Origin of the sequence: Marinobacter sp. F3R08, assembly GCF_018860425.1 — a bacterium.
Classification (GTDB): Bacteria; Pseudomonadota; Gammaproteobacteria; order Pseudomonadales; family Oleiphilaceae; genus Marinobacter.
The window spans coordinates 1-114,984 of the sequence record NZ_JAHKPI010000014.1 but is presented as its reverse complement, the minus strand read 5'-3'; the positions used below and the strand labels follow the sequence as shown (position 1 = coordinate 114,984).

At 57.4% G+C, this 114,984-nt stretch carries 109 protein-coding genes and 1 tRNA gene; 60 read left to right on the top strand and 50 right to left on the bottom strand.

The features are described 5' to 3' along the window. The first annotated feature begins 23 nt into the window (after positions 1-23). The gene (locus KO499_RS03655; protein ID WP_215982356.1) at positions 24-341 is read left to right on the top strand and encodes a PA4642 family protein; all 318 of its coding nucleotides are present in this window, start codon (positions 24-26) and stop codon (positions 339-341) included. 74 nt (positions 342-415) lie between these two features. Here KO499_RS03655 and KO499_RS03650 read toward each other — a convergent pair whose 3' ends face one another. Further along, entirely contained in the window at positions 416-961 is a 546-nt protein-coding gene (locus tag KO499_RS03650; protein ID WP_215982355.1) for a gamma carbonic anhydrase family protein, read from the bottom strand. Positions 962-1,172: 211 nt separating this feature from the next. On the opposite strand from KO499_RS03650, the gene prlC reads away from it, so the two are divergent. Beyond that, complete coding sequence (gene prlC, locus KO499_RS03645) at positions 1,173-3,218, top strand: oligopeptidase A (RefSeq protein ID WP_215982354.1); 2,046 nt, start codon at positions 1,173-1,175, stop codon at positions 3,216-3,218. A gap of 57 nt (positions 3,219-3,275) precedes the next feature. Next, positions 3,276-3,533, top strand: a complete 258-nt coding sequence (locus KO499_RS03640) for a YheV family putative zinc ribbon protein (protein ID WP_215982353.1) — start codon at positions 3,276-3,278, stop codon at positions 3,531-3,533. Between the two features lie 323 nt (positions 3,534-3,856). On the opposite strand, the gene KO499_RS03635 is transcribed toward KO499_RS03640, so the two are convergent. From KO499_RS03635 to KO499_RS03595, 9 genes are all read right to left on the bottom strand, one after another. Continuing rightward, positions 3,857-5,179, bottom strand: coding sequence for a Na+/H+ antiporter family protein (locus tag KO499_RS03635; RefSeq protein WP_215982352.1), 1,323 nt, complete (start codon positions 5,177-5,179; stop codon positions 3,857-3,859). A gap of 116 nt (positions 5,180-5,295) precedes the next feature. Beyond that, positions 5,296-5,526: a DUF1653 domain-containing protein gene (locus tag KO499_RS03630; protein WP_215982351.1), complete on the bottom strand. Its 231-nt coding sequence runs from the start codon at positions 5,524-5,526 to the stop codon at positions 5,296-5,298. A 74-nt stretch (positions 5,527-5,600) separates the two neighbouring features. Next, the gene (locus KO499_RS03625; protein WP_215982350.1) at positions 5,601-5,987 is read right to left on the bottom strand and encodes a DoxX family protein; all 387 of its coding nucleotides are present in this window, start codon (positions 5,985-5,987) and stop codon (positions 5,601-5,603) included. A 16-nt stretch (positions 5,988-6,003) separates the two neighbouring features. After that, positions 6,004-6,453: a group I truncated hemoglobin gene (locus tag KO499_RS03620; protein ID WP_215982349.1), complete on the bottom strand. Its 450-nt coding sequence runs from the start codon at positions 6,451-6,453 to the stop codon at positions 6,004-6,006. 2 nt (positions 6,454-6,455) lie between these two features. Continuing rightward, positions 6,456-7,331 (bottom strand): DUF3034 family protein, encoded by an 876-nt coding sequence (locus KO499_RS03615; RefSeq protein WP_215982348.1) that lies wholly within the window; start codon positions 7,329-7,331, stop codon positions 6,456-6,458. Beyond that, the gene (locus KO499_RS03610) at positions 7,328-9,682 is read right to left on the bottom strand and encodes an EAL domain-containing protein (protein ID WP_215982347.1); all 2,355 of its coding nucleotides are present in this window, start codon (positions 9,680-9,682) and stop codon (positions 7,328-7,330) included. The genes KO499_RS03615 and KO499_RS03610 overlap by 4 nt, the downstream gene beginning before the upstream one ends. Beyond that, positions 9,682-10,344: a methylamine utilization protein gene (locus KO499_RS03605; RefSeq protein ID WP_215982346.1), complete on the bottom strand. Its 663-nt coding sequence runs from the start codon at positions 10,342-10,344 to the stop codon at positions 9,682-9,684. Before KO499_RS03605 ends, KO499_RS03610 begins: the two co-directional genes overlap by 1 nt. 16 nt (positions 10,345-10,360) lie before the next feature. After that, positions 10,361-11,011 carry a hypothetical protein gene (locus KO499_RS03600; protein WP_215983372.1) on the bottom strand — a complete coding sequence of 217 codons (651 nt, stop codon included), beginning with the start codon at positions 11,009-11,011 and terminating at the stop codon, positions 10,361-10,363. A 206-nt stretch (positions 11,012-11,217) separates the two neighbouring features. Beyond that, complete coding sequence (locus KO499_RS03595; RefSeq protein ID WP_215982345.1) at positions 11,218-12,546, bottom strand: MATE family efflux transporter; 1,329 nt, start codon at positions 12,544-12,546, stop codon at positions 11,218-11,220. Positions 12,547-12,748: 202 nt separating this feature from the next. Between KO499_RS03595 and coxB the strand changes: the two genes are divergently transcribed. From coxB to KO499_RS03575, 4 genes are read left to right on the top strand one after another with little or no spacing between them, the layout of a single operon-like run. After that, on the top strand, positions 12,749-13,873 hold the full coding sequence (gene coxB, locus KO499_RS03590) for a cytochrome c oxidase subunit II (protein WP_215982344.1): 1,125 nt from the start codon (positions 12,749-12,751) through the stop codon (positions 13,871-13,873). A gap of 57 nt (positions 13,874-13,930) precedes the next feature. Beyond that, the gene (gene ctaD / locus KO499_RS03585; protein ID WP_215982343.1) at positions 13,931-15,514 is read left to right on the top strand and encodes a cytochrome c oxidase subunit I; all 1,584 of its coding nucleotides are present in this window, start codon (positions 13,931-13,933) and stop codon (positions 15,512-15,514) included. Between the two features lie 15 nt (positions 15,515-15,529). Next, positions 15,530-16,132: a cytochrome c oxidase assembly protein gene (locus KO499_RS03580; RefSeq protein ID WP_215982342.1), complete on the top strand. Its 603-nt coding sequence runs from the start codon at positions 15,530-15,532 to the stop codon at positions 16,130-16,132. A gap of 16 nt (positions 16,133-16,148) precedes the next feature. Beyond that, complete coding sequence (locus KO499_RS03575; RefSeq protein WP_215982341.1) at positions 16,149-17,036, top strand: cytochrome c oxidase subunit 3; 888 nt, start codon at positions 16,149-16,151, stop codon at positions 17,034-17,036. 6 nt (positions 17,037-17,042) lie between these two features. Here the strand turns inward: KO499_RS03575 and KO499_RS03570 are convergent, their stop codons facing one another. Continuing rightward, positions 17,043-17,246 carry a twin transmembrane helix small protein gene (locus KO499_RS03570; RefSeq protein WP_215982340.1) on the bottom strand — a complete coding sequence of 68 codons (204 nt, stop codon included), beginning with the start codon at positions 17,244-17,246 and terminating at the stop codon, positions 17,043-17,045. Between the two features lie 80 nt (positions 17,247-17,326). Here KO499_RS03570 and KO499_RS03565 point away from each other — a divergent pair, with 80 nt between their 5' ends. The 6 genes from KO499_RS03565 (at position 17,327) to hrpB (ending at position 23,983) form a co-directional block, all read left to right on the top strand. Further along, positions 17,327-18,064, top strand: coding sequence for an SURF1 family protein (locus KO499_RS03565; protein WP_215982339.1), 738 nt, complete (start codon positions 17,327-17,329; stop codon positions 18,062-18,064). Continuing rightward, positions 18,045-18,695 carry a hypothetical protein gene (locus tag KO499_RS03560; RefSeq protein WP_416240381.1) on the top strand — a complete coding sequence of 217 codons (651 nt, stop codon included), beginning with the start codon at positions 18,045-18,047 and terminating at the stop codon, positions 18,693-18,695. Before KO499_RS03565 ends, KO499_RS03560 begins: the two co-directional genes overlap by 20 nt. Positions 18,696-18,759: 64 nt before the next feature. After that, on the top strand, positions 18,760-19,821 hold the full coding sequence (locus KO499_RS03555; RefSeq protein ID WP_215983370.1) for a COX15/CtaA family protein: 1,062 nt from the start codon (positions 18,760-18,762) through the stop codon (positions 19,819-19,821). After that, the gene (cyoE, locus tag KO499_RS03550; RefSeq protein WP_215982338.1) at positions 19,818-20,738 is read left to right on the top strand and encodes a heme o synthase; all 921 of its coding nucleotides are present in this window, start codon (positions 19,818-19,820) and stop codon (positions 20,736-20,738) included. Before KO499_RS03555 ends, cyoE begins: the two co-directional genes overlap by 4 nt. Positions 20,739-20,782: 44 nt before the next feature. Further along, entirely contained in the window at positions 20,783-21,454 is a 672-nt protein-coding gene (locus KO499_RS03545; RefSeq protein WP_215982337.1) for an SCO family protein, read from the top strand. Positions 21,455-21,502: 48 nt separating this feature from the next. Then, on the top strand, positions 21,503-23,983 hold the full coding sequence (gene hrpB / locus KO499_RS03540) for an ATP-dependent helicase HrpB (protein ID WP_215982336.1): 2,481 nt from the start codon (positions 21,503-21,505) through the stop codon (positions 23,981-23,983). Positions 23,984-24,068: 85 nt separating this feature from the next. Here the strand turns inward: hrpB and KO499_RS03535 are convergent, their stop codons facing one another. The 5 genes from KO499_RS03535 to KO499_RS03515 form a co-directional block, all read right to left on the bottom strand. Beyond that, positions 24,069-24,281, bottom strand: coding sequence for a YjfB family protein (locus tag KO499_RS03535; protein WP_215982335.1), 213 nt, complete (start codon positions 24,279-24,281; stop codon positions 24,069-24,071). A gap of 72 nt (positions 24,282-24,353) precedes the next feature. After that, positions 24,354-25,571: a CynX/NimT family MFS transporter gene (locus KO499_RS03530; protein ID WP_215982334.1), complete on the bottom strand. Its 1,218-nt coding sequence runs from the start codon at positions 25,569-25,571 to the stop codon at positions 24,354-24,356. Positions 25,572-25,582: 11 nt separating this feature from the next. Next, complete coding sequence (locus KO499_RS03525; RefSeq protein WP_008176749.1) at positions 25,583-25,978, bottom strand: ectoine synthase; 396 nt, start codon at positions 25,976-25,978, stop codon at positions 25,583-25,585. Between the two features lie 50 nt (positions 25,979-26,028). Further along, positions 26,029-27,459 carry a GTPase/DUF3482 domain-containing protein gene (locus KO499_RS03520; protein WP_215982333.1) on the bottom strand — a complete coding sequence of 477 codons (1,431 nt, stop codon included), beginning with the start codon at positions 27,457-27,459 and terminating at the stop codon, positions 26,029-26,031. Next, entirely contained in the window at positions 27,456-28,865 is a 1,410-nt protein-coding gene (locus KO499_RS03515; RefSeq protein ID WP_215982332.1) for a DUF2868 domain-containing protein, read from the bottom strand. Before KO499_RS03515 ends, KO499_RS03520 begins: the two co-directional genes overlap by 4 nt. An 88-nt stretch (positions 28,866-28,953) precedes the next feature. Here KO499_RS03515 and KO499_RS03510 point away from each other — a divergent pair, with 88 nt between their 5' ends. The 9 genes from KO499_RS03510 to KO499_RS03470 all read left to right on the top strand — a co-directional run bounded on the left by KO499_RS03510 (position 28,954) and on the right by KO499_RS03470 (position 42,299). Further along, entirely contained in the window at positions 28,954-29,316 is a 363-nt protein-coding gene (locus tag KO499_RS03510) for a DUF6164 family protein (RefSeq protein ID WP_215982331.1), read from the top strand. A gap of 358 nt (positions 29,317-29,674) precedes the next feature. Then, on the top strand, positions 29,675-31,783 hold the full coding sequence (locus KO499_RS03505; protein WP_215982330.1) for a D-(-)-3-hydroxybutyrate oligomer hydrolase: 2,109 nt from the start codon (positions 29,675-29,677) through the stop codon (positions 31,781-31,783). Between the two features lie 143 nt (positions 31,784-31,926). Then, positions 31,927-33,339: a sigma 54-interacting transcriptional regulator gene (locus KO499_RS03500; protein ID WP_215983369.1), complete on the top strand. Its 1,413-nt coding sequence runs from the start codon at positions 31,927-31,929 to the stop codon at positions 33,337-33,339. Between the two features lie 323 nt (positions 33,340-33,662). After that, complete coding sequence (locus tag KO499_RS03495) at positions 33,663-34,715, top strand: TRAP transporter substrate-binding protein (RefSeq protein WP_215982329.1); 1,053 nt, start codon at positions 33,663-33,665, stop codon at positions 34,713-34,715. A gap of 113 nt (positions 34,716-34,828) precedes the next feature. Continuing rightward, positions 34,829-35,467: a TRAP transporter small permease subunit gene (locus KO499_RS03490; protein WP_215982328.1), complete on the top strand. Its 639-nt coding sequence runs from the start codon at positions 34,829-34,831 to the stop codon at positions 35,465-35,467. Then, the gene (locus KO499_RS03485; RefSeq protein ID WP_215982327.1) at positions 35,467-36,831 is read left to right on the top strand and encodes a TRAP transporter large permease; all 1,365 of its coding nucleotides are present in this window, start codon (positions 35,467-35,469) and stop codon (positions 36,829-36,831) included. Before KO499_RS03490 ends, KO499_RS03485 begins: the two co-directional genes overlap by 1 nt. A gap of 13 nt (positions 36,832-36,844) precedes the next feature. After that, positions 36,845-37,624: a 3-hydroxybutyrate dehydrogenase gene (locus tag KO499_RS03480; protein ID WP_215982326.1), complete on the top strand. Its 780-nt coding sequence runs from the start codon at positions 36,845-36,847 to the stop codon at positions 37,622-37,624. Positions 37,625-37,640: 16 nt separating this feature from the next. After that, a complete protein-coding gene (locus KO499_RS03475; RefSeq protein ID WP_215982325.1) occupies positions 37,641-39,629 on the top strand; it encodes an acetoacetate--CoA ligase in 1,989 nt (662 codons plus the stop codon). Positions 39,630-40,055: 426 nt separating this feature from the next. Beyond that, positions 40,056-42,299, top strand: a complete 2,244-nt coding sequence (locus tag KO499_RS03470) for an NADP-dependent isocitrate dehydrogenase (RefSeq protein ID WP_215982324.1) — start codon at positions 40,056-40,058, stop codon at positions 42,297-42,299. 87 nt (positions 42,300-42,386) lie between these two features. Here KO499_RS03470 and KO499_RS03465 read toward each other — a convergent pair whose 3' ends face one another. Next, positions 42,387-43,580 carry a cation:proton antiporter gene (locus KO499_RS03465; RefSeq protein WP_215982323.1) on the bottom strand — a complete coding sequence of 398 codons (1,194 nt, stop codon included), beginning with the start codon at positions 43,578-43,580 and terminating at the stop codon, positions 42,387-42,389. Between the two features lie 3 nt (positions 43,581-43,583). Continuing rightward, on the bottom strand, positions 43,584-44,054 hold the full coding sequence (gene ybaK / locus KO499_RS03460; RefSeq protein WP_215982322.1) for a Cys-tRNA(Pro) deacylase: 471 nt from the start codon (positions 44,052-44,054) through the stop codon (positions 43,584-43,586). 233 nt (positions 44,055-44,287) lie between these two features. On the opposite strand from ybaK, the gene KO499_RS03455 reads away from it, so the two are divergent. Together KO499_RS03455 and KO499_RS03450 are read left to right on the top strand one after the other, a co-directional pair. Continuing rightward, positions 44,288-45,463, top strand: coding sequence for a sensor domain-containing diguanylate cyclase (locus KO499_RS03455; RefSeq protein ID WP_323133314.1), 1,176 nt, complete (start codon positions 44,288-44,290; stop codon positions 45,461-45,463). A gap of 123 nt (positions 45,464-45,586) precedes the next feature. Then, entirely contained in the window at positions 45,587-46,873 is a 1,287-nt protein-coding gene (locus KO499_RS03450) for a serine hydrolase domain-containing protein (RefSeq protein WP_215982320.1), read from the top strand. A 10-nt stretch (positions 46,874-46,883) separates the two neighbouring features. Here the strand turns inward: KO499_RS03450 and KO499_RS03445 are convergent, their stop codons facing one another. Next, positions 46,884-47,228: a hypothetical protein gene (locus KO499_RS03445; RefSeq protein ID WP_215982319.1), complete on the bottom strand. Its 345-nt coding sequence runs from the start codon at positions 47,226-47,228 to the stop codon at positions 46,884-46,886. 194 nt (positions 47,229-47,422) lie between these two features. On the opposite strand from KO499_RS03445, the gene KO499_RS03440 reads away from it, so the two are divergent. After that, a complete protein-coding gene (locus KO499_RS03440) occupies positions 47,423-47,674 on the top strand; it encodes a hypothetical protein (protein WP_215982318.1) in 252 nt (83 codons plus the stop codon). On the opposite strand, the gene KO499_RS03435 is transcribed toward KO499_RS03440, so the two are convergent. After that, positions 47,671-48,741, bottom strand: a complete 1,071-nt coding sequence (locus KO499_RS03435; RefSeq protein WP_215982317.1) for a hypothetical protein — start codon at positions 48,739-48,741, stop codon at positions 47,671-47,673. The two genes, KO499_RS03440 and KO499_RS03435, sit on opposite strands and share 4 nt — an antisense overlap. A 127-nt stretch (positions 48,742-48,868) precedes the next feature. Between KO499_RS03435 and KO499_RS03430 the strand changes: the two genes are divergently transcribed. From KO499_RS03430 to KO499_RS03420, 3 genes are read left to right on the top strand one after another with little or no spacing between them, the layout of a single operon-like run. Further along, positions 48,869-52,402, top strand: a complete 3,534-nt coding sequence (locus KO499_RS03430) for a response regulator (RefSeq protein ID WP_416240380.1) — start codon at positions 48,869-48,871, stop codon at positions 52,400-52,402. Between the two features lie 33 nt (positions 52,403-52,435). After that, complete coding sequence (locus KO499_RS03425; protein ID WP_215982316.1) at positions 52,436-52,993, top strand: hypothetical protein; 558 nt, start codon at positions 52,436-52,438, stop codon at positions 52,991-52,993. Positions 52,994-53,005: 12 nt separating this feature from the next. Further along, a complete protein-coding gene (locus KO499_RS03420; protein ID WP_215982315.1) occupies positions 53,006-53,419 on the top strand; it encodes a response regulator in 414 nt (137 codons plus the stop codon). Positions 53,420-53,444: 25 nt separating this feature from the next. Here KO499_RS03420 and KO499_RS03415 read toward each other — a convergent pair whose 3' ends face one another. Beyond that, positions 53,445-53,717: a hypothetical protein gene (locus KO499_RS03415; protein WP_215982314.1), complete on the bottom strand. Its 273-nt coding sequence runs from the start codon at positions 53,715-53,717 to the stop codon at positions 53,445-53,447. A gap of 546 nt (positions 53,718-54,263) precedes the next feature. Here KO499_RS03415 and KO499_RS03410 point away from each other — a divergent pair. Beyond that, a complete protein-coding gene (locus KO499_RS03410) occupies positions 54,264-54,503 on the top strand; it encodes a hypothetical protein (protein WP_215982313.1) in 240 nt (79 codons plus the stop codon). A 15-nt stretch (positions 54,504-54,518) separates the two neighbouring features. Here the strand turns inward: KO499_RS03410 and KO499_RS03405 are convergent, their stop codons facing one another. Further along, complete coding sequence (locus KO499_RS03405) at positions 54,519-55,052, bottom strand: hypothetical protein (protein WP_215982312.1); 534 nt, start codon at positions 55,050-55,052, stop codon at positions 54,519-54,521. A gap of 185 nt (positions 55,053-55,237) precedes the next feature. On the opposite strand from KO499_RS03405, the gene queC reads away from it, so the two are divergent. Together queC and queE are read left to right on the top strand one after the other, a co-directional pair. Continuing rightward, positions 55,238-55,903, top strand: a complete 666-nt coding sequence (gene queC / locus KO499_RS03400) for a 7-cyano-7-deazaguanine synthase QueC (protein ID WP_215982311.1) — start codon at positions 55,238-55,240, stop codon at positions 55,901-55,903. Continuing rightward, entirely contained in the window at positions 55,903-56,559 is a 657-nt protein-coding gene (queE, locus tag KO499_RS03395) for a 7-carboxy-7-deazaguanine synthase (protein WP_215982310.1), read from the top strand. The genes queC and queE overlap by 1 nt, the downstream gene beginning before the upstream one ends. 32 nt (positions 56,560-56,591) lie before the next feature. On the opposite strand, the gene KO499_RS03390 is transcribed toward queE, so the two are convergent. Next, the gene (locus KO499_RS03390; RefSeq protein WP_323133313.1) at positions 56,592-58,352 is read right to left on the bottom strand and encodes an ExeM/NucH family extracellular endonuclease; all 1,761 of its coding nucleotides are present in this window, start codon (positions 58,350-58,352) and stop codon (positions 56,592-56,594) included. Positions 58,353-58,361: 9 nt separating this feature from the next. Then, positions 58,362-59,264 (bottom strand): helix-turn-helix transcriptional regulator, encoded by a 903-nt coding sequence (locus KO499_RS03385; protein ID WP_215983366.1) that lies wholly within the window; start codon positions 59,262-59,264, stop codon positions 58,362-58,364. 478 nt (positions 59,265-59,742) lie between these two features. Here KO499_RS03385 and KO499_RS03380 point away from each other — a divergent pair, with 478 nt between their 5' ends. The 6 genes from KO499_RS03380 (at position 59,743) to KO499_RS03355 (ending at position 65,717) form a co-directional block, all read left to right on the top strand. Continuing rightward, on the top strand, positions 59,743-60,168 hold the full coding sequence (locus KO499_RS03380; RefSeq protein ID WP_215982309.1) for a MarR family transcriptional regulator: 426 nt from the start codon (positions 59,743-59,745) through the stop codon (positions 60,166-60,168). 3 nt (positions 60,169-60,171) lie between these two features. Next, entirely contained in the window at positions 60,172-61,563 is a 1,392-nt protein-coding gene (locus KO499_RS03375) for an MDR family MFS transporter (RefSeq protein WP_215982308.1), read from the top strand. 57 nt (positions 61,564-61,620) lie between these two features. After that, positions 61,621-62,190, top strand: coding sequence for a TMEM165/GDT1 family protein (locus KO499_RS03370; RefSeq protein WP_215982307.1), 570 nt, complete (start codon positions 61,621-61,623; stop codon positions 62,188-62,190). Positions 62,191-62,242: 52 nt separating this feature from the next. Further along, entirely contained in the window at positions 62,243-63,289 is a 1,047-nt protein-coding gene (locus KO499_RS03365; protein ID WP_215982306.1) for a L,D-transpeptidase family protein, read from the top strand. 102 nt (positions 63,290-63,391) lie between these two features. Beyond that, positions 63,392-64,876, top strand: a complete 1,485-nt coding sequence (locus KO499_RS03360) for an NfeD family protein (protein WP_215982305.1) — start codon at positions 63,392-63,394, stop codon at positions 64,874-64,876. Positions 64,877-64,913: 37 nt separating this feature from the next. Continuing rightward, a complete protein-coding gene (locus tag KO499_RS03355; RefSeq protein WP_215982304.1) occupies positions 64,914-65,717 on the top strand; it encodes a slipin family protein in 804 nt (267 codons plus the stop codon). Between the two features lie 42 nt (positions 65,718-65,759). Here KO499_RS03355 and KO499_RS03350 read toward each other — a convergent pair whose 3' ends face one another. The 3 genes from KO499_RS03350 to KO499_RS03340 form a co-directional block, all read right to left on the bottom strand. Next, on the bottom strand, positions 65,760-66,041 hold the full coding sequence (locus KO499_RS03350; RefSeq protein WP_215982303.1) for an Lpp/OprI family alanine-zipper lipoprotein: 282 nt from the start codon (positions 66,039-66,041) through the stop codon (positions 65,760-65,762). Positions 66,042-66,247: 206 nt separating this feature from the next. After that, a complete protein-coding gene (locus KO499_RS03345) occupies positions 66,248-66,811 on the bottom strand; it encodes a L,D-transpeptidase family protein (protein ID WP_215982302.1) in 564 nt (187 codons plus the stop codon). Positions 66,812-66,918: 107 nt separating this feature from the next. After that, positions 66,919-68,643, bottom strand: a complete 1,725-nt coding sequence (locus tag KO499_RS03340) for a potassium/proton antiporter (RefSeq protein WP_215982301.1) — start codon at positions 68,641-68,643, stop codon at positions 66,919-66,921. Positions 68,644-68,712: 69 nt separating this feature from the next. Between KO499_RS03340 and KO499_RS03335 the strand changes: the two genes are divergently transcribed. After that, positions 68,713-68,786, top strand: a tRNA-Gly gene (locus tag KO499_RS03335). 24 nt (positions 68,787-68,810) lie between these two features. Here the strand turns inward: KO499_RS03335 and KO499_RS03330 are convergent. Together KO499_RS03330 and KO499_RS03325 are read right to left on the bottom strand one after the other, a co-directional pair. After that, the gene (locus tag KO499_RS03330) at positions 68,811-70,121 is read right to left on the bottom strand and encodes an NAD(P)/FAD-dependent oxidoreductase (RefSeq protein WP_215982300.1); all 1,311 of its coding nucleotides are present in this window, start codon (positions 70,119-70,121) and stop codon (positions 68,811-68,813) included. A 223-nt stretch (positions 70,122-70,344) separates the two neighbouring features. Beyond that, complete coding sequence (locus KO499_RS03325) at positions 70,345-70,950, bottom strand: TetR/AcrR family transcriptional regulator (RefSeq protein ID WP_215982299.1); 606 nt, start codon at positions 70,948-70,950, stop codon at positions 70,345-70,347. Positions 70,951-71,067: 117 nt separating this feature from the next. Here KO499_RS03325 and KO499_RS03320 point away from each other — a divergent pair, with 117 nt between their 5' ends. After that, on the top strand, positions 71,068-71,622 hold the full coding sequence (locus KO499_RS03320; protein WP_215982298.1) for a carboxymuconolactone decarboxylase family protein: 555 nt from the start codon (positions 71,068-71,070) through the stop codon (positions 71,620-71,622). Positions 71,623-71,652: 30 nt separating this feature from the next. Here the strand turns inward: KO499_RS03320 and KO499_RS03315 are convergent, their stop codons facing one another. Beyond that, positions 71,653-73,761, bottom strand: a complete 2,109-nt coding sequence (locus KO499_RS03315) for a NosR/NirI family protein (RefSeq protein ID WP_215982297.1) — start codon at positions 73,759-73,761, stop codon at positions 71,653-71,655. A 109-nt stretch (positions 73,762-73,870) separates the two neighbouring features. On the opposite strand from KO499_RS03315, the gene yghU reads away from it, so the two are divergent. Both yghU and KO499_RS03305 read left to right on the top strand, forming a co-directional pair. Next, a complete protein-coding gene (yghU, locus tag KO499_RS03310) occupies positions 73,871-74,743 on the top strand; it encodes a glutathione-dependent disulfide-bond oxidoreductase (protein ID WP_215982296.1) in 873 nt (290 codons plus the stop codon). Continuing rightward, positions 74,740-75,300: a TIGR00730 family Rossman fold protein gene (locus tag KO499_RS03305; RefSeq protein ID WP_215982295.1), complete on the top strand. Its 561-nt coding sequence runs from the start codon at positions 74,740-74,742 to the stop codon at positions 75,298-75,300. Before yghU ends, KO499_RS03305 begins: the two co-directional genes overlap by 4 nt. 24 nt (positions 75,301-75,324) lie before the next feature. Here KO499_RS03305 and KO499_RS03300 read toward each other — a convergent pair whose 3' ends face one another. Then, positions 75,325-76,068, bottom strand: coding sequence for a spermidine synthase (locus tag KO499_RS03300; protein ID WP_215982294.1), 744 nt, complete (start codon positions 76,066-76,068; stop codon positions 75,325-75,327). 6 nt (positions 76,069-76,074) lie between these two features. Further along, entirely contained in the window at positions 76,075-76,407 is a 333-nt protein-coding gene (locus KO499_RS03295; protein ID WP_215982293.1) for an ankyrin repeat domain-containing protein, read from the bottom strand. Between the two features lie 115 nt (positions 76,408-76,522). Here KO499_RS03295 and KO499_RS03290 point away from each other — a divergent pair, with 115 nt between their 5' ends. From KO499_RS03290 to KO499_RS03275, 4 genes are all read left to right on the top strand, one after another. Continuing rightward, complete coding sequence (locus KO499_RS03290) at positions 76,523-77,146, top strand: YbhB/YbcL family Raf kinase inhibitor-like protein (RefSeq protein ID WP_215982292.1); 624 nt, start codon at positions 76,523-76,525, stop codon at positions 77,144-77,146. A gap of 98 nt (positions 77,147-77,244) precedes the next feature. After that, positions 77,245-78,096 carry a UDP-2,3-diacylglucosamine diphosphatase gene (locus KO499_RS03285; RefSeq protein ID WP_215982291.1) on the top strand — a complete coding sequence of 284 codons (852 nt, stop codon included), beginning with the start codon at positions 77,245-77,247 and terminating at the stop codon, positions 78,094-78,096. 75 nt (positions 78,097-78,171) lie between these two features. Continuing rightward, the gene (locus KO499_RS03280) at positions 78,172-78,864 is read left to right on the top strand and encodes a TVP38/TMEM64 family protein (protein ID WP_215982290.1); all 693 of its coding nucleotides are present in this window, start codon (positions 78,172-78,174) and stop codon (positions 78,862-78,864) included. A gap of 89 nt (positions 78,865-78,953) precedes the next feature. After that, the gene (locus tag KO499_RS03275; protein ID WP_215982289.1) at positions 78,954-79,796 is read left to right on the top strand and encodes a DUF547 domain-containing protein; all 843 of its coding nucleotides are present in this window, start codon (positions 78,954-78,956) and stop codon (positions 79,794-79,796) included. An 8-nt stretch (positions 79,797-79,804) separates the two neighbouring features. On the opposite strand, the gene KO499_RS03270 is transcribed toward KO499_RS03275, so the two are convergent. The 4 genes from KO499_RS03270 to KO499_RS03255 form a co-directional block, all read right to left on the bottom strand. Next, positions 79,805-80,992, bottom strand: a complete 1,188-nt coding sequence (locus KO499_RS03270) for an ADP-ribosylglycohydrolase family protein (protein ID WP_215982288.1) — start codon at positions 80,990-80,992, stop codon at positions 79,805-79,807. An 80-nt stretch (positions 80,993-81,072) separates the two neighbouring features. Next, positions 81,073-81,384 (bottom strand): EthD family reductase, encoded by a 312-nt coding sequence (locus KO499_RS03265; protein ID WP_215982287.1) that lies wholly within the window; start codon positions 81,382-81,384, stop codon positions 81,073-81,075. A 97-nt stretch (positions 81,385-81,481) separates the two neighbouring features. After that, the gene (locus KO499_RS03260) at positions 81,482-81,742 is read right to left on the bottom strand and encodes a zf-HC2 domain-containing protein (protein WP_215982286.1); all 261 of its coding nucleotides are present in this window, start codon (positions 81,740-81,742) and stop codon (positions 81,482-81,484) included. Continuing rightward, positions 81,736-82,353 carry an RNA polymerase sigma factor gene (locus KO499_RS03255; RefSeq protein ID WP_215982285.1) on the bottom strand — a complete coding sequence of 206 codons (618 nt, stop codon included), beginning with the start codon at positions 82,351-82,353 and terminating at the stop codon, positions 81,736-81,738. The genes KO499_RS03260 and KO499_RS03255 overlap by 7 nt, the downstream gene beginning before the upstream one ends. 257 nt (positions 82,354-82,610) lie before the next feature. Between KO499_RS03255 and KO499_RS03250 the strand changes: the two genes are divergently transcribed. The 8 genes from KO499_RS03250 to KO499_RS03215 all read left to right on the top strand — a co-directional run bounded on the left by KO499_RS03250 (position 82,611) and on the right by KO499_RS03215 (position 93,121). Beyond that, the gene (locus KO499_RS03250) at positions 82,611-84,806 is read left to right on the top strand and encodes an FAD-dependent oxidoreductase (RefSeq protein ID WP_215982284.1); all 2,196 of its coding nucleotides are present in this window, start codon (positions 82,611-82,613) and stop codon (positions 84,804-84,806) included. 80 nt (positions 84,807-84,886) lie between these two features. Beyond that, positions 84,887-85,858 carry a radical SAM protein gene (locus tag KO499_RS03245; RefSeq protein ID WP_215982283.1) on the top strand — a complete coding sequence of 324 codons (972 nt, stop codon included), beginning with the start codon at positions 84,887-84,889 and terminating at the stop codon, positions 85,856-85,858. A 137-nt stretch (positions 85,859-85,995) separates the two neighbouring features. Continuing rightward, positions 85,996-87,399 (top strand): sodium:solute symporter family transporter, encoded by a 1,404-nt coding sequence (locus KO499_RS03240; protein WP_215982282.1) that lies wholly within the window; start codon positions 85,996-85,998, stop codon positions 87,397-87,399. Between the two features lie 4 nt (positions 87,400-87,403). Continuing rightward, positions 87,404-88,354 carry a hypothetical protein gene (locus KO499_RS03235; RefSeq protein WP_215982281.1) on the top strand — a complete coding sequence of 317 codons (951 nt, stop codon included), beginning with the start codon at positions 87,404-87,406 and terminating at the stop codon, positions 88,352-88,354. A 148-nt stretch (positions 88,355-88,502) separates the two neighbouring features. Further along, on the top strand, positions 88,503-89,021 hold the full coding sequence (ectA, locus tag KO499_RS03230) for a diaminobutyrate acetyltransferase (protein WP_215982280.1): 519 nt from the start codon (positions 88,503-88,505) through the stop codon (positions 89,019-89,021). 202 nt (positions 89,022-89,223) lie between these two features. Next, complete coding sequence (ectB, locus tag KO499_RS03225; RefSeq protein ID WP_215982279.1) at positions 89,224-90,492, top strand: diaminobutyrate--2-oxoglutarate transaminase; 1,269 nt, start codon at positions 89,224-89,226, stop codon at positions 90,490-90,492. Between the two features lie 50 nt (positions 90,493-90,542). Then, positions 90,543-91,985 carry an aspartate kinase gene (locus KO499_RS03220; RefSeq protein WP_215982278.1) on the top strand — a complete coding sequence of 481 codons (1,443 nt, stop codon included), beginning with the start codon at positions 90,543-90,545 and terminating at the stop codon, positions 91,983-91,985. A 137-nt stretch (positions 91,986-92,122) separates the two neighbouring features. Next, on the top strand, positions 92,123-93,121 hold the full coding sequence (locus KO499_RS03215; RefSeq protein ID WP_215982277.1) for a sigma-70 family RNA polymerase sigma factor: 999 nt from the start codon (positions 92,123-92,125) through the stop codon (positions 93,119-93,121). Between the two features lie 32 nt (positions 93,122-93,153). Here KO499_RS03215 and KO499_RS03210 read toward each other — a convergent pair whose 3' ends face one another. Genes KO499_RS03210 through pdxH form a run of 5 tightly spaced genes read right to left on the bottom strand, consistent with a single transcriptional unit; the run spans position 93,154 to position 95,949 of the window. Then, entirely contained in the window at positions 93,154-93,612 is a 459-nt protein-coding gene (locus KO499_RS03210) for a DUF3429 domain-containing protein (RefSeq protein ID WP_215982276.1), read from the bottom strand. Further along, positions 93,609-93,914, bottom strand: coding sequence for a DUF6482 family protein (locus tag KO499_RS03205; RefSeq protein WP_215982275.1), 306 nt, complete (start codon positions 93,912-93,914; stop codon positions 93,609-93,611). The genes KO499_RS03210 and KO499_RS03205 overlap by 4 nt, the downstream gene beginning before the upstream one ends. A gap of 57 nt (positions 93,915-93,971) precedes the next feature. Further along, positions 93,972-94,553: a DNA-3-methyladenine glycosylase I gene (locus KO499_RS03200; protein WP_215982274.1), complete on the bottom strand. Its 582-nt coding sequence runs from the start codon at positions 94,551-94,553 to the stop codon at positions 93,972-93,974. A 33-nt stretch (positions 94,554-94,586) separates the two neighbouring features. Then, the gene (locus KO499_RS03195; protein WP_215982273.1) at positions 94,587-95,345 is read right to left on the bottom strand and encodes a 4'-phosphopantetheinyl transferase family protein; all 759 of its coding nucleotides are present in this window, start codon (positions 95,343-95,345) and stop codon (positions 94,587-94,589) included. Next, entirely contained in the window at positions 95,314-95,949 is a 636-nt protein-coding gene (gene pdxH, locus KO499_RS03190) for a pyridoxamine 5'-phosphate oxidase (RefSeq protein ID WP_215982272.1), read from the bottom strand. The genes KO499_RS03195 and pdxH overlap by 32 nt, the downstream gene beginning before the upstream one ends. A 204-nt stretch (positions 95,950-96,153) precedes the next feature. Between pdxH and KO499_RS03185 the strand changes: the two genes are divergently transcribed. Together KO499_RS03185 and yfbR are read left to right on the top strand one after the other, a co-directional pair. Further along, positions 96,154-98,973: a DUF748 domain-containing protein gene (locus KO499_RS03185; RefSeq protein ID WP_215983365.1), complete on the top strand. Its 2,820-nt coding sequence runs from the start codon at positions 96,154-96,156 to the stop codon at positions 98,971-98,973. Positions 98,974-99,027: 54 nt separating this feature from the next. Further along, positions 99,028-99,621, top strand: a complete 594-nt coding sequence (gene yfbR / locus KO499_RS03180) for a 5'-deoxynucleotidase (RefSeq protein ID WP_215983364.1) — start codon at positions 99,028-99,030, stop codon at positions 99,619-99,621. 14 nt (positions 99,622-99,635) lie between these two features. Here the strand turns inward: yfbR and KO499_RS03175 are convergent, their stop codons facing one another. Further along, positions 99,636-100,670: an SPFH domain-containing protein gene (locus KO499_RS03175; protein ID WP_215982271.1), complete on the bottom strand. Its 1,035-nt coding sequence runs from the start codon at positions 100,668-100,670 to the stop codon at positions 99,636-99,638. 1 nt (position 100,671) lies between these two features. Continuing rightward, on the bottom strand, positions 100,672-101,130 hold the full coding sequence (locus KO499_RS03170) for an NfeD family protein (RefSeq protein ID WP_215982270.1): 459 nt from the start codon (positions 101,128-101,130) through the stop codon (positions 100,672-100,674). 206 nt (positions 101,131-101,336) lie between these two features. On the opposite strand from KO499_RS03170, the gene KO499_RS03165 reads away from it, so the two are divergent. The 4 genes from KO499_RS03165 to KO499_RS03150 all read left to right on the top strand — a co-directional run bounded on the left by KO499_RS03165 (position 101,337) and on the right by KO499_RS03150 (position 104,642). Further along, positions 101,337-102,152 carry an SDR family NAD(P)-dependent oxidoreductase gene (locus tag KO499_RS03165; RefSeq protein ID WP_215982269.1) on the top strand — a complete coding sequence of 272 codons (816 nt, stop codon included), beginning with the start codon at positions 101,337-101,339 and terminating at the stop codon, positions 102,150-102,152. Positions 102,153-102,260: 108 nt separating this feature from the next. After that, positions 102,261-103,361 carry a GGDEF domain-containing protein gene (locus KO499_RS03160; protein ID WP_215982268.1) on the top strand — a complete coding sequence of 367 codons (1,101 nt, stop codon included), beginning with the start codon at positions 102,261-102,263 and terminating at the stop codon, positions 103,359-103,361. A 48-nt stretch (positions 103,362-103,409) separates the two neighbouring features. Beyond that, positions 103,410-104,195, top strand: a complete 786-nt coding sequence (locus tag KO499_RS03155; protein WP_215982267.1) for a class II glutamine amidotransferase — start codon at positions 103,410-103,412, stop codon at positions 104,193-104,195. A gap of 39 nt (positions 104,196-104,234) precedes the next feature. Then, positions 104,235-104,642, top strand: a complete 408-nt coding sequence (locus tag KO499_RS03150; protein ID WP_215982266.1) for an NINE protein — start codon at positions 104,235-104,237, stop codon at positions 104,640-104,642. 4 nt (positions 104,643-104,646) lie between these two features. Here the strand turns inward: KO499_RS03150 and KO499_RS03145 are convergent, their stop codons facing one another. From KO499_RS03145 to nirB, 3 genes are all read right to left on the bottom strand, one after another. Then, positions 104,647-106,017 (bottom strand): WS/DGAT/MGAT family O-acyltransferase, encoded by a 1,371-nt coding sequence (locus KO499_RS03145; RefSeq protein WP_215982265.1) that lies wholly within the window; start codon positions 106,015-106,017, stop codon positions 104,647-104,649. Between the two features lie 99 nt (positions 106,018-106,116). Further along, positions 106,117-106,485, bottom strand: a complete 369-nt coding sequence (gene nirD / locus KO499_RS03140) for a nitrite reductase small subunit NirD (protein WP_215982264.1) — start codon at positions 106,483-106,485, stop codon at positions 106,117-106,119. A gap of 90 nt (positions 106,486-106,575) precedes the next feature. Beyond that, positions 106,576-109,083 carry a nitrite reductase large subunit NirB gene (gene nirB / locus KO499_RS03135; protein WP_215982263.1) on the bottom strand — a complete coding sequence of 836 codons (2,508 nt, stop codon included), beginning with the start codon at positions 109,081-109,083 and terminating at the stop codon, positions 106,576-106,578. 383 nt (positions 109,084-109,466) lie between these two features. On the opposite strand from nirB, the gene KO499_RS03130 reads away from it, so the two are divergent. Next, the gene (locus tag KO499_RS03130; protein WP_215982262.1) at positions 109,467-110,762 is read left to right on the top strand and encodes a nitrate regulatory protein; all 1,296 of its coding nucleotides are present in this window, start codon (positions 109,467-109,469) and stop codon (positions 110,760-110,762) included. A gap of 9 nt (positions 110,763-110,771) precedes the next feature. Here the strand turns inward: KO499_RS03130 and KO499_RS03125 are convergent, their stop codons facing one another. The 4 genes from KO499_RS03125 to KO499_RS03110 form a co-directional block, all read right to left on the bottom strand. Beyond that, entirely contained in the window at positions 110,772-111,470 is a 699-nt protein-coding gene (locus KO499_RS03125) for a hypothetical protein (protein WP_215982261.1), read from the bottom strand. A 79-nt stretch (positions 111,471-111,549) separates the two neighbouring features. Further along, complete coding sequence (locus KO499_RS03120) at positions 111,550-113,271, bottom strand: bifunctional protein-serine/threonine kinase/phosphatase (RefSeq protein ID WP_215982260.1); 1,722 nt, start codon at positions 113,269-113,271, stop codon at positions 111,550-111,552. A 77-nt stretch (positions 113,272-113,348) separates the two neighbouring features. Further along, positions 113,349-114,197, bottom strand: a complete 849-nt coding sequence (locus tag KO499_RS03115; RefSeq protein ID WP_215982259.1) for a formate/nitrite transporter family protein — start codon at positions 114,195-114,197, stop codon at positions 113,349-113,351. Between the two features lie 331 nt (positions 114,198-114,528). Next, positions 114,529-114,984, bottom strand: a 456-nt coding sequence (locus KO499_RS03110) for an energy transducer TonB (RefSeq protein ID WP_215982258.1), incomplete at its 5' end; no start/stop codon positions are given.

Genomic DNA, 114,984 nt, shown 5'->3' with positions numbered 1-114,984 from the left:
GGCATAGCGAAGCGAGAGAACACATGAGTGGACCGGATAAGCCGAAAGTTATTGGTGAAGAGTGGAGCGATGAGCGGGTCAGGAGTTTTCTGGATATCCAGCCCTGGAATGCTGCCGACAACGCCGACTTCAACGCCCTGCTGAAAGCGTATCAGGCCATGCGGGCCGAGGATTTCGAGCGTTTTATCGGGTTTTTTGTGGCTGAAGGCCGGGACCTGAATGCGGTCAGCGGAGAGGGCGAAACCATCCTGGACCAGATTTCCCGCCATCGCCGCAGCGTGGATTATGCCCGGGCCCTGGAAAACGCCGGTGCCAGAACAACGGCAGAAACGGCCAGTTGATCAGGCCGCGGCCGCCCTCTCCGGGTTTTGAAAGGTGGTATTCAGAGGGGCGGGTGGCTGATATTTGAGCAGAGTTAAACCGGGTTATTGTCCTTCAGGTACTCATCTTTGAGTCGTACATAGTTGGCAGCGGTGTACTTGAAGAATCCCCGCTCCTTGTCTGTCAGTGCCCGGGCTTTCTTGCAGGGTGAGCCAACATAAAGGTGTCCGGATTCCAGGGTCTTGCCCGGCGGAACCAGGCAACCGGCCGCGACAATGACCTCGTCCTCCACAACGGCGCCGTCCATGATGATGCAGCCCATCCCGACCAGCACCCGGCTTCCGATGGTACAACCGTGCAAGAGTGCCTTGTGACCGACGGTAACGTCGTCTCCAAGGGTGAGCGGATAACCGCCGGGGTTGTAATCACTGGCGTGGGTTATATGCAGTACCGAGCCATCCTGAATGCTGCAGCGGTGGCCAATGCGGATTTTGTGCATATCACCGCGCACGACGGTCATCGGCCAGATGGACACATCATCGCCGGTTTCAACATCACCAATCACCACGGCACCTGGATCCACCCACGCCCGTTTTCCAAAATTTGGCGCCATACCCTTGTGTGAACGTATATTCGTCATTACATATTACCTTTGAGGCGTTTTCCGCTCTGGAGTACGGAGCATCCGGGGGAAGCCTTTCCGAAACACGCGCCTTGCGGCGCATCCATGTGATGCCTGGGCTCTGCCATCCGTGGTTTCGCACAGTTTCGGAAAGGCTTCCCCCGGACGCTCCCCCAACGTTGGAGTCGCCTGAAATTACCTGAGATTTTACTAGCTGAGAAGGGGACCTATGAATAACCCGTTACTGACTGATGACCTGTTGCCGAAGTTTGACCATGTCCGCACAGAACACATGGAAACGGCAATTGACCAGATTCTCAGTGAAAATCGCATGAAGATCAGCCAGCTGGCTGATCAGGACGATCCCACCTGGGAAACCCTGGCTCAGCCGATGCAGGCCCTGGATGATAAACTGAGCAATGCCTGGTCAGTGATCTCACACCTGAACGGGGTAATGAATAACGATGAGCTACGCAAGGTCTACAAGAACTGCCTGGAGAAGCTCACCGAGTACAGCACCGAAGTGAGCCAGAACGCAGTTCTGTGCAATGCCTACAAGGCGCTTGCCGGGAAGGAGGATTTCAAGGATCTGACCGAAGCCCAGCGCAAGTCCGTGGAAAATACGCTCCGGGACTTCCACCTCGGTGGTGTGGACCTGCCGGACGACAAGAAAAAGCAATACGCCGAGTTGTCGCGGGAGCTTTCCGAGCTTTCCAACAAGTTCAGCGACAACGTGTTGGATGCGACCCAGCACTGGTATAAGCACATCACTGATGTCGATGAGCTTGCCGGTATGCCGGAGACGGCCATAGAAAGTGCCAAGCAAGCGGCCCGCCAGAAAGAACTGGACGGTTACGTGATTACGCTGGATTTCCCCAGCTTCTTCCCGGTGATGACCTACTGTGACAACCGGGATTTGCGCCGGGAAGTCTACGAGGCCTTTGTTACCCGTGCCTCCGATCAGGGTCCGGACGCCGGTCAATGGGACAACACACCGGTAATGGCGGAAATCCTGAAACGCCGTCATGCACAGGCGCAGCTGCTGGGTTTTGACAACTACGCTGAACGGTCCCTGGCGACCAAGATGGCCCGAAGCAGCGACGAGGTGCTGGAGTTCCTGAATCAGCTGGCGGCCAAGTCCAAGCCCCAGGCCGAGAAGGAGTTTGCCGAGCTTAAGGCGTTCGCGAAGGAGGAATACGGCGCCGATGAGTTGCAGGCCTGGGATGTCGGCTACTACAGCGAGAAGCTTCGCCAGAAACGCTACGATATCTCCCCGGAAACCCTGCGTCCCTGGTTCCCGGTGAACAAGGTGGTGCCGGGCCTGTTCCGTGTGGCGGAGAAGCTGTTTGACGTACAGATCGAAGCCCGTCCCGAGGTGGAAACCTGGCACGAAGACGCCACCGCCTACTGCATCAGCCGCAATGGCGAGCCGCTGGCCTGGTTCTATCTGGATCTGTTTGCCCGCCAGGGCAAACGCGGTGGTGCCTGGATGGCGGATTGCCGGGTACGCTGGCGCAACCTGCGTGGCCAGCTGCAACTGCCGGTGGCCTTCCTGACCTGTAACTTCACCCCGCCGGTGAACGGCAAACCGTCGTTGCTGACCCATGACGAGGTGACCACGCTGTTCCACGAGTTCGGGCATGGGCTGCATCACATGCTGACCCAGGTCGACGTACTGGATGTATCCGGTATCAACGGTGTGGCCTGGGATGCGGTGGAACTGCCCAGCCAGTTCCTGGAAAACTGGTGCTGGAACCCGGAGTCTCTGGGGCTGATCGCATCTCACCATGAAACCGGTGAACCGCTCCCGGAAGACCTGCTGCAGAAACTGCTGGCGGCGAAAAACTTCCAGTCAGGCATGGGCATGGTGCGGCAACTGGAGTTTTCATTGTTCGATTTCCGGCTACATGCGGAATTCACCAACGATGCGCCCACCAATCCGCTGGATATGCATCGGAAGGTCCGAGGCGAGATTGCGGTGGTGGAAGCCCCGGAATTCAATCGTTTCCCCAATGCCTTCTCGCACATTTTTGCCGGTGGTTATGCCGCAGGCTATTACAGCTACAAGTGGGCGGAAGTCCTCGCAGCGGATGCGTTTTCCCTGTTTGAGGAAAAAGGCATCTTCGACCCGGAAACGGGCAAGGCCTTCCTCCATAATATTCTTGAGAAGGGTGGTTCACAGGAACCCATGGAACTGTTCAAGGCCTTCCGCGGCCGCGAACCGCAAGTGGATGCCCTGTTGAAACAATCCGGCATCACGGACGAGGCCGCCTGACCCAATCAGCGCCGGCAGTCGTAATGGCTGCCGTATGCTTCAAACCGGAGTACTAGTATGGCGAGCCCAAAGCGTTTTATCGCCGGTGCCGTTTGTCCCCGTTGTGCGGAGATGGACAAGATCATGATGTTTACCACGGACGACGGTGACCAGGTTCGCGAGTGCGTGGCCTGCGGCTTCACCGACGCGGTGTCAGATGCCGAGCAGCCGGCCAATCCGGAGCTCGAGACGCGGGTGAACAAGCGGCAGAATGAGGATGATCATACCGTCAAACAGGTGGTGTTTTTCAAGTCTTCTGCTGACGATGGAGAGTAGGTTGTCTCTCCGAGCCTTCTTGGTGAGGGGCTGAGAGGCCATGGGGGTGCTTTTCTTCTGGGGAAAAGCAACTCGCTGCGCTCAGACATCTTTTCCCCGCCAGAAAGCACCCCATACCCTCTTAATCTGACTCCAAAGATATTTCTTTAAGACATAATCTTTTCAGCGATATCTGATGGTTTCTATGTGAGGGGGGCGGGATATTTTTCCCGCCGGAAATTGATGTCTGAGCGCAGCGAGTTGCCATTTCCAAGGGCAAAATATCCTGGCCCCCTCGCAACTCCCCTCAACCAGAAAGCTGCGAGAATAAACTCCGGGGTTTTTTAAAGAACCATCGCAGCCAACCACCCAAAGCCAAGCAACGGCAGGTTGTAGTGCAGGAACGTCGGTACCACGGTATCCCAGATGTGGTTGTGCTGGCCATCGGCATTCAGACCGGCGGTGGGTCCGAGGGTAGAGTCGGAGGCTGGGGAACCGGCATCACCGAGAGCACCGGCGGTGCCGACCAGGGCGACGATGGCCAGGGGACTGAAGCCGAGTTGCAGGGCCAGGGGCACATACAGGGCGGCGATGATCGGGATGGTGGAGAAGGACGAGCCGATTCCCATGGTGATCAGCAGGCCCACTACCAGCATCAATAGTGCCGCCATAGCCTTGTTTTCGCCGATGGTTGCCACAGAGCTGTCCACCAGGCTGGCAATGTCACCGGTCTCCCGCATGACTTCGGCAAAACCGGAAGCCGCGATCATGATGAAGCCAATCATCGCCAGCATCTTCATGCCCTCGGTGAACAGGTCATCGGCTTCTTTCCAGCGCACCACTCCGGACAGGTTGAACAGGACGAAGCCGGCCAGGGCGCCCAGGATCATGGAGCCGAGCCAGAGCTGCACCACGAACGCGGTGACAATGGCAACCAGAGCCATAACCAGGGTCCGCGGGCTGTAGCTGGTGTCCACGCGCTCTGCCTTGCTGATGGTTTCCATGTCATAGGTACGGTCGCCGCGATAGCTGAAGAATACCGCGATCAACAGGCCGCAGAGCATACCCAATGCCGGCAGAGCCATGGCCTTCATTACGTTCAGGCCAGAGGCATCCACGCCATTGGCGTTGACCTTGGCAATCAAAATTTCGTTCAGGTAAATCCCGCCAAAACCGATAGGCAGGAACATATACGGGGTGATGAGACCGAAGGTCAGTACGCAGGCTACCAGGCGGCGGTCCATGTGCAGCTTTGCCATCACGTATAGCAGGGGCGGCACCACCAGTGGGATGAAGGCGATGTGGATAGGCAGGATATTCTGGGATGAAATGGCGATAGCCAGCAGCAGACCAATGATCAGGAAACGGATGCCGTTGACGGCGGCCCCATCCTGCTGGCGGCCGACCAGCGCCAGGGCTTTATCGGCCAGGGCGTGAGCCAGACCGGATTTGCCGATTGCCACAGCGAAGGCACCGAGTGTGGCATAAGACAGGGCCACGGTGGCACCGCCGCCGAGCCCGTTGTTAAAGGCCTCAATCGTGGCTTCCAGGGACATTCCTGCAATCAGACCGCCGGAAACGGCACCGATGATCAGGGCGACAACAACGTGGATGCGGCATAAACTCAGGACGAGCATGATCGCGACCGCAGCAACAACGGCATTCATGGCAAAACTCCGGGTAGGAATTAATGGGTTATCCGGCCCCTTGTAAGGGCCGGCATCATGAAAAGCGCGGTAATGTGCAGCAAATGGCCGCGGTAGTCAAAGCGGTTGTGTAACTGTCAGTCCTTATCGAGGCGGGCGAAGCGGGGCACTTGTTCGCCCGCCAGTTCCACGGTTTCCCGGAACATGGAGAGCGGGCGCACCCAGAGACTGTAATCACCGTACAGGCAGCGGTAGACCACCATCTGTTCCTCGGTTTCGCTGTGCCGGGCGACGCCAATAACGTCGTAATCCTTGCCCTTGTAGTGCCGGTATCGTCCGGGACGTATGTCGTTTTCGCGGTCGGTCATTCGTGATACCCATGGGTTCAGTCAGTGGTGAACGTGCAGAGCACCTGCCCGGGCTTTGTTGCCCGGGCGATCGGTCAATTCTTTAATTTATAACGCCCTGGACCCAGGAAAATCACTGCCACGGCGGTAAACAGGAAGAAACCCTGCAATTCCAGCGCCCAGCCGCCACTGCGTCCAAGACTCAAGAGTTCGTTGCCGTGCACCAGGATGATGGCAAACAGCATGTTGAAAACAATCAACAAGGCGCCAATCCGGGTCTGATAGCCAAGGATGATCATCAGGGGCGCGAGGATCTCACCCACGAAGACCCCATAGGCCAGCAGGGTTGGCAGGCCGTGGCTTGCAAGCTCCCCTTCAATAAATCCGATGCCGTTGAGTAGCTTGGCAATGCCGTGAAACAGCATGAGGCCGCCCAGGGTCAGGCGGATAATCAGTTTTCCCAGATCAGCGTTTTCGAGCAAGGTTCGGGTCTCCGTTTTACAGGTTGCGAATGTCAGGATACAGAGGTAGCAGCTGTTTGATCAGCCGGTTCTGGGCTCCGGTGGGGATATCGTTCTGTTCCATAGCCAGAATCAGGTTCTCGGCGAGGGCATTGAACTGGGTATCGGTGATAGCCATGTCGGCATGCAGTTCCCGCATTCCCCGACCGGTATAGGTACAGGGCCCGCCACTCAGAGCGCAGAGCTGGTCTGTCAGATTGCGATGGAATTGTGCCACATCAATGCCTTTGAATTGCTGGTTGATGCGCCCATCGTCCACGATCAGGTAGAGCAGGTCCTCGACCACCAGCGCAATACCTTCACGCTCGCCGAGCTGCTGATACAGCGAGTCATCGGTGTGAGGCGTCAGATTCTGGCAGCCACCGAGAATCAACGTCATGACCACTAACAGCCCCGGGACAGCAAGATTGAGCCTGAAAAGTTCCATAATCAGAAACTCCCTTGCAGAGACAGATACAACCCCTGCTGGTCTTCCAGCGTGGCAATGTCACCAAGGTTGACCAGCGCCGCCGTAACAGCCAGGCGACGGTCCGGGACCCAGGCGACGAACAGATCCCACCAGTCATCCTCTGCCGCAAAGCCCAGATTATCCGGTTTTTGCCTGTATTCGGTGCCTACCAGCCATTTTCGGTTGAGGAACAACCCGACGCTGCCCTCCAGCATCAATTGATGGCCGTTATTGCGGTCCCCGCCAAAGCCCAGCAGTCCGCCCTGGTTGGCCCGGGTCATCCGGGTGGTCAGGTTAACCAGCAGGTTGCGCTCCATTACGGCTGCGAAGAACAGTTTGCTGCCACTGACATAGACATCGGTGCCGGTATCATCCCGGGCACCGATCGCTGAAGGCACGGTGGCATCCTTCAGACGCTTGTACTGAACGCCTGCAGACCATTGGCCCCAGGGGCTGTAGAGAGCATCGCCAGTCAGGCGCAGCTTGGCGGCAAAGACATTCTGGCGTAATTCGTCCTGCTCAAGGCCGAAACCGTCTTTCAGCGTGAACACCAGGCTGTCCAGATCCAGGGTCTGTTGCGCCACCGAGAGTTCAATCCTGTTGTTCCAGTTCAGCCCGGCACCGAATACCGACAGACTGTAGTCATCGACTTCAACCCGGCTGAGGGCCAGGGTGCCGCCCCATTCCTCATCACTGGCGTAACTGCCCAGCAGGGCCCAGGGCACCAGGCCGCCGCCGGCACTGCCTTCTATGGTGGTGACGCCTCCGGTCGCCCAGATCCGGCTGCCAATGTCGGCCATTGCCGCCGGTGCGACAAGGCCTGCGACGATGAGGGCAACGAGACACCGTGCTGTCATGTTGAAGACTCCGGGTTGGGCTGGGCCAATTCCTGTTCGCGGGCAGCCAGTGATCGGGCGGTTTCCGGTAAATCCCCGGCGGACACCGGGCGGCTCAGAAAGAAGCCCTGACTCATATCGCAACCCCAGTGTTGCAGAAGCTGCCAGGCGTTCAGGTTTTCAATGCCCTCGGCTACAACCTGCAGTCCCAGACCATGGGCCATATCAATGGTGGATCGGACGATCAGCTGGTCCTGGGGTTCAGAATCCAGGTTGAGTACAAACGACTTGTCGATTTTCAACTCCTGTACGGGCAGTTTCCGTAGCTGGGACAAGGAGGAATAGCCAGTACCAAAATCATCCACCGACAACGTGACACCAAGGGCCCGGAGTTTGTTCAGCGTAACCATCGCCTGTTCCGGGTCTTCCATCAGGGCGCTTTCAGTCACTTCCAGAGTTATCCGTTCAAATTCGTGCTGCCAGTCCTGGAATGTCTCGGAAATATGCCGGGTCAGGTCTGGCCAGGTAAGATCCATGGCTGACAGGTTAATGGCGACACTCGCGTCGACGCCCTCCTTCTTCCACTGTCGTGCGTCACCGGCAACCCTTTGCAGGATATGGGCCGTCAGATCGTGGATCTGCCCCGATTGTTCGGCAAGAAAGATAAGCTCTTCCGGGGAAATGAAGCCCAGCTCCGGATGGTTCCAGCGAACCAGGGCTTCCACCTGCACGAGTTTGCCGGTACGACTGTCCAGCTTGGGCTGGTAGTTCATGTGCAACCCGTTGTTCAGGATGGCTGTATGCAGATCGGCAACGAGCTTCAGTTCTCTGAGGTGACTCTCGTCCTGCCCTGGCTGGTAGCGGGTAAAGGGTTCGGAAAGCGCCTCTGCCTTTTCGAAGGTCAGGTTGAGCCTGCGGCGCAGGGCGTTAGTGTCGGAAGCATCCTCCGGTAGCTCCATGGTCACCATGGTGACGCGCAGGGAGAATGGGCTCTGGTCGATCAGCAATGGAGACTCAATGAGGTCATGCAGCTGCCGGATCCTGTGGTTGCGTCTCTCAGGGGACAGCAACGGAAGGAGGACCAGGAACTCTCCGCCGCCGGTGCGGGCAAGCACCCGGGCATCCGGGAGTTCCTGCTGCAACCGATTGGATATTCCGATGAGTACCTTGTCACCGAACTCCAGGCCGAGGGTGTCGTTAATGTCGGAAAGATCGTTCAGCTGGATACCCACCAGAGTGCCCTGCCCGTTTTCTTCGAACAGCTCGGAGGCGGCCTGCATCAATGCGTTTCGGTTACCCAGTCCGGTAACGTCATCGTGGGTGGCCGCATAGCGGATCTGCGCCTCACGTTCCCGCAGGCCCAACAGCATATCCCTCAGGGCATTCCGGAGCTCGGTCAGTTCTCCACCGGCCCGGATGGCAGGTGCTGAGGGAGTTTCACCGTTTCCGATAGCGCGCGCATAATTCGCCAGTTGCAACACGGGGCGACCCAGATTTCGGGCGATGACCAGTGCCAGTACAATGGCGAAGATCAGGATGGCGGCCACCAGCAGGGCGATTTCCACGGCCCGTGTGTAATAGTTTTGCAGGGTGGCGTCACGGCTGATCAGCAACACGGCCTGAATGGCCGCAGGATCTGATTCGCCAAGATTTTTAATGCGGGTGAAATAGCCGGCGCTTTCGATGAAATTCGCGTTGGCCGGTGCCCGGGCCAGCTCCTCTTCCAGATCGTCATCGACACTGGTGGTTGCGGCAATACTGGTGAGCTCGCCAGTCTGTTCTGACCGGGCCCGTAAGATCACCGATGTTCCGCTGAGCCGGGCGATCACGTCTGCCAGAGCCTGATCCATGGCAAACCCGGTTACCAGCCAGGCTCTGAGTCCGGGCGCCGCGATCGGAATGATAAGGACTTCGTAGCCTTTACCACCAATGGCTTGCAGTGTTCGGGTGAAGCCATTGTGGCGGGCGTTGCTCAGTTGTTCTTGGGGAATGTCCGGCAAAGGGCGCGTCAAGGTTGAGGCCAGTGGCTTACCCTGGCCATCAAGCAACAGGGCGAAGTCGGCATTTACTCTGCCACTGTGGTTTTCCAGAGCGCTGTCGATGGTGCCCGGGTCGCGGCTGGCGATGGCGGAGCGGAACCCGAAATCCTGTACCACAACGTCCAGTCGGGACAATTCCAGGTCGGTGCGCCGGTCAATGATCTCGTTGGTGAGGCGTTCTCCGATGGCCAGCTGCTCCAGTGCCCGATTCTTCTCATCCTCGAACAGGTACACCATCAGCAGAGCCACGATCACCAGGCTGACCAGTGCCACCAACGAGATCATTGCGGTAATGAGGCGGCCACGAAAGCCAAGGCGGGATGCGGACGCCATCAAAGTTCCCGGAAACGTTGCTGAAGGCGGTCCATCGGGCCATTGAGCGCAGGCTCGGGTTCCAGATCGAGGGTCACGACCGCCGGCTGACGGCCCTTGAGCTCACGGAGCGCCGGGCGAGTGTTATCCACGAGTCTTGGATGCCAGACCTTTAACAGCAAACGATTCTGATCGCCGTCGGTGCCCTGAGGGTCAAGGGTCAGGGTAACCTGTCCGGCGGCATTGGTCTGTCCTGTGGCAGCGTTGTCGGTAACGATGACAAATCCCTGCATATGGTCGTGAATGTTGCAGCCCAGTTCGACAATGCCGGGTTTGTCAAAAACGATGGGTGACGCCGGCCGGTCGGCATACAGCTCGATGTTGAAGGGCTTGGCCGGTGAAAACGAATAGACGTGATGCTGGGTATTGTCGCGATTCGGAAAATCCACGCTGGAACCGACAGGAATGACGAGCACCTGTGGATGAAAGGCGCGATCTTTCTGATAGATTTCGGCGGCAACCGGGGCCGTCTGTCGGGTATCTTCCACAAAAACCACGGCGTCTGCCACAGGCTCGCTGGTGCCGTTCAGAAGAACAGTGACGGACAGTTCATACGCGCTGGCTATCATTGGCATGACGGATAGAAGCAGGGCCGCCAATACTGCAACTACAGATGTCTTCATCAATCCTCTGAAACGTTCAGGTCGGGCTGGAACCGAGGGACAATCGGATGTGATTACGCACCAGCAGATTTTCCCAGTATTGCCGCATCCAGTCCCAGGCAGCGTTGTTCACCTGCTCGACGAACGGGTCGAGGTTCAGCTCGTAATAATCTGGCGTACCAGCGATCTGCAACAGGGTTACGGTTATTGAATCGTCCAGTTCATTGGCGAACGGCTCTCCAATCAGCTGGTGAGCCAGAAGATTAGCACGAGTTGCCTCTATATCCACCAGTTCACTGGCCCGGGTGTAGCGGTTATTTTCGTACATTTCTTCCATCAGGCGATGGCACAGATACGCTCGAATGAGCAGGCCATCCAGGCCATCATAGCGCACCAGAAGCACTGACGGCTGGGTGAAATAACGGATAGCTGCATCGACAAACGGCTCGAACAGGTCGGCTTTGTTGGCTTGTTGCGCGCAGGCTTCGACACATTCGATAAGCCTGGGTGCCATTTCGATGTATTCAACCACGAACTGGAACAGGGAAGTGGTGGGCTGATAACCGTCGATGGTCACCACAGACGGCAGTGCTGCGACCTTGTCGTGCAGCTGCCGGAGGAACGTACCGGAGCGGGCTTCCTTGCGCCGTGCCTGATCAATAATCTCTAGGACTACCTGTGGTGTCATTTCAGGAGAAGCCGATGTCTGAACGAATTGAGGTCGCAAGGCGCCTCCCGCTGTTAGCAATTTTTAGCAACGAATACCTGGGCAGGAGAGGATGGCTGGCTACCACATCGTGCCTGCCTTTTCAGACAAGTGTAGCCGAGATTTGTACGGTTGCTTTTCCACCACTGCGAAAATACCTGGTTGTAATGTTACCGTTTGAATCTGTGTCATTGACTCTGGAACCACCGGCCGTTCCTGGTATGAGACCAGCATAACCAGCCCATACTCAGTGCCCGCGCTACCATCAGAGAAATCAGAGCGAACCAGAGGCCGTGGTTTCCCCAGCCTTGCGTTAACCACCACACCGGTGCAAAGACGGCCAGGGCTGAGAACAGCATGGTGTTCTGCATGTCCCGGGTGCGGGTGGCACCGATAAAGACACCGTCAAGCAGGAAGCCCCAGACGGCTGCGAAGGGTAACAGCCATAGCCAGGGCAGATAGATCCAGGCGGTGGTTCGTACCTCTTCAATACCGGTGAGCAGGGCAATCAGCCAGTGTCCCAAGGCAACGAACAGGATGGTGAGCAGCAGGGCACCCCAGATCGACCACCTCAGGGCGCTGCGAAAGACCACACGGAACATGCGCCGGCTGCCTTTGCCGATGGCTTCGCCAATCAGTGCTTCGGCGGCATTTGCAAAGCCGTCCAGGGCATTGGAAATCAGCAACAGGAACGTGATCAGAACCGCATTGGCAGCAAGGATGGTGTCACCCTGACGAGCACCCTGGGCGGTGAAGAATGCCAGCACCAGCAGCAAGGCGATGGTGCGAACCATGATGTAGCGGTTCACCCGGAGGATTTTCAGGTAATCCTCCAGCGTGCCGAACAGGGCCCGGGTCAGGGACTGACCCTCTGGCATTCGCTGCAACACGATCAGAAAACCGATGGTGGCTGCGCCGTACTCGGCAATTACGGTGGCGATAGCAACGCCGCGGCTGTTCCAGCCAAGAACGGTGACAAACACAATATCCAGCACGATGTTCAGGCCGTTAGCCACAATCAGCATGATCATCGGTCCCTTTGGGAACTGGGTGCCAATCAGCCAGCCAACCAGGGTGTACTGGCACAATACTGCGGGAGCACTCCAGATCCGGATAGCGGCGTATTCCGCCGCCAGCTCGGTTACCCCCTCACTGGGGTTCATCAGGGTCAGACCTGTGTGGATCAGGGGCTGATGGAACAGGATCAGCAGCAGCCCAATACCGGTTGCCAGCAGCACAGACCGAAGCAGCAGAGCCACCTGATTGAAGCTGTCCCGTTTGCCCCATGCCTGTGCCGCCAGGCCCGTTGTGCCCATACGCATGAACCCGAAGGTCCAGTAGAGAATGCTGAACAGGTTGGCCCCCACGGCCACTGCGCCCAGGTATTCGGGACTGTCCAGGTGTCCGAGCACGGCGGTATCGACCAGTCCCAGCAGAGGAACGGTGAGGTTGGTCAGCATTAATGGCCAGGCCAGGAGCCACAAACGTCGGTCAGTGGCCTGCAGATTTAAAGTCATATTCGTTTTGATTCTTAAAATCCCGTGATTATCTTTTTTAGGTTTAGATGATTTTTTAGTCTTTTTTTGATCTGTGTCTATACTCGGATTTGAGGTATCCGTAAGCAGGCTTCCATTCTGATTTTCCGGTGTATGCGAGCGCCAGGAAGATCAGTTGGATAACGCAAAATCCGACAAGAATAACACTCTGTGGAGACACAGTATGCGCGTGCACGCTCAGCGGGCAGGTGCCCTTTTAGGCGGTCTGATGTTCCCCGCCTGGTCCATGGCGGACTGGACATTGAACATGACCCCGGGGGTAACCGGCACCAGTAACGAAATATTCAGTCTACACATGACCATACTCTGGATCTGCGTTGTCATTGGCATCGTAGTCTTCGGGGTTATGTTCTGGTCTATCTTTGCCCACCGAAAATCCCAGGGCGCCAAACCTGCAAATTTCCACGAAAACACACTGGTTGAAATTCTCTGGACCATCATACCTTTTGTCATCCTGGTCATTATGGCAATTCCGGCCACTGCGACTCTGGTCGACATGTATGACACCACAGAATCCGAGGTGGACATCAAGGTCACCGGATACCAGTGGAAGTGGCAATACGAATACATCAATGAAGATTTTGGCTATTTTTCCAATCTGGCAACGCCCAGGGCGCAGATTGATAACCGTCAGGCAAAAGGCGACAACTACCTTCTGGAAGTGGACAACCCGCTGGTGATTCCGGTGGGTAAAAAGGTCCGCTTCCTGCTGACCGCCAACGATGTGATCCACTCCTGGTGGGTGCCCGATTTTGGCGTCAAGAAGGACGCGATTCCCGGCTTCATCAATGAGACCTGGACCCGGGTCGACAAGCCCGGCATTTACCGAGGTCAGTGCACCGAGCTTTGCGGCAAGGACCATGGCTTCATGCCGGTGGTGGTCGAGGCCGTTCCCGAAGAAGAGTACAACGCCTGGGTTGCCGAGAAGAAAGAGGCTGCCGAGCGTGAGCGCGAACTGACTCAGAAAGACTGGACCATGGCCGAGCTGATGGAGCGGGGTGAGAAAGCCTATCAGACCGCTTGTGCGGCCTGTCACCAGGCGGACGGCAGCGGTGCGCCACCCGCGTTCCCGGCATTGAAGGGAAGCCCGATTGTTACCGGGGACATGGCGGCTCACATCGACATCGTGGTTAACGGCGTTTCCGGCACGGCGATGCAGGCGTTTGGTGGCCAGCTCAGCGAAGTGGATCTGGCTGCGGTGATCACCTATGAGCGCAATGCCTGGGGCAACAACACGGGTGAAATGGTCACTCCGAAAGAAATTTTTGATTACAAGAGCCAGCAGTAATCAACGCCAGATAACAGATATCACCAGCCACAATAAATGGCGGTAACGGGGGTTTTCATGAGTGCGGTTGCAGATACCCACGCCCAGGATCATCATCACGGCCCGGCCAGAGGCATCAGCCGCTGGCTGCTGACTACAAACCATAAAGATATCGGGACCATGTACCTGATATTCAGTTTCACCATGTTCCTGTTGGGCGGAACCATGGCTATGGTTATCCGGGCGGAGCTGTTCCAGCCCGGGCTGCAAATTGTGCAGCCGGAATTTTTCAACCAGATGACCACCATGCATGGCCTGATAATGGTCTTTGGTGCGGTTATGCCGGCCTTTGTCGGGCTTGCCAACTGGATGTTGCCGCTGATGATCGGCGCGCCGGATATGGCGTTGCCCCGGATGAATAACTGGAGCTTCTGGCTGCTGCCGTGCGCCTTCCTGATCCTGGTGTCCACCCTGTTCATGGAAGGCGGTGCACCCAACTTCGGCTGGACCTTCTACGCGCCACTATCCACCACGTACGGGCCGCCCAGTACCACTTTCTTCATTTTTGCTATCCATATCATGGGCATCTCGTCGATCATGGGTGCTATCAACGTGATCGCCACTATTCTGAACCTGCGGGCACCGGGCATGACTTTGATGAAAATGCCGCTGTTTGTCTGGACCTGGCTGATCACCGCGTTCCTGCTGATTGCCGTAATGCCGGTATTGGCCGGCGTTGTCACCATGATGCTGATGGACATCAACTTCGGCACCAGTTTCTTTGACGCGTCCGGTGGTGGGGATCCCGTTCTGTTCCAGCATGTGTTCTGGTTCTTCGGTCATCCCGAGGTTTACATCATGATCTTGCCGGCGTTCGGGGCGGTATCCCATATCATTCCGGCGTTCTCCCGCAAACCTCTGTTCGGCTATGCCTCCATGGTTTATGCGGTGGGCGCCATCGCCCTGCTGTCTTTCGTGGTCTGGGCACACCATATGTTTACGGTCGGTATTCCCATTACCGGGCAACTGTTCTTCATGTACGCCACCATGCTGATTGCCGTACCCACCGGCGTAAAGGTGTTCAACTGGGTGGCAACCATGTTTCGGGGGTCCCTCAGCTTTGAAGCGCCGATGCTGTTCTCGGTGGCCTTTGTCATCCTGTTCACCATTGGTGGCTTCTCTGGTCTGATGCTTGCCATTGCACCGGCTGATTTCCAGTATCACGACACTTACTTTGTGGTTGCTCATTTCCATTATGTGCTCGTGCCCGGAGCAATATTCGGTATTTTTGCCTCCGCCTATTTCTGGCTGCCCAAGTGGACAGGTCACATGTACGACGAAACCCTGGCCAAGACCCATTTCTGGCTGTCATTTATCGGCATGAACCTGGCGTTCTTCCCCATGCATTTCCTGGGGCTGGCAGGCATGCCGCGCCGGATTCCGGATTACGCACTGCAGTTTGCGGATTTCAACATGGTTTCCAGTGTTGGCGCCTTCATGTTTGGTGCCACCCAGTTGTTGTTCCTGTTGATCGTGGTCAAGTGCGTCAAGGGAGGCAAAAAAGCCGCCGCCAAGCCGTGGGACGGGGCGGAAGGCCTGGAGTGGACGGTGCCGTCACCAGCGCCCTACCACACCTTTGCCACACCGCCGGAAGTGAAATAATCGGAGGCAGGGGCCATGGCTGAAAAGCAGGCAGGCAAATCGGGAAAACCGCGCAGCAACGCGCAGGTCGTTGCCTGGTGCATGGCCGGTGTGGTCGGTATGTTTGCCTTTGGGTTTGCTCTGGTGCCTCTGTACGACGTGTTCTGCGAGATAACCGGAATCAACGGCAAGACCGGAGGACGGTATCAGCCGGTCGAGGTTGCCGAAGCGGACATGAACCGAACAGTGAAGGTTCAGTTCCTGGCCTCCAATGGGCCGGGAATGACCTGGACGTTTCGCCCGGTCGTGCGCTCTGTGGATGTGCACCCGGGTGAGCCGGTAACGGTGAACTTTTACGCCGAGAATGCGACAACCGAGGCTATGGTCGGGCAGGCCGTACCAAGTCTGTCACCTTCGGAGGGCACTCTGTACTTCCATAAAACCGAGTGTTTCTGCTTCAACCAACAGCCTCTTGATGCCGGTGAGAGTGTCGAGATGCCTCTGATATTTATCGTCGACAGGGACCTCCCTGAGCACATCACCAAACTTACGCTTTCCTACACGTTGTATGACCAGGGTAAGCAGCCAGCGGTATCAGACAACTCCATCAGAGTGACAACAACAATCGATAACGGATAAGCCATCGGAGACTGTCATGGCGGATAACCAGACCTATTACGTTCCGGAACAGAGCAAATGGCCCATCATTGCGACCGTCGGGCTCGGGGTAACCCTGTACGGGGTGGCGTCGATCATGGTCAATGGCAACCAGGGTGAAAGCACAACCGGTGCCTGGATCATGTTCATGATCGGCGCGGTGATTATGGCTTACATGTTGTTTGGCTGGTTTGGCAACGTGATCAGGGAGAGCCGGGCGGGGCTCTACAGCGAACAGATGGACCGGTCGTTCCGTTGGGGAATGAGCTGGTTTATTTTCTCGGAAGTGATGTTTTTTGCAGCGTTCTTCGGAGCATTGTTCTACATCCGGATGTTTGCGGTGCCCTGGTTAGGCGGCGAGGGCGACAGAGGTTCCTCCAACATGCTTTGGGAGGGCTTTCAATCGAGCTGGCCCCTGATCAACAACCCGAGTCCGGAAGCCTATCCCGGACCGAAAGAGGTTATCAGTGCCTGGGGCCTGCCCCTGATGAACACCATCTTGCTGGTAACGTCCTCATTTACCATCACCGTTGCTCACCATGCGCTCAAGGCGGGCAACCGGGCGAAAACCAAACTCTGGCTGGGTGCAACCATTGCGCTGGCCGTCGTATTCGTTTTTGTTCAGGGCTACGAATACATGCACGCCTACCAGGATCTGAATCTGAAGCTGAGCTCCGGGATCTATGGCAGCACCTTCTTCATGCTGACCGGCTTTCACGGCGCTCACGTGATTCTGGGGTCGTTGATGCTGATCATCATGCTGGTTCGCATCACAAAAGGGCATTTCACGGCCGACAACCACTTCGGTTTTGAGGCGGCGGCCTGGTATTGGCATTTTGTGGACGTGGTCTGGCTGGGCCTGTTCGTGTTCGTTTACATAATCTGACCGGGATCAGGGCGTCGGATTCAATGTCAGGGCGCCCTGCCATAATGCGATCAGAATGACCGCCAGGAGCAGTATGCTGAGTGTCACCCGGACCGCCAGGGAGTTCACCACCCGATTGGTTTTTCCGCCATCCTTGATGAGAAAGAACAGGCCACTGAACAGACTCACCACAACGGCAAGCATCAAAAAAACGATAACGGCCTTGAGCATCGAATTTCCTGTTGTTGTTGGAGTGTTCAATGTACGGAATGGACTGTCTTCCGGACTCGCTGAGGTCACTATAGCAGAGCATGTCTGATTCGCAGCCCAAACACCGCGAATGGCAGTTTGACTGGCGCTTGCTGGTTTTCAGTGGTGTGTTCCTGCCGGTGCTTCTCAGTCTGGGGGTTTGGCAGCTGAACCGTGCGGAGGAAAAGCAGGTTCTGCTGAATCAGTGGCAGCAGGAGGCAGAAGCCCTGGCCTGGTTGGAACTGGTGGCAGAAGACCTGACCCGCGGACGGCCGGTAACCCTGACCGGCCTCTATGGAAGCCGCACCTGGCTGCTGGACAACCGCACCCGGGACGGAGTTCCCGGCTATGAAGTGCTTACGGAGTTCCGCCCCCTGACGGGCCCTCCGGTACTGGTGAACCGGGGTTGGGTGCAGGCGCCGCGGACCCGGAATCTGTTTCCGGACATAGAAACGCCCGAGGGCATTTTCACCCTCGAAGGGCGGATCAGCGATTACCCGGTGCCTCCGGTGCTGGTGGATCAGCCAGTGGCACGCGGGCAATGGCCTCGACGGGTACAGAGTCTCTCCGGGCAGGCGGCACGGCAGGAAATTCCGGATCTTCCCGGCACAATTGTGCGGCTTTCCGGTGAGCGCCAGCCGGGCGCCTACCGTGCAGATTGGGCGCCGGATCTGATGGGGCCGCAAACTCATTATGGATATGCCACGCAATGGTTTGCGCTGGCCGTGGCGCTGACTATATTGACTATAGTGGCGAGTTACCGAAAGACAGGAGCCAATAATGACAATGACAATGGCTAACCGGATATCTGATCAGGAACAGAACGAAGGCCCTACACCGGAACAGGCCCGTCGCGGCCGCAGGACGGCATTTTTGCTGTTTGCACTGGGCTTTGGTCCGATGATCGTGGCAACCATCATGTTTTATACCGGCTGGCTGAACCCTGCCGGACACACCAACAACGGCGTTCTGCTCCAGCCGGTTGTCCCGGTTTCTTCCTTGAGCCTCGAAACCTCCTCCGGGACTCCACTGGCTGAACGTTTCGGTCCGGAACAAACGGATCCCGACTGGCTGTTGCTGGTTTCCGCTGGCCAGTGTGGAAACCAATGTGAAGAGCTGCTCTATCTGGCCAGGCAGGTCAATATCGCGCTTGGCAAGAACGCTAACCGTGTTTCACGGGCGGCGGTGCTGGCTGGTGTCTCCGGGGACCTGGAGGCACGTTGGGCCTCGGAATACAGTTCCATGGAACGTCTGGTTCCGTCGATGGGGACAGAGCCTTCCTGGCCGGCTGGAATCAGCCCGGATTCGGAGCCGCGTATTCTGCTGGTCGACCCGTTCGGCAATATCATGATGCATTACGGTTCCGAGCATACCGGCAAGGACATGCTGGAGGATCTCAAGCATCTGCTCAAATTGTCACAGATCGGTTAATGGTCGGAGCGGAGAGTCAGCCTTGAATCAGTCGTCTCCTTCATCATCCCTGGCGGCCCGAAAGATGGCGAAGTGGGCCACGTTTGCGGCACTTCTGGCGGTTGTCGTCATCATGCTGGGTGCCTGGACGCGCCTGGTTCACGCCGGGCTGGGTTGTCCTGACTGGCCCGGGTGTTACGGCTTTCTGACCGTGCCTCAGAGTGAATCCAGCATTGCCATCGCAAATGCCCGCTTTCCGGATACACCGGTGGATGTACAGAAGGGCTGGCCGGAAATGATTCATCGCTATGCCGCGGGAACTCTGGGTCTGGTGGTCTTCGGTCTGGCCGCCTGCGCGGTCCGCAACCGGCGACTGGGTGTGCCGGTAAAGCTGCCGCTGTTCATTGCCGGATTCATCGTTCTCCAGGGAGCCTTCGGCATGTGGACGGTGACCCTGAAACTGTGGCCCCAGGTGGTGGCGCTGCACCTCCTCGGCGGATTTACGACCCTGAGCCTGCTGACGCTGCTGACCTTCAGGTTGCGACGACAAGCCAGGCAGGAACAGGATCGGAAGTCGCTGGCATCGACGCCACTGGCTGGTTTCCGGCCATGGTTGTATGGCGGCCTTCTGCTGGTGGTCATGCAGATTGCGCTGGGGGCATGGACAGCGGCGAACTATGCGGCCGTTGCCTGCACTGATCTGCCAACCTGTCAGGGGCAGTGGTGGCCCGAGGGCATGGATTTCCAGCACGGCTTTGATATCACCCAGCATGTGGGCCCCAACTACCTCGGTGGCCAGCTGACGGCGGACGGGCGGGTGGCCATTCACGTTACCCACAGGCTCGGGGCCATGGTGGTGCTGGTCTATTTTGCCGCTCTGCTGGCGATGATGTGGCGGCGGCGGGGCGATTCGGGCCTGGACAACGCCATTCGACTGGTGGCCGTCGTGCTCAGTGTCCAGATCCTGCTGGGGCTCACGAATGTGATTTTCCATATTCCCCTGTCCATTGCCGTGGCCCATAACGCCATGGGTGCGGGACTTCTTTTGTCAGTGATTCATTTGATCTGGCAGTATCAACTGTTACCGGGCACACGCAACGTCAGAGCAACACACACAACAACAATGAACCAGGAGGTGACGGCATGAGCGAGCACGTGGAAGCACTGCCAGCCCAGGCAATTGCGAGCGAATCCAGAGCAACCATTTCCTGGCGTGACTTCCTGGAGCTGACCAAGCCCCGGGTGGTTGCGCTGATGATTCTTACCTCGGTGATTGGCATGTTGCTGGCTGCACCAGGAGTGCCCGGCTGGGGCGTTTTGCTGTGGGGTAACCTCGGCATAGCTCTGCTGGCCGGTGCCGCGGCAGTGGTCAATCATGTGGTGGATCAGAAGATTGACACGGTCATGGCCCGGACCCGCAAGCGGCCGGTGGCCACGGGCAAGATCTCGCCCCTGGACGCCATTCTGTTTGCGGGTATTCTGGCGTGTGTCGGTATGACTGTGTTGATGTGGCAGGTAAATCACCTCACTGCCTGGCTGACTCTGGCTTCGCTGGTAGGCTATGCCGGTGTCTATACCCTGTTTCTGAAGCGGGCCACGCCGCAAAACATCACCATAGGCGGACTGGCAGGCGCCATGCCGCCACTGCTAGGCTGGACGGCAGTGACCGGCCAGGTTGAAGGTCATGCGCTGCTTCTTGTGCTGATCATCTTCGCCTGGACGCCACCGCATTTCTGGGCTCTGGCAATTCACCGCAAGGAAGAGTATGCCAAGGCGGGTATTCCGATGTTACCGGTGACCCATGGCAACAGGTTCACTGAGCTGCATATCCTGCTCTACACACTGATGTTGCTGGCGGTCAGTCTGCTACCTTTTGTCACAGGCATGTCTGGCGGTATCTACCTGGTGGGCGCCCTGGTTCTTGGTCTGCGCTTCCTGCAGTACGCGGTCCGGCTGCTGAAGGGTGATGACCGGCGCGTGGCTCTGAATACCTTCAAGTATTCCATCACTTACCTCATGGCGCTGTTTGTGGTATTGCTTGTGGATCATTTTGTGTTTTTCTGAGTCAGACATAGTGCTGCTAATCTGACCACCGGAATGGACCACCCATGAAAAGCTCCAGCTCGATCCGCTTTACCCTTTTTTGTTTGCTGTTAATTGTTGTTTTGATCTTCGGGCTCGTAGTGGGCCGGCAGGTGTTTCTGGTTGGAAACCAGGAACCGGCACCGGCGCCGGAGCTCACGGAATTCAACACCTATGTGTATGACGAGCCACGCCAGCTGGCGGAGTTCACGCTGACGGATGAGAACGGTGAAACAGTTACCCGTGAGAGCCTGAGAGGGCGCTGGACCTTTGCCTTTGTCGGCTACACCAACTGTCCGGATATCTGCCCTGCGGCCATGGCCAATCTGCGTCAGACAGATAAGCTACTGTCGAACGAATTACCGCAGCCTGATTATCTGTTGATCAGCGCGGATCCGGAGCATGACACCCCGGAACAGCTAAAAGCCTACACCGGTTTCTTTGGTGAGAACTTCCACGGCCTGACGGGTGATCTCGACACCCTGCGGGAACTGGCCAAAAGCCTGAGCGCGGTGTTTGTCCACCGGGAGGTGGACGGCGAGCTGCTGGTGGATCACAGTGGCCATTTCGCTTTGCTGAACCCGGATGGGGAACTTGCCGCTGTGATTCAGCCGCCTCATAATCCGAACGACCTGGCCGAGGCCTTCGAACGGATATACCAATGGGCGAAGGCCAATCGGGATAGGGTGAGTTCCTGACGCCGTTCAAGGCGTCGTCGCCGCTTTAAAACCAGACCCCGGAAATCCATGCTCCCCATCGATGCCATCATTCCAGAGCTGAGAAACGTTCTGGAATACAGCAGTACCGTGCTCTTGCAGGCCCCGCCCGGGGCTGGCAAAACCACCCGCGTTCCCCTGGCCCTTCTGGATGCACCCTGGCGCGGAAATGGCAAGATTCTGATGCTGGAACCCCGTCGGCTGGCGGCCCGATCCGCGGCCCGGTTTATGGCAAAGCAGCTGAACGAGAAGGCGGGCCAGACGGTCGGCTATCGCACCCGGCTGGACACCCGGGTTTCCGCTGCGACCCGCATTGAAGTGGTAACGGAAGGCATCCTGACGCGATTGATCCAGGCCGATCCGATGCTGGAGGAATATGCCGCAGTCATTTTCGATGAATTCCATGAGCGCTCACTCCAGGCCGACCTCGGCCTTGCCCTTGTCCGGGAGTCCCAGCAGGCGTTGCGGGAGGATCTGCGCCTGCTGGTGATGTCGGCAACCCTGGACAGCGGGCCAATCGCACAGGTGCTCGGAGATGTGCCGGTAATCGTCAGTGAGGGGCGTGCCTTTCCGGTTGAGGTCCATTATCGTCCGTTGCCTCGCAACGGCCGGATGATGGATCAGGTCGCAGCCGTGGTTCAGGAGGCGCTGCGGGATCAAACCGGCTCCCTGCTGATATTCCTGCCTGGTGCCGGCGAAATTCGCAAGGTGGAGCGGCAACTTCGGGGCGCACTGCCGGACAATGTGCTTGTTATGCCGCTCTACGGCAATCTGACATCGGAGCAACAGGATCAGGCCATCTCCCCGGCGCCTGAAGGCCAGCGCAAGGTGGTACTGGCCACCGCAATTGCCGAAACCAGCCTGACCATCGAAGGCGTCCGGGTTGTTGTCGACAGTGGTCAGCAGCGACGGGCGGTGTTTGATCCCAATAGTGGCATGACCCGGCTGGTGACCGGCCGGGTTTCCAGGTCTTCCGCGGAACAGCGTAAAGGTCGGGCTGGCCGGATCGAGTCCGGAATCTGTTACCGGCTTTGGAGTGAGTCGGAGCAGTTCGGGCTGGCGGATTACACGCCGCCTGAGATTCTTGAGGCCGATCTGGCGCCGCTGGTTCTGGAGTTGGCCCAGTGGGGCGCCAGGGAGGTCAGCGGTGTTGCGTGGATTGACGAGCCTCCCGGTGCGCACTGGCAACAGGCGGTGGCACTGCTGCAGTGGCTGGATATGCTTGATACCAATGGCGCCATTACCGAACACGGCAAGGCCGCACGGGAACTGGGTATTCATCCGCGACTGGCGCATATGGTGCTGCGAGGACGTTCTATCGGGCTCGGTGGTCCTGCCGCCGCGCTGGCTGCCCTGCTGGAAGAGCGTGATCTCCTGGGTCCCGGCGCGGGGGCGGATATGCATGAGCGAGTCCGTCTACTCTATGGTGAGCGTGCGGACCGGACCCTGGACACCGCGCGCCTGAAAGCTGTGCGCCAGGCGGCAAGGCGGCTTTCCGGACCGGTGCCGGCGGATGCCCAATTACCGTCAGAGACAGAGATCGGCCGGCTATTGGCCCTGGCCTACCCTGATCGTGTTGCGCGTCGCCGGTCTGGTAAGGCACCCAGGTATCAGCTCAGTAATGGCAAAGGGGCGGTGCTGAGAGAGGCGGATCCCCTGGCCCGACACGACTGGCTGGTTGCGGCGGAGCTGGATGGCAGAGCCAGGGAGGCGACCATCTACCTGGCGGCGCCGGTGGATATTCCGGATCTGGAGCGGGATCTGTCTGGCCATATTCAGGATACCGAAGAGGCATTGTGGGACGACAACCGGGGCACCGTGGTGGCCCGGCGTTTAAGGAAACTGGGTGAGCTGGTACTCCAGGAGAGACCGCTTACCCGGATTGATCCGGAACTCGTTCAGCGGGGCCTGCTTGATGCGGTCCGGAAAAAGGGACTGGACAGCCTGCCCTGGACCGACGACAGCCGTCAGTGGTGTGCCCGTGTCCGGTTGTTGGCCCAACACTTCCCCAATGATGGCTGGCCTGACACCAGTGACGCCGCCCTGCTTGAAAATCTGGAGCAGTGGTTGGGGCCGTTTCTATCCGGCATGAGTCGCTGGACGGAGCTGGCCCGTATGAATCTGCTGACCGCTCTGATCAGCCTTCTGAATTATCCGTCCCGGCAGCAACTGGAAACGCTCGCACCCACGGCCCTGACGATTCCCACGGGCCAAAAGGTCCGTCTGGACTACACCACAGAGAGTGGTCCGGTTCTGGCGGCCAAACTGCAGGCCCTGTTCGGCTGGACGGAAACCCCCACCGTCGCCGGAGGTCGGGTATCTGTCGTCATCCATCTGCTTTCACCCGCCCAGCGACCACTGGCAGTGACTGCTGATCTGGCCAGTTTCTGGCGCAATGCCTACCCGGAAGTGCGCAAGGACATGCGCGGCCGCTACCCCAAACACCCCTGGCCGGAGGATCCGTTTACCGCACAGGCTCAGCAGGGAACGAAAAAGCGTCCTGCGCGATAATCATGACAGTGATTCGGGTGGAACAGGAACATCCGGGCACTGGTTATCCACTTGCCCGGCAGTTGTTGTGGAGGGGGCTATGAAATCAGGCTCTTACGTCAAGCAGGCTGCCAACGTTGTCCGATGGATTGGCGCCGGTCGTTACCACCGCCGTTTCAGTCACGCCCTCAAGCAGCAGTAAGGCACCCTGTTGAGCCATGTCGAGAGACGCTTTGAGGACAGAAATCTGGGCCTGCTCTTGCACGCGTTGCTGACTCAGTTGAGTGCTGGCGGCGGCAATTGATGCGATGTCTGACATAGAAGCGGTACGCCATTGTGTTCAAATAATCGGCAGTTTATCACGGTCAGCACCGATCTGAAGGCCTCCTTTTCAGTCGGTAACAAATCCGTTTTCAGGCGGGATCTTTTTTCGCTTCAGATCCAGGGTGAACGCCAGGGGCAGCACCAGAACACTGTAGGCGAGGATGGTGAGGATGGCGTGCCTTGCGTCGCCGGTCCAGTCCGCCACCAGCCCACCAAGCATGGGAACTGAGAAGGCCATGGTGTAGCCGACCAGGAAAGTACCGGCTGAGAGACGGCCGGTTTCCCGGGAGGGCGTAACCAGTGGCGGCACGGCTACCAGAAGAATCAGGAGGATGCCGGCGGTGAAGCTCATCAGGGTAGCGCTGGCAATGGACCACCATCCGGAGAAGATGATAGCGCCCAGGGTGCCCAGAATACCCAGAGTGGCGGTAACGATGATGGCAGAGCGGCGTCCTACCCAGACGCGGGCCATCTTGAGCATGGTCAGGGAGGCAAAAACCTGGGCGAGGTTAAACCAGAACAGCGCATCGGCGAGTTTCTCAAACTGACCTTGCTGTTCGAGCAGGTTGCCCATGTAAGCGTTGAGGCCGAAGAACAATGACCCGGACAGGCCGAGTAGCAAGCCGATTCTGAGCGTAAGTGGGTTGTTCCAGTCTGGCAGCCAGGAGACTTTGCCTACGGGTTTCGCCCGGTCACGCTTTGGCAGATAAAGGGCCACGGCCACCGCCAAGGCCGGGAGTGACCAGGCCAGGAGGGTCGCGCGCCAGCTGTTGTCGAGCAGTGGCATGAGGACCGGCAGGGTAATACCGGCGCCGATGAATTCGCCCATCAGCATGCCGTTCATGTAGATGGCCGAACCGAGAGCCAGATGATGGGGTTCCAGCCATCTGGGCAGAAGGGCCGGCAAGGCCGGTTGCATCATTGCCACGCCCAGCCCCATAACGGCACTGGCGAGCATCAGTGTGAAGGTGTCGGGAACCAGGCCGCGACCGGCGGAGCCGATCACCATGATAACGATGGCCAGCGCCAGGGTATTGCGAGGCCCCATGCGGGCAATGGCCAGTGCGCCGGGCATGGATCCGATTGCCAGCATCAGGATGGGGAGCGTCGTCAGGGCGCCAGTAAGAGCCTGGGTCAGTGCCAGTTCATCGCCGATGAACGGTGCCAACGGCGGTGCGACGAGTACCGGGATGCGCAGATAAACACCGGCGAACCAAAGCAACACCGCCACCGGCAGCAGTCTGGCTGGCGGTGGCGGTGTGTTTGTGGCGCGGTGCTCAGCCACAGGCAAGTGAATCAGTCTTCACTGGTGTCTGGCAGATAGGCGCCGTCTTCATCGTGGACTTCCCGGCCGGTGACCGGCGGGTTGAAGGCACAGATCAGCCGCATGTCTTCGGTGCCGCCATACAGCGTGTGCTGGTCATGCTTGTCGAGTGCGTAGAGCGTGCCATCGGTGATCTCGTGGGTTTCGCCGGTGGCCTTGTCCAGGATCTTGCCATTGCCGGCAACACAGTAGACCGCCTCCAGATGGTGCTTGTACCAGAGGTTCAGTTCGGCGCCCGCGGGAATGATGGTTTCGTGGAAGGAGAAGCCCATGCCGTCCTTTTTCAGCAGCATGCGGCGGCTTGTCCAGCCAGGGCCGGTCACTTCGCGCTCGGTACCGATAATGTCTTGCACTCGTACGATTTTCATTCACATTCCTCATATCGTGATGGAATAGCTTTTTAGTATAAACATTCCTTTCAGGTACGGTTCAACCGCCAATCGTCGTAAACAGCCATGGCCTGCTCAATGGCCAGGCTGAATTTCTCCCGCTGACGCTCGTCCAGAGGTTGCTGTTTACGACACTTGTCGAAGGCCTTCTGGATGTCATGCCGGTCGCTTTTTCCGAGATTTTCCAGCCAGTGGTGGTCTGCTGGCTCAAGGTCCAGAAGATCCCTGCCGGCGTGATTCCGGTGGCTGATGTGCCACCAGTGATCCACGGCACGCCCCAATACAACATAGCCGAACTGGCTGTCCTGTACAGGGCCGAAAGTGGCTGTTTTCAAGCCGTCTCTGAGAGCGCCGATGTTCAGTGCCGGCAGCGCCAGCCGGTCGCCATAGAAATAACTGCCGGCGGCGCCAATCAGGCCGCCTACCAGTGCACCGGTACCCAGAGAAGATCCCAGGGTCAGAGCATCAATGCCGGCTCCGCTGACAGCCCCGGCGCCAAAGCCGGCTGTGGCCAGGTAACGCTTGCTCACCGCCCAGGCTTTGCGGCTGTCTTCAGAAAACAGATCATGCTCACTGTGCCACTCCAGTTCGGCTTCCTGGCGCTCAATACGTTGATGCTGGTACAGGTGTTCGATGTCCACACGCAGGGTCTGTTCTCGTTTTCGCTGGTTCCGGTACCAGCGTTTTCGCAACTGATCGGCCAGAGTGCCGTCGCTGGTTTCGGTGGTCTGACTGGCAGTCAGAGTGCGCTTTTCCCGGTAGGACATCATGTCCCCGAGCGCCCTGGCAATCAGTAAGGCAGCCTGTCGGCGGCGATGCAGCCGTTGGTCGGAAAGGTGCTGGATAGCCTGCTCCAGTGGCACTTCCCAGGCCGGCTCCAGTTGTCCGAATGCTCGTAACAGGCTGAGATGCTGCGCAAAAGAGGCACGAACAGCGTCGAACTTGCGCACAACCTGAAAAAATTGGCCGAGTGCTGCCTGCCAGGTGTCACTGTAGTCGTCAACGCCGATGCTGTTGATTACTGCCAGGCTTGGCCGACCTGCCCAACGCAGGATGGTCATTTCTGCTTCATGTTCGGGGCTGTAGGGTACTGAACCATCCACGACATAGATAATGCCTGCGCCTTCCAGTAATGGTGTCAGAAGCTCGCACTCATCGGTGAACCGGCCATCGCCCTGATGCTGTGTCACGAAGGCCCGGAGGGCATCGGTGTGGTCGGAGGCGGATACACTGTGAGCTTCCAGCCATTGCATTACCCGCCTGGGGCGCTGGAATCCCGGGGTGTCCACCAGAGTGTAGAGTGTCCGCCCATCGACTTTCAACGGGTAGGTATGGCGCTTACGGGTGGTTCCCGGTTCCAGGGCAATAGCAATGGCATCGTTCTGGGACAGGGTCGCCACCACACTGGATTTGCCCTTGTTGGGGTGGCCGACCACGGCAAATGTGGGTGCCGGCATCATGACAGCCCTCTGTGGACGATATAGGGATCGGGGGTCTGAAAGGGCGGCAGAGACACCTGAACGAACTCCGTGCCCAGGCGTTCAGCAAACCGCAGCCAGGGCTGGATCTGGTGGTGGTCGGGTTCGTTTCTGATGTCCGCAGCCAGAGGCACCAGGGCTACCCGTGTTGTGCCGGGCCAGGTGTCACGGGCGGTTTCCAGAAAATCCTGGAGCTCGCCGGTGGGCGGTTCCCAGCCACGAACCAACAGGACCACCGCGTTGGTTCCCATTGCCAGATGGTCTGCAATCCGCTGGAGGGCCTGGTCATCATCGGCCAGACTGGCACTGCCGCCAGCCCGGAGAATGAGCTGTTTGCCGGATCGCAGGGCGTCGGGTAGTTCCGGCTCACCGGCACCGGCCCAACACAACAGGGTATCGCTGTCGGGCAATGGAAGCAGACTGTTGCGGTCCCGGGTATCGGGGAGGTCATCGGCATCATGGTGGCTATTGCCAGTGTCCAGGGTGGGCGTTTCCAGGCGATACAGAAGGGCATGCATGGCGGGATGGCCGACCAGTAGCTGATGGGCTTTTTGCCGGATCTGGACAGAAGCCAGACACCAGAGCAGCAGTCGTGGCAACAGCACCCATGTGGCCCAGAGCATGGCGACAAATGGCCACCATTGGCCCCATTGGGCAGGACTCGCACTGGCGTTGTCGCCGCCGGCACGGAAAAAACGGGTGGCTTCAATGAGTGCAATATCCGGAGCCGCTGCCGGCCAAACCCGGGCCCAGGGAGTAGCCACGGCCTGAATCAGTCCGTGGTAGCTTGCCGCTGCGGTTTCCAGCGTGGTGCTCCAGCCAAAGGCAAGGTCGTGGATCACCACCATGGTCACCAGAGTGACCAGGCCCGCGGTGGCGAAGCAGATACCGCCAACATGAGCGGCCCTGGCCATCAGTAAGGGGTGCAGCCTGTTGAACATCCCGTTGCTCTGGCCGGTTACAAAACGCCGCAGCAATCCGCGCCAGGGCTGCCATCCGGCCAATGACTGTGCAGTGGTGAACAGGGCGAGCAACAGTTGCAACAACACAAACGCAAGGATAACGGTAATGTTGATGCGTTGTCCGCCATCGTAAAATAGCAGCCCGGCCATGGTAAACAGACCTGCAAGGGTGCCAACGGCTGCAAATCCCCGATTGATCCGACGCCATGTTTTCAGGGGCCGATCGGTGGATGCCGGGCTTGCCTCTGGTCCACTGAGGCGTTTCAGGTGCGCCAGCCAACGGGGGGGATTCGGGGCAACGCCCTGTTGTTCACACATCAATGCGAACTTGCGATCCCGGCGATGCAGGAAGTTCGGGGCTTGCGATCTGTCCCGTTGCGCCTGATTGTCAAAATCCAGCAGCAGTCGGAGGGGGCTATCGGTCATTCACGGTTCCGGGTGTCGAATTTGGCCAGTCTTGCTTTGATGCTAGGATATAGGGATTCCCGCATCCGATACCAGACAACGAGCTTCCATGCCGCACCACTTGATGAATCTCCGCCATGTGCCCGATGACGAAGCCGATGAAATCCGGGCGCTGTTCGATGCCCACGAAGTGGCTTTTTACGAAACGCCGCCAAGCCGTTGGGGTATTAGTATGGGCGGTTTCTGGGTGCACGATGATGACGAGGCCGCTCGGGCCAGAGCACTGCTTGATGAGTATCAGCAGCAACGCTTTGAACGCCAGAGGCAGGTGTATGAGGAGCACCTGGCCCGGGGGGATTCGGGCGGCTTCTGGTTTATGCTCAGACGGCGACCGGTTCGAACCCTCGCAGCCTGCGTGGCGATTCTGGTGATCATGGGCCTGAGTCTGCTTCCGTTTATCGGGATTGGCTAGGTTCTCAACGGCCACACGCATGATGACGTATCAGGCAACCCGGCGGCATCAGGAGGCTGCTGCTGACGGGCGCTGGACTGCCATCGAACGCGGCGTGTCTTCTCATTGTCCGGTATTCCATACAGTGTCTGTTTTCTGGGACAGCCAGCGCCAGGCAGGCGACACTGCTGTTTTCCCCGAACTTCGTTGCTTTTCATTGTCCGGAAGTCCGGATGATTTTCTTTTCCTACGATCTGTTTATTAAATAAAGCTTTATAAAACAGTTGGTTAATGTTTTGGCACAGGATCCGCATGGCGTTTCTGAGGCCCGGCTCGAGGGCCTGGTCTGTTCGTTTACAACAACAAACAAGGAACGATCATGAAACGAGTAATGCTCTGCGCCCTGATCGGCGCTTCGGGGTTGAGCCTCACTGCCTGTAAGGATGGTAAGCCCTTCAATGCAATTCCTGACTTCGTCCTCGGAGAGATAAGCCAGACCAGCTACGATGGGCTGACTGATGACCTGCTGACCGCCGGTCTGGGAGCTGACGGGCTGGCCAGTGCCAGCGCGCCTGAGTTTTCAGACCCCCTCAACCCCACCGCGGCAGAACTTCGCCGACTCGCCATCTACAGTAACTACCGGGCTCTGGTCGATACCGTTCCCGGAGGTGGTTACGGAACCTTTTTCGGTCCGCAGGTTGGTGCCAGTGGGGAAGGTCGGATCGCCGGCGACGAATACATTGCTTCCATGTTGGTCCCTGGAGCGGATGTGCCCGTGACGGTGATGGCTCAGGTGCCCGACAGCTTTGATATTGAGCGCCCTTGCATGGTTACCGCGCCGTCGTCTGGTTCCCGTGGAATTTACGGGGCAATTGGTACTGCCGGCGAGTGGGGCCTGAAAAAAGGTTGTGCCGTGGTCTACACGGACAAAGGTACCGGGACCGGTTCACACAATCTGGTCAGCAACGCTGCACAACGAATTGACGGAACACTGACCACGGCAGATGAGGCGGTTCAGTTTCGTGCTGACCTGACTGATGAGCAAAGAAGCGCGTTTAATGACGCCTGGCCAGATCGCTTTGCCTGGAAGCATGCCCATTCAAAGACCAATCCGGAAGCGGACTGGGGTCGCCATGTCTTGCAGTCCATCGAATTTGGTTTCTACGTGCTGAATGAGAAGTTTGGCCGGGAACTGGGTAATGGGCAGGTTCTTCAGAGTATCCAACCCGACAATACGGTGGTGATTGCCTCCAGTGTGTCTAATGGCGGTGGTTCTTCCGTTCGTGCGGCTGAACAGGATGTCAGTGGGCTGATTGATGGTATCGCGGTGTCAGAACCGAATGTGAATCCGGAGGTCGATCACAGCTTTACCATTCGCCAGGGTGAAGGTCCCGCTCTCACTGAGCACAGCCGAAGTCTTCTGGACTACACAACGGCACTGGCCGTATACCAGGGTTGTGCCAATCAGGCCCCGGAGATTCGCGACACTGCGCCACTCAATGCAGCTTTCAATCCCCCTGCTATTGGTGAAAACATCTGTAATAGCCTTGCCAACAAAGGGCTGGTGACCGGCGCTACTCTGGACGACCGGGCCACCGATGCCCTGCGTATTCTGAACGAGGAGTTCGGTATTCAGCCAGAGCAGAATCTGCTGGCTCCGGTGCATTTCGGTCTGGCGGTGGCACCGAGCATTGCCATGACCTATGCCAATGCCTATGGCCGAGCGGGTGTTGAGGATCGGGTCTGTGACCTGAGTCTGGGCGCGACCAGCAGTGCCGACGGCGCGGTGACCCAGTTGGCCCCGGCCGCGGAAGCCGCTCTGTTTTCTGCAAGTAATGGCATACCGCCAACGGCCGGGGTGAGCATTGTTTATGACGGTGCTGACGGTCAACCGACCAATCTGTCGGTCAGCGCCTCACCGAGCTCGAACCAGATGGACTATGGGCTGGATGCCCTGCTTTGTCTTCGCAGTCTTGTTCGGGGGAGCGATGCGGTGACCAACGCGGCTCTGGATGGTTCGGACGCGGAATTGGCGTCAGCCATTGCCGGGGGCATCTCCGAGATACGGGCCAGTGGTGACCTGCAGGGTAAACCAGCGGTCTTTGTGACAGGCCGGGCCGATGCCATTTTGCCGATCAACCACACCTCAAGGCCGTACTATGGTCTGAATCAACGGGTGGAAGGCGAGAACAGCAATCTGCGTTACTACGAGATCCTGAATGCCCATCATCTGGATGTGCTCAATGGCTTCCCGGGCGTGGCTGATCGTTATGTTCCGCTGCACCATTACTACTTTCAGGCGCTTGATCTGGTCTGGGCAAACCTGACAGAGAAGCAGGCGCTGCCACCAAGCCAGGTGGTCCGTACCGTGCCCAGGGGCGACATAACGACACCGCTGGCGGAGAGCAACCTGACGGCAATCAACCCGGTTCCGGATGACGGCGACCGGATTGTCTTTACGGACGACCAGCTCCGAATCCCCGAGTAACAGCGTCTGTGGCCGGCCCTTCTGGCGGGCCGGCTTCGTTTGCTCCCGATCCGGGGGCCCCATATACTTCCGTGACTGCATCCGGCCCGCCGGGTGCCGGGGTTACTACCATGAATGATATTCGACCCGTTGGTGTGCGGTACATGACAGAGCTGTTTTCTGATAAGAACAAGAGTGGCCTTACCCGAGACCTGATCGAAGCCTTGTTTCCGATGTTCGAGGAAGCCAGTGCCGGAGCGATTGCCGTTGATCAGGCCGCCCGGATTACCTGGATCAACAGCAGTTATTCCCACCTGCTGGGCCTGGGCGATCCGTCACACGTTATCGGCAAGCTGGTGCGCCAGGTCATTCCGCATACGCGTATGCCAGAGGTCGTCGAAACCGGCAAACCGCTGTTGCTGGATATTATGGAACACAACCAGCAACAGCTGGTGGTAACCAGACTGCCTTTCTTTGACGAGGAGGGGCGGATAGTCGGTGCGGTTGCGTTTGTCCTTTATGACGACCTGCAGCCCCTGACGCCATTGGTATCGAAGTACCGGAGGCTTCACCAGGATCTGGCCGCTGCGCGCAAGGCTCTGGCGAAAAAGTCACGGGGTACCCGTTACAGTCTGGGCGATTTTGTCGGGGCGAGTCCGGCGGCTCTTGAGGTCAAGCGGCGGGCACGTCTGGCGGCGGGGCGAGACATGCCGGTCCTTCTGCTTGGCGAAACCGGCACAGGTAAGGAGGTTCTGGCGCAGGCCATTCATACGGTGTCGGCCAGGGCGGAAAAACCGTTCGTGGGTGTCAACGTTGCAGCCATTCCGGACAACCTGCTTGAAGCCGAATTTTTCGGGGTAGCGCCTGGTGCCTACACCGGTGCAGATCGTCGTACCCGGGACGGTAAGTTCCAGCTGGCCAACGGCGGAACCCTGTTCCTGGACGAGGTGGGCGATATGCCTCTGCCGCTGCAGGCCAAGCTGCTGCGAGCGTTGCAGGAGGGAGAAATCGAGCCTTTGGGTTCCAATAAAGTGGTGTCTGTGGATGTCCGTGTGATTGCCGCCACCAGCCGGAACCTGGAGGTAATGATTGCCGAAGGAGAGTTCCGGTCTGATCTCTACTACCGGCTCAATGTTCTGGAAATCCCGATTCCACCGCTCAGGGACCGTCTGGCGGATCTTGGCGTGCTCTGTGAAGCGTTGCTGGAAGAAATTTGTGAGGGAGTGGAGCTGCGCGGTGAAATCACCGATGCGGGAGTGTCAGCCCTCGGCAGTTATGACTGGCCTGGCAATATCCGGGAATTGCGAAACGTCCTTGAGCGAGCGTTGACGATGGGAGAAGAAGGCGGACTGCTGGACGCGGATGCCATTTTCAAAGTCCTTCCCCGCAATGGCAATCGTCCGGTGTCATCGCTGACGCCGCAACCGGTGCAGCCACTATCCCAGACATTGGCGGAGGCTGAAGCCCATGCCATCGAGGAAGCCCTGGTCGCAAGTCGCGGTAACCGGACCCGGGCGGCAAAGCTGCTGGGCATTTCCAGGTCTGTGCTCTACGAAAAGCTTGCCAAGATGTCCTGAATTCCGGACGCCTGTCCAGTAATCCGTACAAATGCCTACGACTGATGTCTAGATGTGTATGGTATTTCGGACAGTGTGAGTATTGCCGGTTTTTGAGCGCAACATAACATCATGAAAAAGAACAAAAAAAGTATTTTGGCATAGTCTCTGCTATCTCCGGAGTGCAGGACGTCAGAACAATGCAGTGAATAAGACTGGCGCTAACTGTTGGACCCACCAATTAACCTTGTCGGTCTGTTCCTGCGTTCACTGACTATAATCAGATCAGGCCTCCGGCTCTCCGCTCCAGGCCAGATACAATAACAATGTTAGGAGACTTGCCAATGAAACTTCTCAAGGCTCTCACCGGTGTGGCCGGTGCGATCGCTCTTACTACCGGTTCCGCTTTTGCAGACGATCTGCGCTGGAAAATGCCAGTCGCCTTCGCCACCAACCTTCCGGGTCTGGGCTCTCCCGCCGCCTGGGTCGCAGACAACCTCACTACCGCTTCCGATGGCAGCATTCAGGTTCGTGTCTATGAGCCTGGCAAGCTGGTTCCACCGTTCGACATTCTGCAGTCTGTTTCGGACGGCAAGGTTTCTGCCGGCTATACATGGATCGGCTACGACCAGGGCAAAGTGCCAGCGATTCCTCTGTTTGCCGCCGTACCCTTCGGCATGAAGCCCTGGGCTTACATTGGTTGGTATTACTACGGTGGCGGTCACGAGATGCTGCAGGAAACCTACGCCAACAAGGGCTTCGACGTGCATGCACAGCTGTGCGGCATTATCGGGCCTGAAACAGCGGGCTGGTATGCTGAGCCGATCAAAACACTGGAAGACTACCAGGGCCTGAAGATTCGCTTTGCCGGCCTCGGTGGTAAGGTTCTCGAGAAGCTGGGTGCCTCCGTTACCATGATGCCGGGTGGCGAGCTCTACCAGGCACTGGAAAAAGGCACCATTGATGCGACCGAATTCTCCATGCCCGCCATTGACCAGATCCTTGGCTTCAACCAGGTGGTCAAGTACAACCTGTTCCCGGGCTGGCACCAGCAGTTCACAGCCCAGTACATGCTGATCAATCAGGATGAGTGGGATCGTGCCACCGATGCCCAGAAGGCACTGGTTGAGGCTTCCTGTACTGCGGCAACTACCCGTGGTCTGGCCGAAGGCGAGTACAAGAACGGCAAGGTTCTGGCTGAGTTCCAGGAAAAGGGCGTTCAGGCCGACCAGATTCCTCGCGAAGTGCTGCTCAAGCTGAAGGACGTGACCGAGGAAGTGCTTCAGGAAGAAGCTTCCAAGGATGCCGACTTCAAGCGCGTCTATGAAAGCCAGCAGGAATTCATGGATTCCTACAAGGTGTGGGATACCCGCGCCTATGTTCCGGCGGATCTTTAAGGTTCGGGGCTGACCCGGGGAGCTGGAAAACCCGGTACTCCCCTATCTAGTCTGGATGGCCCTGCGGGGCCATCCTCGTTTCACGGCAGGCTTTCTGAACGAGGAACTGTTGTATGACAGTGTCTGATAAAGGCTCATCGCCAGATGTGCATGTATCGGTGTCGGACGCCGATCAACTTATACACCATCACACCGAGTTTCCGACCACTTCGCTCAGCCAGTTTATGGATGGTGTGATTTCTGCGATAGGCAAGAGCGCTTCCTGGCTCTGGATAGCGGTCACAGGTGTGATCATCTATGCAGTGGTGGGCCGCTATGCCTTTGGCGCCGGGTCGGTGACGCTGGAAGAAGTGCAGTGGCATCTGGCTGGCGCAGGTTGGCTGTTGGGCCTGGGCTATACCCTGGTAACCGATGATCATGTCAGGGTGGACGTTATCCATGAGCGCCTGTCGCTCAAAGGTCAGGCCTGGATTGAACTGATTGGCTTGTTATTGCTGTTGTTACCGTTTCTCGGGCTGGCAGTTTACGAAATGATTCCATACGCCTTTAGCTCCTGGGAGCAGGGCGAGACCAGCCAGGCGCCTGCCGGGCTTCCGTACCGCTGGATTCTCAAGAGTATCCTGGCACTGTCTTTTGTTCTTCTGATTCTGGCAGCGCTATCCCGTCTGCTGAAAGTCACTGCTCTGCTTTTCGGTTTTCCGAAGCCAATTCGGATCGAGTCCGGGGATAACAAGAAAGAGGATGCGTCCTGATGGAGCTTGAAACCCTTTTTGTAATCGGCATGTTCCTGACGTTCGGGGCATTGTTGATGACCGGTTTTCCGGTTGCGTGGGTGTTGGGTGGCACCGCGGTTATCTGGACCGTTGTAGGTGTTATCGCCGTAGAGAATTTTGGCGCAAATCTGTGGTTTGACTATTCCTCCTCCATGGGGCTCGTGCCCGAGCGGATATGGAAGGTTGTAAACAGCGAGACGCTTGTCGCTCTGCCCATGTTTATTTTCATGGGCATCATGCTTGACCAGTCCGGAGTGGCAGAGCGTCTGATGAACAGTATGGTCAAACTGTTCGGCGCCGTCCGCGGCGGCTATGCGGTAACCGTTATTGTTATCGGCGTACTGCTGGCGGCGACCACGGGTATTATCGGTGCGTCCGTCGTGCTGCTCGGCATGCTGTCCCTGCCCGTGATGATGCAGCACAAGTATGACAAGGGGTTTGCCGTGGGCACCGCCTGTGCCACCGGAACCCTTGGTATCCTGATACCTCCCTCCATCATGCTGGTGCTGATGGCCGACCGCCTGGCGGTTCCCGAAGCCTCCGTGGGCGATTTGTTCATGGGCGCATTCTTCCCCGGCCTTATGCTGGGTGCTATGTACGTGACCTACGCCATCGTCCGTCCCATGCTACAACCGAACATTGCGCCGGTGCCTGAGGGCACGGAGAAAGTGACCTGGAGTATTGTCTGGGAAGTGGCAAAGGCCGTTGTACCAACGGCTGCGCTGATTCTGGGTGTGCTGGGCTCTATCTTTGCCGGGATAGCAACACCTACGGAGGCGTCCGGTGTTGGTGCTCTTGGGGCCTTGATACTGGCCCTGATGGCAGGTCGACTGAACATGAAGGTCCTCAACTCCTCCATGCAGCAGACAACCCGCACGGCTGCATTCATTTTCGCCATTTTCCTGGGTGCCACAGCCTTCTCCGTCGTGCTGCGAGGACTGGGCGGTGACCAGGTCATCGAAGACGCACTGCTGGGTCTGCCTTTCGGTCCCTACGGCATTGTTCTTGCCATTCTGTTCGGTGTCTTCCTGCTCGGCTTCTTCCTGGATTGGGTGGAAATCACACTGATCATTCTGCCGCTGGTGGCTCCCGTGATTCAGCAGCTCGGCTTTGATCTGGTGTGGTTCACCATCCTGTTTGCGATGTGTCTGCAGACGTCGTTCCTGACCCCGCCGGTCGGCTTTGCTCTCTTCTACATCAAAGGTGTGGCGCCGCCGGAGATCACTGTGACCGATATTTATCGCGGCGTTGTTCCGTTCATCATTATTCAGCTGGTTGGTCTGGCTATCGTATTCGTCGTGCCGGAAATCGCGACCTGGCTGCCAAGCGTGGCTTATGACTAAGGAGAAAATACCAATGCGTCTGGAAAACCGGATAGCACTTATTACCGGCGCCGGCCGCGGCATTGGCCGGGCCATCGCCGAACACTACGGTCGGGAGGGCGCCAGGGTTGCGGTTGCAGACCTGACACTTGACGGTGCACAGGAAGCCGTTGATGCCATCGAAAAGGCCGGCGGCACCGCCATGGCTCTGGCCATGGATGTCACCGATGAAAAGGCCGTTGATGATGGCGTGGCGGCCGTGGTCGAGAAGTGGGGCGGTCTGGATATCGCCCTCGCCAATGCCGGTATCCAGCACATTGACCCGGTACATAAGCTGGCGTTCTCTGACTGGAGCAAAGTGATGAGTGTGCATCTGGATGGCGCTTTCCTTGTTACCCGGGCGGCACTCCGTCAGATGTATGAGCATGGTGGCGGCACCATGCTGTACATGGGTTCCGTGCACTCCCTGGAAGCGTCACCACTGAAATCTCCTTACGTGGCGGCCAAGCATGGCATGCTCGGCCTTTGTCGAGCGGTTGCCAAAGAAGGCGCGGAACACGGGGTGCGCAGCAACATCATCTGCCCCGGCTTTGTGCGCACGCCGCTGGTGGACAAACAGATTCCCGAGCAGGCAAAGGAGTTGGGGATTTCAGAGGAAGAAGTGATCAGCAAGGTGATGCTGAAAAATACGGTGGACGGGGAATTCACGACGCTGGAGGATGTGTCCGAACTGGCGGTGCACCTGGCGGCATTCCCTTCAGCGGCACTGACCGGCCAATCCATCGTGGTCAGCCACGGCTGGCACATGCAGTAAGTAACAGGAGAGACGGATGAGTAACACAGAACAATCACCGGTAGTCTGGTCTCCCTCGGATGCCACGCTGACCAATTCCCGTATGGGGCAGTTCAAGGCCTGGCTCGAACAGCAGGGTTTCGGGCCTTTTGCGGATTACCATGCTTTGCACCAGTGGTCGGTGGCAGAACTGGAAACCTTCTGGCAGAAGGTGTGGGATTATTGCGGCCTGGTTTGCGATACCCCGGCCGACCGGGTGCTCGGCAAGCGCGACATGCCTGGCGCCGAGTGGTTTCCGGGTATGAAACTGAACTTTGCCGCCAATCTGCTTCGGCTTGCTGATGGCGAGCATGCCGACCGTGAAGCGGTAGTCGCCTACTGTGAAACCCGTCCCGTACTCCGTCGTACCTATGCCCAGGTCAAAGCGGATGCCGGTGCCCTGGAAGCCTTTCTGCGCAGTAAGGGTATTGGGCAGGGTGATCGCGTTGCCGGTGTTGTGACCAATGGCTACGAAGCGCTTGTTGGCATGCTGGCGGCGACCAGTATGGGCGCGGTCTGGAGCTCTGCCTCTCCGGATTTTGGCGTGGGCGCGATTCTCGACCGTTTTGGTCAGATTGAACCCGCTGCTCTGATCGTGGTGAATGGGTACGGTTACGGCGGTAAGGTTTTTGCTCGCCAGCAGGATTTCGCCGAGCTGATTGCGGGCCTGCCGACCCTCAAAACAGTCGTCAGTGTCCAGCAACTGCCAAACGAAGCACCGATCACGGGTGAGCGTGTTGCCACCTGGGAAGACGCCATAGCGGCCGGTGCAGGCCATGCACCCTCCTTCACGCCGCTGCCACCGGATCATCCGGTTTATATCCTGTATTCCTCCGGGACCACGGGCAAACCCAAGTGTATTGTCCACGGCAACGCTGGTCTGCTGGTTAACCACGCCAAGGAACTGATGTTGCATGGTGACGTTGGTCCGGAAGACCGGTTCCTGTACTTCACCACCTGTGGCTGGATGATGTGGAACTGGCAGGCCTCAGCCCTGATGACCGGTGCTGCGGTGATTACCGTCGACGGATCACCGGGATACCCGGGCCTTAACTTCCTGTGGGAAACCGTGGCGGAGGAAAAGGTCACACATTTCGGCACCAGTGCCCGGTTTATTGCGGGCTGCCGGAAGGCGGAACTTCAGCCTGCAAAAACTCTGGACCAGAGCAACCTCCGGGTGGTGTTTTCTACCGGTTCACCGCTGTTGCCGGAGGACTATGACTGGATGTACAGCGAGGGTGCCCCCGATGCCCTGCTTGGCTCCATCGCCGGCGGTACCGATATTTGTGGCTGCTTTGTTGGTTCTACCCCGATGTTGCCAGTGCGCCGTGGGGAAATTCAGTGCCGCTTCCTCGGTGTTGACGCGGTTGCCTATGGCGACGACGGTCAGCCGGTCAGCGGCGGCCGTGGGGAACTGGTCTGCCGACAGCCTCTTCCGTCCATGCCTGTGAGCTTCTGGCAGGATCCGGACGGCGAGCGCTACCGCGATGCCTATTTCAACAGCTTCCCGAAGGTCTGGGCCCACGGTGACTTCATTGAATTCACCGAACATGGCGGCGCCATTATCTATGGCCGCTCCGATGCGACCCTCAACCCCGGGGGTGTGCGCATCGGCACTGCTGAAATCTACCGTCAGGTGGAAACTGTGGCTGAGGTGAAAGACAGCCTGGTGGTAGGTCGCCAGATTGAAGGTGATGTGGAAGTGGTTCTGCTGGTTGTCCCTGCCGGAGACCAGGCCATCAATGACGACCTTCTGAAACAGCTGAAGAGCCGCATCCGTGAAGGCGCCAGTCCACGCCATGTGCCCCGGCACATCGTGCAGGTGAACGACATCCCGTACACCCGCAGTGGCAAGAAAGTGGAACTCGCCGTGGCGCGGTTGATCAATGGTTCGAAAAAGGCGGACAACCGGGATGCCCTCGGAAATCCCGAAGCGCTGGACCATATCCGCGAGCGGTTGGCTGCGGTCGGGTTGTTGCCGGAGTGAGGGACTGACGCCTGGCCGGACTGCACCGTTGGTTCATCCGGCCAGGCACCTGGTTGCGACAGGTTTTGTTGACAATAAGTGGCCGCAAACGGCCGGTATCTGTTTTTCAGAAGTAGCAATGGCAGAGCCCGGTCGTCCGCGTATGTACCGGAAAAAGCGCGTTTTGGAGGGCTCCAGCCGCGCTTTGTCTGCTCCAGACAATGTTAGAAAGTTTCGTAAATTCCCACCATTTCATCGTCTTGTAACGGAAGATCAGGCATTTTTAGTCCGTTCTTATACTAAGATCGTAACCAAAAATGATGAAAAAATGGTATCTTAGTAAGCCTATCAAAAGTTCCAAATCAGTCATTGCTCAGGTCGGACGTTCAAAAGACGTCTGACCCCGCCATGACCGTCCTGAACCCACCCATTAGCCTGAGGACGAAAATGACATCATCCAAAGCCAAGATTGTCTACACACTGACCGATGAGGCTCCAGCCCTCGCAACACGGTCTCTTCTTCCTATTCTGGAAACCTACGCCAAGCCGGCTGGTATTGATTTTGAAACCAGCGACATCTCTCTCGCGGCTCGTATTCTGGCGATTTTTCCGGATTTCCTCGAAGAAGATCAGCGGGTTCCGGACGCCCTGACCGAACTGGGCGACTACACCAAAGACCCGGACGCCAACATCATCAAGCTGCCGAACATCTCAGCATCGATTCCCCAGCTGCGGGCAGCGATCAAAGAGCTGAATGACCAGGGCTTCAAGGTTCCCGAGTACAAGGAGCACCCGGAGAACGACGAAGAGAAGGAAATCCAGTCTCGCTATGCCAAAGTGCTAGGCAGCGCTGTTAACCCGGTACTTCGGGAAGGCAACTCTGATCGCCGAGCGCCGGCCGCTGTTAAGGCCTTTGCCCGCAAATATCCCCATTCCATGGGTGAGTGGAGCCCGGCTTCACGTACCCACGTAGCGCACATGCACGGTGGCGATTTCTACTCCAGTGAGCAGTCTGTGACTCTGGACAAAGCCACTAACGTGAACATCGTGTTCGAAAACAAGAAGGGTGAACAGACGGTTCTGAAATCGGAACTGCCCCTGCTCGAAGGTGAAGTGCTGGACGGCATGTTCATGAGCAAGAAGGCGCTGGTCAAGTTCTTCGAGGATGCCATCAAGGACTGCGAGAAGACCGGTGTCATGTTCTCCCTGCACGTAAAAGCCACCATGATGAAAATCTCCCACCCGATCGTATTCGGGCATGCGGTAAAGGTTTTCTACAAGGATCTGTTCGACAAGTACGGCGAGCTGTTTGATGAGCTCGGTGTGAACCCGAACAATGGTCTTTCCAGCGTGGTTGAGAAGATCAAGCAGCTGCCGGAATCCAAACAGGAGCAGATCCAGGAAGACCTGCACGCCTGCTACGAGCACCGTCCGGAAATTGCCATGGTGGACTCGGTCAAGGGAATCACCAACCTGCACGTACCGAGCGACGTTATTGTTGATGCGTCCATGCCGGCCATGATCCGTAACTCCGGCAAGATGTGGGCCCGGGACAACAAGCTCAAGGACACCAAGGCTGTTATGCCTGAGTCCACCTACGCCACTATCTACCAGGAAGTGATCAACTTCTGTAAGACCCACGGTGCCTTCGATCCCACCACCATGGGTACCGTTCCGAACGTTGGTCTGATGGCGCAGAAAGCTGAAGAATACGGCTCTCACGACAAGACTTTCGAAATCAAGGAAGACGGCGTTGTTCGTGTTGTCACTGCGGAAGGTACCGTACTGACCGAGCATAACGTCGAGGAAGGCGACATCTGGCGTGCCTGTCAGACCAAGGACCTGCCAATCAGGGACTGGGTCAAGCTGGCAGTGAATCGCGCCCGTGCCACTGGCATGCCGGCTGTGTTCTGGCTGGACGACGAGCGTGCCCATGACGCTCAGTTGATCGAGAAGGTGAATACCTACCTGAAGGATCACGATACCGAGGGTCTCGAAATTCACATCATGTCGCCGGTACGGGCTATCCGCTGGACCATGGAACGCCTGATTCGTGGTCTCGATACCATCTCCGTGACCGGTAACGTACTGCGTGACTACCTGACGGACCTGTTCCCGATCCTGGAACTGGGCACCAGTGCCAAGATGCTGTCCGTTGTGCCGCTGCTGAATGGTGGTGGTCTGTATGAGACGGGTGCTGGCGGTTCCGCACCGAAGCATGTCCAGCAGCTGATTCAGGAAAACCACCTGCGTTGGGATTCCCTGGGTGAATTCCTCGCGACAGCTGTCTCCCTGGATGAGCTGGGTGAAAAGCAGAACAATGAGCGCGCGCGTCTGCTGGGACAAACTCTGGACAAGGCTACCGAGCGTCTGCTTGAAAACAACCAGTCTCCGTCCCGTGTTACTGGCGAGCTGGACAACCGTGGTTCCCATTTCCACCTGGCCCGTTACTGGGCGGAGGAACTGGCCAGCCAGGATGGTGACAAAGAACTGAAGGAGTTCTTCACCAAGTTGTCTGCACAGCTCGAAGCGAACAAGGACAAAATCCTGGAAGAGATGACTGCGGTTCAGGGTCATCCGGCAGATATCGGTGGTTACTACCACCCGCCGATGGAAAAAGTCTGCGAGGTTATGCAACCGAGTGCCACGCTGAACAAGATTCTTGAAGATGCCCGCGCATCTGTAAAGTAAGTCAGCGTCAGAGCCTCCGGAGGTAATAACCGGAGGCTATCAAAAACCGGACAGCCCTGAGGGGTTCTCCGGTTTTTTTGTGGAATCTCAGTCGTCGTCGGCTGGTTCCTCATAACCCTTGCCGGTTTCCCCGGCACGTTTGAGATTATAGATGGTGATCGGCGGGCCAATGAGCTCGAAGAACACGGTAGAGGCGATGACCAGGGGCAGAATGAAGGCGACCTCGGGCAGCCGGTTCGTCGCCACCAATGCCAGACCCATGGCCACACCGGCCTGTGGCAGCAGGCAGGCTCCGTTGCGCAGCCTGACGGTATGATCGGAATGGGCCAGCTGGGCACCCACTGCGCCACCGAGTACCCGCCCGGCTATCCGTGCTGCGACGTAGGCGCCACCAAGCAGGCCCAGCGTAGGCAGTAATTCCCACTCCAGACTGAACCCTGCAAGGAAAAAGAAGGTGGCCAGGAAGGGCTCGATAATTCCTTCGATAGAGCGAAAGGGGCGAACATGATGGTGGGCACGGTTTGCGACGGTAACGCCCAGTGCCATGCAGGTGAGCAGATAGGAAAGCTCCAGAGCACCCGCAATACCCGCTGCAAGAAACACGAAGCCGGCGGATTCCAGCAGCATCGGCTCCCCCGGTTTGAGCCGGCCGGTCATCCAGGCCATGGGCAGGCCAAGGATGATACCCAGAACCAGGGCGCCCACCACTTCATAGACACCGTATCCGATCGACGGGAGTATCGCCGATCCATTACCTGAAACCAGTTCGGCGAAGACCAGCAGAATACTGAACAGGATAGCCCCCCAGGCATCGTCTATGGCGACAACCTGAGCCACCACCCGGGTCAGGGGCCCCCGGGCCCCTGATTCCCGGATGACGTCCAGTGTGGCGGCAGGATCTGTGGCCGTGGCGATGGCCGCCAGCAAGAGAGATGCGGTCAGGTTTCTGGTGACCAGCCAGATAACAAAGAAAATGATCAGTGCGGTAACCAGGGTGACGGCGAGGCTTACCAGGATGGCTTCCCGACCGTCCTTCAGATCCCGCACCGACATTCGCTCGCCCAGCAGAAATCCCACCATGGCCAGGGTCAACTCGGTAACCAGCGGGAAGTTGTCACTCACTCGTATTGGAATGACATCCAGAAGCGAGGGGCCCGCCAGTGCCCCTACGAGCAAGAGCAGCGTTACCCGGGGAACATGAACCCTCTGGCCCAGCGTGTGAGCGCCCAGAGCGAGGAGCATTATCCCGCCAATCAGAAGAAGGTCGGTGGCGTGGTTCAAGGCTTACTCCTGATGGAGAGGAAAAAATCCGCCGTTTACCAGTTCAGCCAGATCCCGGGGGGCAAGCTCGATCTCCAGGCCGCGCCGGCCCGCGCTGACAAAAACAGTGTCGAAGTTCAGGGCGGAGTCATCGATAAAGGTTTTCAGCTGCTTCTTTTGACCCAGTGGGCTGACTCCCCCAAGAACATAGCCGGTACTGCGTTCAACCGCCTGTTTGTCAGCCATAGCGGCTTTTTTGCCCCGGGCTGCCCGGGCAATCAGTTTCATGTTGAGCATACCGCTTACCGGTACAATGCCAACAACCAGCTCCCGATTGTCGATGGCCACAACCAGGGTTTTGAACACCCGTGCCGGATCGACGCCCGTTTTCTCAGCGGCCTCGGTACCATAGCTCTCGCTGGCCGGGTCGTGGTCATATTCATGGATAGTATGGGACACAGCGGCTTTGCGCGCAGCGTTGATGCCAGGCGTCATGCTAGGCTCCTGAAGATAAACAGAGATCGGAAATTAAAGCAGCTAAGGGCTACTGCAACAACTGTCTGCTGCAGAGAAGCGGTAAGCTGGTGGGCGGATTTAACCGGGCATGACATTCTGGCACTCGACGTGACGCTTCGTTATGACTATTTTTCTTACACTATCAATCACCAATCTTCGAGGGCTGTATGTTCATGGAGTCTTCGTGGTCAACATCTCGGGGAACGAACCTATTGAAGGATAATCGCACGCCTCTGCGAAGAGCGGGTTGGGCCGCCCTGTTCTATCTGATCATCGGATTAATCTGGATTGTTTTTTCCGACAGTGCTGCCGAGGGCTGGTTTCCCGATCCCCATACCTTTTCTGTAGTGCAGACCTGGAAGGGATTCCTGTTTGTCTTTACCACGGCTCTTGTGTTGTTTGCCGTGCTTTTGCGTCAGCTTACCAATGACAGGGCTCTGCTGACCCTGCAGCACAGCCAGCGCCAGGCCTTGCGTAAGCGGGAGCGACAGCTGCAGGTCCTGATGGATAACCTTCCCGGCATGGCTTACCGCTGTTGCTTCGATTCGCACTGGACAATGCTGTTTGTTTCCCGGGGTTGTGTCCGCCTGACCGGCTATGAGCCGGAGGACCTGATCAACAACCGGGTTACCAGTTATGCCAACCTGACGGATAGCGAGGACAGTGAGCGAATGCACAGGGAGGTACGACAGGCCGTGGCCAGCGATCAATCGTTTTCTCTGGAGTACGGTCTCACCCGACGGGATGGCAGCCGGATCTGGGTTTGGGAGCGTGGTCGTGGCGTTGAGGAAGACGGCGTGGTTTTTCTCGAAGGGATCATTCTGGACATATCCAACCGGAAGGCACTGGAAAGCGAGCTTGAAGAAATGGCCACCCGGGATCCGCTGACCGGGCTGTACAACCGGCGGGAAATGTCCAAGGTCCTGGAAGAAGAGCTGGAGCGGACCAGGCGCTATCAACGGTCCATGGCAGTACTCTGGATCGATTTTGACCATTTCAAGGACGTCAACGACACCTTTGGTCATGCGGCAGGCGATTCGGTTCTCCGGTCCGTGAGTCGCCTGCTCCTGGGTAGCGTGCGAAGCGTTGACTCCATTGGTCGGTTTGGCGGTGAGGAGTTCGTTATTGTTCTTCCCGAAATGGGGCTTGCAGAAGCCCAGGATACGGCCGAACGGCTGCGCCAAAAAGTTGCGGAAAAGCGGCAGCCGTTGGGAAATGACCAAACGGTGCCCCTGACCATCAGCGTGGGTGTAGCGGTCTATCCGGATCACGGACAGACTGTGTCCACGCTCTGTGCCGCGGCCGACAACGCCATGTATCTGGCCAAGGATCGGGGGCGCAACTGTGTGGCCTTGGCGCATCTGCATGACCCGGTCCATAATGAATAACAAGGCCCGATACAGTGTGGAGGAAGCGGTGACGAACGTTCGCTTGTCATTCAGACAATGCGCATTGGCCTGGTTGCTGTGTGCAGAGAAAAACAATAATCGTCATGAAACAGGGTTGCCTCGATGAACCGACTTGCCCGCCGTGCGCTCCATACCTGCCAGATCCCGAGGGATCTTGATACGGTTACCTTCCGGGATGTGGCCGGTGAAAACCCGGACGCCGCCGGTGTCAGCCAGGAGAGGATCGACACGCTATGGCGCAGTGTCCAGAGTCTGTACCGGACCGGGGTACACCCGGGTATCCAGATTTCCGTGCGTCATCGGGGTGAACAAGTGCTGCACAGGGCCATCGGCCACGCCAGTGGCAATGGGCCTCATGACCCCCCGGATGCGGTCAGGGTTCCTATGACCACAGACACGCCGATCTGCTATTTTTCGGCCTCCAAAGCGGTGACAGCCCTTCTGATGCACATGTTGGCTGAGCAGGGACTGGTCAACCTGATGGATCCGGTGTCCTACTACTGTCCGGAGTTTGGTTGTAACGGAAAGCGCACGATCACCGTGCATCAGATCCTCTCCCACCGTGGTGGTATACCCGCAATCCCCCGGGAAACGCCCATTGATGTACTCTGGGACCGGGACGAGATCTGGCGTCTGCTCTGCGCCGCACGACCGGTGGAAGTTGATGGTGCCAAGGTGGCCTACCACGCCATCACCGGTGGATTTGTGTTACAGCGGGTTCTGGAGAGCGTGACCGGGGACACCATCGAGAATTATATCGACAGGCACCTGCGCAGGCCGATGGGCATGACATGGTTTACCTATGGCATTGCACCGGAGCACCTGAACGAGTTGGCCAGTAATTACGCCACCGGTCCTACGCCGCGTTTTCCGGTGTCCTGGGTGGTCAATCGTGCGCTGGGAGGCGATATCCGGACCGTGGAGAGAGTCACCAACGATCCACGTTTTCAGGAAGCGGTTATCCCAGCTGGCAACCTGTGCGGAACTGCCGAGGAAATGAGCCGGTTCTTCCAGATGATGCTGAATGGTGGTGTCTGGAATGGCCGTCGTATCTGCAGTGAAATCACCATCCGCCGTGCCATTCAACAGTTTGGCTCACTCCAGATTGACCGGACTGTGATGGTGCCCATGCGTTTCAGTGCCGGTATGATGCTCGGAGGCAATCCGTTCGGTCTCTGGGGCCAGCACAGCCGGTTTGCCTTTGGTCACGTCGGGTTGATCAACAAGCTCTGCTGGGCAGACGCGGCCCGGGATATTTCCGTAAGCCTTCTGAACACCGGATTTCCGATTGTGGGGCATCATCTGCCGGCACTGGCAAAGTTTGTGTACACCGTCGGTCGCTGCTTTCCCTTGATTCCGGAGCATCAGCGACCCTTGATAGCGGCCTGAAAAAACGTTCTCAAAGAGTTCTGAGCTGGTCCTCCAGAATGCCCAGAACGGACGACAGTATGTCGCGGAAATCGGTCAGTGTCTGGGTTCTCTGGATGACGTCTTCCCGGTTTTCATCCAGGCGTTCCAGTTTCGGGACGACCCGCCGAATGCCCTCGGTAATCACTTCGTAGGGGTAGTGGTGATCCTGAATGCTGAGCTTGTTTATCTCGGCGACTTCCTGGCTGAAGATGCTGATGATGTCGTACAGCATATCTTTGTGGTGAATGCTGCTGGCTTCCCAGTAGGCATCATCCAGCAGTTCCAGCAGCGACAGGTATTCGCGGAGGGTATCCGCTACGGATGTCTGGGTCATCGGAGCTCCTGTGGATGGAGAAAGTTGAATCTACAAGGAACTATAGCAGGGCTTACGCCATCTGAATGGCACGGGCCCGGCCAGGTTGTAATTAAAATGATGTGTCATGATTCCCAATTGCGCTTTGTCGGACAAATGTGCAGACTGATGTGACGGGAAAAGGATCTATCACGACTCAATGGACGAGAAGCCGAATGGACAAACCCACACTCCCCAGCCATCAGCCTGCCCCACGTGACGTGAAGCTGGATCATTACGACAGTGTTCGCAATCATGTGCACCAGCAGGTGCGCTCAGAAGTTGAACGTCTTGAGCGCCGAATTGAAAGTCTGCGACTGATAAAGGCCCCCCACTCCGCCATCATGATCTCCACTTATGAAAGAATGGTTGACCGCAAGAAAGGCTTTCTGGATAGCTGGTGTCTCAGGGACGGTGGTATTGATTAGCGGTTTGAAACAGCTACAGCTGCCCAGCTGGTAACGGCGTCCGTATTATCCTGATTGCTGCAGTTAGCCGGATTGGCAATGGTGTCCTGATCGTCGCTTGAGTCAGGGTCGTCAATGCGTGCCGGCTCACCGTCCGATGCAAAAACCCGGACGATATCCATGTTGTAATCCAGCTCGATCCTCAGGCAGTCTGGCGTGTTGTCAGCCAGGGTGTAACCCGCATAGCGATCAAGTTTGATGACTTCAGTGTCGCCGTTTTTTATAAACAGCGTGTCGGTTTTCGCGTCAATGAAATCCTGGCGCAGCTCGATACTGCCGTGATTGCGGCTGAGGTAGTCGGCGGTTGCGAACTCGGTGGGACTGTAACCCAGTGAGACGAAGCTGTTGGCATCAAACCGACTGCCTGCCAACACGCTGACCAGCTCCGGCTGAGCTGCCTGATCTTCCTCCTGAACGCTGCGACTGACGTACTGAATTGTTCGATACACCTTGTTTTCGAGATCGGAACCCTCCGGGCCATCTGGCAGGTAACGCCAGTCCAGTGTGGGGTAGACCCAGAGCTGGTCGTTCAGTGACAGGTTGGCCAGCACTGCCGACTGGTCTGTGAAATTTATCTGAGCGCCGTTGCCCCGGGTGTTGTAGGTGCCTGCGACACCGTCGGCAATGCGTTGGATGATGTATCGTTTTCCCTCCTGGAAGTTGGTGACTTCTCCGGATGCCAGGACCTGATTCATCAGGTCCAGAGGGTTACGTACACGTTCATAGCTGCTGCCGGAATCGGTTGCTGCGGCGCTGATAAAAAGCGCGATGTGGCTGCGTAGTTCACCAGTGGTTTCGAGGTCATCGGAATTGTTCATTGCTGGCTGGATGCCCCGGTAAAAATCCCAGAATCGGGTGTTGCTCAGTGTGTCCGGGGTTACCTCGGAATCTTCCAGGTCAAAGGTCGAGAATACCAGGTCCACGTCGGTGGCCGGGTTGAATGCCGAGGGGCCGGTGTCTTCAAGTCCGCAACCACTCAGGACAAGAGTTGTCATGGAAACGGCAGCGAAAATGCAGGAATGTCTCATTTCAGGTGGCCCCGGGATGCGAAAAGTGATGTAAACGACTAAAGTGAGTCACCAGGACAGTGTAGCCCCGGCGCGGCTACTGACAGTAAAACAAAAAACAGGTATCTACCCTCGCGGAGATCACATTTTGCGGCAACGGGTTGAATTGGCGCTCCCAGCGTTGACGTCTTTGATAGTGGCCCTGTTATTCCTGGCCACGGCCGTGATGCCGGTCGCAGCCAGTGCCGCCGGAGCTTGCCGCGATGGCGAGATTGTCCTGGATTCCGATGTCGAGAGTATTCGTGATCTGGCGGGCTGTATCTGGTATCTCGAGGATCCGGGCCGGGCTCTGACTCTGGACGAGGTTCGTTCGCTGGAGCCGGGTGCTTTCAACCGTCACGAAGGTGGCGTGTTGAACTTCGGCTATACCGAATCCGCATACTGGGTTCGCCTGGATATGCGTTTCGCCGGGAGTCCGGACCAGAACCGGTGGATTCTGGAGCTGGCTTTGCCATTGGTAGATCAAGTCGCCCTGTTCATGGTTCGCGATGGTACTCTGATTGAGCAGAGACAGGCCGGTTATGAGGACAACTGGGTTGAACGGGACCTGGCAGTCCCCAACCCGACTTTCCGCATATCCCTGGCTCCGGATACGCTCAGTCATGTCTATCTTCGGGTGGTAAACACCAACACCTTCCGCTTGCCGATCAGCCTGTGGCACCCGGACACCTATATTGAAAAAGTGTCGGTCGATGAATTGGTGCGAGGCATCCTGCTTGGCGCCGTCCTCGCGATTCTTGCCTACAACCTGTTCGTTGCGGTGTCGGTGCGTGAGCGGAGTAATATTTATTACGTGCTCTATCTGGTGTTTGCGACCTTTTTTATTTTTACCGAGCAGGTTCATGGCATCCAGTTGCTTGACAGTCGCCCCGCTCTTTTTGACAAGCAGTTCCTGCATTTCCAGATTATCCTGACCTGGTTCTGGGGCCTGTTGATGGCAAGGTCACTGTTGGAGACACGGGAGCGATCGGCGGATCTTGATCAGGTCATCCGCCTTTGTCTGTACTCGGTCGTTGCCACCTTTGTTCTTTCACTGTTCCTTCCTTACCACGTAGCCATGGAATGGATTGTGGTTGGCTCCATCCTGTTGAGCCTGACCCTGATCGTTGTCAGTTATCTGTCCTGGCGATATTACAATCCGGCGGCCCGATCCTACTTTTTTGCCTGGACCCTGGCGCTGGTGGGCTTCGGCATCTACGCTCTGACCGTGATGGGCATACTGCCACTGAATACCTTCACCACCTATTCGCCGCAGTTTGGCCTGACTGCGCAGATTATTCTGTTCTCGTTCGCCCTGGCCGACAGAATAAAGCGGGTACAGGGGGAGGCGTTGGGCTGGAGCCAGCGGGCGCTGTCGAATCTCCAGCGCTATCAGTCATTGTTTGATAACGCCATTGAGGGGGTCTTTCAGATGTCCTCGGATCGGCGATTTGTCACTGCCAATCCGGCCATGGCGCGGTTGCTGGGCTATAACAGCAGCCGCGAGCTGCTTATGCGGAACCCGGACGTACTTGAAACCTGTATCGCCGATGATCGCCTCCGACAGCGGGTTATTGAACAGCTGGAGTCCCTGGGGACGGCGAAGGGCATTGAGGCGCGATATCTGACCCGGGATGGCGCCGAGCGCTGGGCCACCATTTCACTGCATACGGTCTACGACCCCGAGGGCGAACCAACGCATCTGGAAGGAACCTGCATCGACGCTACCGAAAGTCACAACCGGCAGAAAATCGAGCGGGAACGGGAACAGGAGCGACTTGAAAAGGAGCTGGCGCGTAACTCGGCAGAGGCGAAAAGTCAGTTTCTGGCCAATATGAGCCACGAGATCCGCACCCCGCTGGCGGCAATTATTGGCTATGGTGAAACTCTGCTGGATCCGGATCTCAGCGAGCCTGAAAAACGAAGCAGTGCAGAAACCGTGGTGCGCAGCGGGCGGCACCTGCTGGATCTCGTCAACGATATCCTCGACCACTCGAAGATTGACGCCAACAAGCTGGATGTTGATGTTGTCTCGGTGAACTTGCCGGAACTTCTGGACGAGATCCGTGCCTTCTTTGCGCCCCGGGCCAGGGAAAAAGGGCTGGATTTCAGCATTACCTGCGACTATCCGTTGCCCGAGCAGATCCATACCGATCCGACCCGCCTTAGACAGATCATTATCAACCTGTGCGGCAATGCCCTGAAGTTTACAGAAAAGGGCTCCATTTCCCTGATGGTACGGTGCGATCGTGAGCAAGAATTGCTGGTGGCTCGGGTCGGGGATACCGGAATTGGCATGAAACCGGAGCAGCTGGGCCGGTTGTTTGATCCTTTCGCCCAGGGCAGTGCGGCCATTTCCAGGCAGTACGGAGGTACCGGTTTGGGGCTCAGCATTTCGCGGCGCCTGGCTGAAATGCTTGGCGGCAGTATCCGGGTCCACAGTACCTATGGCGAGGGTAGCGAGTTTGAGCTGTCGATTCGTACCGGGTCACTGGATGAGGTGTATTTCCTGCGCGATGCGTCTGACTTCAGCCAGCGTCGCAGGGCCATACCCATGGTGGTGGCACCGCCACTGTCCGGCCGCATACTGTGTGCGGAGGATAATGAAGTGAACCGTCGCCTCGTCTCTCTGCTGGTGTCCCGAACCGGGGCGGAACTGGTTCACGTGAGCAATGGCGCCGAAGCACTGGAGTTGGCAATTCGCGAGCCGTTTGATCTGATCCTGATGGATATCCAGATGCCGGTCATGAACGGCCGTGATGCGGCGGCGGCACTGCGGGAAGCTGGGGTGAATACGCCAGTGATTGCCCTGACTGCAAATGTGATGTCCGAAGATATTGCCGACTATCGGCTGGCGGGTTGCAATGAGCATCTTGCCAAGCCGATTGATAAACAGAGATTCTATGAAATTCTGGCCCGCTATCTTTCGGTCAGGTCTGATGCTGTCCTCAACCTCTCGCAGCGCTATCAAGGTAAGGTGCTGGTTGCTGAGGATAATGCCGAGAATCGCCAACTGGTAGAACGCATGCTGGGGCGTGAGGGCGTGGAGGTGATCTCGGTGACCAGTGGCGAAGAGGCGGTCCGCACGGCGCTGTCAGACACTGTCCACCTGGTGTTGATGGATCGGCATATGCCGGGTATGGATGGGGTTGTCGCTACCAGGCTGTTGCGCCAGGCCGGATTCCGACGACCGGTGATCGCCTTTACTGCGGGCAATCAGGAAGAAATCGATGCCTTGCTGGATTCAGGTTGTGACGGGGTGTTGAACAAACCGATTGACCAGAGCCACCTGAGGTCGCTGCTGGATCGACTGCTTGGTGGTGGTCCGGTTGCCGCGAGGGATTCGTCGGAAGATGTCGAAATTACCCATCTGATCGCACAGTTTCTTGATGGCCTGGAAGGTCGCAGGGCCCAAATGGAAGCTGCGCTGGCAAAAGGCGATCAAGAAACAATAAGAATCGAAGCCCATCAGATCAAGGGCACAGCAGGCGCCATGGGGTACCCGCTGATGACTCGACAGGCGGGCCTGCTGGAGGCGCTTCTGAAAGTCACCGAACCGGACTGGGTCAGGGTTCGCGGCGAACTCAAGGCGCTCGGTGACATGATAGACCGTGCCCTGGCCGCTGCGGAAACCCCGGACTGATGTATCCCCAGAACAACCAACAGGAAGAGACCGATGAGTGAGTTGCCGGAACGCCGAGAACACCATTCCCTGAGCATGATGTACGGAACCTACGCGGATATCCTGTTTGTACTGTTTCCCTTTCTGGTTATAGGTATGCAACGACTGTGGGAAGGCCGGCTTTATGAAACTTTGCTGCGACCGGATTTGAGTATCGCAGCCGCTATTCTTGCGGGACTTGCGATGGGCAAATTTGTACTCGGCCTGGTAACGAATCGGGAGCTGGGGCGTTATAAGGAGCGGATTGTGTTCTTCATCGCACTGACCTTGTTCGTCGTGCTGGGCCCGGCAATCATTCTGATATTGAGTATACTGGGGAGTGCGGATGTCCCTGATTTCGTCACTTTTGTACAGCCGATTCTCCTGATTATTGCCATTTCCCTTTACACAACGGCGGTCAGCATCAGCAACATACTCACGCGTTTTGGTCTGGAAGGCTCGGAACAGGCCTGTCAGAACCTGGCGTCAGGGACGGATCACAATGACATGGGCCAGCCTCGCCCGGTGCCTCTGGACCTGCCACGGCGAACAGGCAGCGACCCAACAGCTTGACAGGAGTACTCCATGACGGATCTGAATGTGCTGGTAGTGGAAGATGAACCGGTGATGCGAGAGCGATTGGTGGATATGCTCCGCAAGGCCGGCGCCAGCAAGGTGGTCGAATGCTTTGATGCGGCTTCCGCCAAGGCGGCTTTCCGGGCGGAGGAGTTCCACATTATCCTGTTGGATCTGGGTCTGCCAGATGGCGATGGCCATGAACTGATGCTGGAATTCAAAGACAGGCGCGCGGAGCAACATATTGTGCTGGTGACGGCGGACGATTCCATTGAGAGCATTCAGCGGGCGATCAGTGCCGGCGCCAACGGTTACGTGGTCAAACCCTATTCCCAGGAAAAAATTCACGATGTGGTAAACAACTATGCCATGGTGCATGGTGGAGACATGGCAATGATGCAGGTTCTGAACCGGCGTCACTGAACGGCTCAGAACCGCAAAAGAACAATCAGGCAACCTGCCGTGCAATCCAGGAGTTGTAGCGGGTCGCCAGGCCTCTGACGTATTTTGCCTCCGCGTCATTGAGGTTGCCCAGGACGCCTTTGAAGATCCACCCTCGCTCGTACACGCCCAGCACTCGCTGTTCGTCGTCCAGATTGACGCGCTGATTCAGTTTTTTACAGATTGCATCCAGTAGGGGCAGCTTCTCCGGACGCTTGATCGGACCCTGACGATTGTGGATGGGCTGGTTTGCTGCACGTGCTGTCGGACGTCTTTTCATGATGTTCTCCTTGTCGTTTTGCTGCTGCAAAAACAAAACCCCGGTGCCTGCGGCGACCGGGGTTCTGCGGAGAAGCTGACCCGGTCGCGACATAGGCTCCCGGGACTGACCGAAAGCCGTTAGATGTCTTTCACCATTACGCGAACAGACTGCCCTGCATGGCAACCTGCTGCTGTATATGCAATGAACTGTGGAATCATTCTGGTCATACCGGCTCTTGTGTTTCGGTTCGTCTACCAGTGTATCGGCTAACGGGCCGTTTGCAATAGGTTGGCCTCTTCGGCAAACCCCTACAGACGGCACTACGGGTGCTTGGCATACTTTTCATCGTCACGTGTTTTACGTTGTGCAATCCTGACTGCCTGCCGCGCCAGGCAGTTTATGGATCTCTCCTTTCTACGCAGCCTTCTGGGCTGCGTTTTTTTTTGGGTAGTGGAATCTTCGTAGCCACTACTTCGTACAGATTTTCGGAACTGTTCTGGCGATAATTTAGACACTGAATGTTTACCCATAGCCACAAACAGACTGAGGTTGAAACCTAAGAAAATGTCCGACGAAGCCGGATCTGTCAGTAAGAAATTCCGTACTCATGCATTGGTTGAGCTTGCCCTCATGGTTGCTCTTGGCCTGTATCTTCTGGCCGCGCAGGATCAGGTTGTGGGCGAAAATCTGGCGTTCACGATGACCGGTGCCGCATTGATGGCACTGGCCACTTACTGGACATTGAATACCCTTCGGGATGGTCTCGAAGTGATCGCATTGCGTACCCGCCAGTTCAGACACTGAGTGCCTGAAATCGGATCAGAGCTGACGGCTCTGATCCGACAACGCGACAGGCGCGTTATCCTGCAGGCCGATTCGTTCCCAGGTTTTATGCAGGATCAGAGCGTCATTTGCCGCCCGGTGCACGGGCAGTCCCAGATCTGCAATCACCTGTTGGCGAAGAGCTGACCACTGGCGTACCTGCCGGGTCTCCAGCAGTGCCGAAATGGATTCCAGCTGAAAATCCGGGCTGATGCGGGCCGCCTTGAACAAGCGGTGCAGCCAGAAGCTGTCGAAGGTCCAGGCATCACAAAATACCTGTTCTGGTAGCAACTCATTCAATTCCCTCGCCACGTCGCTGACCGCAACACCCTCTGCTTCAAGGGTCTGGCGGGAAATCCCGTGGATCTGTTCGGCGCTTTCCGACCAATCCTGCCACAGGACGTGAGGGCGGATCAGCCAGCTATGAAGGGTGCCGTCCGGCATGCAGACTCCTACCTCAATCGGGTAGCTTGCGATGAGATCAAGGCTGGATGCCTCGAAATCGATGAATGCCGGTTGGATAGTAGTCATGGCGTCAATGTAAATGATGAGTTGTTTTTTGCCGAGTTTACTCGCCCGGAACCCGAGACGCGAACCCAACCTGTGCCTGCACTGTTACAATATGTCCATTCATTGTAAAAGCCCGATGACAGCAATCTGTCCCGGGGCCGACAGTAAACCAGCTCATAGCCAATCGCACCATACGGGGAGCCCGAATGACAGACACCGTCGTTGTAATTTATTCCGGAGGCATGGACTCCTACACTCTGCTGCACCTGGCGAGGGATCGGGGATATAAGGTTCATGCCCTGTCGTTCAATTACGGTCAGCGCCATGTCCGGGAGCTGGAGTACGCGCGCTCGGTGTGTGGTGCTCTGGATATACCCCACAAGATAATCGATATCCGGGCCATGAGCGAGGTGATGGCAGGGTCATCGCTGACGTCCGATATCGATGTTCCTGAGGGGCATTATGAAGAAGACAGTATGAAGGCGACTGTTGTACCGAACCGCAACATGATCCTGTTGTCGCTCGCTACCGGTTACGCCGTTACCGTGGGTGCAGATAAGGTCTGGTACGGCGCGCACGGGGGTGATCATGCGATCTATCCGGACTGCCGCCCCGAGTTCGTGGAAAAAATGGACGCGGTGTGCCGTGTGGCCAACTACGAAGCCGTTGGCATAGAGGCGCCCTTCATGACCATGGACAAGGGGCAGATTCTTGCCGAAGGCCTTCGTCTGGGGCTGGACTATTCACAAACCTGGACCTGCTACAACGGCCGGACCCTGGCCTGTGGCCGTTGTGGCTCCTGTGTTGAGCGTCTCGAAGCGTTTGCTGCAAACGACATATCGGATCCGCTTCAGTATGAGGTTGAGCGCTGATGTATCGGGTCAAGGAAGCGTTTTATACGCTACAGGGAGAAGGGGCGCAGGCTGGTCGCGCTGCGGTATTCTGCCGGTTCAGCAAGTGCAATCTGTGGACCGGGCGGGAGAAAGACCGTGCCAGTGCTGTCTGTAATTTCTGTGATACGGATTTTATCGGTACCGATGGCCAGAATGGTGGCCGGTTCGAGTCACCTGAAGCTCTGGCCAGTCACATTGGCGATCTCTGGCCGGACGCCCCGGGTAAGCCCTACGTGGTCTGTACCGGTGGCGAGCCTCTGTTGCAACTGGATTCTGCCCTGATCGAAGCACTGCACGGACGGGGCTTCGAAGTGGGGGTGGAGACTAACGGCACGTTGCCGGCGCCCGAGGGCATTGACTGGCTGTGCGTCAGTCCGAAGGCCGATGCCCCGGTTGTGATCGACGCCTGCGATGAGCTGAAACTGGTATTTCCACAGCCGTTGGCTATGCCTGAACGATTCCTGGGCATTCGCGCCAGCCATTATTTCCTGTCTCCCATGGCATCGCCGGCGGTCAGGGAGACGGATGTGGACGACATCAAACAAAGTAATACCCGAAGGGCGACCGAATACTGTCTGGCCCATCCTCAGTGGCGCCTTACCCTGCAGATGCACAAGATCATCGGTATTGACTGATTGCCCGGGCGCCAGTGTCCGGTTCCGGACGATCAGAGCTTCAAGTCGATAATAACCGGGTTGTGGTCGGTAGAGCGCCAGGGCCCGCTCCGGGACAGGCCCTGATTGCTCCGGTAGCCAAGAGCCCTGGGTTCATCGGCATTTACCAGCCAGCTCCGGGCGCTGATTACCCGGGGTTTCAGTTCTTCTGAAGCGAGCGCGTAATCGAGCGTACCTTTCTCTCCCCGGTACCGGTAGGTGTAGTGAGGGCAGGCGTTTTCAGTGCACGGATGAAAATGGTGCACCATGCTCATGAAGCCAGCTCCTGCCAGTACGGCAAGTGATTGTTCGCGGGCATAACTGTTGAGGTCGCCGATAATCAGGGTGCCCGCTGAGCGTGGGTCCCCGGATCTGGTGCCGGACCAGTTGGCCAGTGTTTTGGCTTCGGCGGCCCTGCGGCTGGCGAAACAGCCCTGCCCGTCAGCCTGATCCCGATCATCGCCCCGGGCTCCCCGGCAGGATTTGGATTTCAGGTGTGGAACCACGACCCTGACGCTATCCTCACCGCCGGTGCGCTGGAAGTCCTGTGCCAACGGTGGACGGCCTGCAGACCGGAAGGAACCGTGGGCCAGTCGTTCCGGCTGGCCGATCGCGTTCACCCGGTCGCTGCGATAGAGCAGTCCTGTCCGGATGGCGTCGTTACCATCCTTGCCCGGCGTGCTGACAAACCGCCAGGGAGCGCCCAGGGCGGCGGCCAGTGTCGCTATGGCGCTGTTGGATGCGTAGCCGTCGTTCTCCAGTTCAGTGACCGCCAGAATGTCCGGATTCGGGGCCAGGAGGGTTTGTATCAGCCGTTGCTGCTGGCGCTGAAACCCGGCCGCTGTTTCGGCACCTCTGGACGTAGGGAAATCACCGCCCCGGCCGTCTCCGTTGAAATAATTACCGAGATTCAGTGCCAGAACCCGAATTGAATCACTCGATCGGGATGTTGTCGCCACCACTCTCGGATTGGTTGCGAGGAAGCGTGGTTCCAGTGTCGGCTGGATCCGCCAGGCGCCAAACCGGTAGTCGAGTACGCCAATAAGCCCGTCAACCTGGTCGCCGGCCCGCACGGTTGTTGATGACAATCCCTCCGGAGGCCAGGGCACAGGGCTGGGATTGCGCAGGGATCGGTTATCATCCAGCAGAACCCGGTTCTGCCGGTTCCGGACCGACTCCTGGTGAGCCTGGCGGCCCGGTTGTCGGTACTCGGTCGGTTGGACCTGATCAGCGGCCGCCAGAGCCAACTCTCCGAAGCGCGCCAGATTGTAGTTGTCCACTACCGTCAGGGGATCCTGGAAAGTCACCCGCATGTTTTCCAGATGCTCCGGGTTGACGGACCAGGGCAGTGTCAGGGTGATCGGGGCTGGCAGAGTTTCCCGTCCGCAGGTCTGGAGACTCTTGAGCGCGACCAGTTCCGTCAGGCCATGGTGCTCCTTCACCCTGCCGGTTACCCGCAGACGTGTCCCGGGCTTGCCGGTACCTCGGTCGGTAAAAACGAAAAGCGCCTCGGAAGTTGCAGGATCATTGTCGGTCTGATGATCCGCCTGCTGCAGATAAAATCCGCGGAACCCTCCTGCCGACCGGACATCGTGGGTCAGAATGCCTTCAACCGTTACCGTCTTCCCGGCCAGTGCTGAGGTGGGGCCTTTGCCCTGGATAACGGAAATGGGGGTTGCTGAGTCACCGCAGGCTGATTCTGCCGCTGCAGCAATGGGCAGGAGCAACAGAATCAGGCTGCAGAGCAAAGAACAGCGCGAGATTTCAGGGTTCACGCTGGTGGTTTAACTGAGACCGGCAACGGCCTTCAGTGCCTGTTCGCGTTTACTGCCAAACCCTAGTTGCTCCGGGTTTGCCAGCTCAAGCTGTTGTACCAGGGGATCCGGGTGCTGGTTGTCAAAGGTAATTCCAAGGCGTGACAGCACATAGGGGGCGAGTGCGGCGCGGGTGGACACCTTCAGGTGGCCATGTTCCATGCCATAGTCCCGGGCAATGATTTGTTGCTGGGGCTCTGTCAATCGCTGGTCCGGGGTGACCATCAGGGTAACCTCTCTGTTCCAGTGCTCGTCCTGCTCCTGGCTATGCTTGGCGCGCTGTCTCAGGGCTTCGGGCGAGGCTCGGAAACGGCTCAGGGCAAAGTCCCGGAATTCACGGTTGGAGTCGCACCAGGCTCTCAAATGCCAGCTGTCACCGGAGCAAACCAGAGTGTGGGGTTCAAGAATGCTCTCCACTGCTTCCGGCCGGCTCAGGGAGGCGTAGCTGGCGCGCAACTGTCTGCCTTGCCGTGTTGCCGTCACCACGTTTCTCATGGTTTCTGGTTCAATCACACGGCTCGGACCCTGCACTACCGTGCTACCCGGCAGGTCGATACTCAGAGCTTCGAAGGTATCACTCAGGTTTTGCTGGCGGGCAAGTAGATCCAGATACTCGTTGACCACGCCGTGGGTTACCACCGGGCGAAATTTCGCCGCCGGTACATAACCTTTCAGGTGACGGTCATACACCAGGTTTCCGGGCGCCAACTCACGCAGATAGGTATTGATGTCCTTGGACGCTTGCTGACGACCGATGCCAAAGCTATGGCAGATATGGTTGGTGGTCAGACGACCTTCCCACAGGGCAATAGTTTCAATCAGTCGATAGCGAAGCAGCAGATCCCAGCGGATGGGCCAGTCCGTTTTTTTCATATCCAGGCGCTCACGGTCCAATGAATAGCTCTTAAACATGTTACCTGCTCGATCGCACAGGGTCTGTTACGGCACATTAATGTAAAACCTTGTCAAACCGCTCCATGGCAGTCTTTGCGGAAACTGTGATGCAGTTGGCAGATTGCGGGGCGTGTCAGATTGTTTCTCTTCCACGTTCCTCGTCTGTTACGCAGCGGAAAAGACGATGTCTTCATTTATTTTAGACGATACTTGCCAGAAGACACTCTGTGGCGCTCTGAATGATCGCCTTCCTGGCTCATTCGTACGGGTCAATGATACCGCGTAAACGGCTGCTGGAGCTTTCGGTTTTCACCGATTTTGTTTTTACTTTCATATCTGTTTTTATCTCAATGGTTAGCATACTATTGGTGACTTTCCGATAATGTGAGTTATCTGCTGAGTTTGGAGCTGTGCCAGGCCCTGACCCAAGCCATACCTGTTTATGGAGTGACGTACAATGAGAGACCAGTTTCCTTTTGCCGTAGCCCGGGTTACCCGGCGCTGGAGAAAAATGCTAGACGAGCGCTTGAAGGATCTGGGCGTCACCCAGGCACGCTGGAGCACGATGGTGTATCTGGAAAAAGGCGGTGAAGGCCTTACCCAGCGTGAACTGGCCAGCCTCATGGCGATCGAAAATCCCACCCTGGTTCGATTGCTGGACAGTCTGGAGCAGCAGGGCCTTATCGAGCGGCGGCCTTGTCCGAACGATCGCCGAGCCCGTCGCCTGCACCTGACAAGTGCCGGAAGGGCCTTCATGGATGACCTTTCGGAGCGAGCAGAAACGCTGCGTGAGGAAATGCTTGAGGGTATCAGCGAGAAGGACATCGAATGCACTGTGAAAGTTTTCCACAAAATCCTGGAAAACGCCGAAAAGCAGAAATAGTCCTTGGCTGATAACTCGGTTGAGGGCCTGAAGGCCCGGTACGGGGATCGCTGGCGTTGGCTGGCTGTGGCTACTGTGATGATAGGTACCATGGCCACGGTTCTCAGTGCTACGGTCGTCAACGTGGCGCTGCATGACATCATGGTGGAGTTCGGAATTCGTCAGGGCCAGGTCCATTGGCTGGCGACGGGCTTCATTGCCGCGATGACCACCACCATGCTCGCTTCCTCCTGGCTACTGGATCACTTCGGGGTTCGCAAGACCCTTTCCCTGGCGATGTTCCTGTTTACCCTGATTTCCCTTGCTGGCGGCTTTGCTGAGACGCCCGGTCAGCTTATTGCTGCGAGGATTGGCCAGGGGGCCATGGCGGGTCTGATGCAACCCATGGGAATGTATCTTGTCTTCCGGATTTTCCCCCGTGATCGTCGTGGCCAGGCTATGGGCATCTATGGCATGGGAGTGATCCTGGCGCCGGCACTCGGGCCGGTTCTGGGCGGGTTCCTTGTTGACCAGCTGGACTGGCGCTACGTGATGTTTGCACCGGCTCCGGTAACGCTTGTGGGGGTGCTGATGGCCTGGCGATTTCTTCCCTTGCCGGTCTCCAGGCCATCACCTTACCGTTTTGATTTGCCTGGTTTAATATTGCTGGGTCTGACCATCGGGTTGTCGCTGGATACATTAAACCGACTCCAGCAGACAGCGGGCCAGACGAACTGGCTTGTTGCGGAAGGTCTGCTGACACTGGGCTTCTTGCTGCTGTTTATCGTGCGTGAACGGCGCACGCTGCACCCGCTGGTGAACATTGGCCTGTTGCGCAAACCGGCTTTTCTGTTCGCCTGTATCGGGGCTATGGCACTGGGGCTTGCGCTGTTTGGGTCGACCTATCTTATTCCCCTGTTCGTGCAGACGGCCCTTGGGTTTACTGCGACTGAGGCCGGGGTGCTGATGCTGCCCGCCGGCATTGTCCTGGGAATGACATTTCCGCTTGCGGGCAGGCTGGCAGATAGCCAGAGTGCACGGTCTCTGGTTGTTTTTGGCATCGGAGTGTTTGCCCTCTCGGCCGTTCTGTTCGCCGTCTCCGACCTCGATCTGGCGTTTGGCTGGCTGGCACTGTGGACGGTGCTTGGCCGGATCGGTATCGGCTTCATGCTTCCGGCGTTGTCCACGGGCGCGCTGAACCCGCTTGAATCCCACGAGCTGGGTGCGGGTTCGAGCACCCTGAATTTCATGCGTCAGCTCGGTGGTGCTTTTGGTGTCAACCTGGTGGCATTGACGATCGAGTTTGGAGAGCACAGCGCCGGCACGCCGACGATCAATGCCTTTCATTCGGCCTGGTGGCTGGTGGCTGGATTTGTCGCGCTTGCCGCAATACCGGTATGGAAAATGCGGGCCTGACCTCCATAGGGCGGAAGGTGGGTTTTCTGTTATCTGATCATCCGCCCTGGAGCTTTTATGGAGACATTTCTCGCCTCAACGGTCGCCGTCGCCATCGCGGAAATTGGTGACAAGACCCAGCTGCTATCGCTTTTCCTTGTAGCCCGTTATGCCGCCCGTCTGCCGATCGTCCTCGGCATTCTTGTTGCTACGGTACTCAATCATGCCTTATCGGCCTGGCTTGGTGCCTGGGTGGCGTCGGTTATTCCGCAGGCCTGGTTACCGTGGCTTCTGGCCCTGAGCTTTGTCGCCATCGCGCTGTGGTTGCTGGTGCCGGACAAAGACGACAATGACGACTCCAGGTTTCTGGGGATGGGCGCATTCATGGCCACTACCGTCATGTTCTTCCTGGCCGAAATTGGCGACAAGACCCAGGTGGCAACCGTTGTGCTTGCTGCTCGCTATGACGAGACCCTGTGGGTTATTCTCGGTACCACTGTGGGGATGCTGCTCGCCAATATACCGGTTATCATGGCAGGGAGCTGGTTGATGGAACGGTTACCCCTTGCCACAGCCCGGATTGGTGCGAGTGTCCTGTTTATGACATTCTCAGCCCTTACTGTATGGGCAGCTTATGTGAACTCTTGAGAGTGCATGCTGTCAATGTACCCGGTTCCCTGATGATTTCGGATTGATTTCTATGCGGTTCAGACTCTTAGCGATTTTTTTTCTGGCCCAGGCCCTGGTTCTGCCAACCCCGTTGGTAGCGGAGCCGTCGGGTTCCTCAAGCGGCCCGGAAACCCAGGGCAAACCGGACAGAAGCCCTCGTGTCCCCACGTTCCCGGTCTACGGCGACCTGGCGGGAGAGCTTGGCGTTTTTGAAACCCGTTATGAGGACACGTTTGCCGGCATTGGGAACCGGCTGGCCATTGGCTATCTGGAGCTGGTGAAGGCCAACCCCGGCGTGGATCCCTGGCTGCCAGGAGAAGGGACCAATATTACCCTGCCACGTCAATATGTCCTGCCTGATGCCCGGCGCGAGGGCATTGTTATTAATCTCGCAGAATATCGTCTCTACTATTTTACCGATGACGGTGTGCAGGTGTATCCGGTCGGGGTGGGCACTGCAGACAACCCCTCACCACTGACCGATGCCAAAGTGACCATGCCACTGGAATCGCCAGCCTGGTATCCGCCCGCGAGTATACGGGCGGAATATGAGGCTTCTGGTGAATACCTTCCGAGGATGATTCCTGCCGGACCGTCTAACCCCCTGGGTACCCATGCCCTGTTGCTGAGTGAGAAGGGGTATCTGATTCATGGCACCAACAAGAAATTTGGGGTCGGAATGGCGGTCAGTCACGGTTGTTTCCGGATGTACAACGAAGATATCTCAAGGTTCGTGTACCAGGTTGAGAAGGGTACGCCTGTTCAGGTGGTGCATGATGCGGTCAAGATCGGGTTCTCGGAGGGTGAGGTATGGCTGGAGGTACATCGTCCCCACGAGGACTACCCCCCGGAGGATCGGGATCGTTTGTGGCAGCAGGTTTTCACCGAAGTTGAAGCTTTCCGGATCCAGCACCCCGGTGTTGAGGTCAAGCGCGGCGCTATTGAAACTGCGGTGAACCAGGCCGATGGCCTGCCCACCATGATTGGTGAACGGGTTACCCGGATGGCCGCAGACAAGACGATTGAACAGAAGTCGCCGGAATCGGCCAGGGAACCGGAGCAGCGGCTATACTTCTGAGGTCATTGTTGGTGTAAAGGGGCCGCCCTGCCGGGAGAGAACCGCGGCCGCTGTGTCATCGTATCTGTATGAGTTGAACTTTTCCGGATCCGGGGAGGCGTTATGCCGGTACACCGTCCCATGCGATCACAGAATCCCACCCGCCTCTGGTTTTGGGCCCTGGTTCTGCTAACGGGGGGCGCACTGGCACTGGCTTCGCTTGCTAACCAGGTCCTTGCCCAGCAAAAACCGTCACAAACTGCCCTGATACTCACCGTCGAGGGCGCCATTGGCCCTGCGACCATGGACTATGTTGCCCGCGGTATTCGCAGGGCGGAATCCGAAGATGCCGGTCTGGTGATTATCGAAATGGATACGCCCGGGGGCCTGATGGATTCCATGCGGGATATCATCAAGGTGATTCTTGCTTCTGACGTTCCGGTTGCCACCTACGTTTCCCCCCAGGGCGCCCGCGCTGCCAGCGCCGGAACCTATATCCTCTATGGCAGTCACATTGCCGCGATGGCACCGTCGACCAATCTGGGTTCGGCAACGCCGGTCCAAATGGGCGGTCTTCCCGGGAGCCAGGAGCCAGCGGGTGACCCGGATTCCGGCAAGCAAGTACCTGAAGTGTCCGCCGATAATGCAGACGAATCGTCTGCAGAGCAAAAGGCGTCGGGTGAACCCGGCAGTAAACGGCGCGGCGGTTCCGCTATGGAGCGCAAAGTGCTGGAGGATGCCGTCAGTTACATCCGTGGTTTGGCCGACCGTCATGGCCGCAATGCCGACTGGGCCGAGGAAGCTGTCCGGGAAGGGGTGAATCTCGGAGCGCAGGAGGCACTGGCGAACAAGGTTATTGATGTGGTGTCGCCGAATATCCAGGATCTGCTTCGGCAACTGGATGGACGGACGGTTCGTATGGCATCGGGCGATCTGACGCTGAACACCGCCGACCTTCAGATCGTCAGATCACAGCCCGACTGGCGCACCCGATTGCTGTCGGTGATTACCGATCCGAACGTGGCCTATTTCCTGATGCTCATCGGCTTTTACGGCATCATTTTCGAGCTGGCCAACCCTGGTGCTGTGGTGCCGGGTGTCATAGGCACCATCTGTCTGATTCTTGCGCTCTTCGCATTCCAGGTGCTGTCGGTAAATTATGCCGGTCTGGCGCTGATTCTGCTTGGGCTGGCGTTCATCGTTGGTGAGGCCTTTGTACCAAGTTTCGGGATTCTGGGGGTCGGTGGGATTGTCGCCTTTGTGACCGGCTCGATCATTCTGATGGACGGAAGCCACCGGGATATCTCCCTGCCGACAATCGGTGGCACCGCCGCAGTGGCTGCCGGGTTTATCCTGTGGACGGTGAGCCGTTTCATGGGGCTGCGACGCCGACATCCGGTCAGCGGTGCCGAGCAGCTTACCCATGAGCAAGGGGTGGCACTGGATGAATTCTCGGCAGAGCATGGCCACTATCGGGGGCATGTCCGTCTCAGTGCTGAACGTTGGAATGCTATCAGCGAAGAGCCCGTCAAAGAGGGCGACCGGGTTCAGGCGACAGCCATCGAAGGGTTAACGGTAACGGTCAGGGTCATTCCGGACAACGGCTGACCTGGCTGAGAAAGTAACGGCAATACTAGGAGGCCGTATGATTGGTGATCTGATTCCCTATCTGGCACCCACGGTGGTGTTACTGCTGATTCTGGCTTCGGCCATCAAGATCCTGCCGGAATACGAGCGCGGCGTTGTATTCTTCCTCGGTCGATTCCAGGGCGTAAAAGGTCCCGGTCTGATTCTCGTTATTCCCGGGATTCAGCAGATTGTGCGAGTGGACCTGCGGGTAATAACGCTGGATGTCCCGAGTCAGGATGTTATTTCCCGTGACAACGTCACGGTCCGGGTCAATGCCGTGCTTTACTTTCGTGTGGTGAATCCGGAACGGGCTATTATCCGGGTGGAAGATTTCAACTCTGCCACCAGCCAGCTGGCCCAGACGACACTGCGATCGGTACTTGGCAAGCACGATCTTGATGAAATGCTGTCAGAGCGGGACAAACTGAACTCGGATATCCAGGAGATCATTGATGCCCAGACCGAGGAATGGGGAATCAAGGTCGCGAATGTCGAGATCAAGCACGTGGATCTCAATGAATCCATGATTCGGGCCATTGCCCGTCAGGCCGAAGCAGAGCGTGAGCGCCGTGCAAAGGTCATCCACGCCGAGGGCGAGTTGCAGGCGTCGAAGAAACTGGTGGAAGCGGCAGATGTGATGTCCACCAACTCCGGGTCCATGCAGTTGCGTTACCTGCAGACACTGGCGGATATGAGCAATACCAACGCGTCTACCATTGTGTTTCCACTACCGATGGAACTGATGACCACGTTTCTCAAGGAGAACAAGCCTTATACGCCTGAGAAGCCGAGCCCGAAAAAGCCCGAATCCGAGGCATAAAAAAAGGCCGGCATGGCCGGCCTTCTTTATCACGTATCAGCCTTATTTCTGGCTGGCACGCTCGAGCATACGCTTGGCACGCTCGTTTGCTTCGTCAGCAGCCTTCTGGGCAGCTTTGGCAGCGGCCAGAGCTTCTTCCGCAGTCTGCTGGGCAGTGCGGGCAGAGCTGGCAGCGCTGTTAGCAGTGTTCAGTGCGTTTTCAGCAGTGCTCTCAGCGGAGCTGGCAGTTGCGTTTGCTTCGTCAATGGCACCTTGATCTGTGGTGGCACAACCAGCAGTCAGAGCAGTAGCCAGTGCAATCCCGGCGATCGTCAGTTTACGCATTATAAATCCCCTTATTGGTCGAGTTATTTCCTGTGATCCGGAAGTCAGTATAGACGACTTCCTGTCAACCTGCGCCCGATAGGCTTTCAGTTGTTGACTACCGGAGTCGTTAAGCAGTGTAAAACACTCTGGGTAAGTATGTTAACTGGATACAGGTAAATTTCCTATCCATATGACAACAACTTAATACTGGTATCAGAGAGTGCTCAGGGATGGATACTGATGGGGGTTCCGTTCGAAACCAGTTGCCAGATTTCGTCCATTTCTTCATTGGTGACTGCAATGCAGCCATCGGTCCAGTCCAGGCCCGTAAAGGCGAATGCAAGATCACCTGCGTCATTCGGCAAGCCGTGAATCATGATGCTGCCACCCGGGTCGAGACCCCAGGCCGACGCCAGTTCGCGGTCGCGCTCGCTGGGATAGGAGATATGGATGGATTTGTAGAAATCGCTTTCGGCATTGCGCCAGTCGAGCGTGTAATTGCCTTCCGGTGTGCGCTCATCTCCCTGGTATAGCTTGTGACCTTTGGGATTGTCGCCGAGGGAGATCCGGTAGCTACGGACGATGTCGTCGCCATTCATGAGGTACAGGCGTCGTTCGCCTTTACGAACCACCACGCTACTGACGTTCTGGATCTGCGCGGGTTCGTACTCGGTGGTGACTGCCATCCGGGTATCGGCTTTTGCCAGCAACTCTGTTGCCATGACGTTGTGCGTGAGTACAACAGAGAGCAGAGTCGTGATGGTCAGTGCGGCGCGGAAAACACTCATGTCCTTAACTTACCAATGATTAATCTTTACAGAGCCGTTTTATACCATAGCCTGCAACTGATCTGTTAAGGGGTTTTGTTAACTTTTTTGGTTATCTGCCTAACTGTTCAACTATTTTGTGAATTATCCATCTTCAGGCCTACCTTGGTGACCTGATCGGCGCTGGTTGCCCGGGCTACCAGCGTAACCGGGCCAAGGACAACCACGTCACCAACAACCGGGTGTCCCTTGGTTCGTCTGGCAAAGCATTCGGCCAGCGAAAGCTCCGGAGGCAGATCGCCAAACTCAATCCCGTACACCTGTTCGACATCGCCCAACAGGGCGTCGCCATTAAGTACGAAATCGCCAAAAAACGCCCGTTCAGCAAGGTACTTGGGCGCATGCCGCCCGCTAAGCGCCTTTCCGAGCTCTGGCAGTACGCCCGGAGTTGCGAACATGGCCACCATGTCGCCGCTGGTCACTTCCAGATCTTCCTTTGGTTGCAGGCAGACCCGATTGCGGAATACGCCAGCCACAGCCGTGTTCTCCGGAAAGCGTAACTGGCCAAGGCGGCGTGGCGTTTCCCAGATTTCGCCGCGCAGCGGAAACAGCATCAGCTCGTGATCGCCCGCCGCCGGGGCATCAAGAGGCAGTCGACGGAAAGGTTCATCACCGGCGGGCACTTCCAGCCGCAATTTGCGGGCCAGCGGTGCCATGGTAGTTCCCTGGACCAGCAGTGAAACCAGCACAATAAAGAATGCGGCGTGGAACACCAGCTGGGCTTCCGGCAAACCGGCAATGACAGGGAACAGGGCGAGAACGATTGGGACCGCGCCCCTGAGGCCAACCCAGCTGATAAAGCCCAGTTCGCGACGATTAAAAGCGAACGGCCATAGGGTGATCAGGATGGTGATCGGCCGGATAATGAAGATCAGGGACAGCGCCAGCACCAGGCCGCTACCGGCCAGGGGAATCAGTTCTGAGGGATTTACCAGCAGACCCAGCATCAGGAACAGGCACAGTTGAGCCAGCCAGGATAATCCATCATGGACCTGCAGGATCATTGGCATCATCCGGACGGGGCGGTTGCCAATCACTACCCCGGTCAGATAGATCGCCAGAAAGCCGCTGCCGCCCAGGGCGTTTGTGGCGGAGAACACAGAAATGCCCGCCGCTGCCACCAGCAATGGGTACAAGGAGGGGGTCAGGCGTATACGGTTGGCCAGTTCCACTACCACGAAACCGCCGATAATGCCGGCAATTGCGCCGATTCCGAACTGCTCCACCAACATCATCAAGGCAGCCAGACCGGCGTGGTCGCCCTCGTTGCCGATCAGCGTTACCAGCATCAGCGTCAGGAAGATGGCCATGGGGTCGTTACTGCCGGATTCAATTTCCAGGGTAGCGCTGACCCGTTCGTTCAGGTGCAGGCCCCGGCCCTGCAGCAGGGAAAAGACGGCGGCGGCGTCGGTGGAGGAGATGATGGCACCAATCAGCAGTGCAGTCAGCCAGTGCAGGTCAAAGACCCACCAGGCGACGACCGCAGCGCCGCCGGCGGTGATCGCTACGCCCAGAGTGGCCAGCACCAGGGCCGGTTTCAGACCAACGCGGAAGGTTTCTGCACGGGTGCGCATACCGCCATCCAGGAGAATGACGCCCAGTGCCAGGTTGGCGATCAGAAACGCCAGCTCGAAATCATCGAATACGATACCACCGGGGCCGTCTTCGCCCATCACCATGCCGACCGCCAGAAAGATCAGCAGTACAGGCATTCCCACCCGGCTGGACAGCGGGCTGAGAACGATACTGATAACCAGCATCATGGCGCCAATAAGGGTCAGAGTGGGATCCATTTATGCTCCAAAGAAAGTTTGCCCCCGGGCGGGCAGAGTGCTTATATTGCTCTAACAGTGAGAGCGCATGCGGGTGTAGTTCAATGGTAGAACGGCAGCTTCCCAAGCTGCATACGAGGGTTCGATTCCCTTCACCCGCTCCATGATGTCCTCGGTCCGCTTACCCTCTAGTGTAATTTGAGACGCGGGTGCATGGCACGGCTGATTTTATCCATTAACCAGATGATACCGGTACGGACAAAACCGTGCAGCGCGACCTGATGCATGCGGTAGAGGGACACGTAGAACAGCCTGGCTACCTTGCCTTCGATGTACATGCTGCGCCCAGACAGATTGCCCATGAGGTTGCCAACGGTGGTGTAACGGCTGAAGTTGATCAGTGAGCCGTGGTCGTTATAGACAAAAGGAACGGCTTTGCCACCGTTCAGGCGGTTGCATAGCGTTTTGAACAAGGTGTCTGCCTGCTGGTGGGCTGCCTGGGCCCGGGGAGGTACCGGGCGCTCCGAGTCTGGCTGGGGGCAGGCAGCGCAATCACCAAACGCAAAGATGTCGGCGTCCTTCGTTGTCTGTAACGTCTGATCGACCACCAACTGATTTCCCTTGTTGACCTCCAGGCTACCCAGTTCGGCGAGGAACGCGGGTGCCTTGATGCCGGCGGCCCAGATTGTCATTTCCGAGGGCAGTTCTGTGCCATCTTTCATGACCAGACTGCTGGAGCGGACCTCACTGACGGGCTGGCCAGTCAGAACCTTGACCTGCTGGTGTTCCAGTTCCCGCGCTGCCGCTGCCGAGAGTCGGCCGGGTAGCGCCGGCAGGATGCGATCCGCAGCCTCGATCACGGAGATCGAGACGTCCGAGGCTTGCAGGTGATTCATGCCGTAGACCGGCAGTTCGCGGGAGGCCAGTCTGAGTTCTGCCGCCAGTTCCACGCCGGTGGCCCCGGCCCCGATGATACTGATATTCAGGGTGTGCTCGGCGCCCTGCAGTGCTTCGTGGTTTTTTCTCAGGAAGGCATTGAGCATCAGGTTATGGAATCGCCGGGCCTGCTTCAGGCTGTCCAGGAACAGGCAGTGGTCCTGGGCGCCAGGTGTGCCAAAGTCGTTGGCCGTGCTGCCGACGGCGATAACGAGCGTGTCATAGCTGATCTGGCGTTCCGGGACAATCTCCTCGCCGTCTTCATCGAGGAACGGGGCAATGATCAGTCGCTTACTCTCGCGATCCAGACCATTCATCCGCCCCAGCTGGAATTCGTAGTGGTGTTTCCGGGCGTGGGCCCGGTAGTTGATCTCGTTGGCGCTGGCATCCAGGGACCCGGAGGCAACTTCATGCAGCAGGGGTTTCCAGACGTGCGTCAGACCGGCATCAACAAGGGTAACCCTGGCTTTGTTTCTTCTGCCCAGTTTATTGCCGAGGCTGGTAACAAGTTCGAGGCCGCCGGCGCCGCCGCCGACTACAACGATATGATGAAGGTTGTCCATAGTGCGCAGACCTGTAAGTGAAGAGAGCCAAACGCTCTTCAGACAAGAACGCTTGGCTGTCCTCACTGGGCATTAGCCTTCCGGCGGGGTGTAAAGCCAGAGCAAAGCAGGAGGAAACCGGTCCGTAATGGTAACGTGGCCGGGGCCACAGGCACAATTCTACGGAAGTGCCGCTACCTTCAGCCCTGGCCTTTCGGCAATGATGGGTTTGGCGCCTGATTGCTCAGTGCTGGGTCCGGTAGCCGTCCAGGATGGCGGCCATATCGTTGCCGAGTTCCGCAATAGCCTCGGAGCCCAGTTGTCGCTCTCCCATGGACCTCAGCCCCATAATCTGGGCCTGAAGCAGTCGTGCAAGCCGGGAGCTGTCAACAGATTGTACCAGCTCACCGTTTGCCTTGGCCCGTTCCAGCAGTTCTGCAATGGTTTGCTCGATAGCTGCAAGAATGCTGTTGGCCTGTGCCGCCAGAGCCGGGTGGGTATTGCTGGACTCAAGCAGGGTTTTCACCACCAGACACGCCCGGGAAGGCGCAGTATCGACGTTGCCGCAACCGCGGGCGATGCCACGCAGATAATTCTGTAATCCCTCAACGATGGAGTCAAACCCGTCGATGTGTTTTGCCAGTTCACGACCGCTCTGTTCAGCGTAAGCCGCCAGCGCTTCTGAAAACAGCCCGTCCTTGCTGCCGAAGGTTGCGTAAATGCTACCCGGACGCATATCCAGAGCCTGCTCAATCTGTTTCATGGAGCTGCCGTGATAACCCTTTGCCCAGAACAGGCCAATGGCTTTTTCCAGCGCTGTTGTCCTGTCGTAGCGTGCGTGTCTGGCCATAACAACACTTCACCGTTGCCGAGGTTTGAATGAATGCTCAATTATAGCTTGAATGATCGCTCAATAACAGATAGCCTGTTGTTGAAATTGAGCGATCATTCAACAAAGGAGTCAGTTATGACAGACTTTTCCTTGCACGACACCGACACAGCACCCGAGAAGTCCAAGCCTCTGCTGGAGAATTCCCTCAAGGGTTTTGGCATGATCCCGGGACTTCACGCGGTAATGGCCGAAGCGCCGGGCCTGCTTGAGGGCTATCAGAAGCTGCATCAACTGGTTCTGGACAGCAGTTTTGATAACGATGAAAAGACCGTCGTCTGGCAGGCTATCAACGTTGAAAACGCCTGTCACTACTGCGTTCCCGCACATACCGGCATTGCCAAATCCATGAAGGTATCGGATGACATTACCAATGCCCTGCGGGATGAGACGCCGCTGCCAAGCGACAAGCTTGAGGCTCTGAGAACCTTCACCCTTGCTGTGATGCGTAAACACGGCAATGTGAACAACGAGGATCTGAACGCCTTCTACGACGCAGGCTACACGCATCGTCAGGTACTCGAGGTGATTCTGGTGTTGTCCCAGAAAGTCATGAGTAACTACGTCAACCACATTGCGGAAACGCCTGTGGACCAACCATTCAAGAAATTTGAGTGGAACAAAAAGCAGTGATTCTGGATATCTCGGCAGGCGGAGGCGGGTTTAGCCCGCGTCCGTCGCCAGGATGTTTGCCTGTTTCAGGCGCTTTTTGTTTTTGATTCTTTTATCGACGCATTCGGTCGGATCTTCGAGGATAACCACACATTCGAGACACTGGATGCACTCGTCGTAGTCTATCCGGCCATCCTTGCGAATTGCGTTTATGCCGCACTCGTTTTTGCAGTGCTGGCACGGATTCCCGCAAAGTTCGACCCGATCCAGCCAGCTGAATAAACGAAGCCGGCCAAGTACCGCCAGGCCCGCACCCAGGGGGCACAGATATCGGCAATAGAACTTGTGAATGAACATGCCGATTACCAGTAGGCCCAGGGCATAGATCACGAAGGGCCAGGAGCGAACGAAGAACAGGGTAATGCTGGTTTTGAAGGGTTCTACTTCCGCCATTTTCTCCGCAATTGTCAGGGAGTAGAAAGCGGTACCGACCAAACCGAGCAGAATGGGGTATTTGAGCAGAATCAGGCGCCGGTGCCATTGTTCGGGTACCCTGATCTGGCGGAATCCGAGTTTTTCTCCAAGCCAGGCGGCCATTTCCTGGAGGGCTCCGAAGGGGCAGAGCCAGCCGCAGAAAAGGCCCCGGCCCCAGATGAAGAGGGTAATGAATGTGTAGATCCAGAGTATGAAAATGATTGGATCGAGTAAAAACACATTCAGGGAGAAACCGTCCCAGAGGGCCAGAAACAAGGTGTAAATGTTGACGACCGAGAGCTGGCCCTGGGCATAGAAGCCGACGAAAAACACGGTGAAAAACAGGAATCCCCAGCGGAATCGCTGGACCAGCTTCGGGTTTCGACTCAGGGTTTTCTGCCTGGCGAAGAACACCGTCAGCACGGTCAGGCCGATCACCAGCAGTGAGATCTGCCACCAGCGCTCTTTCCACAGGCCAACCCAGACCGGTTGTCGGGTGTCTTCGGTGTTCGCCGCCACTTCCACGGTTTCAAAAAGGGCGTCGTTGAACTGAACGGGAATATCCAGGGTGGTTCGATCAACGACCAGGTGATTGCGAGCCAGTGATACATTCAGCTTCAGGCTGGCTTGTGCACCGGGATTAAAGCCGGCATTACCGCCCACCCGAAACAGATTGCGGGCGTTGAAGGTCGGGATGCCATCGGCCTGGAAATCGAGGTTCTGATCCAGCAGGTTCAGATCCCGCATTTCCACTGCCAGGTTATTCTGGGTCAGGCCAATTCGGTCCGGGGAACTGCCGGGAACAAATTCCCCGGAAACATGAGGGAAAGAACCCCGGGACATAACCGCAAGTACCTGTGCACCGTCGTTAAGCCGTTGCATCAGGCGCTGGTAGCCCTCGTCCCCAAGCAGATTGCGCCCCACCATGGGCGAATTGATATACCCGAAGAAGATTTCTGCGAAGGCCTCGCCTTCTGCCGGTTCGAGATCCATCGGATAATCCGAAAGCGGGCGGCCCAGTTCGGCTTCAATGGATTCGGCGGCCATCCGCCAGTGGCCTATGTAGCCGCGTTCGACCAGCTGTTGCCAGGACAGCGGTTCATAAAAATCCGGTTTTGCCCGGGTCGGAGCGCTCTGGGCAAAACCCTCGAGTTGTCTGCGGGCAACCTTCAAGGCAGAAGACAGCACCGTATCGTTGATGATCAGCACCGAGACGGTAGCCTTGCTGACGCCGTCGAAGTGAACCACATTGCCGTCGCTGGTTCTCCCGGAACGGCTGGAGTTGGACGTACTGACGATGATCTGCTCTCTGAGCGAACGGCCTTCGTATTGCTCGACAAACCTGAAAAGGGGCTCTTCGCCAAGGCCATGAAGAAAAACCGGTTCATGGTGGTTGAGTATTCTGATGCCGGTGAAACGGCCCCGGGTATCCAGACCGATAAGCATGCTGATCGGCTTGCCCGCAAAGCCCTGGAGCCGGCTGTGATCGACCGATTCGTAGGCATAGCCGAGCAACTCCTGGAGTTGATACACCGGATATACGGGGAAATCCGGCAACTTGTCCTCGATGACCGTTGCTGATGGAAACAGCTCCTGGATCAGTGCCCGTTTGCTGTCTGACAGCCCGGCCTGAACCTGGGGTAATACAAGCAGACAGGCAAAAAGGAGCATAATGCGCCCAGCCATGGGGTACTCCTGTGGTTCTTTTTGTTTGATCTTCCATGCTAGAGTTTTCGGCCCCGGGCTCAATGCGACCTCGGAGCCAGCTGACTGCTACTTTGTGAGGAGAAATGCCATGACCGACGCCACCTATACGCCACCGAAAGTCTGGAAATGGGACTCTGAGAGCGGAGGTCGGTTTGCCAGCATCAATCGCCCGATCGCCGGCCCGACCCATGACAAAGACCTGCCGGTCGGCAAGCATCCGCTTCAGCTGTACTCACTGGCGACGCCCAATGGCGTCAAGGTGACCGTGATGCTGGAGGAGTTACTCGAATTGGGCATTGAGGGGGCCGAGTACGATGCCTGGCTTGTCCGGATCACCGAGGGTGATCAGTTTGGCAGCGGCTTTGTGGAAGTGAATCCCAACTCCAAGATCCCGGCGCTGATGGACCATAGCGTGACGCCATCCATTCGTTTGTTCGAGTCTGGATCCATCCTGCTGTACCTGGCTGAAAAGTTCGGGGCTTTTTTGCCCAAAGACACCGCTGGTCGTGCCGAAACCATGAACTGGCTGTTCTGGCAGATGGGTAGTGCGCCCATGCTTGGTGGCGGCTTCGGTCATTTCTACGCCTATGCTCCGGAATACTACGAGTATCCGATCAACCGTTACGCCATGGAGGTCAAGCGTCAGCTGGATGTTCTTGATCGCCAGCTGGCAAACAACCGGTACATTGCGGGCGATGAGTACACCATTGCCGATATGGCCATCTGGCCCTGGTATGGTGCCCTGGTGAAGAACAAGGTCTATGAAGCGGCCGAGTTCCTGGAAACCCATACTTACACCAATGTCCTGCGCTGGACGGATGAAATTGCAGAGCGGCCGGCGGTCAAGCGTGGCCGAATGGTGAATCGTGCCTGGGGTGAACCGAGTTCCCAACTGCACGAGCGCCACGATGCGAGTGATTTCGACACCAGAACCCAGGACAAGATCGGGGATTCCGAATGAAAATTGCCGTCTATTGCGGATCCCGTTCCGGCAATGATCCACTCTATGCGGATAAGGCCCGGGAGCTGGGCGAGTACTTTGGCGGCAACGGCATTGACCTAGTATTTGGTGGTGGCCATGTCGGACTGATGGGGGTGGTAGCTGACGCCGTTCTGACCTCTGGCGGCCGGGTTCATGGGGTAATCCCTGAACACCTGCGGGATCGTGAACTCGCCCATGCGGGGTTGACCGAGTTGCATGTGGTCAGAAGCATGCACGAACGCAAGGCGCTTATGGCTGAGATGGCTGACGGCTTTGTCGCGATGCCGGGAGGCATTGGCACGCTGGAAGAGCTGTTCGAGGCCTGGACCTGGGGCCAGTTGGGACTGCACCGGAAGCCCTGTGCCATCTACAACATCAATGGCTTCTACGATCCACTGCTGGCGATGGCCCAAACCATGGAACAGGCCGGGTTTCTCCAGCAGGAATACATCGACATGCTGATCCAGACGGACCAGCCCGATGCACTCCACCAGGCGTTCCTCGACTATATCCCCCCCGGCGAAAAGTGGCGTTGAGTTGCCAGGGACCGGTTGTGCGCCCTACTCCATACGGCTGACTTTTGCCATCAAGCGGCGCCAGTCTATGGGCAGCCGGTTCTCCAGTTCCGAGAGCACCGGGTCCTTGGGATTTACGGACTGGAAGCGCCGTTTGCTGGCATAAACCACCGTGTTGTTACTCTTGCTCCGGAAGCCAAGAAGCACTGAAAAGTGCCTCTTGAGCCGCCGGAAGTAGGGACCCTCGACATCCGGGCTACGATGATAGTTAAGTACCAGCCAGCCGTCATCGGTCAGCACCCGGGCACAGTCATCCACGAAGTGCTTCTGGGCCTGGGCCGGGCTCATCCGGTCAGCGTTATAAAGGTCCGCCAGAATCATATTCGTGCTCGCATCCGGCAGCTTTTTCAGGGCATCCCGGGCATCGGCAATGGTGACCTCCAGGCGGTCACTGTTCGGTAGATCAAAAAACTCCTTCGCTGTATCCAGTACTGCCTGGCGAAGTTCGATCGCGTGTATCCGGCATTCAGGATAGAGGTGGTGAAATGCGCCGGCCATGACACCGCCGCCCAGGCCCAGAATGGTGACGTGGCGGGGGTTGGCAAATACCGCCGGCAGTATCATGGCACGGTTGTACTCATGCACTGGCAGGTAGGGGTAGCGCCGGTCGATCTTGCTCTGCTCGAACACCGAATTAAAGGTAAGCACCCGGTGCTTGCGGTAATCAATCACCAGGATGCTGCCCAGGGCATCCCGGGTGTGATGAATAATCTCGCCCTTGTTGAACATGCTGGCTTACTGGCTGTGATCATCGAACAGGCGTCTTACGCTGTCGGTTTTCGCCAGCGACAGTGCGGTGTTGCCGTTGCAGTCCCGTGCGTCGCGATCGGCACCTTTTTCGAGCAGCAGACGCACCGTTTCTGAATGGCCATGCTGGCTGGCCAGCATGAGCAGGCTTTCACCCTCACTGGTACGCATGTTGACCGGAATGCCCGCATCGAGCATCACGCTGAGGGGGCCGGCACCGCCATTGCGAGCGAGCTCGAAAATACCCTGGGCGAAGGCAACGGCATCCTCGTCTTTCTGGCTGGAGGGTTGTTGCGGCTGGCCGGGTTTCTGTTGGCTCATCGGGACTCCGTGGTCAGTTAAATCGATTTTGTGTTAAAAACGTATTATCACAGAATGGGACTTTCCCAGACACAGTCAATGAGCTTAAGGCCAAAGATCGACAGGAGAAAGCGCCGTGAAACTAGACGTTCCAGGCATAGAAGAAGGTCAGCCGATTCCGGAGAAATTCGCGTTCGGGGTCTACAGCGAAGAAGATCACATGAGCTTCGGCCCCAACCGGAACCCGGAGATTGTCTGGGACGAGGCACCCGAGGGCACCCGGAGTTTTGTGGTGATGATGTTCGATCCGGACGTCCCCAGCGTCGCAGATGATGTGAATCAGGAAGGCAAAACCGTCTCCAGGGACCTGCCGCGAGTCGATTTCTTTCACTGGCTGCTGGTGGATGTGCCGGCCGGTACCAGCCGGATTCCGGAAGGTGAGGACAGTGATGGCGTGATTCCCAAGGGCAAGGAGCCGGGGCCCGGTCCCATTGGTCTCCGTGGCGTGAATAACTACACCCAGTTTCTGGCGGGAAATCCGGATATGAACGGTACCTACGCCGGTTACGACGGCCCCTGCCCGCCCTGGAACGATGAAATTATCCATCGCTACCACTTTGAGGTGCACGCACTGGATGTGGATACGCTGGGGCTTGAGGGCGAATTTGACGGTAATGATGTCCGTGAGGCCATGGCCGGACATGTATTGGCGAGCGCCCGGCTCACCGGGACTTACACGCTGAACCCCGAGCTTCGCTGACAGAACCAGTCACTGAACTGTCGTTTGTCTGTCATTCTCCCGTCACCAGACCCTGTCAAGGTGTCAGCCTCAGGACTGGTTGAAAGGCGGGAGACGACATGCGGAGCTACCGGAGCGTTTTCATTTCCGACGTACACCTCGGCACGGCGGACTGTCAGGCGCAGTATCTTCTGGATTTCCTTGGCCAGGTACGCTGTGAAACCCTCTATCTCGTGGGCGATATCATTGATCTGATCGCCATGCAGCGGCGTGTACACTTTCCCGATTCCCATCAGGCGGTTATCCAGAAGCTCATCGAGCTGGCGGCTGGTGGAACCCGGGTGATATACGTGCCCGGCAATCACGATGATTTCCTGCGCCGGTTCTGTGGCCAGACCATTGCCGGCATTGAGCTTCGCTACAAGGCCGTGCATACCACCGCTGACGGCCGTCGATTCATGGTCTGCCATGGCGATCAGTTTGATCAGGTGGTGCGTTGCAGCCCACTGATGCTGCTGGTGGGAGATCGAGCCCACGGAATCCTGCTTCGACTGAACCGCTGGTTCAATGCCTGGCGCCGACTCAAGGGCAAGCCCTACTGGTCACTGGCGGCCTGGGTCAAGAGCCGCATTGGCAAGGCCCGGACCTTCATCCGCCGGTTTGAACTGGCAGCTCTGACCGTTGCGGAGAAGGGTAATTACGACGGTTTTATCTGTGGCCATATTCACTCCGCGGGATTTCTGCGCAGTGAGGAAGGGCTTTACTGCAACGATGGAGACTGGGTTGAGCATTGCACAGCTCTGGTGGAACGGGAAAACGGCAAGCTGGAGCTGCTGCACTGGTCGGAGTCTCCGGTGGTGCTGGCAACAGAGCCAGACGCACCGAATCCGGATGTGTGCGGGGATGCCCGACCGGTGGTTGATACCCTGCCAACGGCATTTGTGGAACAGGTTAACCGCCTGGTGAGCTGAGCCGACCGGAGAACCGGGTGGGTTTAGGGTGAAAGCTATCCTTCCCGTTTCCTGGATAGCGGGTAGAATAGCGGAATGACCCATTCTCCGTTGGCTTTCCGTCTCTTTTTCCTGGCTGTTGTGGCGCTGTTGATGGTGTCGATCTGGCTGTTGCTGAGACAACTGGGGTTGCCGGCCAGCTTCGCGCCGTCGGTGTTGTCTGCCTGGTTTGCCGATCAGGGCTCGATCGGCCCTGTGTTTCTTATGTTATTGATGATCCTGGCGGTGGTGGTCGGGCCGATCCCCACTTTGCCGATCAGTGCCACATCCGGTTTGGTCTACGGCATGTTTGGTGGCACTGCAATTGCGGTGATCGGTGCTCTTGCCGGTTCACTGATCGCGTTCTATCTGGCACGTCTGCTGGGGCGTGAGGCCGTTCAGAAGAAACTGGCAGATAACCCGGTATTCTCGGCCCATGGTTCTCAGCGGTTCCTGTTCATTGCGGTATTCCTTACCCGGCTCATTCCCCTGTTTTCGTTTGCCCTGATCAGTTATGCCGCCGGCGTGACGGCTATACATGTATGGCGCTACGCGCTGGCCACGACACTTGGAATGCTGCCCATGACCTTTGTATTTGCTGGGCTGGGACACAACCTTGAGTTCAACCCCACGCTAACGGTTGCGGCCGCCATCGCTGTCTTGTTGATGATGAGCACGTTGCCGCTGTACCTGCGGCATCGTCCTCAGTCCCGGTTGTCACGATGGCTTCAGCTGGATGGCCGGGGATGAGTTGTACCTGGTCCCTGTAACAATTTCGACAGATGCTTGTCTGTAACCACGTTGCTTTCCGTTTTGTCCCGATTCAGCAAGGAGTGGTTATGTCCGTTTGTCGATACCCGTTGTTTATTCTGATGTTTGCGGTTTTGCCCAGTCTGGTCCGGGCAGATATCAATTCCGAGCTTTTCAGCAGTTATCAACGCCTGTTAGCCGATTACCAGATTGAGAAAATCCTGGCAGGAGAGGGGCTTGTCTCAGCCTTTGACTATGAGGCCGCCCTGGCGGACGGTGATCTGGAACAAAGGCTCGCCCGGCAAACGAAAGCACTGGCCTCATTTGATCCCGAGACGCTGAACGGCCGCAAGGAGTCACTGGCGTTCTGGATTAATGCCTATAACTTTTTCATGGTCCGTCAGATCCTGACTGAGCAGCCGGATGGCGTTCTGGTGAGCTCGGTCTGGGATTATGGCGGGCGCGTAAACCCATTCGTGGAGAACGTGTTTGAGAGGGCGAACTTCGAGATCGGAGGGAGCTCCTACAGTCTCAATGATATCGAAAAAGGCATCTTGCTGGGTGACGATTTCGCCGACAGAGGCTGGAAAGATGCCCGCATCCATTTTGCGGTGAACTGCGCCTCGGTCGGTTGTCCACCGCTGCGGAATGTTGTTTACACGGCCGATAACCTCGAGACGATCCTGGCGGAAAACACGCGTCGTGCCTTTAATACCGAGCGTCATCTTCGGATAGACGGGGATGTGCTGTTTGTGACGGCCCTGTTTGACTGGTACCAGGAGGATTTCCTGGCAGCATCAGGCTCCGTAAAGGCCTTCATCGAGGCGTGGGCTGATCCAGCCGTGGCCGTCCGGGTAAGAGACGCCGAGACACTGGAGTATATCGATTACGACTGGCGCCTTAACAGCCCCGGGAATCTCAAGTTGAACTAGCCTGGTATTCAGGCTTGGTTCCATGAACCGTGCACCAGTAACTCGATATCCCGATAAGTGGCCGCTGCATTGGTTATCTGGGCCAGCCAGCTCAGGGGCATGCCCCGGGGACCTCCCACGCCATGGAGGGTTGCCATGGCGGTCCCAATGATCCAGGCGCGGCCGCAGGAGTCACCGCCACAGTGGATGTTGGCGCGGATGGCCTCCTGATACCCTCGGGCATGTGTGAGGATGTGAAATATCACGGGCATGGCCTCATGCAGATAGCAAGTACGACCAAACGTATCGCCGGCATCAACCCCGTCCAGTTGAGAACCTGTACGGGCGCGCTCCAGTGATGCCTGATCGGGCGCCTCGGTGATGGCAGCGTCCATGGCCTCAGAAAGTGCCTTGCCCTGGAAGAGCTGATCCAGAAGTACCGCAGCACATTTTGCCCAGGCAACGGCCGTGTCGTTGTGGTTGGTCACCCGAACCGCAGCTTCCGTGACGTCCAGCAGGTCGGGACGCCCGCAGTAGGCGGCCACCAGTGGGGGCAGTTTGCTGACCGCTGGCAGCTGTTTATCGTCGGCACCACTTTCTGATAACAAATGGCGGTCAATAGTTTGCGCCAGAAGGACACCGGCTTCCTGAATCTTTGCTTCCTCAAAGGTCAGGCTGATGGCCTCGCGTACCGGCTGAACCAGCTGTTCGCCGCTCAGGTGCCGGGTGTAGGGCACCACTTTCTGTACCAGTATCCGCTTCTGTTCGTCCGTTAACTCACCGGGCATGCTGGACTGTGCCTGCTCGATCGCCTTCCGCTCAATCGTATGGAAGTTCTCAAGCGTGATCCGTGTCGGATTGTCGATATATCCCTGCCATTGCCCGCCCGGCCCGAAAAAGGTGCGGAAACGCCGTTGGTAGTCCCGGATATCCAGTGTGCCGCTGTTCGCCAACAAACTCTCTGTGAGGACGCCGGTGGCGGCGCCATAGTGACTCACATCGCCCACGTGTTTGCCCTCATGGGCAAAATAACCGAAACCCCCGGAGTAGTAGTCGGCCCGGGGGGGTAAGAACTCCGGTGTCTGGCCGCCAACTTCTGCGATGCGTTTGCTGTTGTACAGCCAATGTACTCCCAGGCTTGCGGCGTCAGCGACCCAGCCGCCCGACAGGGCGGAGACAATGGCAGCTCTTCTCTCGTGCGGGATGTTTGCGGTCATTGGAGATCCTCAATACCTGATGTGAATGTCCTCCTGAATCAGAGGTTTTATTCCCTCTCCACGCCCACTGAGGTGGATGGCTATTCGATCACTTCGCTGATCTGTACCGTTGGTTCCACATTGGTAAAGTTGGGAATATCGCCGAGAATTTCCCTGGCGTGGGGGCCAAACGAACTCTGGAACTGGTCGACAGATTCGAAATAAAGGTGACCCATGGCTATGTAGGTGGGTTCCTGCCCCGGCGCACCACCGGCAAGGCCGGATTCAATGGCGGTGCGTTTGCACGCATCACCGAGCCGGTCGCGAACCAGTGCCATGTGGGTGTCACGGTAGTAGCCAATATCGAAGGTGCTGTCGTTGGTTTTCGGGTACAGAACGCTGACTTTTATCATTGTAGGCCTCCGCAAGCCGATTCAAAGGGAAAGACCCTGTCATTGAACCGCCTGGCGGGGACTGGGCCAATGGCACTTTAGAACGAAATCCGGACGGTCATTCATGATCGCCTGTCCCGGTCTTGCGCTCTTCGAGCGCATCGGCCACCCGTTCATCAATCCGGCGCAGAAACTCTTCCTGCGCCCGCCCTGATGAGTGGGCGCTGAGCAAGTCGCTACTCGCTCGCAGGTTACCAATAAAGGTCCGGCAGTCCTTGCACATCATCAGGTGCATTTTCACGGACAGGTTTTGCATACCGGTCAGTTCACCATCAATGTAATCGCTGGCAATGGCAGCCAGTTCCTTGCACATCAGCATTCGCCCGTCTCCTGAAATGTTTCAACCATCAGAAAGATCTTTTGCCTTGCACGGTGTAAAAGTACACGAAGGTTAGAGGCGCTGACGTCCAGAATGTTACAAACGTCGTCGGATTTGTGCTGATGGGCTTCATAGAGCATCAGAGCCGAACGTTGGGTTTCCGGCAGAGTGGAGAGGTGTTTGTCGAGGCAATCACTGAGAGCGTCGTTTTCTATCAGCCTGTCTGCGGAATCGTGAAATTGCAGCTTTGGCGGCACATCCCAGCGTCCTTTGGCGTTGAAGCGATCGGCCAGTTCCGGCTCGAGGCTCTCGGAAAAATCCGCTGAGACTTCCCTTTTGACAGTACGAAGCCGGTTTTTGCAGCGGTTGGCAACGATACGGTGTAGCCAGGTTTTCAGGCCTGACCGGCCTTCGAATCTCTGAATGGCGTCAATAACCGAAACCCAGCAGTCCTGAACCACCTCTTCTGCACTGGAGTGATCCAGATAGAAACGGGCGACGGCCAGCATTCCCGGAGTGAAGGTGCGAACCGCTTCCTGAAAAGACTGATTGTCCCCTGCTTTCAGGCTCTCAATCAGGGCTGCTTCCTTGAGGGGAGCTGAATCGGCCATTGTGCTTTCCTTTTATGAGCAATCGTTCAATAATAGCATTAAGTTCGCAAAGTCAGTAAATAGTTCCTTTAATTAGTTTCAGGGCAGTCGTGATCGATTTGTTAGATATTCATGAGTAATCGTTGACACAATAGTTGAAGAAACGACGTACAACATAATTAACCCGGCAACGGAAACAGAATTAACAGGTCTGGTGTAACACTTCCGGATCTGGCGTGTCTTTGCGGTATCACGTTCAAGTTAGAAAGGATTGTTTCATGACACTAAAAAAATGGGTCCTGGTTGCGTTGATCGCAGCCGTGATCGTCGGGTTTATCGTCAGCGGTGGCAGTGAGCTTCTGACCCTCGAAAACCTGAAGCAGAACCAGCAGTTTCTCGATAATTGGATAAGCGAGAATCTGGTGGTTGCAGTGCTAGGTTTTGTTGCTGTCTATGTTGTGGTCACGGCACTGTCTCTGCCCGGAGCTACGATCATGACCCTGGCCGGGGGCGCGTTCTTCGGGAACCTGTACGGTCTGGCGGCGGTGTCGATTGCCTCCACGGTCGGTGCCTCACTGGCGTTCCTCGTAGCGCGTTTTCTGATGCGGGATACACTGCGCAAGCGGTATGGCGAGACCGTGGCAAAAATGGACCGGGGCATAGAGAAGGACGGCGCGTTCTATCTGGCAACCCTCCGTCTGGTGCCGGTGTTTCCCTTCTTCCTGATTAATCTGGCCATGGGCCTGACCGCCATGAAGCTGCGCACTTATGCCCTGGTGAGCTGGATTGCCATGCTGCCGGGAACCTTTGTGTACGTGAACGCCGGTACCCAGCTTGGCCAGATTCAGTCCACCGCCGATATCGTGTCGGCGGATCTGCTGCTCTCGTTCGCCCTGCTGGGTCTGTTTCCCCTGATTGCCAAATTTGTGGTCGGCTTTATTCGCCGGCGCAAGGTTTATGCCGGCTGGCAGAAACCTGAACAATTCGATTACAACCTGCTGGTGATTGGCGGTGGCTCCGCGGGACTGGTGTCTGCCTACATTGCTGCCGCCGTGAAAGCCAAGGTGGCCCTGATTGAAAAGCACAAACTCGGGGGTGACTGCCTGAATACCGGCTGCGTGCCCTCCAAGGCCCTCATCCGCAGTGCCAAGGCGGCGGATACCCTGCGCCATGCCAACCGCTACGGGTTGGAGTCAGTGCCGGTGAACGGTTCCTTCAAGAAGGTTATGAACCGGGTCCAGGAGGTTATTGCCAAGGTGGAGCCCCATGATTCACCGGAGCGTTATCAGAAACTCGGCGTTGACTGTATCTCGGGCGAAGCGAGCTTCGTATCACCCTGGGAACTTGAAGTCAGACACAATGATGGCCGCACCGAGCGCCTGACGGCCCGCAGTATCATTGTGGCCACCGGAGGCAGGCCTGCCGTGCCCCCGATCCCCGGGCTGAAAGACATGCAGCCGCTGACGTCGGATAACCTGTGGGAGCTGCAGGAACAGCCTGAGCGTCTGCTTGTGCTGGGTGGCGGCCCCATTGGTTCGGAGCTGGCTCATGCCTTCGCCAGACTGGGAAGCCAGGTGATTCAGGTGGAAATGGGTGAGCGTCTGCTGGCAAAAGAGGATGCTGATGTCTCCGAACTGATTCTCAAGCAGTTTCAGGCAGACGGTGTCGATGTCCGTTTGAAACACTCGGCGGTGGAGTTCTGCATCGAAGAAAACGAGAAAGTTGCCTACTGCGAGCATCAGGGTGAGCGTGTGCGGATTCCGTTCGATCAGGTGTTGGTCGCGGTCGGCCGTCGTGCCAACACCACGGGGCTGAATCTTGACCGGATCGGCGTCGATACCCTGCCGAACGGAACTGTATCGGTAGACGAAGATATGAGCCTGCGTTATCCCAACGTATTTGCCTGTGGCGATGTGGCCGGGCCCTATCAGTTCACTCATGCGGCAGCGCATCAGGCCTGGTACGCCGCGGTTAACGGTCTGTTTGGTCAGTTCAAGCGCTTCAAAGTCGATTACCGGGTGATGCCGTGGGTGACCTTTACCTCGCCGGAGGTGGCCCGGGTGGGGCTCAGTGAAGCCGAAGCCAGGGATCAGGGCGTGGCCTATGAGGTCACCCGTTACGGACTGGATGATCTCGACCGTGCCATTGCCGAGAGTGAGGATTATGGCTTCATCAAGATACTGACCCCGCCTGGCAAGGATAAGATCCTGGGCGTGGTGGTTGTTGGTGCCCACGCCGGTGAAATTCTCGCCGAGTTCACCCTGGCCATGAAACACGGTCTTGGCCTGAACAAGATTCTGGGCACCATTCACCCCTACCCGACCTGGAACGAATCTGCCAAGTACGCAGCGGGCGAGTGGAAACGGGCTCATGCCCCCGAAGGCATTCTGAAGCTGCTGGAGAAGCTCCACGGCTGGCGCCGTGGCAAGGGTGGAAGTCAGCAGGAAAAACACAAAGACGTGACCACAGGCTGACAAAAATCGGGCGACGGCTGAACTAAATCAGCCTCGCCCCTGTCTTTGGCCCCACGATATTGAACTACTGAGGAGCATCTATGCCCCTGATCGAAGCCAGACCGGCCCGTAGTACACGTATTCCGGCCGTGGAACTCCTGGAACCCCGGGCCCGCGATAGCTGGACCCACACCCGCAAGGGTGACCCCCGTGGTTACATTGACGCGGACAAGCTCAAGGAACTGTGGATCCACACTGGTACCGCCTGCAACCTGGCCTGCCCTTTCTGTCTTGAGGGCTCACACCCCGGCGACGGGCGGATCCCGGGCATGAAGCTGAGTGATGTGAAGCCCTTTATCCACGAAGCCATCGACATGGGCGTGGAACAGTTTTCCTTCACCGGGGGCGAGCCGTTTGTGATTCGGGACTTTGTAAATATCCTGAACTACGCCAGCCAGCATCGGCCCTGTTTTGTGCTGACCAACGCCACCGAGCCTCTGCTCAGACGCCGGCATCAGGTGCTTCCATTGCTGGATAATCCCTACCCGATCCATTTTCGGGTCAGCCTCGATTTCCCCGATCGCGCACGGCATGACAAGGATCGCGGTGATGGCAGCTTCGAGCAGGCACTGGAGGGCATCCACTGGCTGATTGAGCAGGGTTTCAAGGTGTCTATTGCTCGCCAGACCGATCCGGAGGAAATCCCTGCGGATGTGGAAGAGGCGTTCAGGGCTATTTTCCGGACGTGGAGTATTCCCGAGGATCTGGCCTTCACCGCGTTTCCGGATCTGGGTACGCCCGGGTCGGAAGATGGCAGTCCGGAGATTACCGAGACCTGCATGGAAAAGTATCCGACCAAAGAAGCCCGTTCGCATTTTATGTGCACGTACACCCGGATGCTGGTGAAGAAAAATGATGAGGTTCGGGTGTATGCCTGCACGCTGGTGGATGACGATCCGGAGTACGATCTGGGTGGCACGCTGGCCGAGAGCATGGATGAGCGCATCATGTTGCGGCATCACCGGTGTTTTTCCTGTTACCGCTTCGGAGCCAGTTGTTCGGCGCCTGCTTGAGTTTGTTCCGGCTTTATAAGGCGGCTTCACTCCGACATTTTCCGGCGGGGAGTTTCTCCCCGCCACCCAGACCGCGTGAAGGGTTTTGCTATGCGCTGACTCTGGAAAGCGACAGACATTGAATCGGGAATAAGACGATGAATTTTAGCGAAGCCACCCTGTTCTGGGGATTTCTGCTGGTTTACGGGGTGGTGATGTACGTGCTGTCGCCGAAGAGCAGGAATGCGAATTCGTTCTACAGAGGCGCGGATGACCAGGGCAACCCGGTGGGTCAGTGGTCGCTGACGGCAAGTATTTTTATCAGCTGGATTTTCGCCAAGTCAGTCACCAATGCGGCCAACCTGGGGGAGGCGTATGGGGTTGTTGGCGGTCTGGCCTATGCCAGTTACTGGTTATCGATTCCGGTGGCGGGCTATGTGATCTACCTGATCAGGACTCAGACCGGGGCTCGCAGTTTGCAGGATTTTCTGACCTCGCGCTTTGGCCGGCTGGCGGGTCTGGCGTTTGCAGCGGCGATTCTGATCCGGCTGTACAATGAGGTCTGGAGCAACACGGCGGTGGTTGGCGGTTATTTCGGGCTGCCCGGGGAGTGGGAGTATTACGCGGCGGCGATGCTGTTTACTTTCTTTACCCTTGCCTACAGTCTGAAAGGCGGTTTGCGGTCGTCGATATTTACCGATGTGATTCAGGCATTCGTGTTTGTGTTCTTTGTGGGCGCCGTGCTGTTTCTGATACTGCCGGCCAACGATACCCGTGAGCTTCTGACTGACGGCGAGTTCCGGCTCAATGCCGGTTTTGATTTGTTGTTAGTGGCATTGCTGCAGTTGTTCAGCTATCCGTTCCATGATCCGGTGCTCACTGACCGTGCCTTTGTGAACAAGGAAAAGACCATGCTCAAGAGCTTCGTGGTGGCAGGGTTGCTGGGCTTTGTGGCGGTGTTTATATTCAGTCTGGTGGGTGTCCACGCCCGGCTTAACGGCATTGAGGCCATGGGCAATGCGCCTGCGGCGGTGGGGCAGTCCCTGGGGCTGGCAGCGTTGTTCTTTATGAGTGTGGTGATGATGACCTCGGCAGGTTCTACCCTGGATTCCACCTTCACCTCTCTGGCGAAATCCCTGGCGGTTGATTTGCCCCGCCTGGCCCGGCATGCGTCGGACAAGCTGCCGAGCATGCGGGTGGGGGCGGTTGTAATGGTCATCTTCGCGTTTATTGGCAACCTGCCCATGTTTGCCGGTACCGATATCCTGAAGGCCACCACCATTTCCGGCACGATGGTGATGGGCCTGGCGCCGGTGTTTCTCTTTTACGGATTCACCAAATGGTCACCCTGGAGCTTCCATCTGAGTTTCTGGACCGGACTGGGTCTGGGGGTTTTGCTGGCAGTTGGTCTGATACCGGCAAGCTGGGCCATTGGTGATGGCAAATACGCCATGCTTCTGGGAGTTAATGCCTATGGCTTCCTGATATGTTCGGTCGGGTTTTTTGCGCCGTTGCTGGTCCGGCGTCTTGCCGGGCGTTCGCTCGCTGCCGGTGAGGCCTGAGCGCATGAGCGAAGGTCGCAGCTGTCCATTGGCGTATCGCTATCCCTCGACTTCTCTGTGTCAGGAACCCCGTACCGTTTCCGAAGACGTGCTGTACATCATTGGTGGGCTGTACGGAAATCCGTGGGCCCTCGATGAGATCGAGCAGATGGCGCTTGCGGAAGAGCGTCAGGGGCACAGGGTACGGTTGGTTTTCAATGGCGACTTCAACTGGTTCAATGCCAGTGACAGTCTGTTCCGTACCATCAATAACCGGGTGCTGGACCATACCGTCAGCCTGGGTAATGTGGACTATGAGTTGGCCAACCCCAGTGCGGGTGCCGGTTGCGGTTGTGCCTATCCGGAGTCGGTTGATCAGGGGGTTGTAGAGCGCTCGAACCGGATCATGGAACGACTGCAGGGCATTGCCGAAGAGCACCCGGATATTCAGAAGCGATTGTCTTTGCTACCGAGGTATCGATGCCTGATATTTGGAGGCCTAAAGATTCTGGTGGTGCATGGAGATCCGGAGTCACTCGCCGGCTGGGGGCTGGCTCATGAGGCCTTCACCGCCGGGAATGATCACAAGCTCTCCGAGTGGTTTCTGGCATCAGATGCGGACCTGATTGCTTCGACTCACACCTGTCTGCCGGTGCTCTGGTCGGGTCTGGTGGGTGAGCGGGGTCGTATGGTGGTTAACAACGGCTCTGCGGGTATGGGCAATCTGTACTCGGACCCACGCGGTCTGATTACCCGGATAGGTCTTTCCAGCCCTGTCATTGAGCCTGTTACCGGGGTTGAGCGCCACGGCCTGCATGTCTCTCTGCTACCCGTGCCCTATTCTCTCGAGGCCTGGCTGCCGGAGTTTGACCGGTTATGGCCGGCGGGCTCGCCCGCGGCCGTGTCCTACCGGAACCGGATGATAAATGGCACCTCCCTGAGGGTGAATGACCTCATTTTTAATTCCCTGATTTAACTATTCTGTCACTGGCGAATGCTTAAATCCGGCCTATTCTGCAAGAATGAGCCGGGGCTTTGCTGTGGGCGGCTTTCAGGGCTGACTTGAAATATATTTCGTGGTCTATATAATTTGGCGCTAACTTTTGACAAGAAATGATCTCGTTATGACATCAGAAGGTTCGAATACCACCGCCATCACGCTTCGCAAACCTGTGAAGGATGATGGCTTCAGGCTTCACCAGCTCGTGGCCGAATGCCCGCCGCTGGACCCCAACTCGATTTACTGCAACCTCTTGCAGTGCAGCCACTTTGCCGAGACCGGCGTGGCCGCGGAGAAGGACGGCGATCTGGTCGGCTTTATCTCCGGTTATATCCCCCCCCAACAGCCCGAGACAGTCTTTGTCTGGCAGGTAGCGGTTCACGAGAAAGGTCGTGGACAGGGCCTGGCCAAGCGGATGCTGAAGGACATTGTTGCCCGTGATGCGTGTAAGAACGTCACCCACATGGAGACGACCATCACTGACGACAACGATGCCTCATGGGCGCTGTTCCGTTCATTTGCCCGTGATATGGGAGCCGAGCTCACCTACCACGAGCACTTCGAGAAAGAGACCCACTTCGGCGGACAGCACGACTCCGAGTTCCTGCTCCGCATCGGGCCTTTTACGAAGCCAGTCAGATAGTCCCGTACCGGACGATCCTGTAGTTCGCAAACAGGGTTGTGAGTGACGGAAAAGCTGTGATCTGGATAAGCCGGCGGACTACTGAGGTAGGTCTGCCACCAGGCTTTCACCAAGGCACGGTGGGCTATCGCGACCACGTCTGTACCAAATGGCCAGCCCCCCGCGCTTCTACCTCGAACCTGACATGCTAAGAGGAAAGACAATGGAAATTTTCAAGTCCACTGAATCCGAAGTACGTGTATACAGCCGTGCGTTCCCGGTTATCTTCAATCGTGCCAAGAATGCGCACCTTTACACAGAAGATGGTAAGGAATACCTGGACTTTCTGGCCGGTGCGGGCTCACTGAACTACGGCCACAACAACGATATTCTGAAAAGCGCCCTGCTGGAGTATATTGAGGCAGACGGTGTGAGCCAGGGTCTGGACATGTTTACCACGGCCAAGCATGACTTCATGGAGTCCTACAAAAAGCACATCCTTGATCCGCGTGGTCTGAACTACAAAATGCAGTTTACCGGCCCGACCGGCACCAACTGCGTCGAGGCTGCCCTGAAGCTGGCACGTAAGGTAAAGGGCCGCACTGGCATTATCTCATTCACCAACGGTTTCCACGGTGTCACCATGGGTGCGGTTGCTGCCACGGGCAACAAGCATCACCGCGGTGGCGTGGGTACGCCGCTGGGCAATGTTGATTTCATGTTCTACGACGGTTACCTGGGCGAAGATGTAGATTCCCTGGCGATCATGGACAAGCTGTTGAGTGACGGCTCCTCCGGTATTGAAGTGCCAGCGGCAGTCATTGTGGAAGCAGTTCAGGGTGAAGGGGGGCTAAACGCTTGCCGTGCGGAATGGCTCAAGGGTCTTTCCGAGCTTTGCAAGAAGCACGACATCCTGCTGATCGTGGATGATATCCAGGCGGGTAATGGCCGGACCGGTGAGTTTTTCAGCTTTGAATTTGCCGGTATCAAGCCGGACATCGTCACTGTGTCCAAATCGCTCAGTGGTTATGGTCTGCCGATGGCGCTGGTGCTGTTCAAGCCTGAGCTGGATGTCTGGGAACCGGGCGAACACAACGGTACATTCCGCGGCAACAACATGGCATTCATTACTGCGCGTACTGCGGTGGAAACCTATTGGAAAGATAATGCGTTTGCCAATGAGGTAAAAGCCAAGACCAAGGTTCTGGGCGACGCCTTGCAGGCAATTTGCGACAAGTACCCCGGACAGTTCAAAATGAAGGGGCGCGGTTTGATGCGTGGTATTGAAGCAAAACACGCGGATATCACAGGCCCGATTACCAAGCGTGCTTTTGAGCACGGCCTGATCATTGAGACCAGTGGTCCGAATGATGAAGTCATCAAGTGCCTGATGCCGCTCACAACCAGTGAGGACGACCTCAAGAAAGGGGCTGCCCTGCTGGCACAAAGTGTGGACGAAATCATGCAGGAAGGGTTAAGCAAGGCGTCGTAAGACGCCTGCACCTCCGGACATTCACGCTGCAGGATAGCAAAGGCGAAACTATGACCAGCCAACAACATACCGTTGAAAAAATCGGCGGCACCTCGATGAGTAACTACGAGGCCGTCCGGGACAACATCATCATCGGTAATCGAAAGAAGGACGACCTGTATCAGCGCATTTTCGTGGTCTCGGCCTATGGTGGTGTAACCAACGAACTGCTGGAGCACAAGAAAACCGGTGAACCCGGGGTTTATGCTCTGTTCGCCGATGCCGAATCAGACTGGGCCTGGGGTGACGACCTCACCAAGCTGGTCAAGTTTCTGACGGACATCAACGGCGAGCTGTTCGAGGATCCCATGCTCAAGCAGCAGGCAGACCAGTTCATAACCGACCGGATTGAAGGTGTACGTGGCTGCCTGATTGATCTGCAGCGTCTGTGTTCCTATGGTCAATTCCAGCTGGAAGAACACCTGTTGACGGTTCGTGAGATGCTGGCAGGTATCGGCGAGGCTCACAGTGCCTTCAACACCGCCCTGAAACTCCAGCAGGAAGGCATCAACGCCCGTTTCGTGGATCTGACCGGCTGGCGCGACAATGAACTTCTGCCTCTGGACGAGAAGCTGAAGCAGGCCTTCGATGCAGTGGATCTCTCTCGTGAACTGCCGATCGTAACCGGTTACGCTCAGTGCAAGGAAGGCCTGATGCGTACCTTCGATCGGGGCTACAGCGAGATGACCTTCAGCCGGGTAGCGGTGATTACCGAGGCTCGTGAGGCGATCATCCACAAGGAATATCACTTGAGCTCCGCCGATCCCAACATTGTTGGTGCCGACAAGGTTGTCCCTCTGGGACGGACCAACTATGACGTTGCGGACCAGTTGGCCAACCTGGGCATGGAAGCGATTCATCCCCGTGCTGGTAAGGGGATGCGTCAGAACGAGATCCCGTTGCGGGTGATGAATACGTTCGAGCCGGAGCACACCGGCACCCTGATCACTGGCGATTACGTGAGTGAGAAACCCCAGGTGGAAATCATTGCTGGCGCCAAGGGTGTTTTTGCGGTGGAAGTGTTCGATCAGGATATGCAGGGCGAGCCGGGTTCCGACCGTCGTATTCTGGATGTGCTGAGCCGTTTCAAGGTTCGGTTCATGTCCAAGGACACCAACGCCAATACCATTACTCATTATGTGGGCAGCACGCTCAAGCACGTCAAGCGCGTGGTAAAGGCGCTGGAGGAAGAGTTCCCCAATGCCGAGATTAACACCCGGAAGGTGGCTGTTGTCTCTGCGATCGGAAGCGATATGAAGGTTCCGGACATTCTGGCCCGTTCCGTCAAGGTCCTGGCCGACGAGGAGATCAGCATTCTGGCCCTGCACCAGTGCATGCGCCAGGTTGATATCCAGTTTGTGGTGGATGAGGACGAGTACGAGAAGACGATTGTCGCCTTGCACGGTGTTCTGATCGAGCCCTATAACCACGAGTATGCCATTGTTGCGGCCTGAGTGGCCCCTGTCTCGATAGTAGCCCCACAGGCGGAGAAGCCATTCCGTCTGTGGGCATCCACCTACCCTTTCCCCGTAAATCCATCAGAACCGGTACATCGTATCTTTTGACGTAAATTCTGACCGGTATCCTGGTAATGCGTAAAACTGACAGGCTGGGACCGTCTCCGACAACGCCCAACGATGGTGAAAGGGATTCCCTGGTCGGGCTGTACTTCAGGGATGCGTCCCGGTATGAACTGCTGACAGAGGAGGCCGAACGCCGCCTCTCCCGTAAAATCACGCGCTGCTATCGCGTCGTCAGTGTCGAACTGGCCCTGCCGGAGGAGACTCCGCAGACGTTCCGGGAGGTGATAGGCAGCCTTGGTGATGCCTGTGCCTTTTCCTCTCGATGCCGACGAGCCTTCCACCTCGCGACGGCCTGCCGCCGCAAGCTCATCCAGAGTAACCTCCGGCTGGCAGTACACATTGCCCGTCGTTACGGGCAGCACGGTATCCCCATGTCAGACCTGATCCAGGACGCGAACGTCGGCCTGATCAAGGCGGTGGAACGATTTGACCCCACGAAGGGCTTCCGTTTTTCTACTTATGCCTACTGGTGGATCAGCGAAGAGGTGAAACGCTGCCTGCAGCGAGGTACACGTCTGGTGCACACGCCAGAGAACGTGGTTGATGAAATTCGTCAGCTGCACAAGGTGTCTTTGCGGATGCATCAGAATCTTGGCCGCACACCCTCGCAATCTGAACTGGCGCAGGAGATGGAAGCGACTCCGTCCAGAATTGGCGAACTGAGAGCCCTGGCGACCAGAGAACTGTCGACAGACGTGCCTCTGGTGGAAGATGGCTCGGTGACCCTCGGCGATAGCCTGGACGCCGGCGACCAGACGACGCCGGATCACCCGATGTCGGACAGGGACCGCAGGAGAACTCTCAAGTCCATGCTCAGCGAGCTGAGTGATCGGGAGAAGGATATCCTGTCACGGCGTTTTGGCCTTGGGCTTCCGGAGCCGGAAACCCTGCAGGTGATCTCGGATGACCTTGGCGTAAGCAGGGAGCGTGTTCGCCAGATTGAAAAGTCGGCGATCAGGAAGCTGCAGCGTCTTTATGAATCCCCGGAAGATGCCTTTGGTGCCTGATTACAGATCAGGCACCACGGTTTCTTCAGGCTTCAGTGAGCGGCATGCAGGAGGAAGAACCACACGGCGGTTGTTAACTGGCAGGCCAGCACCACAGCGGTCAGGACCAGACGCAGACGCAGGTACCATTCGGGCCAGTACACGCGCATCCAGAAGGCATCAACCAGATACAGGGTAAGGTAGGCACCGGTGTAAAGCAGAATCTGTCCCGGAACAGGCAGCAAAAGACCAATGCCCGCCGAGACAAAGAACAACTGGCTCAGCAGCATGGTGATCAGGGGCGACAACGGATAGCTGCAGTTATCCAGCTGCATGGCAATGGGCCAGTACACCCCCGCCATGAACGCGAGAATGCCAGCGCTGTACAGGTAGAAGTAGCCCAGCAGTGCAACGCTGTATTGGGGCAAGGCAAACAGCCCGACCAGAATACCGAGAAATGGAATCAACCCGGCAATACCTACGAGGATGGCAAGTCTTGCTACTGCGATCACGGCTTCTGCCTCTGAACCCGGATTCTCAGAGGCTCGATCTTTGCGGGCTCCATGCCGACCATTTCATGGTAGGCGGAAGAGTGGACCACCTGGGTTTCCCGGATATCGAAAGCCGCGAGCGTATCCTGGATCTGCCAGGAACTGCGAAACAGGCTGGTGTTGCCGTTTTTATCGGAAAGCAGAAGCTGCTGCTGATCCAGGCTCAGACGGGCCATGTAGTGCTGGCCTTCGAGAGACAGGATTTCAAGCAGGTCGATAACAGGACGCTGCCTGGTTCTGAGTTGATCGAGAGTGATGCGCACGGTGAAGCTCCGGGATTCCAAACACTCCAGAACTTACGACCCCCTGAGCTATTGAGATCATTGGCCCATTAAATAGCATTCCCGGTGCTGCGGGCACTGCACGAGGTGATCGTTCACCATGCCCGTCGCCTGCATGAAGGCATAAACAATAGTCGGGCCGACAAAGGTGAAACCGGCGCGTTTCAGGGCTTTGGACATGGCTTCGGATTCAGGCGTGGTGACGGGAACTTCAGCGTGCGTGCGCCAATGGTTCTGAATCGGCTGGTTATCAACGAATGACCAGAGAAAATCACTGAAACCGATGCCTTTTTCCCGCAGCGCCAGATAGCCCCGGGCATTCTTGATGATCGACTGCACTTTCAGTCGGTTGCGGATAATGCCCGGATCGGTCAGCAGCTGCGCCACCCGGGCGTCATCGTAGTGGACGATTTTTTCAGGATTGAAATGGTCATAGGCCGCACGGTAGTTTTCCTGCTTGCGCAGGATGGTGATCCAGCTCAGGCCGGCTTGCTGGCCGTCCAGGCAAAGCTTTTCGAACAGTGCGAGATTGTCGTATTCGGGGCGGCCCCATACGGTGTCGTGATAGTGCACGTAGAGAGGGTCGTCGCCACACCAGGGGCAGCGTTCGGGATTATCCATAGAGTGACCTGTGTTAACGGTGTCTGGCCCGGATTACGGGTTTTTGGGGCGAATGGTGCGTTGCAACAGTGGCTCCCAGACGCTCTCAATGGGCTCGGCGTCCACCAGGGTAAAGCCTTGTGGCGGCGGTTCCAGTAAGGTGATTTCCGGCCAGACAGGCCGGACTCCTCGATACACCACGGTGACCAGATAGCCTTCCAGATAGCCGCAGGCGGCCTGCCAGTCCTGTTCGGGCTGGTCGCCGTAGATCTCGAAACCCTTTCGTATCTCCAGTGTCTGCAGGTTACCGGCGATGCCCCGGCCGGTGGCCTTCAGCCAGGCTTCTTTCAGGGTCCATACCTTGAGGAAGGTACTGGAGTCGCCTTCCTCGAACAACCATTCCTGTTCGACAGGGGAAAACCACCGTTTCACCACTTTTTGCCATTGCGCATGGCGCTGGCAAGGCTCCAGATCCAGGCCTATGGGTGAGCTGGCGCGGGTGGCGCAGGCAGACAATCCATGGCTGTGGCTCAGGGACAACCGCCATCCTTCTGGCTCAAGGGAGGCATTGGGACGGCCAGCCACCGGGCGGCAAAGCTTTGGCGCTACCAAGGCAGATTTACCAATAGCCTGGCGTATCAGCCAGCGACTCGACAGGTACTCCCTTTCCCGGGGGCCGCTGAACTTGCTTGCTGTCTTATGCTCGTATTCTGTCAGCCAGAGAGGGTGGGCAATGTCAGGCGCATCCATCTGGTGACACAGCCAGATGGCAGGCCCGGTATCAGGGCTGCAGTCGTTGGATGAGCCAGCCATCAGCTTCCCTCACATATTCAAAGCGGTCATGAAGCCGGCTGGGTCGGCCCTGCCAGAACTCAATACGCTCGGGAACAATGCGATAACCGCCCCAGAAGCTGGGCAGGGGCACATCACCCTCGCTGAACTTGCGTTTGATCTCGGCCACCTTCTGTTCGAGCAGTCCTCGGGACGTGATGGCCTTACTTTGTTCGGAAACCCAGGCGCCAATCTGACTGCCTCTTGGCCGGGACGCGAAGTAACGCAGAGACTCCGTCCGGCCTACTTTTTCCACGGCGCCCTGGATGCGTACCTGACGATTCAGGCCTATCCAGGGAAACAGCAGTGCTGCCTTGGGGTTTTCTTCCATTTCTTTCGCCTTGCGGCTACCGTAATTGGTGTAGAACACGAAGCCGTGGTCATCAAAATACTTGAGCAGTACGGTTCGCAGATCCGGCATGCCATCGCGGCCTGTGGTCGCCAGCGACATGGCGTTGGGTTCCAGAATGCCGGCCTCGCGTGCGTCTTCAAACCAGCTCTGGAACTGCCTGACTGCATTACTGTCGAGCGCCTCGCGATCCAGCCCTTCACTCTCGAAATCGCGACGCATATCTCCGATGTCCATAGCTTATCCTCATGCTGGCATGTGAACGACCCGGGTAGATACGAGTCAGAAGCATATCGGGTTCAGGCCTGAGTGTCAGCGTTGCTCCAGCGCTGTTATTGCGTGACCATAACGGAGGTAGCTGACAAACCGTGGCCAGGCCGACTATCCTTGTGGACAGGCAGGAGGGCAAGTTTGCCCCGGGAATCCGTTGTTTATAAGGAGATGTTCGTGGCCCAGAGCCATAAACGCAGTCACCTGTCCAGGAATCTGGTAATCGGATTGCTGGCGCTTCTGATGCTTTATACCCTCGCAGGTTTTCTGCTACTTCCCTATTGGCTGGAACGCCTGGTGCCAGAGCAGTTGGCTGAGCGGATGGGCTGGCAGGCCGAAATAACGGAGATCAGAACCAATCCATTCACACTGCGGGTCGATGCGATTGGTCTGTCTGCTGCCGATAGTGACGGGGAGCCGGTCGTCAGCTTCGACCGGTTCATGGTCGATGTGAATTTTTTCCAGCTGGTTCGCGGTATTGTCGGTTTTGAGACCATTCAACTGGATGAACCCTATGTCCGGCTGGATCTGCTGAGGGACTATAGCATCAACCTTGCCAGAGACTGGCAGGCGGCCAATCCAGAACCCGCTCCGGCGCAGCCGGCCGCTGACAACACGGAAGACACCCCGGAGCTCCCCCAGCTTTATTTCGGACACATTGTTCTCAATGGTGGCGAAGTATTGTTTCGGGATTTCACCGGGCAGGACATGGCGGAGTTCCGTGTCACGCCGCTGGATCTCACCCTGAGTGACTTCGCCACCTGGCGGCGGGAGGGACAGGACAGCGATTATTCCCTGATGGCGGCGCTGGGGAGCCAGACGGTCGAGTGGCAGGGAGACCTGAGTGTCGCACCACTGTATTCCCACGGTACCCTCAAGGTGTCATCCGTGGGCTCTGAAATCCTGGCTCATTTTCTGGCGCCGTTTTTCCCTTACGATCTTCGTGGCGGTAGCGTTACCCTCAGCTCGGATTATGAAGTCCAGGCAGGAGATACCTTTTACCTGAAGACAACGAATGGTCAGCTGGATCTCGCAAATCTCGAAATCGCCCTGGATGAGCAGAGCGAACAGGCTGGATTGAGCAATGAAATGCTGTCAATTGAGGCCATCGATTTTGACCTGAGCCAGCGAGAAATCAGCATTGGCCAGGTTTCGCTGGAGAACATGGATCTCTCCCTCACCCGGGGAGCCGAGGGGCAGATTGACTGGTTGTCGCCGCTGGCATCCGGTGAGATTGAAGACGCCAGCGACGGTTCCTCCGGTGGCCAACCTTTTCGCTGGTCAGTCGCGGGTATAGAGCTCTCCGGGGGGCGGGTGCTCTGGCACGACAGGCAGCCGGAGACGCCGGCTGACCTTGCTCTTGAGCAGCTCTCTATTTCGGTTGGGCACCTCAGTCACGAACTCGAAGAGCCGGTTACTTACGACGTGCGGGGAGCCCTGGCCAGTGGAGGGCAACTCGCTCTGAACGGACAGGTATCGCCTGAACCGTTCACCCTTGAGGCCGCCATCTCCGGAAGCGGTGTGGCCCTCTCGGCCTTTGAACCCTACCTTCAGGAAGGCGCAAACCTTGCCATCACCAGTGGTACGCTGGGAGTTGACGGCAACCTCGACCTCGATGGTCAGCAGGAGCCTCTGACCGGCACCTTTAGCGGCACCGCCGAAGTGGCCGGCCTGGATCTGAAACTGCCCGATAGTTCCGGTTCCCTGGTGTCCTGGCAAACCCTGAGACTGGCGCCGATTGAATACAACGTATATCCCGCCCGGCTTGAGATTGGCACGGTGACTCTGGCTCAGCCGGTTATCAACATTGTCCGCAATACCGACAATGTTCATAACGTGGAGCGTATAGCCAAAGCATCTGGTGCTGCCGCGGCGCAAAATCCACCTTCAGACTCACAGAGCGGGTCTGATTCGGAGCCGGAATTCATTTTCCGGATTGGCCAGCTGATGCTCGAGAGTGGTGAGCTGGCGTACACGGATCGCACCCTTGAGCCGGCCTTCACCACGTCATTCGATGACCTGAACGGCAGCGTAACCGGCCTCAGCAACATTTCTCCACAGCAGGGCAAGGTGTCCATTCGGGGGCAGGTTGGTGGCGTTGCAGATCTGGAATTCGAGGGGGCCCTCGGGACTCTCGGTACGGAGGATGTCAGCGAACTGAAGCTGATGATGCAGAACCTGTCCTTACCGGCTCTGTCACCCTATTTTGGCCGGTATCTGGGCTACGGGGTGGACAGCGGCAAGCTTGACCTGAATCTGGATTACGAAATTGCCGGATCACGTATCGATGCGTCCAATCTGGTGAAGCTGGATCGTCTGGAACTGGGCTCAACCATCGACAGCGACCAGGCCGTCAACGCACCGGTCAAGCTGGGACTGGCACTATTGCGAGACAATAACGGGGTTGTTGAAGTGGAGTTGCCCATCAGTGGTGACCTTGCCGATCCGGACTTCAGTGTCGGCAAGGTTGTGATGAAAACGTTTGTGAATCTGCTGACGAAGGCAGCGGCGTCTCCGTTCAGCATGCTGGGCTCAATTGCGGAACTGGCCGGTTTGAGCGGCGAGGAATTGGGGAAGGTGAGCTTTATTCCCGGCAGTATCCAGTTGGCGGAAGGTGAGGCTGAAAAACTGGCTGCGCTGGCTGAGGCATTATTGGGACGCCCCAACCTGCTGCTGAGTGTTCGGGGAAATGTGGAACCCGAGGTCGACGGTCTTGCCCTGTTTCGGGAGGATTTGACCCGAAGTGGTGAGCAGACACTGTCTGAGGATGCATGGCAGGAGGCCCGGAAAGCCTATCTGGCCGGAGAGCGTTCACTGGCGCCGGAGGCTCTGAGCAATCTTGCTTCTTCGCGGGGTGTGACCCTGCGTAATGTCCTTCTGCAAACTCACAAGGTACCGGCTGATCAGTTGTTCCTGCTGGATCCGGCCCGAAGTGCGGAGGTAGGAAGCAGCGGTAACGTTGTTATCGCATTTAACCTGAATGTTCGTTGAGTTCAGGGCAAGAGATAGAAAATGATGAATTCAGGTACGACAGGTTTGTAAATGATGGGAGCAGTTGCCAGCCACTTTTTTGCCTATGTATCACGCCTGCGCTGGATCAAGCGCTGGGGCTTGATGCGAAATGCCATCGACGAAAACGTGGCCACTCATTCCTGGGAGGTGGCCACCCTCGCCCATGCGCTTGCCATCATCCGCAACCGGCATTTTGATGGCCAGGTGAATGCGGACAGGATCGCCGCGGCCGCGCTCTACCATGATGCGACGGAGGTCATTACCGGCGACATGCCCACACCGGTGAAATACCATTCCCGGGTTATGCGTGAGGCCTTCGGGGACATTGAACACAAGGCGGAGGCTGAATTGCTGGCGTTGTTGCCGGAGGATCTGCGCGAGGACTTTTCGCCCTATGTTCGGGAATCGCAGTTGCCGGCTGAGGATAAGGAGCTGATCAAGGCAGCAGACCGGCTGTCAGCGTGGCTCAAGTGCCGGGCTGAGATCCGGGCTGGCAATGCAGAGTTTGAGCCAGCCGCTGAACAGATCCGTCAGCGGCTGGAGGAGGACGGGTTGCCAGAGGTTGCCTATTTCCTGAAGGTGTTTGCCCCCAGCTACGAGCAACCCCTGGACAATCTCCTGGGTTAGAGCGGGTTCCGGGCTCAGCTGTTGCCGGCAGAACCGACCAGTCCGCCGCGCAGGCCGTCGCGCTGCAAATGCTGACGAACCGTATCTTCAGGGCTGCCAGCGAGCTCTCGAAACATACCCATGGAGCCCAGCAGAGCTGAGGATTCATAGGGCACGAACACGCGTTCTCCGTCTTTCGCCATATTGGGCAGGACCTTGATGTAGCTCTGGCCCAGCAGGTAGCCGATAACGGTCTGCTTGTTTTCCTCGGTATCGCCCATGGCGCTGAGTACCAGGCGGATGGACTCCTGCTCACCCTGAGCCCGGAGAATGGCCGATTCCTTGTCGCCCTGAGCATTCAGAATGGCTGATTCGCGTTGTCCCTGTGCCATGGCGATGGCTGCTGATTTTTCCCCTTCAGCCTCGGTGACCGTGGCCCGGCGCTTGCGCTCGGCAGCCATCTGCAGCCGCATAGCCTCTTCCACTTCTTCCGGCATGCTGATGTCCTGGACCTCAACGCGGGTCAGCTTAACGCCCCACTTGGAGGCGGCCTCTTCCATTTCTGCCTGAATGGCGTTGTTCACCTCGCTGCGGGATTCGAACAGCCGGTCCAGTTCCATCTTGCCCACTACTGACCTCAGCGTGGTCTTGGCAAGAACTTCCACCGCCTGACTCATGTTGGCCACTTCATACACGGCCCGGCGCGGGTCGATGATCTGGTAGTAAAGGGCGCCGTTGATCTTCACGGTCACGTTGTCTGTGGTGACCACCGGCTGTCCCGGGAAGTCCATAACTGTTTCCCGACGGTCGATCCGGGCCTCATCGCTGGTCACCGGGTGGTACTCATCTCCCATGCGGACATAACGAATCATGCTGATGGGCCGCGGTCGTTCGATAAAGGGAATGATGATATTGACGCCGCTTTCGAGGATCCGGTTGAACGAGCCGAGGCGCTCGATGACCATTACCTCTGACTGGCGTACGATCACCAGACCCTTGGCAATGATAAAAATGCCGATTGCGACAACGATCAGGCTGATAATCAACCCGGGTGAAATGTACGACTCCATGTTACTGCTCCTTGTGTGTGATCGTTTCAACTACGGCGGTAGTGCCGTCAAATTGTCTGAAGATGATTTCGGTTCCATCGGGCAGATCGGTTGCTCCGGTATCCGCGACCCGCAGACGGTAAAAGTCGCCATTGACCTTGATGCCGGTGGCGCCGTCGAACTCCCGCTTGAGGGTTTTATATCGCCGGCCTTGCTCCACACCTGTTCCGGTTGTGCCATAGGCCACGCCCCGGGGTGAAAAACGGGGTTTGATCCAGCGGATCGCGACGGGCACCAGAATGCCGGAAAACACGCCCATGCCCGCAAGTTGCCACTCGAAAGGCACCTCGAGAACAGCCAGTAATGAGGTCAGTGCCGCGGCAATGCCCAGGGCCAGGAGCAGCAGGACTCCAGAGGCCAACTCAGCCAGACTCAGCACCAGAGCCAGAATCAGCCAGAAATGCGTAAGACTCCATTCCATAAAGAGAATCCACAGGTTCGGGGAAAGATGGCAGACCAATGTCTTGCATCAGTCATTGGAGATGGATTGTACCGAAAACCGGAGCTTGCGCCAGCGGGTGGCCGAAGTGCCTTCTTGCCCGGTTTGCCACTGCCATAGCCCGCCGGTGCGCAATTGATAGAGTATCTGCTTTAATTGCCAGAGCAAACAACAGGAGATCTGTAACCATGAAGAATCTGGACAACAAGGTGGCGGTTGTGACGGGCGCCGGCTCGGGTATCGGTCGCGCACTCGCCAAATCCCTTGCGGCACGGGGCTGCCGGCTGGCATTGTCGGACATTAATGAGGCAGGTCTTGCAGAAACCGCTGCAGCGCTGGGCGCTGTCGAGGTACGGACCTATCGCCTGGATGTGTCTGACCGCGACGCCATTTTTGCTCATGCGAAAGCGGTTGCGAAAGACTTCGGCCAGGTCAATCTGGTTATTAACAATGCCGGCGTTGCCCTCTCTGCCACGGTACGTGAAATGACAGACGAGGATTTCAGGTGGGTGATGGATATTGATTTCTGGGGTGTCGCCCACGGTACCCGGGCGTTCCTGCCCTACTTGATTGCCTCGGGTGATGGCCATGTGGTGAACGTCTCCAGTGTTTTTGGTCTGATTGGGGTGCCCAAGCAGAGTGCCTACAACGCGGCCAAGTTTGCGGTGCGCGGTTTCACCGAAGCGTTGCGCCAGGAAATGAAGCTGGAAGATCAGCCAGTGGCGGTCAGCTGCGTGCATCCCGGCGGTATCCGGACCAACATTGTCAATGCGGCCCGTATGGGGAAATCCGAGAATGCCGTCGCCCAGCGCAAGGGCTTCGACAAGCTGGCCATGACCACACCGGAGAAGGCGGCAGAGACCATCGTCAAAGGCATCCTGAAAAATGAATCGCGCATTCTCGTTGGTCCGGATGCCTGGGGTATCGAAGCTATCAATCGTCTGCTCGGCTCTGCCTACCAGCCGCTGGTTGAACGCTTTTCCCGCAAGAATCTGTATCGCTGACAGGTGGGCGCGCCTGTTGGGGACTGACGCACACAGGCGGATTGTCTGTTCATTTTACAAACAGATTTACACGACTATACTCGGAGGCTGATCCAAGGAAGAATCAGCATGACGACATCAGATCACCCTGATCTGGGGGCTACTCTGGAACAGAGCCGCTCGGGTCTGCGCGATAGCCATCGCCGCTCGTTGATGCGGCAGCTTTTTCTGACCACCGGCACGGCTCTGGTGGTTTTCGCATGCCTGCAGATTTCCAACGAGCATCTTTGGGTCGGTGTCGGGGAACTTGGAGCCAGCGCTGTCCTTTTTTTTGGTTTCTGGCGCCTGAAAACCACCAGCTGTCTGCAGCAGTGGATATACGGCTATCTTGTGACTCTGTTTGCCTTCTTCCTGCTTATCATGCTTTTACCCGAAGCATCCGTGTCGGCGTTTGTCTGGTTGCTGATGATGCCGGTGCTGGCGTATCTGTTACTGGGTAAGCACGAAGGCATGATTCTCAGCGTGCCCTTTATGCTGGCCGGCGGTGTGATTTATTACATACACCTTGGCCAGGTTGATTCCGCCCATGCCATGATCGATCTGCTTAATATGGCCCTGTGTGGTGCGTTGATGCTGGCTTTCATCCATTTTTATGAGGTGCGGCGTGAACAGGCCGAGCAGCGTCTGGTAGACATGGCGCAGACCGATGCGCTGACCGGTCTGGCCAACCGGAGTAATTTCCAGAGCACGCTGAGCCGAACCATTGCCGAGTGTGATCGAAGTGGTTCCGGGTTCGCTCTGGTGATCATGGACATAGACCATTTCAAGATCGTCAATGATACGCTTGGTCATGACGCCGGTGATTTCGTCCTGAGGAATCTCGGCCGTTGTCTGAGAGAGCGGCTGCGCAGTTCGGACTTTGTTGCACGCCTGGGTGGGGAAGAATTTGGTCTGATTCTGCGAGATGTGAAGCCAGCCGATGCTTTCGAGTTAATGGACGAATTGCGCCAGAGAATTGCCGAGCGCAAGCTCGCTTATGGCGAGGCTGATATTCGGGTGACTGCTTCTTTTGGTATCGCCCAGTGGCCTGATCATGGGCGTGATGCGGAAACCCTGTTCCGGGTCGCTGATCGCTGTCTGTACAGCGGCAAGCGTGCCGGTCGAAACCGGGTTGCCGGCGCAGGTCAGAATTCCCGGCAGTTGGAGTTTCTGGCTGGCGAAGCCGGTTAATTACGGTATTCTTGGGGCAGCCATCCTCCTGCAAGAATGAAGTAGACCATGTGTGAATTACTGGCCATGAGCGCCAATACCCCCACCGATCTGTGTTTCAGTTTTACCGGTCTCACTCGCCGCGGCGGAGAAACCGGCCCCCACAAGGATGGCTGGGGTGTCGCGTTCTACGAAGGCAGGGGCATCCGGACCTTTCACGACGCCGATGCCAGCGCCAACTCGCGAATTGCCGAGGTGGTTCAGTCTCATCCGATCAAGAGTGAAGTGGCCGTCTGTCACATCCGTCAGGCCAATGTCGGCGACATATGCCTGGCCAATACCCACCCCTTTGTACGTGAGCTCTGGGGCCGCTACTGGGTGTTTGCCCATAACGGCCAGCTCTCCGGCTTCCAGCCGTCTCCAGGTTTCTACGAACCGGTCGGCACCACCGACAGTGAAGCCCTGTTCTGCGATATCCTCAATCATCTGCGCAGTGACTGTGACCGCAACATCAGCACCGACGAAATCATTGCTCGCCTGGTCAGACTATCCGAGGTTTATGCCAGCAAGGGCGTCTTCAACCTGCTGCTGAGCAACGGCGACTGGCTGTTCACCTATTGCAGCACCAAAATGGCCAGCATTACCCGGCGGGCACCGTTTGGCCCGGCGCGTCTCAAAGACGCCGATGTCACGGTAGATTTCGAATCGGAAACAACGCCCAACGACATTGTCAGTGTGATTGTCACGGAACCGCTGACGAGTGATGAGGAATGGGATGTTTATCAGCCCGGAGAATGGCGGCTTTGGCGCAAAGGGGAAGTCGTCTCGTCCGGTGCCACTGAACCAGGTGCCTGATCCGCAGATCAAACCACATCAACACAGGACCCAGACAACATGACAGAACGCCCGGACACCCACAGCAAACTGATTGGTTACCTGCTCTGGATCTTCGGATTCCTGGGCTCGCATAGGTTTTACTACGGCAAACCCGTAACCGGCACCATCTGGTTTTTTACCCTGGGGTTGCTGTTTATTGGCTGGATTATCGATCTGTTCCTGATTCCGGCGATGGACCGGGAGGCGGACCTTCGGTTCCGGGAAGGCGAGGTCAGCTACAACATCGGATGGATCCTGCTGACCTTCCTGGGCGTGTTCGGTATCCACAGGCTGTACATGGGCAAGTGGATTACCGGAATCATCTACCTGTTTACCGGCGGCCTGTTCCTGATCGGCGTGCTGTATGACTTCTGGACTCTGAACAACCAGATCTCCATCCGTAACGAGGAGCATCGTTTCAGCTGATCGGTTACGACGGCAGATCGGCTGCGGTCTCCAGTTCGATCAGGGCCTCTTCAAGGTAGTCGAGCATCCGCTGCAGGCTCGGCAGCGTGCGGCGGCAGCCGATGAGGCCGAATTCCACCTGATCGCTATAGCTGGTCAGGGTCATGTTCAGGGCCAGGCGGTCCATGGCGATGGAGACGGGGTACATGCCATCGAGCTGTGCGCCGTTCCAGTAGCAGGCTTCCCGTGGACCGGGCACGTTGGAGATCACCACATTGAAGGTCTGCCAGTTCGGAGCCATGCCGGTGAGCAGATGGAAGGCGGCCGGAGCCAGAGTCAGGGCGGTATAGTTGATGATCTCTTCCGGGGACATGTGGGCGTAGCGATCTTTGGCGGCTTTCACATCGTCGTGGATCTGCATCAGCCGTGTCACTGGACTGGTGATGTCCGTGTGTAATGAGGCGAGGATAACGCCCACCTGGTTGCCGCCGGCGCTGCCATCCCTGCGCAGGGACACCGGCACCATAGCGATCAGGGGCTTCTCTGGCAGGGCATCCTGGTTCATCAGGTAGTTGCGCAGGGCGGTGGCACACATGGCCATTACCACGTCATTCACTGTGGTTCCGTAGGCCTGGCATACACCTTTGATCCGGCGGAGAGAGTAGGACTGAGCAGCAAAGCGCCGGGAACCCGTGATTTTCCGGTTCAATATGCTGCGCGGTGCATGGAAGACCGAGGAATAGGCGGGGTCTTTGCGGGCGTTATTGATGGTCCGAAGCAGTTCCCGGGCCACGGTAGGTACCGTGCCCAGCTGCTTGCCGGATGCCCCCAGCAAATGGCCAATGCTTCGCCACAAGGAGGGTCCGTCATCGGTTTCCCGGGCCGGGCCGGCTGGCATGGCCCAGATCGGTGGCATGTCCCGTTCTCCGGTAACCTGGCACAGCATCTGTGACACCATCCGCATGGCTGAGACACCATCTACCAGGGCATGGTGTACCTTGATGTAAACCGCGAACTGGCGCTCGCCCAATCCCTCAATCAGGTGAAACTCCCACAGCGGCCGCTCCCGATCCATCAGATGCGAATGCTCCGCCGAGACAAACGATAACAGCTCCCTCACCCGCCCCGGGGTCGGCAGTGCTTCGAACCGGAAGTGGTGCTCCAGATCCAGATGCTCGTCTTCCACCCAGACCGGCTGACCGAACCGGTAATCCAGCCGTTGGTTGAACGGTGGGGTTACGTTTGTGTACTGCCTTAACCGGTCGGCCAGCTGAGCGACGTAATCGTCCGGAGCGTCGTCGGGAAAGGAGAATAATTGCAGGCCACCCACGTGCATGGGCTGCTGGCGCTTCTCAAGCCAGAGAAAAAGCTGATCCGTAGGGCTCAGGGCTTTCAAGGGAGCTTCCTTTTTGTCCTTGTTGCGACAATAGTAGCGCAGATCGACGCTTCAGGAATGGGCTCCTCCGCTGTTTCAGCCCGCCGGCGTGGCCAAAGCTCAGGCGGCTATCGAGTCCCGGCGGATTTCGGGAACCTCCAGACGAATCTGGTTTCCGTCCAGCAAGACCGGATAGGTCTTCACGCGAACCGACTCATCTTCCAGGCAGACACCAGTGCGCAGACTGAAATGCTGCTTGTACAGCGGCGACGCCACCACCGGTTCCCGCTTCAGATCCCCGGTAATACCCCGGGCCAGCACATTGGCGCCGCTGAACGGATCTGTGTGACTGATGGCAAACAACGCCGGCAGCCGATGTGGCAGATAGAACACTGCCACCGGCCCGTCCTCGGTCCAGACCGCAATGCCGGATTCCGGTACTAAATCGTCTACGGTACAGACGGCTTCCCAACGAGTGCGTGGTTTCATGTATTCCTCCAATCGTGTTTTTGCGATTAACCGAATCGTTTTGCCGTTCAGGTCGATTCGGCCTTTAGATTCCGCCCCTTAACAACCAGTCTAAGCAGACTCCAAAACAGGCCGCCGCTGCCCCCGCTCAACCGTCCACTCCTGAACCGGATCAGTCTGCGACGGCGCATTCACAAATTCCCGGAAGCGCTTCCGCTTTTCAGGATCCTCAACAGCCGTCTTCCACTCGCACTGGTAGGTATCGACAATCCCCTCCATATGCTCTTCCAGCTCTGCACCAATCCCCAGGCTGTCCTCCAGCACCACCTGTTTCAGGTAGTCCAGACCACCTTCCAGGTTTTCCATCCAGACACTGGTGCGTTGCAGCCGGTCGGCGGTGCGTACGTAAAACATCACCACCCGGTCAATGGTGCGGATCAGTTCTTCGTCAGACAGATCGGTGGCAAACAAATCGGCGTGTCGGGGTCGCATGCCGCCATTGCCGCAGACGTACAGGTTCCAGCCGTTTTCCGTGGCGATCACGCCAAAATCCTTGCTCTGGGCTTCGGCGCATTCCCGGGTGCATCCGGAAACGGCCATCTTCACCTTGTGGGGCGCCCGCAGGCCCTTGTAGCGGTCTTCAAGGCGAATGGCCATACCCACGCTGTCCTGGACGCCGTAGCGACACCAGGTGCTGCCAACACAGGATTTCACGGTACGCAGGGATTTGCCGTAGGCGTGCCCGGTTTCGAACCCGGCCGCGATGAGCTTTTCCCAGATCTCTGGCAACTGGCTCAGGGTTGCACCGAACAGGTCCACCCGCTGGCCGCCGGTGATCTTGGTATAAAGGTCGTACTCCTTGGCCACCTGACCGAGGACAATCAGCTTGTCTGGCGTGATTTCGCCACCCGGAATCCGCGGTACGATCGAGTAAGTACCGTTCTTCTGCATGTTCGCCATGAAAGTGTCGTTGGTGTCCTGCAGTGGCACATGGTCGGTGGCCAGGATGTGCTCGTTCCAGCAGGAGGCCAGAATGGAGCCGACGACAGGTTTGCAGATATCACAGCCCTGGCCTGTTCCGTGCTGCCTGATAAGAGTGCGGAAGGTGCGGATGCCGTTCACCTTCACCAGATGGAACAGCTCCTGACGGCTATAGGGGAAGTGTTCGCAGAGGTCTTTGCTGACTTCCACACCACGCTTTTCAAGTTCGCAGTCGACCACGTTCTTGAGCAGGGCGGTACAGCCGCCACAGCCCGTGCTGGCTTTGGTTTCGGCCTTGACGCTGCCAAGGTCCGAGCAGCCGGCATCAATGGCGGTGCAGATATCACCCTTGGTCACGTTGTGGCAGGAGCAGATGGACGCGGTTTCCGGCAGGGCATCGGGTCCCAGGGCCGGCGCGCCGCCCTGGCTTTCCGGGAGAATCAGGGTTTCGGGATTCTCTGGCAGTGTGATGCCATTGAGGGCGTATTGCAGCAGGGTATCGTAGTGGCTGTTGTCACCCACCAGAATAGCCCCGAGCAGGGTCTTGCCGTCCTCGCTGATAACCATTCGGCGGTAATGGCCGGCCTGTTCGTCGTTGAAGCGGATGTTGCGGGCACCCGGCGTCTGGGCATGGGCGTCACCGATGGAGCCCACATCCACGCCCAGCAGTTTCAGTTTGGTGCTCATGTCGGCGCCGGTGAACGCGCTCTCCCGGTCACCGTTGAGCGCCGCAGACAAAGTGCGGGCCATGGTGTAGCCGGGTGCCACCAGCCCGAAGATCTTCTGTTCCCAGAGTGCGCACTCACCAATTGCGTGAATGTGGGGGTCGGAGGTGGCGCAGTGGTTATCGATGACAATGCCACCACGTTCGCCGATTGCCAGACCGGAGGCCCGGGCCAGAGCATCCTGTGGACGGATGCCGGCGGAAAATACAATCAGGTCTGTCTCAAGGAAAGACTGGTCGCTGAAGTTCATGCGCAGGCGGGCGTCCTCGCCTTCGGTAATGTCGGTGGTGGCCTTCTCCGTGTGCACCTGAACGCCCAGCTCCTCGATTTTGTGGCGCAACAGGGCGCCGCCGTCGGTATCAAGTTGAACGGGCATCAGCCGGGGTGCGAATTCCACGACATGAGCCTCAAGACCAAGACATTTGAGGGCGTTTGCGGCCTCCAGGCCAAGCAGGCCTCCACCGACAACCACACCGGTGCGGGCGCCGCTGGCGCTTGCGCGAATGGCGTCAAGGTCATCCAGGGTCCGGTAGACCAGGCAATGAGGGTGATCGTTGCCCTGAATGGGAGGAACGAACGGGTAAGAGCCGGTGGCCAGAACCAGTTCGTCGTACCGGTAGCTGCCCCGGGGCGTTTCCAGCACCTGGTTATCCCGGTCTATGCCGGTTACCTGTTCATTCAGGTGCAACTGAATCCCTTGCTCGGAATACCATTCCACCGTGCCCATGGCCAGATCCGCATGGGTGGATCCACCGAAATATTCCGATAGATGGACCCGGTCGTAGGCCAGCTGCTTTTCTTCGCCAAAGACGATGATCTGGAAATCAGCGGCAGCCGGGCTGGCGCAGAACTGCTCCAGGAAGTGGTGGCCGACCATACCATTGCCGACAACAATAAGAGTTTTCGTGCTCATTCCGGTTCTGCCTCCCGAACAACAAAAAAAGCCGGAGCATCTATTCCCCATGGGGGGAAATCGATGGTCCGGCGCCAATGCCAACAACAATGATCTGATGGTCCGGCCTGATCCGTGGCCGGGACGTTCGTCCTTGCTCAGAGTAAAGCGATCTTTGTGCCAGTTTTTCAATTCTATTAAAAACAGTTGGTTATGCTTCCTTCGGTGAGAGTTGCCCGGAGGGTACAGAGAAAGTTGCCCCGCCACGGGGCGGATTGCACGGGATTGGGGCTGATTTTCACTGGCGTGGTAATTGCTGAGGTATGTCCAGAGGCTGGTTCCTGTGGGGAGCTGACCTGAACCTGATCGTGGCAATCGAGGCTGTTCCGCCTCCGGAGTCTTATATGAACACGAAACCCGCCGCCTCCCATCAATCGCCTAAAGCGGGTGATTACCTGATTGCATCAAAGACCTGCGAACTGTTGAACCTTCAGTACTTCTTGCAGATGGGCAAGCTGGTTCAATGCATCAGTAATCTGGTTCATGGCCTGCAAAGAGAGCGGGGAGCTTCCAATGTGTTCCTGGGTTCCTCAGGACAGAAATTTCGGGAAGAAAGGGCGTGTCTGGCGGGCGAATCTGACCGCCTCAGAAAGGATTTTGAGCTCGCTCTTGCAGAGATCCACGAGGAGCTGACCGGCCACCCGGTCAGTAGTCGTTTGCTGAACCAGATTGCCAGCGCGCTTCACAGTCTCGATGGATTGGGCGAATTGAGACGATGCGTTGTGGCGCAGAAAATTACGGCGGAATCGGCCACTGAAAATTACAGCAGTCTGATCCATCATCTGATAGCGGTTGTGTTTGAGGCCGCCGATACCGCTGTAGACCCTACGATTGCAGGGCTGCTGGTGGCGATGGTGCACCTGATGAATGGCAAGGAGCTCTGTGGGCAGGAACGGGCGGTAGGATCTGCAGGGTTTTCGAGTGGCGCCTTTGATCGTGCACTTTCTCGGCGCATGACGCACCTTCTTGAGGCGCAGGAACGCTGTTTCGACGTGTTTGCCAGCTTTGCGGATGTGGATTCTCTTTCGCTCTGGCAGGAAATCCGTGCCCACGAGCGTGAACGTGAAATCGAACGAATGAGGCATCTCGCATCGTCTGGCAGCCGGAACAAAGACCTTGATCCGGAGCTGGCCGATCATTGGTTTAAGCTCATGACAGAGCGTATCGACGCCCTGAAACAGGTTGAGGGTTCCGTTGAAGGCTGGTTTCATAACCGGTGCGTCGAACGTTTTGCTGATGCCAAACAGTCTCTTGCACATCAGGAGACACTGATCGCATCGCTTGATACTGAAGGGAGTTCCCATCAGCCCTTGTTGGTTTTATGCGATTCCGGGAGTGAGGGCGCAACCGGAAAGGCGTTTTCAAACAGTGATGTAGGGCGACAGTTTGGTCGCTCGATCTTCGAGCTGGTTCAGGAACAGACTCGCCGCTTGCAGCACATGAATGACGAGCTTCAAAGTGCGAAGGAAGCGCTCGAAGAACGTAAAACCCAGGAGAAGGCGGTTCTCTTGTTGATGGAGCATCGCAGAATCAGCAATGACGAAGCACACCGTTTGCTCCGGAAACTGGCCATGGACCAGGGCAGGAAGCTTCCGGAGGTTGCACGGTCACTCATTTCGATGGCAGAGGTGCTCAAGTAACAGAAGCTGCTATCGCTGGCCAGGCCGGCTCAGCATCTGTACCGGCACGCGGTAGCGCACGCCCCGTGAGGAGCCGATGCCATCCACGGTGCAGGTCTTGCGATTAACCCGGATAATCTGTCCCTGCAGTTCCCGGCGGCCAGTGCCAAAGCAAACGGTATCGCCCACCTGCCAGTGCATCAGGTGCTGCACCGTGTCCATAGGTTCAAAGGGGGTGTCCGGTAGCGGAACGCCCTGGTTCCGGGCCTGATCTGCCAGTGCCTCCCGCGTGGCGTGCGCTGCGCCGCTTTCGTGCAACTCATCCAGGATCGTGTAGAAGTGCCGGTTGTGCACGGATCCCCGAAACCTCTGTCCGGCGCTTTGCTGCAACAGATGGGCAAACTCATGGCAGCAGGTGTGGGCCAGCAGATTCAGGGTGCTCAGTTCCCCGCTGAAGTATCCTCGTTGCCGGATTTCCCGACCGGACAGCCAGCCGCTGGCCGTATCAGGCTGGTGCTTGGCCGCAATCATACGGGCACCGTAGGTAATCAGGTGTTGCCTGTCCCGGGAATCGTAGCGGTGGTAGGTGGCCTGCCCCGAGCCCACCCGGCAATACAGGAAACTGCCCGGGCTGCGTTCCTGAACCCATTGCTCGGCAGGGCGCCAGAGGCATTCCCGGGTTACCGAGCACATCAGTTTGCCAAGTTGCAGGATGTCATTGTTTGCCATGGGTTACACAGTAGATGGAAGGACTGAGGCGAGTGTACCTGTTGCCGGGGTCTGAATAACAGCGGTCGTTCGTGCGGCCTCAGTCAAGCGCCAGGGCTGCCAGCAATGCCAGCAACAGCAGGCCGGATACGCCCTGCCAGAAGGCAACCGGATTTCGCTCGAGTAATGGCGGTCGATGTCGTTTGTGCCAGTCTGCCGTGGGATGGCGGAGGTTGTACAGGTATTCCGACAACGCCGGATAGCGCCTGTGCGGCTGCGGATTAACGGCTTTTTCGATGGCATCATCGATCCAGCCCGGCAGATTTTCCACGAACCTGCGTGCGGGCTGGTAGTTCAGGGCATGGAGCTGTTTCCGATTGTGGATTTTGGGTACTTCCGCGCCAAAGGGTAACCGGCCGGTAAGTAACTGGTAGGTAATCACTCCAAGGGAAAACTGATCTGCCAGCCAGCTGGCGGGTTCCCCGAGGAAGGTTTCCGGCGCGCTGTATAAGGCCGCACCCCTGGGGCCCTGGGTTTGGGCGGTGGATTCCTCGAGGCCGGCGACCCGGGTGGCGCCAAAATCGATCAGGGTGACGGTGCCGTGCGCGTCCACCAGCACATTCTCCGGTTTCAGGTCCTGATGCACCATCTCGAGCCGATGGAACGCCCGTAAGCCCTTGCCGATCTGTTCGACCAGATTACGGACCGTTTCCAGTTCCGGCGCGGGGTTGTCCAGCATCCACTGCCGCAAGGTACAACCCTCTACAAATTCCGTGGCCAAGTACAGAAAAGCCGGCTGCCGATCTGTTGCAAACGGGTGAACCACATGGGGGCTGTCGATTCGCCGGGCAATCCACTGCTCGGTGAAAAACTGCTCCAGATAGACGGGATCGTGTCGCTGTTCCAGTGACGGCATTTTCAGGACGACCTGGGTTTTGGTGTCCTCGTCCACCGCCAGATAGACGTGGCTGCGGCTGCTCGCGTGTATCTGCCGCAGGATCCGGTAGCCATCCAGACTTTGTCCCGGCTGGAGCTCCGGCGCAAAGGGCAGCCCGGAAAGCTGTTGAAACAGCTCACTGTTCTCCCGTTCCACAGGTACCGCGTCGACCCTGACAATCTGGGCTGTCAGATTATCGGGGCTGCCCCGAGCCAGGGCCGAGGCCGTCAGGTGGTGAGCAGCCGCATTCAGGTCATCGGGGTGGTCCCGGACAATGCTGGCCATGGTTCGTTCGTCGAGATACCCGTGGACGCCATCGGTGGTCAGCAAAAAGGTATCACCGGGTTGTATCGGGAGGCTCTGGTAATCAATGTCCAGCTGATGCCCGATGCCCATGGCACGGGTGAGGCAGCTGTCTTCCCGGGATAGCCAGAGTTGGTGGTCGGTAGTGAGTTGCTCGAGGTGCCCGGAATGAACCCGATAGATGCGCGCATCGCCGATATGGAAAAGGTGCGCCGTAGCTGATCTCAACACCATCACACTGAGTGTGCAGACAAAGCCCCGGTCCCGGTCATAGCGGTATTGGCTTTGCCTCGTCTGGGCGTAGAGCCAGGCATTGATTGCCCTCAGAACACGGTCGGCGGACTGTTTGACGGTCCAGCTTTCCGGGGTTGAGAAGTAATCGCTGAGAAAACCGGCTACGGCAGACTCGCTTGCGATCTGACTGACATTGCTGGAGCTGATCCCGTCTGCAATCGCGACGGCAATGCCCTTGGTCACCAGCTGGTGATTGGTTGGCACCAGCAAACCATGGAAGTCCTGGTTCACAGGCTTTTTGCCGGCGTCTGAATGTTGCCCGGATGAAACGGTGAGTGACGTCGTCATGGTCAGGCAGGCTTTCCGTGGAAAAGAAAAAAGCAACTCCGGCAGGTGCGGCAGCCGGAGTTGCAGGCGCGTCTGGCTTAGTTTGTGCTGGCCAGAGCAGAGTTGCTATAGGCTGCCGGAACCTTGCGTTTGGGCGCGGTCCGCACATGAGTGGTGTAGAGGGTGAGGCCGGTAAAGGCGAGTCCGCCAACCAGATTACCCAGTACCGTGGGGATCTCGTTCCACCACAGGTAGTCCATGACCGAGAACTCACCACCCATGATCAGAGCGGACGGGAACAGGAACATGTTGACGATGGAGTGCTCGAAGCCCATGAAAAAGAACAGCATGATCGGCATCCACATCGCCAGAACCTTGCCGCTGACATTGGTGGAAATCATGGCACCAACCACGCCCATGGAGACCATCCAGTTGCACAGCATGCCCCGGATGAAAATGGTGGCCCAGCCGGCAGCCCCGTATTCGGCGTAACCCAGGGTACGTGCTTCGCCAACGCTGGCGATCTTGGCGCCAACCGCGCCGGGATCGGTGTTGAAACCGTAGGTGAAGATGAATGCCATCATGAAGGCGACCGTCAGCGCACCGCCGAGGTTACCCAGGAAAACCCAGCCCCAGTTACGCAGTATGGCGGCCGGAGTGACCCCGGGGCGTTTATCAAGCAGTGCCAGGGGCGTCAGCATGAAGACACCGGTCAGCAGATCAAACCCCATCAGATACAACATGCAGAACCCGACGGGGAACATGATGGCGCCAATCAGGAAGACGCCGGTCTGGACGGCAATGGTGATGGCAAAGGCGGCTGCCAGCGCAAGAATGGCTCCGGCCATGAAAGCCCGGATCAGCGTGTCCCGGGTTGACATGTATATCTTGGATTCGCCGGCGTCGACCATTTTGGTGACGAACTCTGAAGGCACGATGTAAGACATAGCGTTTTTCCTCTGACTTCGATCAGGTGGCCAGGCCTGTGGAATGGCCACAAAAAAACGGCGTCACTTGCTGCCTGCGAACTGCAGGTGCAAGTAGACGCCGTCGTCTGTTTGAATCTGTCAATGTGAACAGAACCAACACTGGTTCCGTTAAGGCCAGCTGTTGCAGAGACCGTGCCAGAGTGATTCAAAACAGAAAAAGTGAAGAAAACTCAGAGGCCTGGGTGTACATGAGATGGGGCTGAGGGACATCGCTGCAGCGCTGCCTCGCACTTCAACAGTGCGTGCCGGCACCGTTTTGCTGCACGTTGGCGCGCGCAACTGACGGCCATCACCGGAGTCGGAAGCGAACCGGCAGTGCGTAGTTAAACCGCTGCCCCGAGATTTCTTCGGGCACCGGTGGCAGAGGTGCGGCCTGTTCCAGCATGGCCAGAGCCGAGTCGTCCAGCAACGGATGGCCGGAGCTGCTTCTCAGGCTGTGGGCCACCAGGGAACCGTCCCGACGGAACTCGAAAACGATAACGGGGGTGCCTTCCTGTCCGAGCCTCCGGGCGCGGCGGGGGTAGTCGTAATAGCGCGCAAGATGACGACTCAGGCGGCTCAGATAGTTGTCGACGGCTGACGGCTCGCCGGCGTTCTGAAGCGGAACCGTGACGCGGGATTCGGCGTCCTCGGTAGGAGCTGTATCCGGTTGTGCGGTTTGCTGTTTCGGCTCGGCGGCGGGCTCAACCGTGCTTGACTCCTGAGCCGGCGCCTCCTCGACAATTTCTGGCTCTGGCTCTGGCTC

Bases quoted from the DNA above. Each gene is read 5' to 3' on its own strand.
- queE (WP_215982310.1), top strand. From the start codon at position 55,903: ATGTATCGGGTCAAGGAAGCGTTTTATACGCTACAGGGAGAAGGGGCG.
- yghU (WP_215982296.1), top strand. From the start codon at position 73,871: ATGACCGACGCCACCTATACGCCACCGAAAGTCTGGAAATGGGACTCT.
- KO499_RS03220 (WP_215982278.1), top strand. From the start codon at position 90,543: ATGACCAGCCAACAACATACCGTTGAAAAAATCGGCGGCACCTCGATG.
- KO499_RS03115 (WP_215982259.1), bottom strand. From the start codon at position 114,197: ATGTCTTACATCGTGCCTTCAGAGTTCGTCACCAAAATGGTCGACGCC.
- KO499_RS03150 (WP_215982266.1), top strand. From the start codon at position 104,235: ATGACAGAACGCCCGGACACCCACAGCAAACTGATTGGTTACCTGCTC.
- KO499_RS03475 (WP_215982325.1), top strand. From the start codon at position 37,641: ATGAGTAACACAGAACAATCACCGGTAGTCTGGTCTCCCTCGGATGCC.
- KO499_RS03215 (WP_215982277.1), top strand. From the start codon at position 92,123: ATGCGTAAAACTGACAGGCTGGGACCGTCTCCGACAACGCCCAACGAT.
- KO499_RS03520 (WP_215982333.1), bottom strand. From the start codon at position 27,459: ATGATGCCGGCACCCACATTTGCCGTGGTCGGCCACCCCAACAAGGGC.
- KO499_RS03295 (WP_215982293.1), bottom strand. From the start codon at position 76,407: ATGAGCCAACAGAAACCCGGCCAGCCGCAACAACCCTCCAGCCAGAAA.
- KO499_RS03195 (WP_215982273.1), bottom strand. From the start codon at position 95,345: ATGGCTGGCTCATCCAACGACTGCAGCCCTGATACCGGGCCTGCCATC.
- KO499_RS03435 (WP_215982317.1), bottom strand. From the start codon at position 48,741: ATGAGACATTCCTGCATTTTCGCTGCCGTTTCCATGACAACTCTTGTC.
- KO499_RS03485 (WP_215982327.1), top strand. From the start codon at position 35,467: ATGGAGCTTGAAACCCTTTTTGTAATCGGCATGTTCCTGACGTTCGGG.
- KO499_RS03415 (WP_215982314.1), bottom strand. From the start codon at position 53,717: ATGAAAAGACGTCCGACAGCACGTGCAGCAAACCAGCCCATCCACAAT.
- cyoE (WP_215982338.1), top strand. From the start codon at position 19,818: ATGAGCGAGCACGTGGAAGCACTGCCAGCCCAGGCAATTGCGAGCGAA.
- KO499_RS03130 (WP_215982262.1), top strand. From the start codon at position 109,467: ATGAACACGAAACCCGCCGCCTCCCATCAATCGCCTAAAGCGGGTGAT.
- yfbR (WP_215983364.1), top strand. From the start codon at position 99,028: ATGGGAGCAGTTGCCAGCCACTTTTTTGCCTATGTATCACGCCTGCGC.
- KO499_RS03355 (WP_215982304.1), top strand. From the start codon at position 64,914: ATGATTGGTGATCTGATTCCCTATCTGGCACCCACGGTGGTGTTACTG.
- KO499_RS03405 (WP_215982312.1), bottom strand. From the start codon at position 55,052: ATGACTACTATCCAACCGGCATTCATCGATTTCGAGGCATCCAGCCTT.
- KO499_RS03245 (WP_215982283.1), top strand. From the start codon at position 84,887: ATGCCCCTGATCGAAGCCAGACCGGCCCGTAGTACACGTATTCCGGCC.
- pdxH (WP_215982272.1), bottom strand. From the start codon at position 95,949: ATGGACATCGGAGATATGCGTCGCGATTTCGAGAGTGAAGGGCTGGAT.
- KO499_RS03380 (WP_215982309.1), top strand. From the start codon at position 59,743: ATGAGAGACCAGTTTCCTTTTGCCGTAGCCCGGGTTACCCGGCGCTGG.
- KO499_RS03270 (WP_215982288.1), bottom strand. From the start codon at position 80,992: ATGACCGCAAACATCCCGCACGAGAGAAGAGCTGCCATTGTCTCCGCC.
- hrpB (WP_215982336.1), top strand. From the start codon at position 21,503: ATGCTCCCCATCGATGCCATCATTCCAGAGCTGAGAAACGTTCTGGAA.
- KO499_RS03495 (WP_215982329.1), top strand. From the start codon at position 33,663: ATGAAACTTCTCAAGGCTCTCACCGGTGTGGCCGGTGCGATCGCTCTT.
- KO499_RS03445 (WP_215982319.1), bottom strand. From the start codon at position 47,228: ATGACCCAGACATCCGTAGCGGATACCCTCCGCGAATACCTGTCGCTG.
- KO499_RS03480 (WP_215982326.1), top strand. From the start codon at position 36,845: ATGCGTCTGGAAAACCGGATAGCACTTATTACCGGCGCCGGCCGCGGC.
- KO499_RS03185 (WP_215983365.1), top strand. From the start codon at position 96,154: ATGTTCGTGGCCCAGAGCCATAAACGCAGTCACCTGTCCAGGAATCTG.
- KO499_RS03275 (WP_215982289.1), top strand. From the start codon at position 78,954: ATGTCCGTTTGTCGATACCCGTTGTTTATTCTGATGTTTGCGGTTTTG.
- KO499_RS03565 (WP_215982339.1), top strand. From the start codon at position 17,327: ATGTCTGATTCGCAGCCCAAACACCGCGAATGGCAGTTTGACTGGCGC.
- KO499_RS03285 (WP_215982291.1), top strand. From the start codon at position 77,245: ATGCGGAGCTACCGGAGCGTTTTCATTTCCGACGTACACCTCGGCACG.
- KO499_RS03385 (WP_215983366.1), bottom strand. From the start codon at position 59,264: ATGAAAAAAACGGACTGGCCCATCCGCTGGGATCTGCTGCTTCGCTAT.
- KO499_RS03515 (WP_215982332.1), bottom strand. From the start codon at position 28,865: ATGACCGATAGCCCCCTCCGACTGCTGCTGGATTTTGACAATCAGGCG.
- KO499_RS03650 (WP_215982355.1), bottom strand. From the start codon at position 961: ATGACGAATATACGTTCACACAAGGGTATGGCGCCAAATTTTGGAAAA.
- ectA (WP_215982280.1), top strand. From the start codon at position 88,503: ATGACATCAGAAGGTTCGAATACCACCGCCATCACGCTTCGCAAACCT.
- KO499_RS03250 (WP_215982284.1), top strand. From the start codon at position 82,611: ATGACACTAAAAAAATGGGTCCTGGTTGCGTTGATCGCAGCCGTGATC.
- KO499_RS03605 (WP_215982346.1), bottom strand. From the start codon at position 10,344: ATGAAGACATCTGTAGTTGCAGTATTGGCGGCCCTGCTTCTATCCGTC.
- KO499_RS03635 (WP_215982352.1), bottom strand. From the start codon at position 5,179: ATGAATGCCGTTGTTGCTGCGGTCGCGATCATGCTCGTCCTGAGTTTA.
- KO499_RS03315 (WP_215982297.1), bottom strand. From the start codon at position 73,761: ATGGCTGGGCGCATTATGCTCCTTTTTGCCTGTCTGCTTGTATTACCC.
- KO499_RS03265 (WP_215982287.1), bottom strand. From the start codon at position 81,384: ATGATAAAAGTCAGCGTTCTGTACCCGAAAACCAACGACAGCACCTTC.
- ybaK (WP_215982322.1), bottom strand. From the start codon at position 44,054: ATGACGCCTGGCATCAACGCTGCGCGCAAAGCCGCTGTGTCCCATACT.
- KO499_RS03535 (WP_215982335.1), bottom strand. From the start codon at position 24,281: ATGTCAGACATCGCATCAATTGCCGCCGCCAGCACTCAACTGAGTCAG.
- KO499_RS03160 (WP_215982268.1), top strand. From the start codon at position 102,261: ATGACGACATCAGATCACCCTGATCTGGGGGCTACTCTGGAACAGAGC.
- KO499_RS03560 (WP_416240381.1), top strand. From the start codon at position 18,045: ATGACAATGACAATGGCTAACCGGATATCTGATCAGGAACAGAACGAA.
- KO499_RS03655 (WP_215982356.1), top strand. From the start codon at position 24: ATGAGTGGACCGGATAAGCCGAAAGTTATTGGTGAAGAGTGGAGCGAT.
- KO499_RS03470 (WP_215982324.1), top strand. From the start codon at position 40,056: ATGACATCATCCAAAGCCAAGATTGTCTACACACTGACCGATGAGGCT.
- KO499_RS03410 (WP_215982313.1), top strand. From the start codon at position 54,264: ATGTCCGACGAAGCCGGATCTGTCAGTAAGAAATTCCGTACTCATGCA.
- KO499_RS03425 (WP_215982316.1), top strand. From the start codon at position 52,436: ATGAGTGAGTTGCCGGAACGCCGAGAACACCATTCCCTGAGCATGATG.
- KO499_RS03630 (WP_215982351.1), bottom strand. From the start codon at position 5,526: ATGACCGACCGCGAAAACGACATACGTCCCGGACGATACCGGCACTAC.
- coxB (WP_215982344.1), top strand. From the start codon at position 12,749: ATGCGCGTGCACGCTCAGCGGGCAGGTGCCCTTTTAGGCGGTCTGATG.
- ctaD (WP_215982343.1), top strand. From the start codon at position 13,931: ATGAGTGCGGTTGCAGATACCCACGCCCAGGATCATCATCACGGCCCG.
- KO499_RS03500 (WP_215983369.1), top strand. From the start codon at position 31,927: ATGACAGAGCTGTTTTCTGATAAGAACAAGAGTGGCCTTACCCGAGAC.
- KO499_RS03370 (WP_215982307.1), top strand. From the start codon at position 61,621: ATGGAGACATTTCTCGCCTCAACGGTCGCCGTCGCCATCGCGGAAATT.
- KO499_RS03120 (WP_215982260.1), bottom strand. From the start codon at position 113,271: ATGACGACGTCACTCACCGTTTCATCCGGGCAACATTCAGACGCCGGC.
- KO499_RS03490 (WP_215982328.1), top strand. From the start codon at position 34,829: ATGACAGTGTCTGATAAAGGCTCATCGCCAGATGTGCATGTATCGGTG.
- KO499_RS03505 (WP_215982330.1), top strand. From the start codon at position 29,675: ATGAAACGAGTAATGCTCTGCGCCCTGATCGGCGCTTCGGGGTTGAGC.
- KO499_RS03305 (WP_215982295.1), top strand. From the start codon at position 74,740: ATGAAAATTGCCGTCTATTGCGGATCCCGTTCCGGCAATGATCCACTC.
- nirB (WP_215982263.1), bottom strand. From the start codon at position 109,083: ATGAGCACGAAAACTCTTATTGTTGTCGGCAATGGTATGGTCGGCCAC.
- nirD (WP_215982264.1), bottom strand. From the start codon at position 106,485: ATGAAACCACGCACTCGTTGGGAAGCCGTCTGTACCGTAGACGATTTA.
- KO499_RS03600 (WP_215983372.1), bottom strand. From the start codon at position 11,011: ATGACACCACAGGTAGTCCTAGAGATTATTGATCAGGCACGGCGCAAG.
- KO499_RS03170 (WP_215982270.1), bottom strand. From the start codon at position 101,130: ATGGAATGGAGTCTTACGCATTTCTGGCTGATTCTGGCTCTGGTGCTG.
- KO499_RS03575 (WP_215982341.1), top strand. From the start codon at position 16,149: ATGGCGGATAACCAGACCTATTACGTTCCGGAACAGAGCAAATGGCCC.
- KO499_RS03555 (WP_215983370.1), top strand. From the start codon at position 18,760: ATGGCGAAGTGGGCCACGTTTGCGGCACTTCTGGCGGTTGTCGTCATC.
- KO499_RS03570 (WP_215982340.1), bottom strand. From the start codon at position 17,246: ATGCTCAAGGCCGTTATCGTTTTTTTGATGCTTGCCGTTGTGGTGAGT.
- KO499_RS03440 (WP_215982318.1), top strand. From the start codon at position 47,423: ATGGACAAACCCACACTCCCCAGCCATCAGCCTGCCCCACGTGACGTG.
- KO499_RS03420 (WP_215982315.1), top strand. From the start codon at position 53,006: ATGACGGATCTGAATGTGCTGGTAGTGGAAGATGAACCGGTGATGCGA.
- KO499_RS03235 (WP_215982281.1), top strand. From the start codon at position 87,404: ATGAGCGAAGGTCGCAGCTGTCCATTGGCGTATCGCTATCCCTCGACT.
- KO499_RS03640 (WP_215982353.1), top strand. From the start codon at position 3,276: ATGGCGAGCCCAAAGCGTTTTATCGCCGGTGCCGTTTGTCCCCGTTGT.
- KO499_RS03545 (WP_215982337.1), top strand. From the start codon at position 20,783: ATGAAAAGCTCCAGCTCGATCCGCTTTACCCTTTTTTGTTTGCTGTTA.
- KO499_RS03200 (WP_215982274.1), bottom strand. From the start codon at position 94,553: ATGGATAATCCCGAACGCTGCCCCTGGTGTGGCGACGACCCTCTCTAC.
- KO499_RS03255 (WP_215982285.1), bottom strand. From the start codon at position 82,353: ATGGCCGATTCAGCTCCCCTCAAGGAAGCAGCCCTGATTGAGAGCCTG.
- KO499_RS03580 (WP_215982342.1), top strand. From the start codon at position 15,530: ATGGCTGAAAAGCAGGCAGGCAAATCGGGAAAACCGCGCAGCAACGCG.
- KO499_RS03330 (WP_215982300.1), bottom strand. From the start codon at position 70,121: ATGGACAACCTTCATCATATCGTTGTAGTCGGCGGCGGCGCCGGCGGC.
- KO499_RS03360 (WP_215982305.1), top strand. From the start codon at position 63,392: ATGCCGGTACACCGTCCCATGCGATCACAGAATCCCACCCGCCTCTGG.
- KO499_RS03345 (WP_215982302.1), bottom strand. From the start codon at position 66,811: ATGAGTGTTTTCCGCGCCGCACTGACCATCACGACTCTGCTCTCTGTT.
- KO499_RS03240 (WP_215982282.1), top strand. From the start codon at position 85,996: ATGAATTTTAGCGAAGCCACCCTGTTCTGGGGATTTCTGCTGGTTTAC.
- KO499_RS03260 (WP_215982286.1), bottom strand. From the start codon at position 81,742: ATGCTGATGTGCAAGGAACTGGCTGCCATTGCCAGCGATTACATTGAT.
- KO499_RS03620 (WP_215982349.1), bottom strand. From the start codon at position 6,453: ATGGAACTTTTCAGGCTCAATCTTGCTGTCCCGGGGCTGTTAGTGGTC.
- KO499_RS03125 (WP_215982261.1), bottom strand. From the start codon at position 111,470: ATGGCAAACAATGACATCCTGCAACTTGGCAAACTGATGTGCTCGGTA.
- KO499_RS03280 (WP_215982290.1), top strand. From the start codon at position 78,172: ATGACCCATTCTCCGTTGGCTTTCCGTCTCTTTTTCCTGGCTGTTGTG.
- KO499_RS03525 (WP_008176749.1), bottom strand. From the start codon at position 25,978: ATGAAAATCGTACGAGTGCAAGACATTATCGGTACCGAGCGCGAAGTG.
- KO499_RS03320 (WP_215982298.1), top strand. From the start codon at position 71,068: ATGACAGACTTTTCCTTGCACGACACCGACACAGCACCCGAGAAGTCC.
- KO499_RS03155 (WP_215982267.1), top strand. From the start codon at position 103,410: ATGTGTGAATTACTGGCCATGAGCGCCAATACCCCCACCGATCTGTGT.
- KO499_RS03325 (WP_215982299.1), bottom strand. From the start codon at position 70,950: ATGGCCAGACACGCACGCTACGACAGGACAACAGCGCTGGAAAAAGCC.
- KO499_RS03595 (WP_215982345.1), bottom strand. From the start codon at position 12,546: ATGACTTTAAATCTGCAGGCCACTGACCGACGTTTGTGGCTCCTGGCC.
- KO499_RS03450 (WP_215982320.1), top strand. From the start codon at position 45,587: ATGAACCGACTTGCCCGCCGTGCGCTCCATACCTGCCAGATCCCGAGG.
- KO499_RS03340 (WP_215982301.1), bottom strand. From the start codon at position 68,643: ATGGATCCCACTCTGACCCTTATTGGCGCCATGATGCTGGTTATCAGT.
- KO499_RS03165 (WP_215982269.1), top strand. From the start codon at position 101,337: ATGAAGAATCTGGACAACAAGGTGGCGGTTGTGACGGGCGCCGGCTCG.
- KO499_RS03300 (WP_215982294.1), bottom strand. From the start codon at position 76,068: ATGTTCAACAAGGGCGAGATTATTCATCACACCCGGGATGCCCTGGGC.
- queC (WP_215982311.1), top strand. From the start codon at position 55,238: ATGACAGACACCGTCGTTGTAATTTATTCCGGAGGCATGGACTCCTAC.
- ectB (WP_215982279.1), top strand. From the start codon at position 89,224: ATGGAAATTTTCAAGTCCACTGAATCCGAAGTACGTGTATACAGCCGT.
- KO499_RS03510 (WP_215982331.1), top strand. From the start codon at position 28,954: ATGCCGCACCACTTGATGAATCTCCGCCATGTGCCCGATGACGAAGCC.
- KO499_RS03615 (WP_215982348.1), bottom strand. From the start codon at position 7,331: ATGACAGCACGGTGTCTCGTTGCCCTCATCGTCGCAGGCCTTGTCGCA.
- KO499_RS03610 (WP_215982347.1), bottom strand. From the start codon at position 9,682: ATGGCGTCCGCATCCCGCCTTGGCTTTCGTGGCCGCCTCATTACCGCA.
- KO499_RS03175 (WP_215982271.1), bottom strand. From the start codon at position 100,670: ATGGAGTCGTACATTTCACCCGGGTTGATTATCAGCCTGATCGTTGTC.
- KO499_RS03350 (WP_215982303.1), bottom strand. From the start codon at position 66,041: ATGCGTAAACTGACGATCGCCGGGATTGCACTGGCTACTGCTCTGACT.
- prlC (WP_215982354.1), top strand. From the start codon at position 1,173: ATGAATAACCCGTTACTGACTGATGACCTGTTGCCGAAGTTTGACCAT.
- KO499_RS03365 (WP_215982306.1), top strand. From the start codon at position 62,243: ATGCGGTTCAGACTCTTAGCGATTTTTTTTCTGGCCCAGGCCCTGGTT.